This is a genomic window from Candidatus Pantoea multigeneris (genome assembly GCF_011752615.1).
Lineage (GTDB): Bacteria > Pseudomonadota > Gammaproteobacteria > Enterobacterales > Enterobacteriaceae > Pantoea > Pantoea multigeneris.
The window spans coordinates 1-111600 of the sequence record NZ_VWXF01000011.1 but is presented as its reverse complement, the minus strand read 5'-3'; the positions used below and the strand labels follow the sequence as shown (position 1 = coordinate 111600).

General features: G+C 50.7%; 118 protein-coding genes and 9 pseudogenes. 49 read left to right on the top strand and 78 right to left on the bottom strand.

The genetic code is table 11. From position 1 onward, the window contains the following. The first annotated feature begins 875 nt into the window (after positions 1 to 875). The 5 genes from casA to cas5e are packed head-to-tail and all read left to right on the top strand — an operon-like array spanning position 876 to position 5427. Entirely contained in the window at positions 876 to 2399 is a 1524-nt protein-coding gene (casA, locus tag F3J40_RS20835; RefSeq protein ID WP_167017741.1) for a type I-E CRISPR-associated protein Cse1/CasA, read from the top strand. Between the two features lie 11 nt (positions 2400 to 2410). Beyond that, the gene (gene casB / locus F3J40_RS20830) at positions 2411 to 2977 is read left to right on the top strand and encodes a type I-E CRISPR-associated protein Cse2/CasB (RefSeq protein WP_167017739.1); all 567 of its coding nucleotides are present in this window, start codon (positions 2411 to 2413) and stop codon (positions 2975 to 2977) included. After that, on the top strand, positions 2970 to 3617 hold the full coding sequence (gene cas6e, locus F3J40_RS20825) for a type I-E CRISPR-associated protein Cas6/Cse3/CasE (protein WP_167017737.1): 648 nt from the start codon (positions 2970 to 2972) through the stop codon (positions 3615 to 3617). Before casB ends, cas6e begins: the two co-directional genes overlap by 8 nt. Before the next feature lie 30 nt (positions 3618 to 3647). Continuing rightward, the gene (gene cas7e, locus F3J40_RS20820; RefSeq protein WP_167017735.1) at positions 3648 to 4706 is read left to right on the top strand and encodes a type I-E CRISPR-associated protein Cas7/Cse4/CasC; all 1059 of its coding nucleotides are present in this window, start codon (positions 3648 to 3650) and stop codon (positions 4704 to 4706) included. Continuing rightward, positions 4693 to 5427: a type I-E CRISPR-associated protein Cas5/CasD gene (gene cas5e, locus F3J40_RS20815; RefSeq protein ID WP_167017734.1), complete on the top strand. Its 735-nt coding sequence runs from the start codon at positions 4693 to 4695 to the stop codon at positions 5425 to 5427. The genes cas7e and cas5e overlap by 14 nt, the downstream gene beginning before the upstream one ends. Positions 5428 to 6378: 951 nt before the next feature. On the opposite strand, the gene F3J40_RS20810 is transcribed toward cas5e, so the two are convergent. The 4 genes and pseudogenes from F3J40_RS20810 to F3J40_RS20795 form a co-directional block, all read right to left on the bottom strand. Continuing rightward, entirely contained in the window at positions 6379 to 6654 is a 276-nt protein-coding gene (locus F3J40_RS20810) for a hypothetical protein (protein ID WP_017345820.1), read from the bottom strand. A gap of 97 nt (positions 6655 to 6751) precedes the next feature. Beyond that, a pseudogene (locus F3J40_RS20805) lies at positions 6752 to 6989 on the bottom strand (IS1 family transposase); the annotation flags it as partial. Continuing rightward, entirely contained in the window at positions 6958 to 7200 is a 243-nt protein-coding gene (locus F3J40_RS24980; RefSeq protein ID WP_369410962.1) for a recombinase family protein, read from the bottom strand. The gene F3J40_RS24980 and the pseudogene F3J40_RS20805, both read right to left, overlap by 32 nt. Positions 7201 to 7544: 344 nt before the next feature. Beyond that, positions 7545 to 8294, bottom strand: coding sequence for an SDR family NAD(P)-dependent oxidoreductase (locus F3J40_RS20795; RefSeq protein WP_167017732.1), 750 nt, complete (start codon positions 8292 to 8294; stop codon positions 7545 to 7547). Positions 8295 to 8462: 168 nt separating this feature from the next. On the opposite strand from F3J40_RS20795, the gene F3J40_RS20790 reads away from it, so the two are divergent. Next, positions 8463 to 9044 carry a TetR/AcrR family transcriptional regulator gene (locus F3J40_RS20790; RefSeq protein WP_167017730.1) on the top strand — a complete coding sequence of 194 codons (582 nt, stop codon included), beginning with the start codon at positions 8463 to 8465 and terminating at the stop codon, positions 9042 to 9044. A gap of 212 nt (positions 9045 to 9256) precedes the next feature. Then, positions 9257 to 9775, top strand: a pseudogene (locus F3J40_RS20785) (integrase core domain-containing protein); the annotation flags it as partial. Positions 9776 to 10739: 964 nt separating this feature from the next. Here F3J40_RS20785 and F3J40_RS20775 read toward each other — a convergent pair. Together F3J40_RS20775 and F3J40_RS20770 are read right to left on the bottom strand one after the other, a co-directional pair. After that, positions 10740 to 11024: a hypothetical protein gene (locus tag F3J40_RS20775; RefSeq protein WP_167017726.1), complete on the bottom strand. Its 285-nt coding sequence runs from the start codon at positions 11022 to 11024 to the stop codon at positions 10740 to 10742. 752 nt (positions 11025 to 11776) lie between these two features. After that, positions 11777 to 12088 carry a hypothetical protein gene (locus F3J40_RS20770; RefSeq protein ID WP_167017724.1) on the bottom strand — a complete coding sequence of 104 codons (312 nt, stop codon included), beginning with the start codon at positions 12086 to 12088 and terminating at the stop codon, positions 11777 to 11779. A gap of 382 nt (positions 12089 to 12470) precedes the next feature. Here F3J40_RS20770 and F3J40_RS20765 point away from each other — a divergent pair, with 382 nt between their 5' ends. The 6 genes from F3J40_RS20765 (at position 12471) to F3J40_RS20740 (ending at position 17578) form a co-directional block, all read left to right on the top strand. Next, entirely contained in the window at positions 12471 to 13514 is a 1044-nt protein-coding gene (locus tag F3J40_RS20765) for a tyrosine-type recombinase/integrase (RefSeq protein WP_167017722.1), read from the top strand. A gap of 1941 nt (positions 13515 to 15455) precedes the next feature. Further along, the gene (gene lysM / locus F3J40_RS20760) at positions 15456 to 15914 is read left to right on the top strand and encodes a peptidoglycan-binding protein LysM (protein ID WP_167017824.1); all 459 of its coding nucleotides are present in this window, start codon (positions 15456 to 15458) and stop codon (positions 15912 to 15914) included. Between the two features lie 42 nt (positions 15915 to 15956). Beyond that, positions 15957 to 16352: a YidB family protein gene (locus tag F3J40_RS20755; protein WP_167017720.1), complete on the top strand. Its 396-nt coding sequence runs from the start codon at positions 15957 to 15959 to the stop codon at positions 16350 to 16352. A 352-nt stretch (positions 16353 to 16704) separates the two neighbouring features. After that, entirely contained in the window at positions 16705 to 16938 is a 234-nt protein-coding gene (locus F3J40_RS20750) for a YgdI/YgdR family lipoprotein (protein ID WP_167017719.1), read from the top strand. Positions 16939 to 16951: 13 nt separating this feature from the next. Next, positions 16952 to 17179, top strand: coding sequence for a YgdI/YgdR family lipoprotein (locus F3J40_RS20745; RefSeq protein ID WP_017345738.1), 228 nt, complete (start codon positions 16952 to 16954; stop codon positions 17177 to 17179). Between the two features lie 138 nt (positions 17180 to 17317). Continuing rightward, positions 17318 to 17578, top strand: coding sequence for a hypothetical protein (locus F3J40_RS20740; RefSeq protein ID WP_167017717.1), 261 nt, complete (start codon positions 17318 to 17320; stop codon positions 17576 to 17578). A gap of 69 nt (positions 17579 to 17647) precedes the next feature. On the opposite strand, the pseudogene F3J40_RS24975 reads toward F3J40_RS20740, so the two are convergent. The 3 genes and pseudogenes from F3J40_RS24975 to F3J40_RS20730 all read right to left on the bottom strand — a co-directional run. Next, a pseudogene (locus tag F3J40_RS24975) lies at positions 17648 to 17932 on the bottom strand (ISNCY family transposase); the annotation flags it as partial. Positions 17933 to 18293: 361 nt separating this feature from the next. Beyond that, positions 18294 to 18497 carry a hypothetical protein gene (locus F3J40_RS20735; RefSeq protein ID WP_167017715.1) on the bottom strand — a complete coding sequence of 68 codons (204 nt, stop codon included), beginning with the start codon at positions 18495 to 18497 and terminating at the stop codon, positions 18294 to 18296. 1840 nt (positions 18498 to 20337) lie between these two features. Continuing rightward, positions 20338 to 20577 carry a biofilm development regulator YmgB/AriR family protein gene (locus F3J40_RS20730; RefSeq protein WP_167017713.1) on the bottom strand — a complete coding sequence of 80 codons (240 nt, stop codon included), beginning with the start codon at positions 20575 to 20577 and terminating at the stop codon, positions 20338 to 20340. Positions 20578 to 21051: 474 nt separating this feature from the next. Here F3J40_RS20730 and F3J40_RS20725 point away from each other — a divergent pair, with 474 nt between their 5' ends. The 4 genes from F3J40_RS20725 (at position 21052) to F3J40_RS20710 (ending at position 22809) form a co-directional block, all read left to right on the top strand. Next, on the top strand, positions 21052 to 21234 hold the full coding sequence (locus tag F3J40_RS20725) for a con-10 family general stress protein (RefSeq protein ID WP_167017711.1): 183 nt from the start codon (positions 21052 to 21054) through the stop codon (positions 21232 to 21234). 572 nt (positions 21235 to 21806) lie between these two features. Continuing rightward, on the top strand, positions 21807 to 22049 hold the full coding sequence (gene ycgZ, locus F3J40_RS20720) for a regulatory protein YcgZ (protein WP_167017709.1): 243 nt from the start codon (positions 21807 to 21809) through the stop codon (positions 22047 to 22049). An 89-nt stretch (positions 22050 to 22138) separates the two neighbouring features. Beyond that, entirely contained in the window at positions 22139 to 22342 is a 204-nt protein-coding gene (locus F3J40_RS20715) for a hypothetical protein (RefSeq protein ID WP_167017708.1), read from the top strand. A gap of 200 nt (positions 22343 to 22542) precedes the next feature. Further along, complete coding sequence (locus F3J40_RS20710) at positions 22543 to 22809, top strand: biofilm development regulator YmgB/AriR family protein (RefSeq protein WP_167017706.1); 267 nt, start codon at positions 22543 to 22545, stop codon at positions 22807 to 22809. 226 nt (positions 22810 to 23035) lie between these two features. Here the strand turns inward: F3J40_RS20710 and F3J40_RS20705 are convergent, their stop codons facing one another. The 3 genes from F3J40_RS20705 to F3J40_RS20695 form a co-directional block, all read right to left on the bottom strand. Continuing rightward, positions 23036 to 23233, bottom strand: a complete 198-nt coding sequence (locus F3J40_RS20705) for a hypothetical protein (protein ID WP_167017704.1) — start codon at positions 23231 to 23233, stop codon at positions 23036 to 23038. 74 nt (positions 23234 to 23307) lie between these two features. Beyond that, positions 23308 to 23568 carry a hypothetical protein gene (locus F3J40_RS20700; protein WP_017345751.1) on the bottom strand — a complete coding sequence of 87 codons (261 nt, stop codon included), beginning with the start codon at positions 23566 to 23568 and terminating at the stop codon, positions 23308 to 23310. Positions 23569 to 23889: 321 nt separating this feature from the next. Next, positions 23890 to 25050, bottom strand: coding sequence for a diguanylate phosphodiesterase (locus F3J40_RS20695; RefSeq protein ID WP_167017822.1), 1161 nt, complete (start codon positions 25048 to 25050; stop codon positions 23890 to 23892). Positions 25051 to 25323: 273 nt separating this feature from the next. Between F3J40_RS20695 and F3J40_RS20690 the strand changes: the two genes are divergently transcribed. Continuing rightward, positions 25324 to 25584, top strand: a complete 261-nt coding sequence (locus F3J40_RS20690; protein ID WP_167017702.1) for a hypothetical protein — start codon at positions 25324 to 25326, stop codon at positions 25582 to 25584. Between the two features lie 842 nt (positions 25585 to 26426). Here F3J40_RS20690 and F3J40_RS20685 read toward each other — a convergent pair. From F3J40_RS20685 to F3J40_RS24970, 6 genes and pseudogenes are all read right to left on the bottom strand, one after another. After that, complete coding sequence (locus F3J40_RS20685; RefSeq protein ID WP_017345754.1) at positions 26427 to 26636, bottom strand: CsbD family protein; 210 nt, start codon at positions 26634 to 26636, stop codon at positions 26427 to 26429. 281 nt (positions 26637 to 26917) lie between these two features. Next, positions 26918 to 28012: an SMP-30/gluconolactonase/LRE family protein gene (locus F3J40_RS20680; protein ID WP_167017700.1), complete on the bottom strand. Its 1095-nt coding sequence runs from the start codon at positions 28010 to 28012 to the stop codon at positions 26918 to 26920. A 23-nt stretch (positions 28013 to 28035) separates the two neighbouring features. Continuing rightward, positions 28036 to 28557 carry a VOC family protein gene (locus tag F3J40_RS20675; protein ID WP_167017698.1) on the bottom strand — a complete coding sequence of 174 codons (522 nt, stop codon included), beginning with the start codon at positions 28555 to 28557 and terminating at the stop codon, positions 28036 to 28038. Between the two features lie 90 nt (positions 28558 to 28647). Further along, positions 28648 to 30462, bottom strand: coding sequence for a glycoside hydrolase family 15 protein (locus tag F3J40_RS20670; protein WP_167017696.1), 1815 nt, complete (start codon positions 30460 to 30462; stop codon positions 28648 to 28650). Between the two features lie 70 nt (positions 30463 to 30532). Beyond that, positions 30533 to 31426, bottom strand: a complete 894-nt coding sequence (locus tag F3J40_RS20665) for an SDR family oxidoreductase (protein WP_017345759.1) — start codon at positions 31424 to 31426, stop codon at positions 30533 to 30535. A 232-nt stretch (positions 31427 to 31658) separates the two neighbouring features. Then, positions 31659 to 31994, bottom strand: a pseudogene (locus tag F3J40_RS24970) (transposase domain-containing protein); the annotation flags it as partial. A gap of 137 nt (positions 31995 to 32131) precedes the next feature. Here F3J40_RS24970 and F3J40_RS20650 point away from each other — a divergent pair. After that, positions 32132 to 32476 (top strand): FxLYD domain-containing protein, encoded by a 345-nt coding sequence (locus tag F3J40_RS20650; protein WP_167017558.1) that lies wholly within the window; start codon positions 32132 to 32134, stop codon positions 32474 to 32476. 146 nt (positions 32477 to 32622) lie between these two features. Here the strand turns inward: F3J40_RS20650 and F3J40_RS20645 are convergent. Further along, positions 32623 to 33062: pseudogene (locus F3J40_RS20645) on the bottom strand (transposase family protein); the annotation flags it as partial. Between the two features lie 166 nt (positions 33063 to 33228). Then, positions 33229 to 33778: pseudogene (locus F3J40_RS25245) on the bottom strand (ISNCY family transposase); the annotation flags it as partial. Positions 33779 to 33990: 212 nt separating this feature from the next. Between F3J40_RS25245 and F3J40_RS24965 the strand changes: the two are divergent. After that, positions 33991 to 34236: pseudogene (locus F3J40_RS24965) on the top strand (hypothetical protein); the annotation flags it as partial. Here the strand turns inward: F3J40_RS24965 and F3J40_RS20635 are convergent. Further along, positions 34226 to 34465: a biofilm development regulator YmgB/AriR family protein gene (locus F3J40_RS20635; protein WP_017345762.1), complete on the bottom strand. Its 240-nt coding sequence runs from the start codon at positions 34463 to 34465 to the stop codon at positions 34226 to 34228. The pseudogene F3J40_RS24965 and the gene F3J40_RS20635 overlap by 11 nt on opposite strands. Positions 34466 to 34691: 226 nt before the next feature. On the opposite strand from F3J40_RS20635, the gene F3J40_RS20630 reads away from it, so the two are divergent. From F3J40_RS20630 to F3J40_RS20610, 6 genes are all read left to right on the top strand, one after another. Next, a complete protein-coding gene (locus F3J40_RS20630) occupies positions 34692 to 35111 on the top strand; it encodes a hypothetical protein (RefSeq protein WP_167017692.1) in 420 nt (139 codons plus the stop codon). 411 nt (positions 35112 to 35522) lie between these two features. Next, a complete protein-coding gene (locus tag F3J40_RS25080) occupies positions 35523 to 35651 on the top strand; it encodes a con-10 family general stress protein (RefSeq protein ID WP_255464887.1) in 129 nt (42 codons plus the stop codon). A gap of 526 nt (positions 35652 to 36177) precedes the next feature. Further along, the gene (locus F3J40_RS20625; protein ID WP_017345765.1) at positions 36178 to 36432 is read left to right on the top strand and encodes a hypothetical protein; all 255 of its coding nucleotides are present in this window, start codon (positions 36178 to 36180) and stop codon (positions 36430 to 36432) included. A 280-nt stretch (positions 36433 to 36712) separates the two neighbouring features. Continuing rightward, positions 36713 to 36955 carry a regulatory protein YcgZ gene (gene ycgZ / locus F3J40_RS20620; protein WP_167017690.1) on the top strand — a complete coding sequence of 81 codons (243 nt, stop codon included), beginning with the start codon at positions 36713 to 36715 and terminating at the stop codon, positions 36953 to 36955. A 67-nt stretch (positions 36956 to 37022) separates the two neighbouring features. Continuing rightward, positions 37023 to 37331 carry a hypothetical protein gene (locus tag F3J40_RS20615; protein WP_240155558.1) on the top strand — a complete coding sequence of 103 codons (309 nt, stop codon included), beginning with the start codon at positions 37023 to 37025 and terminating at the stop codon, positions 37329 to 37331. A 134-nt stretch (positions 37332 to 37465) separates the two neighbouring features. Next, positions 37466 to 37729: a biofilm/acid-resistance regulator YmgB/AriR gene (locus tag F3J40_RS20610; RefSeq protein ID WP_026042380.1), complete on the top strand. Its 264-nt coding sequence runs from the start codon at positions 37466 to 37468 to the stop codon at positions 37727 to 37729. Positions 37730 to 38213: 484 nt separating this feature from the next. On the opposite strand, the gene F3J40_RS20600 is transcribed toward F3J40_RS20610, so the two are convergent. Together F3J40_RS20600 and F3J40_RS20595 are read right to left on the bottom strand one after the other, a co-directional pair. Continuing rightward, entirely contained in the window at positions 38214 to 38465 is a 252-nt protein-coding gene (locus F3J40_RS20600; protein WP_017345770.1) for a hypothetical protein, read from the bottom strand. A gap of 143 nt (positions 38466 to 38608) precedes the next feature. Next, on the bottom strand, positions 38609 to 38914 hold the full coding sequence (locus F3J40_RS20595; protein WP_205297469.1) for a hypothetical protein: 306 nt from the start codon (positions 38912 to 38914) through the stop codon (positions 38609 to 38611). A gap of 237 nt (positions 38915 to 39151) precedes the next feature. Between F3J40_RS20595 and F3J40_RS20590 the strand changes: the two genes are divergently transcribed. After that, complete coding sequence (locus tag F3J40_RS20590) at positions 39152 to 39340, top strand: hypothetical protein (RefSeq protein WP_017345772.1); 189 nt, start codon at positions 39152 to 39154, stop codon at positions 39338 to 39340. A gap of 87 nt (positions 39341 to 39427) precedes the next feature. Here F3J40_RS20590 and F3J40_RS20585 read toward each other — a convergent pair whose 3' ends face one another. After that, entirely contained in the window at positions 39428 to 40627 is a 1200-nt protein-coding gene (locus F3J40_RS20585) for a diguanylate phosphodiesterase (protein WP_167017688.1), read from the bottom strand. Positions 40628 to 40902: 275 nt separating this feature from the next. On the opposite strand from F3J40_RS20585, the gene F3J40_RS20580 reads away from it, so the two are divergent. Beyond that, on the top strand, positions 40903 to 41163 hold the full coding sequence (locus F3J40_RS20580; RefSeq protein ID WP_167017687.1) for a hypothetical protein: 261 nt from the start codon (positions 40903 to 40905) through the stop codon (positions 41161 to 41163). A 911-nt stretch (positions 41164 to 42074) separates the two neighbouring features. Next, positions 42075 to 42245, top strand: coding sequence for a hypothetical protein (locus F3J40_RS20575; RefSeq protein WP_167017685.1), 171 nt, complete (start codon positions 42075 to 42077; stop codon positions 42243 to 42245). Between the two features lie 36 nt (positions 42246 to 42281). On the opposite strand, the gene F3J40_RS20570 is transcribed toward F3J40_RS20575, so the two are convergent. Both F3J40_RS20570 and F3J40_RS20565 read right to left on the bottom strand, forming a co-directional pair. Further along, complete coding sequence (locus F3J40_RS20570) at positions 42282 to 42530, bottom strand: biofilm development regulator YmgB/AriR family protein (RefSeq protein ID WP_017345778.1); 249 nt, start codon at positions 42528 to 42530, stop codon at positions 42282 to 42284. A 231-nt stretch (positions 42531 to 42761) separates the two neighbouring features. Beyond that, a complete protein-coding gene (locus tag F3J40_RS20565) occupies positions 42762 to 43070 on the bottom strand; it encodes a hypothetical protein (protein ID WP_017345779.1) in 309 nt (102 codons plus the stop codon). A gap of 504 nt (positions 43071 to 43574) precedes the next feature. Here F3J40_RS20565 and F3J40_RS20560 point away from each other — a divergent pair. Both F3J40_RS20560 and F3J40_RS20555 read left to right on the top strand, forming a co-directional pair. Beyond that, positions 43575 to 44003 carry a hypothetical protein gene (locus tag F3J40_RS20560; RefSeq protein ID WP_167017683.1) on the top strand — a complete coding sequence of 143 codons (429 nt, stop codon included), beginning with the start codon at positions 43575 to 43577 and terminating at the stop codon, positions 44001 to 44003. Between the two features lie 388 nt (positions 44004 to 44391). After that, positions 44392 to 45432 (top strand): YrzE family protein, encoded by a 1041-nt coding sequence (locus F3J40_RS20555; RefSeq protein ID WP_167017681.1) that lies wholly within the window; start codon positions 44392 to 44394, stop codon positions 45430 to 45432. Positions 45433 to 45775: 343 nt separating this feature from the next. On the opposite strand, the pseudogene F3J40_RS20550 reads toward F3J40_RS20555, so the two are convergent. Continuing rightward, positions 45776 to 46113: pseudogene (locus F3J40_RS20550) on the bottom strand (IS66 family transposase); the annotation flags it as partial. Positions 46114 to 46461: 348 nt separating this feature from the next. Between F3J40_RS20550 and F3J40_RS20545 the strand changes: the two are divergent. The 4 genes from F3J40_RS20545 (at position 46462) to F3J40_RS20530 (ending at position 49159) form a co-directional block, all read left to right on the top strand. Next, positions 46462 to 46782, top strand: coding sequence for a hypothetical protein (locus tag F3J40_RS20545; RefSeq protein WP_167017556.1), 321 nt, complete (start codon positions 46462 to 46464; stop codon positions 46780 to 46782). A 242-nt stretch (positions 46783 to 47024) separates the two neighbouring features. Then, entirely contained in the window at positions 47025 to 47330 is a 306-nt protein-coding gene (locus F3J40_RS25120) for a hypothetical protein (RefSeq protein ID WP_167017679.1), read from the top strand. A gap of 48 nt (positions 47331 to 47378) precedes the next feature. Then, the gene (locus F3J40_RS20535; RefSeq protein WP_167017818.1) at positions 47379 to 47882 is read left to right on the top strand and encodes a GrpB family protein; all 504 of its coding nucleotides are present in this window, start codon (positions 47379 to 47381) and stop codon (positions 47880 to 47882) included. An 842-nt stretch (positions 47883 to 48724) separates the two neighbouring features. Further along, positions 48725 to 49159 carry a hypothetical protein gene (locus F3J40_RS20530; RefSeq protein WP_167017677.1) on the top strand — a complete coding sequence of 145 codons (435 nt, stop codon included), beginning with the start codon at positions 48725 to 48727 and terminating at the stop codon, positions 49157 to 49159. An 834-nt stretch (positions 49160 to 49993) separates the two neighbouring features. Here F3J40_RS20530 and F3J40_RS20525 read toward each other — a convergent pair. The 3 genes and pseudogenes from F3J40_RS20525 to F3J40_RS20515 all read right to left on the bottom strand — a co-directional run. After that, positions 49994 to 50684: pseudogene (locus tag F3J40_RS20525) on the bottom strand (transposase family protein); the annotation flags it as partial. A 123-nt stretch (positions 50685 to 50807) separates the two neighbouring features. Beyond that, on the bottom strand, positions 50808 to 51068 hold the full coding sequence (locus F3J40_RS20520) for a hypothetical protein (RefSeq protein ID WP_167017675.1): 261 nt from the start codon (positions 51066 to 51068) through the stop codon (positions 50808 to 50810). A gap of 56 nt (positions 51069 to 51124) precedes the next feature. Beyond that, positions 51125 to 51475, bottom strand: a complete 351-nt coding sequence (locus F3J40_RS20515) for a hypothetical protein (RefSeq protein ID WP_167017673.1) — start codon at positions 51473 to 51475, stop codon at positions 51125 to 51127. A 511-nt stretch (positions 51476 to 51986) separates the two neighbouring features. Between F3J40_RS20515 and F3J40_RS20510 the strand changes: the two genes are divergently transcribed. Both F3J40_RS20510 and F3J40_RS20505 read left to right on the top strand, forming a co-directional pair. Beyond that, on the top strand, positions 51987 to 54194 hold the full coding sequence (locus F3J40_RS20510; RefSeq protein WP_167017671.1) for an AAA family ATPase: 2208 nt from the start codon (positions 51987 to 51989) through the stop codon (positions 54192 to 54194). A gap of 786 nt (positions 54195 to 54980) precedes the next feature. Continuing rightward, entirely contained in the window at positions 54981 to 55325 is a 345-nt protein-coding gene (locus F3J40_RS20505) for an FxLYD domain-containing protein (protein WP_017345760.1), read from the top strand. 45 nt (positions 55326 to 55370) lie between these two features. On the opposite strand, the gene F3J40_RS20500 is transcribed toward F3J40_RS20505, so the two are convergent. After that, positions 55371 to 56318: a hypothetical protein gene (locus F3J40_RS20500; RefSeq protein ID WP_167017669.1), complete on the bottom strand. Its 948-nt coding sequence runs from the start codon at positions 56316 to 56318 to the stop codon at positions 55371 to 55373. Between the two features lie 99 nt (positions 56319 to 56417). Here F3J40_RS20500 and F3J40_RS20495 point away from each other — a divergent pair, with 99 nt between their 5' ends. Continuing rightward, on the top strand, positions 56418 to 56831 hold the full coding sequence (locus tag F3J40_RS20495) for a hypothetical protein (RefSeq protein WP_167017667.1): 414 nt from the start codon (positions 56418 to 56420) through the stop codon (positions 56829 to 56831). Positions 56832 to 57039: 208 nt separating this feature from the next. Here F3J40_RS20495 and F3J40_RS25405 read toward each other — a convergent pair whose 3' ends face one another. From F3J40_RS25405 to F3J40_RS20475, 5 genes are all read right to left on the bottom strand, one after another. Then, entirely contained in the window at positions 57040 to 57201 is a 162-nt protein-coding gene (locus F3J40_RS25405; RefSeq protein WP_505543775.1) for a hypothetical protein, read from the bottom strand. Positions 57202 to 57742: 541 nt separating this feature from the next. Next, complete coding sequence (repA, locus tag F3J40_RS20490; RefSeq protein WP_167017665.1) at positions 57743 to 58663, bottom strand: plasmid replication initiator RepA; 921 nt, start codon at positions 58661 to 58663, stop codon at positions 57743 to 57745. A gap of 288 nt (positions 58664 to 58951) precedes the next feature. Beyond that, the gene (locus F3J40_RS20485) at positions 58952 to 59209 is read right to left on the bottom strand and encodes a RepB family protein (RefSeq protein WP_167017663.1); all 258 of its coding nucleotides are present in this window, start codon (positions 59207 to 59209) and stop codon (positions 58952 to 58954) included. Positions 59210 to 59475: 266 nt separating this feature from the next. Beyond that, positions 59476 to 59673 carry a phospholipase D-like domain-containing protein gene (locus F3J40_RS25240; protein WP_369410961.1) on the bottom strand — a complete coding sequence of 66 codons (198 nt, stop codon included), beginning with the start codon at positions 59671 to 59673 and terminating at the stop codon, positions 59476 to 59478. A gap of 634 nt (positions 59674 to 60307) precedes the next feature. Beyond that, positions 60308 to 60760: an Lrp/AsnC family transcriptional regulator gene (locus tag F3J40_RS20475; RefSeq protein ID WP_167017659.1), complete on the bottom strand. Its 453-nt coding sequence runs from the start codon at positions 60758 to 60760 to the stop codon at positions 60308 to 60310. 181 nt (positions 60761 to 60941) lie between these two features. Here F3J40_RS20475 and F3J40_RS20470 point away from each other — a divergent pair, with 181 nt between their 5' ends. Beyond that, complete coding sequence (locus tag F3J40_RS20470) at positions 60942 to 61553, top strand: LysE family translocator (protein ID WP_167017657.1); 612 nt, start codon at positions 60942 to 60944, stop codon at positions 61551 to 61553. A 191-nt stretch (positions 61554 to 61744) separates the two neighbouring features. After that, positions 61745 to 62545, top strand: a complete 801-nt coding sequence (panB, locus tag F3J40_RS20465; RefSeq protein ID WP_167017655.1) for a 3-methyl-2-oxobutanoate hydroxymethyltransferase — start codon at positions 61745 to 61747, stop codon at positions 62543 to 62545. A 229-nt stretch (positions 62546 to 62774) separates the two neighbouring features. Here the strand turns inward: panB and F3J40_RS20460 are convergent, their stop codons facing one another. The 3 genes from F3J40_RS20460 to F3J40_RS20450 all read right to left on the bottom strand — a co-directional run bounded on the left by F3J40_RS20460 (position 62775) and on the right by F3J40_RS20450 (position 64161). Beyond that, complete coding sequence (locus F3J40_RS20460; protein WP_167017653.1) at positions 62775 to 63038, bottom strand: hypothetical protein; 264 nt, start codon at positions 63036 to 63038, stop codon at positions 62775 to 62777. A 616-nt stretch (positions 63039 to 63654) separates the two neighbouring features. After that, positions 63655 to 63867: a hypothetical protein gene (locus F3J40_RS20455; RefSeq protein ID WP_167017651.1), complete on the bottom strand. Its 213-nt coding sequence runs from the start codon at positions 63865 to 63867 to the stop codon at positions 63655 to 63657. Between the two features lie 108 nt (positions 63868 to 63975). Further along, positions 63976 to 64161 (bottom strand): con-10 family general stress protein, encoded by a 186-nt coding sequence (locus F3J40_RS20450; RefSeq protein ID WP_167017649.1) that lies wholly within the window; start codon positions 64159 to 64161, stop codon positions 63976 to 63978. A 690-nt stretch (positions 64162 to 64851) separates the two neighbouring features. Between F3J40_RS20450 and F3J40_RS20445 the strand changes: the two genes are divergently transcribed. After that, on the top strand, positions 64852 to 65019 hold the full coding sequence (locus F3J40_RS20445) for a con-10 family general stress protein (RefSeq protein WP_167017647.1): 168 nt from the start codon (positions 64852 to 64854) through the stop codon (positions 65017 to 65019). Between the two features lie 439 nt (positions 65020 to 65458). Here F3J40_RS20445 and F3J40_RS20440 read toward each other — a convergent pair whose 3' ends face one another. Then, positions 65459 to 67828 carry a phosphoketolase family protein gene (locus F3J40_RS20440; protein WP_167017645.1) on the bottom strand — a complete coding sequence of 790 codons (2370 nt, stop codon included), beginning with the start codon at positions 67826 to 67828 and terminating at the stop codon, positions 65459 to 65461. 387 nt (positions 67829 to 68215) lie between these two features. Here F3J40_RS20440 and katE point away from each other — a divergent pair, with 387 nt between their 5' ends. From katE to F3J40_RS20425, 3 genes are all read left to right on the top strand, one after another. Then, the gene (katE, locus tag F3J40_RS20435; protein ID WP_167017643.1) at positions 68216 to 70480 is read left to right on the top strand and encodes a catalase HPII; all 2265 of its coding nucleotides are present in this window, start codon (positions 68216 to 68218) and stop codon (positions 70478 to 70480) included. 462 nt (positions 70481 to 70942) lie between these two features. After that, positions 70943 to 71836, top strand: a complete 894-nt coding sequence (locus tag F3J40_RS20430; protein ID WP_167017641.1) for an SDR family oxidoreductase — start codon at positions 70943 to 70945, stop codon at positions 71834 to 71836. Positions 71837 to 72268: 432 nt separating this feature from the next. Then, complete coding sequence (locus F3J40_RS20425) at positions 72269 to 72469, top strand: hypothetical protein (protein ID WP_167017639.1); 201 nt, start codon at positions 72269 to 72271, stop codon at positions 72467 to 72469. Positions 72470 to 72477: 8 nt separating this feature from the next. On the opposite strand, the gene F3J40_RS20420 is transcribed toward F3J40_RS20425, so the two are convergent. The 4 genes from F3J40_RS20420 to F3J40_RS20405 all read right to left on the bottom strand — a co-directional run bounded on the left by F3J40_RS20420 (position 72478) and on the right by F3J40_RS20405 (position 74180). Continuing rightward, positions 72478 to 72741, bottom strand: a complete 264-nt coding sequence (locus F3J40_RS20420) for a biofilm development regulator YmgB/AriR family protein (protein ID WP_167017637.1) — start codon at positions 72739 to 72741, stop codon at positions 72478 to 72480. Positions 72742 to 72800: 59 nt separating this feature from the next. Then, positions 72801 to 73097, bottom strand: a complete 297-nt coding sequence (locus F3J40_RS20415; RefSeq protein ID WP_167017635.1) for a hypothetical protein — start codon at positions 73095 to 73097, stop codon at positions 72801 to 72803. Between the two features lie 148 nt (positions 73098 to 73245). Continuing rightward, positions 73246 to 73491: a regulatory protein YcgZ gene (gene ycgZ, locus F3J40_RS20410; protein ID WP_167017633.1), complete on the bottom strand. Its 246-nt coding sequence runs from the start codon at positions 73489 to 73491 to the stop codon at positions 73246 to 73248. Between the two features lie 161 nt (positions 73492 to 73652). Continuing rightward, positions 73653 to 74180 carry a type 1 glutamine amidotransferase domain-containing protein gene (locus tag F3J40_RS20405; RefSeq protein ID WP_167017631.1) on the bottom strand — a complete coding sequence of 176 codons (528 nt, stop codon included), beginning with the start codon at positions 74178 to 74180 and terminating at the stop codon, positions 73653 to 73655. A 465-nt stretch (positions 74181 to 74645) separates the two neighbouring features. Here F3J40_RS20405 and F3J40_RS20400 point away from each other — a divergent pair, with 465 nt between their 5' ends. After that, positions 74646 to 75038 (top strand): YgiW/YdeI family stress tolerance OB fold protein, encoded by a 393-nt coding sequence (locus F3J40_RS20400; RefSeq protein WP_167017630.1) that lies wholly within the window; start codon positions 74646 to 74648, stop codon positions 75036 to 75038. A gap of 206 nt (positions 75039 to 75244) precedes the next feature. On the opposite strand, the gene F3J40_RS20395 is transcribed toward F3J40_RS20400, so the two are convergent. After that, positions 75245 to 75433: a hypothetical protein gene (locus F3J40_RS20395; protein WP_167017628.1), complete on the bottom strand. Its 189-nt coding sequence runs from the start codon at positions 75431 to 75433 to the stop codon at positions 75245 to 75247. A 399-nt stretch (positions 75434 to 75832) separates the two neighbouring features. Between F3J40_RS20395 and F3J40_RS20390 the strand changes: the two genes are divergently transcribed. Both F3J40_RS20390 and chaB read left to right on the top strand, forming a co-directional pair. Beyond that, positions 75833 to 76102: a hypothetical protein gene (locus tag F3J40_RS20390; RefSeq protein WP_167017626.1), complete on the top strand. Its 270-nt coding sequence runs from the start codon at positions 75833 to 75835 to the stop codon at positions 76100 to 76102. Positions 76103 to 76312: 210 nt separating this feature from the next. Beyond that, positions 76313 to 76546 (top strand): putative cation transport regulator ChaB, encoded by a 234-nt coding sequence (gene chaB / locus F3J40_RS20385; RefSeq protein ID WP_167017624.1) that lies wholly within the window; start codon positions 76313 to 76315, stop codon positions 76544 to 76546. A gap of 245 nt (positions 76547 to 76791) precedes the next feature. On the opposite strand, the gene F3J40_RS20380 is transcribed toward chaB, so the two are convergent. The 28 genes from F3J40_RS20380 to F3J40_RS20245 all read right to left on the bottom strand — a co-directional run bounded on the left by F3J40_RS20380 (position 76792) and on the right by F3J40_RS20245 (position 105680). Beyond that, positions 76792 to 77301 (bottom strand): hypothetical protein, encoded by a 510-nt coding sequence (locus F3J40_RS20380; protein ID WP_167017623.1) that lies wholly within the window; start codon positions 77299 to 77301, stop codon positions 76792 to 76794. A gap of 4 nt (positions 77302 to 77305) precedes the next feature. Further along, the gene (locus tag F3J40_RS20375; RefSeq protein ID WP_167017621.1) at positions 77306 to 79642 is read right to left on the bottom strand and encodes an AAA family ATPase; all 2337 of its coding nucleotides are present in this window, start codon (positions 79640 to 79642) and stop codon (positions 77306 to 77308) included. Between the two features lie 114 nt (positions 79643 to 79756). Further along, on the bottom strand, positions 79757 to 83065 hold the full coding sequence (gene mobF / locus F3J40_RS20370) for a MobF family relaxase (protein ID WP_167017619.1): 3309 nt from the start codon (positions 83063 to 83065) through the stop codon (positions 79757 to 79759). 8 nt (positions 83066 to 83073) lie between these two features. Next, positions 83074 to 85221, bottom strand: a complete 2148-nt coding sequence (traD, locus tag F3J40_RS20365; protein WP_167017617.1) for a type IV conjugative transfer system coupling protein TraD — start codon at positions 85219 to 85221, stop codon at positions 83074 to 83076. Beyond that, a complete protein-coding gene (locus tag F3J40_RS20360) occupies positions 85211 to 85708 on the bottom strand; it encodes a hypothetical protein (RefSeq protein WP_167017615.1) in 498 nt (165 codons plus the stop codon). The genes traD and F3J40_RS20360 overlap by 11 nt, the downstream gene beginning before the upstream one ends. A 106-nt stretch (positions 85709 to 85814) precedes the next feature. Then, entirely contained in the window at positions 85815 to 86714 is a 900-nt protein-coding gene (locus F3J40_RS20355; protein ID WP_167017613.1) for a DUF6012 family protein, read from the bottom strand. Between the two features lie 67 nt (positions 86715 to 86781). After that, the gene (locus F3J40_RS20350; protein WP_167017611.1) at positions 86782 to 87312 is read right to left on the bottom strand and encodes a hypothetical protein; all 531 of its coding nucleotides are present in this window, start codon (positions 87310 to 87312) and stop codon (positions 86782 to 86784) included. Between the two features lie 17 nt (positions 87313 to 87329). Continuing rightward, the gene (traG, locus tag F3J40_RS20345) at positions 87330 to 90179 is read right to left on the bottom strand and encodes a conjugal transfer mating-pair stabilization protein TraG (protein WP_167017609.1); all 2850 of its coding nucleotides are present in this window, start codon (positions 90177 to 90179) and stop codon (positions 87330 to 87332) included. Next, positions 90179 to 91552 (bottom strand): conjugal transfer protein TraH, encoded by a 1374-nt coding sequence (locus tag F3J40_RS20340; RefSeq protein WP_167017607.1) that lies wholly within the window; start codon positions 91550 to 91552, stop codon positions 90179 to 90181. Before F3J40_RS20340 ends, traG begins: the two co-directional genes overlap by 1 nt. Further along, positions 91552 to 92127 (bottom strand): type-F conjugative transfer system pilin assembly thiol-disulfide isomerase TrbB, encoded by a 576-nt coding sequence (gene trbB / locus F3J40_RS20335; RefSeq protein WP_167017605.1) that lies wholly within the window; start codon positions 92125 to 92127, stop codon positions 91552 to 91554. The genes F3J40_RS20340 and trbB overlap by 1 nt, the downstream gene beginning before the upstream one ends. A 3-nt stretch (positions 92128 to 92130) precedes the next feature. Next, positions 92131 to 92898, bottom strand: a complete 768-nt coding sequence (traF, locus tag F3J40_RS20330) for a type-F conjugative transfer system pilin assembly protein TraF (RefSeq protein WP_369410959.1) — start codon at positions 92896 to 92898, stop codon at positions 92131 to 92133. 2 nt (positions 92899 to 92900) lie between these two features. Beyond that, positions 92901 to 94751, bottom strand: a complete 1851-nt coding sequence (traN, locus tag F3J40_RS20325) for a type-F conjugative transfer system mating-pair stabilization protein TraN (protein ID WP_167017603.1) — start codon at positions 94749 to 94751, stop codon at positions 92901 to 92903. Between the two features lie 51 nt (positions 94752 to 94802). Beyond that, positions 94803 to 95261, bottom strand: coding sequence for a type-F conjugative transfer system pilin assembly protein TrbC (trbC, locus tag F3J40_RS20320; protein ID WP_240155557.1), 459 nt, complete (start codon positions 95259 to 95261; stop codon positions 94803 to 94805). Then, the gene (traU, locus tag F3J40_RS20315) at positions 95231 to 96226 is read right to left on the bottom strand and encodes a conjugal transfer pilus assembly protein TraU (protein ID WP_167017601.1); all 996 of its coding nucleotides are present in this window, start codon (positions 96224 to 96226) and stop codon (positions 95231 to 95233) included. Before traU ends, trbC begins: the two co-directional genes overlap by 31 nt. A 1-nt stretch (position 96227) precedes the next feature. Continuing rightward, positions 96228 to 97019 carry a DsbA family protein gene (locus F3J40_RS20310; protein ID WP_167017599.1) on the bottom strand — a complete coding sequence of 264 codons (792 nt, stop codon included), beginning with the start codon at positions 97017 to 97019 and terminating at the stop codon, positions 96228 to 96230. Between the two features lie 13 nt (positions 97020 to 97032). Then, the gene (gene traW / locus F3J40_RS20305; protein ID WP_167017597.1) at positions 97033 to 97665 is read right to left on the bottom strand and encodes a type-F conjugative transfer system protein TraW; all 633 of its coding nucleotides are present in this window, start codon (positions 97663 to 97665) and stop codon (positions 97033 to 97035) included. A gap of 49 nt (positions 97666 to 97714) precedes the next feature. Next, positions 97715 to 98125, bottom strand: coding sequence for a hypothetical protein (locus F3J40_RS20300; protein ID WP_167017595.1), 411 nt, complete (start codon positions 98123 to 98125; stop codon positions 97715 to 97717). 25 nt (positions 98126 to 98150) lie between these two features. Further along, positions 98151 to 98336 (bottom strand): hypothetical protein, encoded by a 186-nt coding sequence (locus F3J40_RS20295; protein WP_167017593.1) that lies wholly within the window; start codon positions 98334 to 98336, stop codon positions 98151 to 98153. Positions 98337 to 98338: 2 nt separating this feature from the next. Continuing rightward, positions 98339 to 98695 (bottom strand): TrbI F-type domain-containing protein, encoded by a 357-nt coding sequence (locus F3J40_RS20290; protein ID WP_167017592.1) that lies wholly within the window; start codon positions 98693 to 98695, stop codon positions 98339 to 98341. Next, positions 98692 to 101298, bottom strand: a complete 2607-nt coding sequence (gene traC, locus F3J40_RS20285; RefSeq protein WP_167017590.1) for a type IV secretion system protein TraC — start codon at positions 101296 to 101298, stop codon at positions 98692 to 98694. Before traC ends, F3J40_RS20290 begins: the two co-directional genes overlap by 4 nt. Positions 101299 to 101305: 7 nt before the next feature. Further along, on the bottom strand, positions 101306 to 101863 hold the full coding sequence (traV, locus tag F3J40_RS20280) for a type IV conjugative transfer system lipoprotein TraV (protein ID WP_167017588.1): 558 nt from the start codon (positions 101861 to 101863) through the stop codon (positions 101306 to 101308). After that, entirely contained in the window at positions 101856 to 102020 is a 165-nt protein-coding gene (locus tag F3J40_RS20275) for a hypothetical protein (RefSeq protein ID WP_167017586.1), read from the bottom strand. The genes traV and F3J40_RS20275 overlap by 8 nt, the downstream gene beginning before the upstream one ends. Beyond that, a complete protein-coding gene (locus F3J40_RS20270; RefSeq protein ID WP_167017584.1) occupies positions 102013 to 102369 on the bottom strand; it encodes a hypothetical protein in 357 nt (118 codons plus the stop codon). The genes F3J40_RS20275 and F3J40_RS20270 overlap by 8 nt, the downstream gene beginning before the upstream one ends. Further along, positions 102369 to 103733, bottom strand: a complete 1365-nt coding sequence (locus tag F3J40_RS20265) for a TrbI/VirB10 family protein (protein WP_167017582.1) — start codon at positions 103731 to 103733, stop codon at positions 102369 to 102371. Before F3J40_RS20265 ends, F3J40_RS20270 begins: the two co-directional genes overlap by 1 nt. Next, positions 103720 to 104469, bottom strand: coding sequence for a TraK domain-containing protein (locus F3J40_RS20260; RefSeq protein WP_167017580.1), 750 nt, complete (start codon positions 104467 to 104469; stop codon positions 103720 to 103722). Before F3J40_RS20260 ends, F3J40_RS20265 begins: the two co-directional genes overlap by 14 nt. Continuing rightward, positions 104462 to 105034 carry a TraE/TraK family type IV conjugative transfer system protein gene (locus tag F3J40_RS20255; protein ID WP_167017578.1) on the bottom strand — a complete coding sequence of 191 codons (573 nt, stop codon included), beginning with the start codon at positions 105032 to 105034 and terminating at the stop codon, positions 104462 to 104464. The genes F3J40_RS20260 and F3J40_RS20255 overlap by 8 nt, the downstream gene beginning before the upstream one ends. Before the next feature lie 14 nt (positions 105035 to 105048). Further along, entirely contained in the window at positions 105049 to 105345 is a 297-nt protein-coding gene (gene traL, locus F3J40_RS20250) for a type IV conjugative transfer system protein TraL (RefSeq protein ID WP_167017576.1), read from the bottom strand. 8 nt (positions 105346 to 105353) lie between these two features. After that, positions 105354 to 105680, bottom strand: a complete 327-nt coding sequence (locus tag F3J40_RS20245; RefSeq protein ID WP_167017574.1) for a type IV conjugative transfer system pilin TraA — start codon at positions 105678 to 105680, stop codon at positions 105354 to 105356. Between the two features lie 286 nt (positions 105681 to 105966). On the opposite strand from F3J40_RS20245, the gene F3J40_RS20240 reads away from it, so the two are divergent. Further along, positions 105967 to 107496: a helix-turn-helix domain-containing protein gene (locus tag F3J40_RS20240; RefSeq protein ID WP_167017572.1), complete on the top strand. Its 1530-nt coding sequence runs from the start codon at positions 105967 to 105969 to the stop codon at positions 107494 to 107496. A 9-nt stretch (positions 107497 to 107505) separates the two neighbouring features. Here the strand turns inward: F3J40_RS20240 and F3J40_RS20235 are convergent, their stop codons facing one another. After that, a complete protein-coding gene (locus tag F3J40_RS20235; RefSeq protein ID WP_167017570.1) occupies positions 107506 to 107913 on the bottom strand; it encodes a relaxosome protein TraM in 408 nt (135 codons plus the stop codon). Positions 107914 to 108361: 448 nt separating this feature from the next. Here F3J40_RS20235 and F3J40_RS20230 point away from each other — a divergent pair, with 448 nt between their 5' ends. Next, positions 108362 to 108862: a lytic transglycosylase domain-containing protein gene (locus F3J40_RS20230; RefSeq protein WP_167017568.1), complete on the top strand. Its 501-nt coding sequence runs from the start codon at positions 108362 to 108364 to the stop codon at positions 108860 to 108862. A 1448-nt stretch (positions 108863 to 110310) separates the two neighbouring features. On the opposite strand, the gene F3J40_RS20225 is transcribed toward F3J40_RS20230, so the two are convergent. The 4 genes from F3J40_RS20225 to F3J40_RS20210 all read right to left on the bottom strand — a co-directional run bounded on the left by F3J40_RS20225 (position 110311) and on the right by F3J40_RS20210 (position 111527). Then, complete coding sequence (locus F3J40_RS20225) at positions 110311 to 110535, bottom strand: hypothetical protein (protein WP_167017566.1); 225 nt, start codon at positions 110533 to 110535, stop codon at positions 110311 to 110313. Between the two features lie 23 nt (positions 110536 to 110558). Then, positions 110559 to 110870: a DUF5983 family protein gene (locus tag F3J40_RS20220; RefSeq protein ID WP_167017564.1), complete on the bottom strand. Its 312-nt coding sequence runs from the start codon at positions 110868 to 110870 to the stop codon at positions 110559 to 110561. After that, positions 110867 to 111025, bottom strand: a complete 159-nt coding sequence (locus F3J40_RS20215) for a hypothetical protein (protein ID WP_167017562.1) — start codon at positions 111023 to 111025, stop codon at positions 110867 to 110869. The genes F3J40_RS20220 and F3J40_RS20215 overlap by 4 nt, the downstream gene beginning before the upstream one ends. A gap of 97 nt (positions 111026 to 111122) precedes the next feature. Beyond that, on the bottom strand, positions 111123 to 111527 hold the full coding sequence (locus F3J40_RS20210) for a hypothetical protein (RefSeq protein ID WP_167017560.1): 405 nt from the start codon (positions 111525 to 111527) through the stop codon (positions 111123 to 111125). Positions 111528 to 111600 lie beyond the last annotated feature (73 nt).

Here is a 111600-nt window from a genome sequence, read left to right as displayed (position 1 = left end):
ATCTCCCACCCGGCCCCCTCAGAGTGGCAGCAATGATGCAAGGGGGATGCCATACTATATAAAATACGACTGGCTAGGCAAGCTGGAGCAGGAACTCAGGGAATTCGAGAGAAAATGGCCTTTTTTACGTGATGCTCGCTGAATAACAAGGGTGAAAAAACCCGCCATCTTTCGTAGCGGGCTGAACGATTTCACGCGCTCATAATAGACAACAATGTGCCGGAACCCGAGAAGTTCAGCACACATCCAGTATGAGTGAAATACGCTGCTTGGCAAGAATAGAACTCACACCTTTGTGATAAAATCCCGGCTTCGCACATCCGGTGCGTAGGTTCAGCGAAGCACGTTCTGGTAGATATCCCTACTGTTACCGTTATGTGATCAACTACAAAAACCATCTGATATTGTTCCTTTCGTACATCGATTTTTAGTTCTAAATTCTGCACTGGTGGTTGTCAGGGACAATAGACCGTACAATAGCTTTTCATCCTGTAATCCGAAAGCAGTTAAGAGGTAAGCGGTGCAAAGCACTCAAGGAACTACTTTGCCTGATAGTTTTCATAACTGATTTGGAATCGTAGAACGCTATCTGAACTAAAGTCTCAAATCCTTTGAGGCCCGTGAATGCTTGTTTCACTCCCTACTCACTCCATTTTGCCATCCGTATCCACTTATAGGGGGGGAAACTGTCTGTCGCACTTAGCCAGTAACTGGTACGAATTATCAAATCTCTTCCTGATTATATGGATGAATATGAACTGCTGAAGAAGTTTCTTAATAAAATTTTTACGATAGTCATCTGGTAAGTTATAAATACGTTCATTAGTATCGGTAAGACCCAGACGTTACCAACGTTGCCCAATTAGGAACACGCTATGGAAAACCATTTTAACCTGATTGATTCCCCATGGATCCCTGTTTCGGAAGTTGGTCCGGTCAGTCTGAAAACGATTTTCAGTAATGCAGCATTACGCGCCCTAGGTGGAAGCCCTGTAGAGAAGATTGCGATAACCAAGCTACTTTTAGCTATTGCTCAGGCGGCCCATACTCCACAAGATGATGGCGAATGGGAAAAAATGGGCTGGCAGGGTATGGCCGAAAACTGTCTGGGCTACCTGAAAAAGTGGCATGACCGGTTTTATCTTTATGGCGATAAGCCGTTTTTACAGATGCCTGCTATTCGGACCGCTGAAAGAAAGTCTGTTTGGGCATTATCACCTGAGGTCAGTACCGGTAACACAACCGTATTAACTCAAACGCAGCAACAGCATAGCACTGATGATGCTGACAGGGCTCTGGCTATCATCGTTCAAATGGGCTTCGGCCTCAGCGGTAAGAAAACTGATAACTCAGTAGTATTAACACCAGGCTATCTGGGTAAGCAAAATGACAAGGGTAAGCCAGCTAGTGGAAAACATGGAGTTTCAGTAGGACATTTAGGACTATTGCATTCTTTCTGGCTGGGTAACAGTATTATTCATACGCTTTGGTTAAACTTATTTACTACTGAAGATATAGCTCAACTGGCAATGTACCCATCTCTGGGCGTTGCACCTTGGGAGAACATGCCAACAGGTGAAGACGATAAAATTGCCAGGGAGTTGAAAAAGTCACTGCTCGGACGACTAGTTCCAATGGGAAAATTTTGCCTTCTGGAAAATGACGCTATTCACTACACAGATGGTGTTATCCATGCTGGCTATCTTGAAGGAAAAGTGGACCCGACAGCATCGGTGGATTTTTCGCAGATAAAACCTAAAGCGTTATGGGCAAACCCTAATAAGACCCCATGGCGAGAATTACCGTCTTTGTTGCATTTTATAGGTAAAGATAAAAAAGGTGGAGTTGAGACGCAACAGCTTAAAATCACATTCGGACGTGTCTCCAGTAACGTTGAACATTTTTACTTGTGGTCAGGGGGATTACGTGTTAGCAGCAATGCTGGGGAACAATATGCCTCCGGTACTGATGACTATGTACAGTCTGAAATAAGGCTATCTTCACACCTTACTGGTAGTGAATTTATTAATCATCTTGAAGATGAAATGGAACAGCTAGAAAACGTTCAGAAGTTACTTTGGGGAGCCGTTGTTAAGTATTTCCGCCAGTTATCCGATATAGACAAATCTGGTATTGGAAACGTGCAGGTTTTTGTTTCCAGTCAGGCTGAAAAAACAACACGGTTATTTTGGCGACTTTGCGGACAGCACTCTCAGGTTCTAATTAGTACGTGTGCTTCGCATTCAACTGCAGGAAAAAAACGAATTCAGTTACGTAAAACGTTCGTATCCTACGCCCTTCAGGTATTCGATCAGATGTGCCCAAACGACAGTGCTCGACAGATGGATGCCTGGGCTTGTACGCGCCCAAGTTTTTCCGAATATCTATCAGCTGATTAAGGATAATCTATATGATTCAATTTCCTTCAAATATAGCTGTCTCAACTCCTGAAAAAATGTCCATGGCTGGAATGTTTGTCAGCTATGTGATGGAACGTATCCAGAAAGAAAATAGCTTTTCTGCACGCCTCAAACGTGCAGATAATCTCGCAACCGAATACCAAAGTTGGGAGCTATTAGCCAGTTTTTCTGTTGATCTGGAAAACGATTGTGAACGTATTCCTTATTGCACTGTCGGAGCTGCGCTGGCAAGAACGCAACCTAAGGAAAATGGGACGCTGCCCTTGGGCGCTGCTATTGCTGCCTGTTTCAGGGAGGGCTATCAGTCTGAACAGGCCAAAGTACGCCTGCGTAGCTTACTGGCCTGTACCAGTATAAAGGAATCTTGCCACATTCTGCGTCCGTTGCTAATGCTGATGGCAAGTAGGGGGGTAACACCTGATTTCGTTCAACTGCTGGAGCAATTGCTCGAGTTCTCAGGTGAGAGTCAGGTAAAGATCCGTGCGTGCTGGGCGAAGACATTTTATCGCCAGAGTATAGATGATAGTGATCGGATAACGGAGAAAGTGCATGACTGAACTTTTCGCCAGTGCTTTGCACCTCGATCGCACGGCCGTGAAAGCATTAAAAATGACGGATACATACTCATTGCATCGGGTAGTGTACAGTCTTTTTTCTGATGAACGTTCTGATACGGAAAAGAACAGCAATGTTCAGAGTGGGATTGTCTATGCTGACCAAGGAGGTGATTTTCAGCACCGCAAAGTACTGATTGTATCCAACCGTCCGCCGGCAACCAACATCGATGGCAAATATGGTATGGTGCTCATAAAACCCATTTCAGATACATTCCTGTCTCATACTCACTATTGCTTCAAAGTGCAGGTTAATCCGGTACGTAAGGATAAAAAAAGTGGTAAACGCATTGCCGTTAAGGGACGGGCTGCCATCGCAGACTGGTTTTTAAAACGAGCCACAGATAGCTGGGGATTTCAAGTAACTCCTCAAACGTTACAAATAGAGGCTATTGATGTTTTGCGCTTTGAGGGTAAATCCGGGCGTCTGGTAACCATAGGTAAAGCCCATGTTCAGGGACAGTTAACGGTTATTAACTCGCAGCAATTTCGGAACAGTTTTAAAAATGGTATTGGTAAAGGTAGGGCGTTTGGTTGTGGCTTACTACAAATTGTACCCATCATTGATAACCTGTTTACTTGATGCTTGCAACTTATCTTTAAGGACAAAGTTATGACCAGAAACTATAAAAACACAAGAATTGAATTTCATATTCTTCAGTCTTTCCCGGTGACCTGTCTTAACCGCGATGATGTCGGCGCGCCGAAATCAGCTATTATAGGGGGTGTGCCACGAGCCCGTGTGTCATCACAATGTTGGAAGCGACAGGTACGTCTTGCGATGCCGGGCTTTGGTATTCGCCTTGGGGTTCGTAGCAAAAAGACAGCAAGCATGATAGCTGATGAGTGTCTGGCACTGAATGCTAGTCAAGAGCAAGCTAATAGTTGTGGTGCAGTAATAGCAGCATTTCTTTCTGACGATACGTTACTGTTTCTTAGTGAGTCTGAAACAAAAGCATTCGCCGCGTACGCAAAAACTCACAATTTCGAAGCCTCTAAGCTGAATAGTAAAGAGCTGATAAAAGTGTCTAAAAAGGTCGTAAATAGAACACTTGATGCTCTTGATATAGCTCTGTTTGGGCGAATGGTAGCCAAAGCGTCTGATATGAATGTAGAGGCAGCTGCATCATTCGCACATGCAATTTCAACCCATAAAGCTGTAAACGAGGTAGAGTTTTTCACGGCGGTGGATGATCTTAAAACAGAAGAAGAAAGTGGTTCGGCGCATATGGGCAGTCTGGAATTCAACTCCGCTACATACTATCGTTACGTAAGTCTCGATCTGGGGCAACTGGAACAGACTTTGGGAGAAGATGCTGATATTAATTCGGCTGTCGAAGCTTTTGTAAAAGCGCTGTATGTAGCCGTACCTGATGCACGTCAAACAACGCAGTCGGGCGCATGTCCATGGGAATATGCCTACGTATTGCTGCGAAAAGGTCAACGTATGCAAGCTTCTTTTGAGCAACCAGTTAAAAGTAAGGGTGAAGGCTTCCTACATTCAAGTAAAATAATGCTTAAAACCTGGCTACATAATAAAGAAAAACTATCGGGATCGCTGTTTGGAAGGCTTGGGGGGTATGAATGGGGTGACGATCCTGAATATAGCATTGATCTACTAATTACCGATCTACAGTCTCACCTGCAAAAGGATAGCAATGAGCCCGTCTAAAAAATTTATTCTTCTTTGGCTCGAAGGAGCACTCCAATCTTGGGGGCACAACTCCAAATTTGGAGTGCGCGACACATTGAATTTCCCCACACGCTCTGGAATTCTGGGCTTATTGTGCTGCGCGCGCGGAGCAGGTGGTGCTGAAATTGAATGGCTGGCAGAAATGAATGATATGAGTCTGGAGATACGGGCTTATCTCAGGAGGAATAATAAAGGACAACCGTGTTTACCTAACCCCACTTTATGTGATCTTCAGATGGTCGGTAGTGGCTACGATGATACCGACCCGTGGCAATCTCTTCTAATACCTAAAACGTCTGGTGGTAAAAAGGCTGTCGGAGGTGGCACTAAAATGACTTATCGCTACTACTTACAGGATTCGGTATTCGCTGCGGTACTTGAGATCCCTGAATCGCAAGTGGATATACTATCAACTTCGTTACAAAACCCTGAATGGGATTTATATCTTGGTAGAAAATGTTGTGTGCCAACAGAATTTATTTACCAAGGCGTCTTTACTGATGCCAATGCAGCATGGAAAGAGGCCAATAATATAGCTGAGAGAAAAAAATTGACACTTGGCTATGCTGTAATTGAAGGTGAGGGTGAGGGTGAGGGTGAGGGTGAGGGTGAGCATTTCATCCTAAATGACGTTCCTGTACAGTTTGGCATAAAAAAGTGTTATCGTGACCGGCGTGTGACAATTCTGAATTTCGTATAATTTACGGGAAAAGGTCTAGCTCTTTTAAAATTTATTTGATTTTCCCCATTAATGTGGGGGTGTTTCTTTGTCGATGTCTTAGAAATTAATTAGACTTTGATCTTCCCCGTGCTTATGGGGGTGTTTCTTCAGTTTGCTGTAAAGGTAATGATCGACACTATCTTCCCCACCCTTTTGGGGGTGTTTCTATTGCAGCCAGACAGAAAAGTGAATTTTTCCTTTATTCCTCACCTACGTGGGGGTGTTTCTTGATGGTGTAAATCTCTCTGATAAAAAGTATGATTTCCCCTTTTTAATGGGGGGTGTTTCTGTCAATAAAGGCGTCTCTTTAGAGGGGTGTGATATTTTCCCCACGCTCGTGGGGTTGTTTCAATCACTGGAAGAAGAGAAAGGGGTTTTTTTCAAAATTTCCTCACCTACGTGGGGGTGTAAGCAGTATTTAAAATGATTTTAAAATCACAGCCCCGACTATAATAAAATAGATATAAAAGACTAGTATCCATTCAGACTTTTATGTCAATCAAAAATCAAATCAAGTTATGATTATTTCATTTCATTAAAAATTTAGATGGAAACTATGCCAGCAACCTCTCTTGGTAATCATTTAAGACCCCCTATACACTTAATTTAAAGGTAATGCATAATTTTTAAAAGGGTCACCATTAAAAAATGGCCGATAATTAACACTACAACTTAGGAAAGTTAACTGCGAACTCATGTGAAATCAATGTTTATTCATGATTCAAGATCATCCTGAAAATTAAACATGAAATATTTATTACCATCTTTGAATGTTAGGGTGGAAATCCTAAAAATCATGGTGTAAATATCTTTACATATAACGCATCTGGCATCATTAACTGTATTCAATCCAATTCATGATGTTTTGGAACTCCTTACAAGCAGCAAAATAAAAAGCTCACCAGCTATTAGGATCATCATTTACATTAATCACAACAACTGTATTTTTGGGGAAAAGTACAATGTATAAAAAACTTCTTTAAGTATTTCAATTTGTGGGCGATCCACATCATAGAAAACGAATTTTTCTGTTGGTGTAATGACATTTAAGCTATTGTAATCACAGTAAGCCTTATATTTTTCCCCTCCATCTATGCATCTGAAAAATAGCATAACACTACCGATTAAGTCGTGGCTGACCGAATCATTTTCAAGGATAGAAAAAGCCATGCTTTCTGCAAACTGTTCAGCTACCTTCCCTTTCATAACCCCGCCAGGAACATTAAAAACTAATAAATTCTATATTAATAGAATGATTTTTAAAAGGGTTTTTATAATCCCAAGGAATGATTCCAATTAATTGTTAGTGTTTTATGCTCAGATAATAGCCGATGACTTTGTCTTGCAGTCCCACTGATTTTGAGAAAGAGGATGATTTTCCTGCCCAACCTTGCTAGATGCTGGCTAAGATTCGGGTTATGCGGTTCACTGCGCTGCGTTTAACGTTTGCTGATAACGTGCAGCTTTTCCTTCAGGCGTGACTCATACAACAACATCTATAACACAACATTAAAGGTCGACAACAGGCTTAAAAGATGCTCCCCAGGTTACGTTCAAACACGGCAGTGAACCAAAAAGATGGAAAACGAGGCGTCCACCGCTGGAGGTGGTATCAATGCTTTCCTGCAGACTGCGCAGCCCAACGCGCAACCCATCCAGCCATTCAACCATCTGCAGCAGATTTTTCAGTGAGCGTCCCAGGCGATCCCGTCTCCAGATAACAACGGCATCCCCGGGGTGGAGTGAGGTTATCAGGTTCGCCAGCCCTTCGCGTTCCGCCTGCGCACTACTGACCTTGTCTTCAAAAATACGTTCACACCACTTCTAGTGTCAGGGGATCACGTTGCAGGTCGAGATGCTGATCGTCAGTGGAAACCCGTGCTTACCCAATGAGCATGATATGTCTTCCAGTAAGTCACCCGATTTGGGTATAGATGGAAAATGATAAGTGGAATGAGAAAATGCAATCCTGCTCTGCGGGTTGCAGGCCGATCGGTGACATCACGGTTAAGGCTCCATAAGACGACCGTTTTTATGGAGCCTCTGTGAAATGATTCGAGATAAGGCTTATCAACGAAGCCTGTGAAAGAGGAAAACTAAACCTGGGCCCATCCCCCATCAACGCACAGTTCTGAGCCAGTCACATATGAGGAATCATCTGAAGCCAGGAAAAGAGCTGCCCTGGCAATTTCATCCGCGGTACCACTGCGATGCATAGGGATCAAGGTATGTAAATGGGCATTTGACTGCTTAATCATTTCTTCGCTCATACCAACTTTCCTGGCCTGATCTGTATCAATAAGACCCGGAGAGATCGCATTAACCCGAATGCCTGCATCAGACAATTCAGCCGCCAGCGATCTGGCTAATGAGCGGATCGCTGCTTTGGTTGCAGAATAAACACTGACATGCGGCCGACCTTGTCGATCCAGCGTCGACGTCGTCAGAATGACAGAGCTTCCACTGGCCATAAGCGGGGTAATTTTTTGTACTGTAAAAAAGGTGCCTTTAAAATTCGTGTTAACCGTAAAATCAAAGTCTTCTTCTGTTACTTGTGCGAACAATCCTGGTCTGCCACCGCCTGCATTTGCAAACAAAATATCAACATGGCCATATCGGGTATTCACATAGGTACAGAGCTGCTCTATATCCGTCATAACAGAAATATCGCTGCGTACTGCGTCAATCTTACCGCCACAGTGCTGACCTGCCGAATCCAGTCTGGCCTGATCCCGACCTGTAATCACCACGGTTGCCCCTTCCTGACTAAACAGTTGAGCGGCCGCGAGTCCGATCCCGTCACTGCCGCCAGTGATTACTGCAACTTTGCCGTCCAGCTTACCCATATGTACCTCCTGAAATTCATATTCCTCTTCAGCTCATGATGGGGATTGAGCGAAAAGCGTTGAAGAATTATTATATGAATCATTCTTCATGTTTTGGATTCGCTTATGACCAGGGGGGCATCCCAACAGCTCAACCGCCGCAGAATGCCGCGTCAGGAACGATCCATCGTGACGGTGGACGCAATATTTGAGGCAGCCATTCAGGTTTTGTTAACTGAGGGGCCAATACGGCTTAACACAACACGTGTCGCTGAGCGAGCAGGGGTTTCAGTTGGCACGTTGTATCAATATTTCCCGAACAAACAGTCCTTGCTGCTTGCTCTGCTGGAAAGGCATCTGACTTCCCTTACAGACATCGTCGAAAAGGCCTGCCTCGAAAATTTGAATACTGAGTCAGCTAAAATAGCGTCTGTCGTCGTCAGGGCCTACCTTGAAGCCATCATGTCGAATGCAGAGGTTTCTCCCGCTCTTTATTACATTGCTGTGGAACTGGATGCCGGCAGGTTGCTTGATGAAGCGGTACAAAAAACTGTTCACGCCATTGAGGGACTACTGACATCGGCCTGTGATGGTTATTTCGAAGAATGCCATATCATTGCACAAACTATAGCAGCAGTCCTTTTTGGCACAGTACCGGCATTCTGTATGCGGGTTATACCGTCCAGTGCCGGAGCGGAAGCAGAAAAACAACTGACACTGATGTTACGCGCTTACCTTGCTGCGCAGCGGCATGGTAATTCCGGAGAATAACGCTGTCTCTGGCGTCATAAATAATCAGGCTGTTAATCTGGTGTTTTCATTTTCAGCTAATGTGGGTCGGTGGAAATGGAAAGCAGATCGGTGCGGATAATTTCAGGTTCATTTGCAGGCATTGTGGGTTGAGAGCCGCGCTGGTTGCCGCTGATGTGGGCTGAGAATGAGGTGTAAATGCAGGTTCGACCATTTATAAATGCAGGCCGCTACAGGTATACCGCATTTATCATCTCGACGGCCTGAGTGTAAAACGCAGGCAACGCCGCAAGGGGCTAACAACTGAGCGGTTTCCACTTCTTCCCCTGGATGCGGCAGAGCAGAGATGGTCGATGATTTTTGTCATGGATGCACTTGCCAGCAGCCGCAGGATTAAGTGCCTGACCTGTCTGGATGATTTAACGAAGGAGTGTATGGTGATCATTACGGTATTCGGGATTACAGGCGCTCAGGTGACACGCATTATGGACAGAATCGCGCTGTTTCGGGGCCCCCTGTAATGATAAGAACTGTTTTAAGCCCGGAATTCACTTGCCACGCGTTCAATCAATGGATCTTCGAACATGGTTTTGAGTTGCGCTTAATCCAGCAGGGCAAGCCAAACCAGAATGGATTTATTGAGCGTTTCAATGGGCACTATCGTGATGAATGCCTGAATGAGCATTGGTTAATGCGATATTCTACATACCCGGGAAATCATTAATGACTGGCAGCAGTATTATAACGAGTGTTGACCACACTCATAGCTGAATTACCTGACACTAGCTGAATATTAAGTGGGCTGGTGATACGGAAAACATGAATAAAAATCACGTGACATTACTAACCTAAGAATGTATCTAATACTCGGGGCAGGCCAAGAAACCGAATTAGTGTAAAAATAGCTCTGAATTAGGAATTCAAAACAATAAACAAATGAAAAAGCAAGCATTGTCTTAACCTTATTGGTTTTTTATTGATATTTATTTTTTTATAACTTAAATTAAAAGCATAAAAAATGGGATTTTTATGATACTTTGAGACAGAAGAGTAATGCCCTTTGAGTTGTGATTTAATTATAGGTAGGAATTATAATGCTAAATGTAAAAACAGACACTAAGATAACGATTGAATATTTACTAAAGTCAAGAAAGGAATTTTTAACTACGCTTGGGAATGGAACAATACCACTTACTACAGAGTGTGAGAAATGGGTTTGCTCCGAAGCATCCAGGCATGGAATGTATATTAATCATATTGAATCTGGGGGTTTGGTAAATTACAAATACACGCCTTATTGTTATTTAATTTGGAGCTCAAAAGATATCATTAATAATGACGCTAAATTACACCACAACAACAGCTATGCCACTTGCATTATATGCTCCCATGAAGAAATGGGATGTAAATTATTTAAGATTAAACTAAATAAATACATTGAAGTATAATTCAAAATTATCTTTGATAAAAATGGAAATAAATTTAGAAAGTTTTAATCATATCACATCTCTTTTTTTGTATTTCAATAGATTTCCTGATTGATGTCCTTGCATTGCGAAGGCATGCTGCTACAGCTCCGCGATTGTCTGTGATATGACTCCTGAAAAACACTTGAAACTCTATATTGTAGTATTTCTGGCACAGAGAGTGCAAGATAAACCCTTGGGAATAAAGTCCTGACTGTACTATTTTAGTATATTTCAAATAAAACCCATCTTATGCATTTTTCATATCTCTTATTCTACACTCTGTCTTATCTTGACGCATCATTTTTTCACTTTTAAATCTATGTAGAATCTCTTCCTTTAGCATGGCTTCCCGTGCTTCATCGCGCATTTCTTTACGCGCGTTCCACAGGCACTTTGCCAACGTACGCCTGTCATCGAGATAATGGCTGCGAATAACTCGCTTAAAAATATCGCTACCTGAACTCATTACAAGTAAATGAGTCAAAAAACCATTCATCACAGGACTGGTATGAGCATTTTTTCTGTATTTCATAATCTATCTCCCAAAATAAAGAAAGTAGTCTCATTTAAAAAAATTATATTAAATTCATGGCGTTTTCGCATTGTGTTTTTTTAATCGAAATCACTATTTACCTAAATTCTCTTTGAGAAAATAAACTTATATTTTTCGTGCGCACAGTCTAATTAATCATAAAATCCTCAATCACGGGTTTTAGCGACCCTATTGAGTTGAAGTGCTGTAGGTATAAGTAAAGTAAGAAAACATAACATTATAATATAAATTACACTCTCGCTTGGGAGTTTGAAAATATTTACAAGTACGGCACTAATCAAAAATGAAATAACCATAACACTTGCAATGACGAGCATTGAGTTTAGTCGAAAAAAACGGCTCATGATCTTCATATGATTACTCCTAATCATCTCTGTTAATTTCTTACTGAATTTAAATTCATCCCTCGTTAATATTTAGATTATAATTCATAAAATAGCAACAAAAAAGTAGAAGTGAAAATATAGCTTTCTTCATCCCGAATAGAAAATATAATTTTACTCAATAAATTCAAGGGCTTGTGAAGCTGATTTTGTCTGGGTAACTGAATATATTCAGATTATTCTTAAAATGTAGGGACATACACATTGCGATAAAAAAAACAACCATTCCGTGTATTGCATTTAAGAATCCCGAGATGTCAATTGGATTTCTTACTATATATTTAAATTGACTTAAGGTATTCTTTGATTTAACACCGAATGAAGCCCATTAATAAAAATGAGCATAGTTTATTTTACAATCCTCCCTAAAAAGATTGGTATACTTCTCTTTGATGTGTTTAGTCTGCGCTTACATACAGTGATGGCATAACGTAACACTGAGTGCCACTCGGGGGTTGCTGTTTTGGCAAGGTAATTATTCAGCGCTGGTATTAATTCAGCCCACAAATATATGTGTTCACTTTTCCTATGTTTCTGTTTCATTTCTTTAAAAACGACATCAACTTCTTTCTTGATTTCAACAATACCTGTCCCTTGCTGATGTTTAGCAGCAAGGCGTCGTATCTTAAGTACGTAGAATTCTATATTTATAACTTGCATTATGAAAGCCCCCTCACTTGCATCAAAAATTACTAATTAAAAAATTTTATTTAAAATAGTTAGGATATAAGTGTTTTTCTACGCTTTTAGTCAGCTTGTTGCAAGTTTTTTTAAAAAAGATAAAAATTTGAATTTCAACTGAGGATGGTTTAGCTGTATTGACTAACGATTCTTGCCTGCGGTTGGTTCTAACTTAACTTCATATAATAGGATTTATATGAAGATAGGATCCGTTTGAGGATCCGGGTATGATAGGGATCAACCGGTTCCGCCCCCGGAAATGAGCAAAATACAGGCAGCGCTACGTGAAATCTGACAAAGAAGCAGGGTATGACATCAGCAGATTTTGCGTAGCGTACAAACTCCCAGGTGAGGTTGCAAAATGACCAAATCGAACACTGTTTCACCCTCTTCCAGTTTGGCGGTGGTCCCGGACGAGGATCTGGCGGCCCGGCTGCGGGAGTTTGTGCAGGACAGGGAAGCGTTCTCTGACAACACCTGGCGGCAGTTGCTCAGCGTGATGCGCATCTGTGGTGCCTGGGCACAGAAAAACGGACGCAGCTTTCTCCCGATGTCCTCGTCCTGCCTGCGTGACTATCTGTTATATCTGCAGTCAACCGGCCGGGCCTCCTCAACCATATCAACCCACGCGGCGCTGATCTCGATGCTACACCGTAACGCCGATCTTAATCCCCCGAACAGCTCGCCGCTGGTCTTCCGGGCGGTTAAACGTATCAACCGTACTGCCGTGGTTCAGGGAGAGCGTGCCGGCCAAGCTATCCCGTTCCGGATCCGAGACCTGATGAAGCTCGATGCAGTCTGGGCGGAGTCAGTCTATCTGCGCGAGCTAAGGGATTTGGCCTTTTTGCATGTGGCCTATGCAACTCTGCTCCGCATCAGTGAACTTGGCCGGCTGCGCGTCAGGGACGTCACCCGCGTCGCCGACGGACGGATCATCCTGGACATTGCATGGACCAAAACCTTAGTGCAGACAGGGGGGCTGATTAAGGCGTTGGGCGATCTTTCCACGACGCGCCTTACGCAGTGGCTGATGGCTTCAGGTCTGGCCTCAGAGCCTGATGCGTTTATATTTTCCTCTGTGCATCGTACGAATAAGGCCAGGGTGAATACGGAAAATCCGCTCACCACGCGTGCAATAGAGGATATTTTCAAACGGGCGTGGCAGGAAGCTGGGCCTGATGGGGAAATCGCCGGCAATAAGAACCGTTACCGGGGCTGGACCGGTCACAGTACACGGGTAGGTGCTGCTGTGGATATGGCTGCGAAAAACTACAGCACAGCGCAGATCATGCAGGAAGGAACGTGGAAAAAACCGGAAACGGTAATGCGCTATATACGGCACGTTGAGGCACATTCTGGTGCTATGGTGGATCTAATGACTACCTATAATATACTGAGTGATTAAGAGGTATGATGAAATTACCTGTAAGTAACTCTGTAAAACAGGCCATTCACTTTGAAAGATGTTCCACATAGTGACTATGTACCTTGAGGAGATAACCATGCGTAAACCGCCTCACCGAATACCAAATTATTACCGTGCTCAAGGCCGTTGTAGCTGGATGTATATTTGAAGAGCTTCTCTCGGAGCAGGAATATCCGGATCTTCGTACTACAACTGAACAGCGTAACTTCCTAAAAAAAATACGTCGAAAAATTACCGATTTATGGATCAATCCTGATATATTAAAAGTACGTGGTATTAAAGCCGGGATACTTATAATACCTCCAAGTTTCTTGTGCCATGTATAACAGATTGCATCGGCAATACATGCTTGTGGCAAAGTTCCCGGGAGCCCCTCTGACTTAGGACTAGCGGAGAATACTGGCGATTTTTTTAACAGTAATCGATTCTTCATGGTATGTTCTCAGGTAACTTGATGAAGATATTACTCACATATCGGTCTAAAGTTAACTGGGAGGGAATCAGAATGTTAAGTTTAAAATAATTTTCTTATGGATGAGTGATTTTCTTTGATGATTTAAAAAAAAGCCGTCCATATGGGCGGCAAGGGTGTTTAAACATACAACTACCAACTCATAATCATTATAGCTATGATTTTTATACTGTAGAGGCAGTTTTGCAAGGTGGTTAATTGAAATTTTGTTGTGATTTTTTTGTAAGCCTGAACTTATCTTTCCCGAAGATTAGCTAAAATTTTGAGTTAGTAAAGTTACTTGTTTATACTTATCAAAAGCTTAGAACCATTCCTAAAGATATTTTCGGCGTGATTAACCATGACCCAGAATATTATACAAACTTAAGCAGGATCAATCGCATAAATTCCGGTTTATTATTCTGTAAACCTGCATTTTCTTACAAATACATAGCCATTGTCTGTTTTCAGTAGTTGTGATAACTGACGTCTCAACGCGATGCTGTCCAGCATTTCAGCCACTTCTGTTGTGCACTGATTTTGACTACTCAGATCCCCGGACACCTACGCGTCTAGAGCTCGATTACCGTCAGCAGGCGGAGCCCGTGACCGTAAATCAACGTAGCGGAGAAAAAATCGATACCTCCTATGTGATTGGAACACAGCCACAGCGGCTGTAGCTGACGTTTTGGCGCAGATTTATTGTGGCAAGAGCGTTTAAGCCGGAGCGATAACCCCTCTCGCGGTAAAACCGGTGAATGAGCTTGTGATTATCGCGCCAGTCTTCCCGTTTCAGCATGACCTGGAATAATGGATGCGGGTTTCAGTCATCTCCCTGATGCGCAGTCACAGCCAGTTGTCGTTTGCCGCAGTGGAGCGGTGCCATAACGAACCGCGGCTGATCTGCGGCGCAAAGCACATCTGTCTTTCGCTGAAACTGTTGCGTGCCTGTAAGACCCTGGCCCACTATCGCAGGTGTACCAGCGTCACCTCTTTTTGCCAGCACGTGCTACGGCATGCTCTTGTTGAGGCTTAGATCGATAATCTGTTTCTTCATGCGAAGGTCTTCCTCCTCGAGTTACCGAATATGTTTGGTTCTGACGGTAAAATCCTGCCGCGCTTTTGCGCCAGGTGTAGAAAATGGCGCTGGAGCTACCGGGCCTGTTTCAAACCTTCTGGCACGGGTGTACGCAATCTAGCCTGCTTCAGGGCAAAGCCAAATGACTCTTGGGTGAATCGAGACTTTTTGACAGGCATAACTTACGCTCAGGAAGTCAATTTTATACCGGGGTTATTAACCGAGCTTTTTATCTAATCCTTGGAGTAGGTAAGGGGTATTTCACTACGGGCTGAGTCAAGCAGTAAAAAAAAACGATAAATCAATGTATTAAATTTCCTACTTTCCTAAATATTATATTGAACTATGCTTGATGAAGCAGGTCGTGTTTTTAATTAAAGAGGAATATTGCATGGGGCTTTTAGATTTCGTTAAACAGGCTGGTGAGAAGGTATGGGATGCTGTTTCGGGTCATGATGATAGTGATAAATCAGGAAAGCTTAAAGAGCATATCAGAAGCCTAGGACTTCCGGGGGCAGAGTCAGTCGAGGCGAGTGTCGCAGATGACGGAACCGTGACACTGAAAGGCAATGTATCCTCACAGGAAGTTAAAGAAAAAATACTGGTAGCAGCAGGTAATGTGGAGGGCGTCAGCAAAGTAGACGACCAGTTAAAAGTTTCTGCTGAAGAAAGCAAACACGAGAGTACTTACTATACCGTTAAGTCTGGTGATACTCTTAGCGCTATATCACATGCGGTTTATGGGACAGGGAACAAGTATCAGTCAATTTTTGATGCAAACAAGCCTATGCTGAAAAGCCCTGATAAAATCTACCCTGGCCAAGTTTTGATTATACCGAAAAGTGATTAGTTCTTGATATTACTTCGAAAATGATACGAAGGAAAACGAAAAATGGGACTTTTGAATACTGTAACAAACACCCTTGCAGGGCAAGGGGCTAGCTCCTCACCCTACCAAGTTATTTTCACATGGATAGAGGAGCAAGGTGGATGCGGGGCAATTCTTGAAAAATTTAAAGCTGAGGGATTGGAAAATCTCATTCAGTCGTGGTTAACATCAGGGGATAATCTACCTATATCTCCTGAGCGAATAACAGCTATTTTAGGCTCTCCTGCAGTTCAGAATCTGGCAGTGAAACTCGGCGTTGATTCAGAAAAAGCGTCAACTATCCTGGCAGAATACCTTCCTAAAATCATCGATACCCTCTCACCTAATGGGCATATTTCTGAGCGTAATGACCTCGTTTCGTCAGGTGTGAAATTGCTTGAAGGTAAGTTTTTCAGTTAGTATTAAAGGCCGGTTTTCTCGGCCTTTAATAAAATAAGTCGACATTAATGGCTGCTCTTACCATAAGTGTTTGGCCGGTTTGCGTTGATTTCTAACCTGCGATATAAGAAGTATATTTATGATGACCGATCTTATTGCCTTAAGGTTGTATCTGATCCTCTGGCCGGACAAAATCAAGATAAAGATGGACGGTAAGTATGCAAAGACAGCTACTTTTCCCGTTGCAAAGCTATCCCATTCTTCAGATAAAGGCCCGTTATGCTTTTTTTATGCTTCTTTACGATGCAAGATAAAAAACAACATCTATCCTTAGTATGTTAGATACAGATATCCCCAATATGAGGCATTTGCGATGTATAAAAAAAGCGTGACTTTTCTCTTTATAGCTTCAACTTTGGCCTTCTCACTAACCGCCTGCTCCTCAAATCAGGCAATTAAAACTAGCGACGGGCGCACTATTGTTACAAATGGCAAGCCTCAGATAGACAGTGACACTGGGCTGGTTTCTTATAAAGATGCTCAGACAGGCCGAACCGAACAGATAAATCGCAATAAAATTACCAACATGAGTGAGCTAGATAACTGATAAGGAGCGTGTTATGAAGAAACTAATTTTTCCTGTAATGGGGGCGATCATTGCACTTTCATTACTTACTGGGTGCACACGGACAAGCTATGCTATTCATACAGTTGACGGTCGAACCATTGTGAGCGATGGTAAACCCAAAGAGTCGGATGCTGGTTTACTTGGGTATGTTGATGCTAATGGTGTAAAACAGCAGATTAACAAACAGGATGTCAAAGAAGTCTCTGAGATACCGCATTAATGCATAACCGCCTCCGGGCGGTTTTTTTACATCGCTATTTAATTCAGGTGTGCATATTAATCATCAAGGATATCCTTGAGATGGTAGCCCATTAAAGCTATATTAATATACAATAACATAATCCTTCAGGAAGAAACTATGCCGGTGTTTTGTTTTTTCAAAAAAGGCAATCATATTAGTGCGCTCGATGTAAATGACTTAGACGGTTCTGTTTTCCTGAAGGAATGGGGGTATAAAAAGCAACCTGAAGAGGTGAATGCTCTTAATGCTCATTCCGCGAAAGCACTGTTTAATCAAATTCGTAATGAAGAAAAATCGACTCACCACGCACTCTCTTTCAGAGATTTTTTGGCGCTGATACTAAGCCTGATTGCAATATCAAACTGGTTATTTCTTTAGGGGCTCTAAATTTTTCTAGGATGATCCTCTATGATACGTAACTATCATTTTAATGAACTGGTGTAGAGAGATACTTGTAATGTTGAGTCCGTTCATTGCGCGTCTGGACTGTGTCAGTCCCTTTACGCCGTCCGCGTTTTTGTTTTCAATACGGAAGATGCTGGCTTTGTCGCTGTAAAACGTCAGCGGCTTGACGTGCTGCTCTAGATAGCCGCGTATGGCTTCAAAATAGGTTAATGCAGAATCTGATTTTACAAAATGAAGTACCATCAGGCGGCTGGTCGCATCATCGACGTAAACCAGAGACGTGCAGGCCGGGCTGCGTTCTGCATACCATCTGCGGTCAGAGCCGTCTGAGTTCGCCGGTGCGACGACAGTGTGGTTACTAGCTCTTCGTTGCTAGAAGTCTGCGGGGGATGCGTGTGATCCGGATTTTACTTTTACCCAAATCCAACTCTTTACAAATAAATGACCTGCTCTTCGTAAAAGTTTGTAGGGCTTTTACGCGCATGAGTAGTAATGCCACACGCACGCTGGATTATCACTTCCCTGAGGGATTTTTTTCAGAAAAAAATGAGGAGGACGCCGGTTATAACTTTATGGCTGGAGGATCGTGCCGGATAGGGGTGATGCACGTATCCGAACCGACCGGCAACAGCGCAGCGGGCTCACCGATAGTGATGAGGTAATCACAGGCCCGGGGCCCGACCGTCGCTCAGAAAGGGGTGGAAGGATCGAACAACAGCATCAGGGCTTCCTGCAGGATCCGCCGCTGCTGCGCCTCCTCAGCGCAGAATGCCAGTTTCACCGACAGCAGCAGCCTTAACTCAGCGGCTGAGGCTTCCCCCCTTGTTTTAAGGAGTTCTTGAGTTGCGGCGCCAATAGCCTCCTCTGCACTGGCGTACGCGACAGACAGCATTACAGGGCCGTCGCTCCAGGCCGGAGTGAGTGTCACTTTACGGGCTGGTTTGCGGCTCGCCTTTCGATTTATGTGTACGGGCATAAAACCCCAGTTGAACAGGAAGGCACGCTTTCCGTCCGGAAAAAGCGGCGCTCAGATTAAAGTAAGTAAGACAAACGCAGTAAGGATATCGCTGCAGGATATCGAACATTCGGGTGACTTAACGCGTGGCATCCAGCCTGAAAGTAAGATGAAAGCTGCTTATTCAGCTCAACGAAGGTCAGATTCTCCCGCCTTTAACTGGGGAGGGAAGTGGTAAGGTTATTTTTCAAACAACTTCATCCTAACACTTTTCGGTCTGCAAGCCCATGTTTATCGCATTTATCTGCGGCTTCTCTGTGGTGAACCACAATCACCCGGCAATAAAGATGTCTATAGTGGCTTTTGCTTTTAACAGACACCAAAAGTATGACTTAACAAAAGATGAAGATGCTCTCCACAGCAGTTAACTGAGGTTTTACGTGTACAGGTAGTAGTGACATACCATGTAAAATTATCACTTAATGGTGAAATTTGTTGCTGAAAACAGTGAGGAGGACGCCGGATATAACTTTATGGCAGGGGAATGTGCCGTACAGACGTAATGCACGTATCAGGCCTGCAACAACGCACCGGGCAAAACGGAAGTGATGACGTAATCACCAGTCCCGGGGCCTGGCGTCGCTAAGGCAGGGTCGGAAGTATCAGCCCAGCATCAGGGTCTCCTGCAGGAGCTGCCTCTGCTGTGCTTCCTCTGCGCAGAATGCCAGTTTCACCGCCAGCAGCAGCCTCAGCTCAGAGGTTAAGGTTTCCCTTCTTTTTCAGAAGTTGCTGTGATCCGGCACCGATGACCTCCTTTGCACTGGCGTACGTGACGGGTAGCATCACAGGGCCATCGTGCCCGGGTTAGTGCATGTCGCTTTACGGGAGGATTGCAGCCCGCCTTTCGATTTCTGTGTTTGGGCATACCCCTATACTGTATGAAAAGGCGTATTATTAAATCTGAGACGGCGAAGCCAGGAGACAAATGAGTAAGACTTATGCTTTGAAAAGATTCTGCAGGATGACGCTCTTTTAGAAAACCTGGCCGGGCCCGAATACACCGGAATTGTAACGACAGATGAGCGTTTTTGGTCGTAGCAGGCGCATGCATCATCCCTGCAACTGGATAGCTGGTGCGGTACGATCACCCAAGCAGGATGATCTGTTCCTTTGCCGCTGTCTGGTCATTGCTGAAAAATGAAGCCTGTTTCGCCTTAAACTGGCTAACGATATTATCTGGTTACTGAAAGAAGGGTGGTTAATGGGAGTCGGGGTAGATTTATCCGACAAGTTTGAATATCTCTGATGTTCCAGAGATGGTTATCTTCTGGCGCAAAATATCTGTTCAGGCTCTAGCGCATCCTCCATGCAATTAAGCGGACCGAAATTTCACACGGCGTGCTCGGCGAAACATAACGTTAGGGGTGCCATGTCTCTGCTATCGACTCATTTTTTTAGCCGTTCTCGCGCAGGCGGCCCTTGAAGGGCATAACGCCCTGACAGCAACGTACGTGAAACCCTTTTTATCAACCTAGATGAAGTCCTGCTCATCACGGAGTTGATTAATAGTACGATAGCCGGCCCCTTCCTTGGAGCGAATCTGCCATTCCCCAAATGGCTGCTACGTACTTCGCGAAGCGCCTGAAATACAGTATGTCTTTGTCGATGAGCATCAGGCTTACTTCCACATTTAATCCATGTGCTATGCACTGCGCGTGGTGGCACGCAGCCTCAAACGTTGCTGAGCGATTCATCCTGACGGTGACCTGCTCCAGACTCAGCGATTAAACAGCATCCGGAGTAGCGCCGTCAGGTGTTCCGCCTCGGCCTCATCGACGTTTCCGTCAAGCCTTGCTATCAGCTTCAGGCACAATGAGGTTCGCGTCATCCGCCTCTCCTGACGCAGGATCTCAACGGTGATACGGCCCAGTAGCTCAATCTGACAGGGGTGTATTACCTGGCTGAAATAGCCGGTCAGCCTGGCGTCTTTTCCCGGCGGTAGTCCGTTCTGTCGCATGCAATACCCGTGAGTAATGAATAAGGTCGGGCGCAAAATAACCGATGCAGGGGCATGTGTACAGCAGTAATCCAGAGGTGCCCTACCTTTTTAACTGTTGAAACAGTTAGTCCCGACGTTTCAGCAATATAAATTAGCGAGCGAGGCTCTGTGAACAGCAAAATAGCGGCGGGCGTCAGCATGACTTTACGCCATCGACACTCAGGTAAAAGTTCCAGCAATCATCAACTTTGCCGAAACCTACGTCGCCGAACGCTGCGCAGAACAGCTATTCACCGGATTGATGTTACGCGTCTTGCAGCTCAAAATGCCTGACACACTGTCAGGAAACCATTAAAGATTCAACAGCCCTGCCACACGTGTCCGTCGTCGTAATACCGGAAAAAAAGGGCTCCGAAGGAGGCTAGTCTTGTGCAGACATGCCATATTACAACTTTCCACTACACATAATATCTTTTATCTGAGGAAAACATCATGACAACAGCAAAACGCGGTGGAGCAGGAAACTTTGCGGTTGACCCGGCACGCGCTTCTGAAGCAGGCAGCAAAGGTGGTGCCGTCAGCGGCGGAAACTTCAAAAATTGTCCAGAGCGTGCGCGCGAGGCTGGCCGTAAAGGTGGGCATATCAGCCGTCGGGGCCCAAAACCTGAGGTTTAATTAAGTCCCATATAAGCAAGACGCGGTTTATCGTATTTCAGGTGCTTAGGATAATGCGCTAAAGGTATTTGTACAGCCCCTGTTTTCAGTCGGTCAAGCGGCGGCACTGAAATACCAAAGCTGATGAAGTGCAGAGCATGCCTGATGATTATTGGCAGAACTGCGGTAAAAATGCGGATATTTACGTTTACTCGCTTATCTACGAGCTGGCTGACGCTTGGGAAATCCTGCGAGTTGCGTTCAGATAAGAGGGACCAGTTGAAATGGGCCACCGGAGAGGGTCTAGCTCAACGCTCAAATATTTTTCCCGTCCGGTTCAGAAATCGGAACGACTTTTTCCAGCGCCCAGACACATACGCTGAACATAATATTTTTGAGTATTATACAAACCTTTCATTGTACAGCTTATGATTTGTATCAATCCCAATCTAACTCATTGTTTAGTAAGGGTTAGCATTTTTTGCACAAAAAGAAAAGTTATACAGAAAAACAATGTCTGTACAAGTTTGATTTGATTGTATAACTTTACGTCATACAGGCCCGACTAGATTATACCCATTAAGAGGTTAACTATGCGTCAGAGCAATATGAAATACCCGGACTCAGCCAGCGAAATTGCGCACTATTTCAGTAAGATGTCTGCGCCGAACCAGCAGGAAATTCTGGGGCAGATTGTCATTGAAATCCTGCGCGCTGGCAAAACCCTCAACCGCAAGGCCATATGTAGCAAGCTGCTGCACCGCCTTGAAGTGGCATCCAGTCTCGAAGAAGAGCATCACTATCATACACTTATCGGCATGCTGTTTGAGCGTTGAATTAACGTTGCGCGCAGCGTGTCCTCATAACCATCTGGGGAGGCCCTGCCATCTTGCGCAGAGGGCTTGAACTAGGAAATGTGGGAAAGATGAATACAGATTTAACACGCCTCGTTGACGTTATAATGGGTGAAGCAGTGGTTGCACTGCTACGAAGTGAAGACCATATTAGTGTAGACACTCTGGCTATGCGGCTTCGTGCCATGAGCGAGGGCGAGAAGAACCCGGAAAAGCGTAATGCCATCGCCTTGGCGCTGTGCGAGGTACAGAGAGAATTTTTACCGCTGCGCTAGAGCCGCGACACAATCGTACTGGCTTTTGATGTCCTGGCCAGCACGGGCAGTGACAGTAACAAATATTCAGAAATACTGATCTCTGTGCAGAGCAGAGAGTGGCAGGACGCCCGCAGGACGCGGCTACCCGAGGTAGGCCGTTTTTTTATTTCAGGTATCAGCCTGACCACTTTTGCCCGTGGGGCCTAAAGGATTACACAATGCAGCTCAAAGAACAGAACATCACCAACGAAGCAGACATCATTCAGCACTTCCGCAGCTTCGGCGACGCTCTGGCCGCCGAAGCTGCCGTGCTGGACGCCGTCATTCGCGACATCGTTATCCACGGTAAAAATGTGACCACTAAAGAGATTATTCTTTATCTTATCGCCGAGCTCGAAAGCACTTCAGATGTGGTCGAGCTTGACGTGCTTCGCAGCACACTCGAAATTGTGGTTGGCAAAACGCCGGACGATGTAGGCTTCTGAGGCCATTTTTGCTGCTACTGCGTAGCGTGAGTGACGTCGGCCAGCGCAGCCGGGGAATCAAATCCCCCCTGCGAAGCCCACACGGAGCAGCTGACGGCGATGGCGAGGGTTACAGCAATCCAGATTTTCACAGTTATCTCCCGGTTTGAGTTATGTCACACTTTTAGTGTTGCACTCTTTCATTATTGCGCGAGAGGTATAAGTCAGAACGGGAGAAATCTGAAGATCAGTGCATCTGCTGAGCCAGCAGCCTGATAGCGCTTTCGCAGCTTTCACGCATTTTCGCTGTGCCATCCGTTTTGCCCATGCTGTAAAGGGCGCTGATAATTTCGTGAAGAGTAAGGTGCTGATCCGGCTTAAGAAGGCGCGCCACGACCGTTCCGATAACGGCGTAGATATCTTCGGCGGTGATGTCATCATTCATATGACCCCCATCCGCAAGGTGTGTAAATGTACAGTATAACATGAAAGCGCCATGGCAGAAACTGTCGGTTGACTTCAGTGAAGCTTATGCGCTGACCGATCTTCAACTCTTGGCAATCCAGTCCTTTCACTGGCGCGCGTGTGCATTTCCCGCCGGACCTCTTCGATAGCCCGCAGTCCCGCGCGAACCCGATTTTCATCCGTTTCATTTTCAATGGCCAACCGAAGGCGCTCCGTCAGCACCGCCCATCCGATGGCAACGCCCTCATCCAGCAGTGCCGTGACGGCCTCGCCAATCATAATGTCGGCCATTTTTTCTTCAAAGTCATTTTTCATGGGGGTATCCGGAAGCAGGTTTCGGGCGCAAAGCTTATCACAGCGCTGCTGGCCCGAAAATAAACTAGAGCAATCGTACAGAAAACTTCTTCGATTCACCTTCAATACGCGTCACAGGCGCCCTGTCCGGGAGAGGTGTTCTGTCCTGGATGCACCTCATAACAGCACCGCATTTCCCTCACTTGGTTTGAAAAGGCCAAACGAGGCATAACCCTGAGCCAGAAGATGCTGGAGAGCCGGCAGCGCTTGTGGCCGCACAGTACCCGCCCCAGGGGGCCGCATCCTGTTAATCATACGGAGCCCTGATTCTGTTCCAACGGCTTATATGGCCTCGCGGGTCTCCGGCCAGGCGACAGACGCTCCCGATGCGGTGAACAGCGCACCCTGGAAATCAGTAACCCCGGCTGCTTCCAGCCACATCCATTCCTCTGGCTGCTCTATATCCGCCGCAATAACGTTTATCTCAAGCGCCGAACAGCAGCGCAGCACGGCGTGTACCACCGCCTGACGGGGGCCGCTTCTTTGAATATTGCGAACGATCCCGGCGCCGATGCGTACGCGGTCCGGCTGAACGTGGGCCAGCAGCGACAGCCCGGCTGAGCCGTCACCAAAGTTATCAATGGACAGGCTGATACCGGCCAGCTTAAGCCTACGCACCGCCTGAGAAAACGCCTCCAGCTGAGATATGACTTCCGTCTCGCTGACGCCCAGTATGATCTGCTGCGGAACCAGCTCGGCACTTTCAATAGCGTTGACGATCCGATCTACGGCGTCCGGCAACACGACCAGTGTCATAGGCAGAATGCTGACGTACAGCATGATATCGTCCGGGCACGATCTGCCTGCCTTGTTCAGCACAGCGGTGACTGTCGCAAGATTATGTTTGTAGACCGCTTCGCCATAGAGCCCCTCCGGCGCTTCCTCGGGCAGGGCTTCAAGGGCCGTGACCTCACGGGCGAGGGGGTCGACCACCGGGCGGAAGGTGACGCCCGTTGCCGGAGCCGGTGACGTGTTGTCGTCCGGCACAAAGTTCCAGTAATCGGTGGGCAAGACCTCAAAGTAGTTTTCTTTCTCACGTGCTTCCACGAAGGTTCGCAGGAACTGCAGGCCTCGGTCGTCGTAGGTCAGGCGATATTTAGACGTGCCCCTGTTAAGTACAGCCTGAAGTACGCTGACGCTGTCATGGTGCCTCAGATCGAACAGCTCCATGCCGTGGTTGCCAAAGCGGCGCGACGGTGAGTAGTCGCGCATAAGTTCAACCACGTTGTGGTGACGCCGGTCGGCACAGATGCGAGCGTATATGTCCAGCACGCCCTCCTCCGGACCCTCCAGGAGCTGAAAGAAGTGCGTACCGTTAAAAAGCAGGATGCCAGTGACTTGATGCCGGGCGTTCAGCAGGCTGGCCTTCTCTACCATGCCTGGAATGATGCTGACGGGTACCTCATCGTCGAGGTGACTTCGGTAAATTATTGTTGTAAGCATTTCAGGTTCCGTATTGCCGTAGATTGTCACGGACATCTTAGCAGCTACCTTCGTTTCCTCAAACCGGACCGGTAAGGGCATGGCGAGATGAGGAATTAATATCAAGGAATGCCTGCAACGATAATTTTTAACGCATGAAGAACCCTTTAATCATAGTTGTTGAAATAAATAATCAATAATTAATATTTTTCAGAGCATTCTCCGGTCAATTTGGGGAGCTGCATCTAGAATTTACTAGGAGGCTGTCATCAACGTAAAACGGAGGTAGTAAATTTGTCTATTCATAACGACGGGAAAGGGCACGTCATTATTGGCGAGGCGGCACTAAGCCTGGCGCTGAGCGAAAAGGAAATAAGTGTGCGATCGCTTATTTCCGAGCTAAAACACATGGCGGAGGCTGGCGGCAACGATAACCGACTCACTGAAATATCCGAAGCCAGAGACTGGCTGAAGAGCTTCCACGAGCCGGAGCAAGCCGTCCGGCATGTGCCGTACCTGCAGACTCTTGCTGGCCTGAACGACGAGAAGAACTGACACCAAAGGATATAGTCCGGCTCTGGCCGGGACACGACGATGACCCCAGCAGTCGCGCACAGGCGCGTACCGGCCGGGGAACCTGTCAGGGACGACATCTCCGATAGTACTGTGCTAAACCGACACAAGATTAATTACCATAACTACCAGTCCCTGCATGCGCTGTCTTATTCGGCTGGAAAGAGTCTACGAAATTCGTCACATCTGTCGGTAATCGCCTCGGGGCTGGTCAGTCGTGTCGGTGAGTTACTGTCGTGGTGCGTCAACCTGCCGCGGGATAATCTCCGGGTCATCGTGTCAATACGGTTCTCGCTGCAAATTTATCCTGTAAATGCGGGAGCGGAATAAAAGAGTTTTTAAAGGCAGATTATAAAACCGGCAGATTGAGAGGTGGGTATAAAATCAAGTTCCCAGAAGATTGGGTTAGACAAGGTATAAGCTATAGATTAGTTCAGAAAAAAGTCATTAACTTATATCTAAAGAGGCTTCGCGCTGGGCGATTTTCAAAACCCATCTTTGAAGTTAACGCCTTTAATTTAAGGTAGATTTTCGGCACTAGAGCAGATCTAAAGACACCATCGGCGTTGGACTTTGACAATTAAACTGCAATAACTCTTTTGAGTCTGCTCTCTCAGGGGATCTGCCTACGGAATATGAATATTGCAGTGCTCTTCAGTTACCTTGTATAGCCGAATGTAGAATACTAGTACTGTCGTAGAAACCCGAACGATAGTATGGAAAGGTTGCAGGCAGGTTGATCAGTATCTACCCCATGTAACATGTCCTCATGTCGTCAAATGAAAAAACCGGCACGGAGCCGGTTTGAGTAAAGGCCTTAATGGCTACCACTTATAGTGGTTGGAGTCTTCCCAGTCCTTTAACTCTTTTTCAGCCTGCTCTTTACCATAACCGTAACGTTCCTGGATACGGCCTACCAACTGGTCACGCTTGCCTTCGGCCACGTCCATGTCGTCGTCGGTGAGTTTGCCCCACTGTTCTTTCACTTTGCCTTTAAATTGCTTCCAGTTACCGCTTATGCGATCTTCATTCATGCCAGTCTCCTTCGTTAATTCACGGGCTGCCGTCAGGCAATCCCTCTGCAGAGTTTCATGCTAATCAGTATGGTCCATTCATGGCAATTTTCCTGTCGTGCATCACATTCTCGGAGTTTTCCTGAGGTGAAGTCATCCTGCCTGGATAAAGTCTGGTATCCTGGGACTACCTCTAATGTCTGTTTATCAGGTGCGACTTCCGTTCTATGCCTGCAATTCCTCCTGTCCTGCCCTAAGGCTTCGTCATGCAACGTATCGAATTGATTCACATAATCGTTTTCTTAAGTGCTAAAGGGAAAACGGTAAACTGACCAAGGTCCATGGGTTGCATCTTTACCCTTGTTGTTATCTGCCAGATACTCAATCTGAGGCGCGGGCACATAGATCCAGCCGTCTGAGATGACGAGAGCGTCGGGCGTTATGAGCTTTTCATTCTGAATTAGCCTCTTTAGCGTACCGTCAGGCAGGAGTTTATCGACGGAGCGGTTTTCCACGTTCGAAAGATAAATATTCCCTGCCGCATCGATGGCGGAGCCACCTATAGATGGGATATCCGCAACTTTCTCAATTTGTCCCACCAGTGTTTTATCACTTAACCGCTGATCTTTTAATGAAGCCGTAGGGATACGGTAAAGCGGGCCGGTCGGGGGCGCATAGTAAAGCCATCGTCCGTCAGGGCTGACCTCGATAACGTCACTGTGCACGGCAGGGCGCTTTCCGCGGCTATCTTCAAGAATTCGGCCCTGGTAGCCTTTCTGAACGAGCCCCTCAGGTTTACGCAGCAATGCATTTCCGGAGAGCCTCCTTATCGTTTTGCCCGTCTCAAGGTCGTGAATGATGAAGCCGCCAAGCCCTGAATCCGTCACATACACTGAGTTACCCTGTATGCGCAGGTCGTTAGGCGCTCCACCAGGCGGTAAAGCTTTTTCATCAAATCGGATAACTGAAGCCGCTTCGCCTGTTGCGATGTTGAATGCAACGAGTTTTGCTGCTCCCTTTGAAGGTTGCTCTCCCTGAGTGGCCCCCTGATCAACCGCCCACAGCAGGCCGTCACCGAAGTGATGGCAGGCATTAACGTTGACAAGGCTGTTGAGACCTTCATCACCCGACGTCCATTCATTCCAGTGATTACCCGGGAAGGGGGCCAGGCCAGATTCGGTCACGCGCGCAAGCGCCGGCGACTTCTCATGCCCTTTAAAGCGGGGGAAGTTGAGGAACATGGTGCCGCTGGCTGAGACAGCAATGCCGTTGGCAAGCCAGGGTGAAGTGGCAGCAACCTGAAGTTGCAGATTTACCATCGACTCTGCCGCAGTGAAGGCTGCCCGCGACAGGCACAATGTTGCGAGTCCGCCCGCAATAAATTCACGTCTTTGCATCGTCTGGCCTCCGGTTGAAAGATTCAGGCTTCCGGTATCCAGCGCTGCTGAGTGGCTTCTGCGTCGTAGCGAATGCCTGAAGGCAGTGTGATGAGCTCAATGAGGACGCCAAAAGGGGTCATGCCGAACCACGTCTGATTGCCCGCCCCATCCTCCTGAGCAAAGCAGTCGGAAGGGCCTTCAAGCATTTCAGCGCCATGCTCCCGCATTCTTTCCGCTGCCTGGTGAATGTTATCCACATACAGTGAGAAGTGGTTAATTCCCGGCATGCCCGGATGAGAGGAGTGATCTTTCGCGGCAGGCTGTGTCTGAAATAACTCAACATTGCACCCATTCCTCAGCCGCAGCATGGACAGGCCGATTAACCTGAGTTCTGCAGGGAAGCCATTGAGAGGAGCCATTTTCTTGCCCGGAATAAACTTTTCAGCGTCAGTGGGCGGAACGATACGGTAGAGCACAGATGCATCCAGTGCGCCGATGAAGAAATGTTCTGCCTGCTTTAAATCAGAAACGGTAATGCCAATATGTTCAATTCCGCGGATCATCGGTGATATCCTTTTTAAAGTGATGCAGGAGGGCCAGCCGGGTTGTATCTGTAAAGCTGGCACCCTGCCTTCAGATAAAACGTTTGAGGTTTAAGCGTGATCGGTCAGCGCCTGCGCCGCACAGATGAGAGCCAGGTGGCTCAACCCCTGTGGCATGTTGCCGCGCCACTCGCCGCTGCGGACATCAAACATTTCATTGAAGGTTTCGACGTTACCGCGCTGGCAGAGCTTATCCAGAATCTCTTCCATTGCCTCTTCGGCTACCCGGGTGTCACCCATGGCCGCCAGCGCCTCGACCAGCCAGAAAGAGCAGGCAATAAACGTGCTTTCTTCCTGCTCAACGCCGCTGTAACGGTATAGCATCGCGCTGCCGTGGCCTAAATCCTGCCGGATGGCACGATAAGTGGCACGCATGCGTTCCGGGTTAACCGTGTTGCCATAGTGGTGTACCAGCGCCAGAGCGGCATCGAGCTTACCGTCTGCGTGGGGATAGAAGAGGTATGCCTGCTTTTCCTCCGACCAGCAGTGCTGTTCAATCCATTCACTAATGCGCTCCCGCTCCCGCTCCCAGCGCTGAATCCAGGTGGGTTCAATATGTTTTGCTTTTGCCAGTGAAACCGCGCTGTCAAGCGCCAGCCAGCAGGCCATTTTGGAGTGGGTATAATGCTGTTCGTCTGGCAACTCCCAGATCCCGCTATCTTTCTGACGCCACTGATCGGCACAGTAGTTCGCCAGCTGTCCCAGCATGCGCGAAGTTTCAAGATCCAGAATGTGGCCGGCGCGGATGAAGAGTTCTGCCGTGGCCAGCATGTCTCCATACATGCTCAGCTGAACCTGGTCGCGTGCGTTGTTACCGACACGAACAGGAAGAGAGTTCTGATAACCGCGTAAGGGGAGGTAACTCTCTGCAGGAACCACACCGCCTTCAAGCGTGTAACAGGCGCGCAGCCGGGTGCCGTGGCGTATGATGGTTTTCGATAACCAGGAAAAAGCAGCTTTGCAGTCTTCCAGCGCGCCCAGGAAAACGAACGACTTGATAATCAGGCAGGCGTCGCGTACCCATGCATAGCGATAGTCATAATTCTTCTCCCCCCCAATGCCCTCAGGCAGTGAGGTGGTCGCCGCAGCGGCCAGGGCACCGGTTGGCGAATACCAGAGGAATTTGAGAGACAGCGCCGAGCGTCTCACGTTATCTGCATAGCGGCCTGCATAGCTCAGGCTGTGCGTCCAGTCGCGCCACGCCGTATGGCTGGTTTCAATACGGGCATCAATGGCTTTCAAATCAGGCACAGCCAGCGGCTCGCGCTCCGTCACCAGCAGGGCGACCAGAGAGTGGCTTTCAGGTCGGGTGCGAAGCGTTGCGCGTATTCTCCCATCGCCGCGCTCAGTGATTAGCCAGTCTTCAGTCGTGCGCAGCATCGCCAACAGATCGGCAAGATGATAAACGTCTCCTTGTTCTGTGTCGTCCCGCCACGGTGAGCGTGTTTCGGCTGCGGTGCCGAAGCGTAACGTTAGGCACAGCTCAACTTCGCCTTTAACCCCTTCAATACGTCTTGCTAGTTCGCTCCAGGGAAGACGACCGGCCAGCGTGCTGTTGATGGACTCTGTGATGAGTACACTGCCAGCCGACGTGATAAACCGAGTTTCAAGTATATTGCTGTGAGGGCGGTAAGCCCGTTCTGTACGGTACTCATCTAAAGGTTCTATCTGGAAAAAGCCGCCAATTTCCGGATCCAACATGCGGTCAAATAATGGCGGTGAATCAAGGTTTGGTGCACACCACCAGTCTATGGCCCCATCAGGGGCAATAAGTGCCACAGACCGACCCTCACCAATGGCCGCATAGTCCCCAAGACGGGCAAATCCATCCTCGCGCATCGGCGATTGTAGTATCTGATTAATCATTGCTCTTCCCTGCATGCTGAGACGACAACGTGGCCGCTTTCGGCCACGTTCTTCAAAATCCTGCTGACACTCAGACCGTGCCGGTGCCGCCATCGGAGCACCAAACTTGTCCGGAGGCGAAGCTGTTGGTGGTTTCAGCGAAGGTGACATAGAGAGGCGCAATTTCTGCCGGCTGGCCAGGACGCCCCAGCGGTGCGGTGGCACCAAACTGCTCAACTTTTTCCTGTGGCTGGCCACCGCAGATCTGCAGAGGCGTCCAGTAAGGTCCGGGTGCGACAGCGTTAACGCGGATTTGCTGTTCGCCCAACTGCTTCGCGAGGGCTTTTGTGAAAGCGGCTATCGAAGCTTTTGTCTGAGCGTAGTCCAGTAGAATGGCGCTCGGTTCGTAGGCCTGTACTGAGGTGGTATTGATGATGGATGAACCGGCAGGCATGTATTCCAGCGCCGCTTTGGTTATCCAGAACATCGCATAAACGTTTGTCTTAAATGTAGCGTCAAAATCTTCCGTAGATAGCGTACGAATCGATTCGTTAAACTGCTGGCGCCCGGCATTATTAACCAGAATATCCAGACCATTTAATTGAGTGGCAGCTTCATTGACCAGTTGCTGACAAAATTCTTCCGAACGAATATCGCCGGGAATGGCAACGGCTTTTCGGCCTTCCGCTTCGATTAATTTAACAACTTCAGCGGCATCCTGCTCTTCATCTGGCAAATAATTAATAGCAACATCGGCGCCTTCTCGGGCATACGCGATAGCAACGGCACGTCCAATTCCAGAGTCTCCGCCAGTGATCAGTGCTTTACGTCCGGTTAGACGTCCTGTACCCCGATAGCTCGTTTCACCATGGTCGGGGCACGGCTCCATTTTGCTCGCCAGACCCGGGAAAGGCTGATGCTGTTTTTTAAACGGCGGCTTTGGATATTCCTGCGTGATGAGATTCTTATTGGTAAATGAGTTCATCTGTATCTCCTTTTGGGTAAGTAATATAAGCCTGGCAAAAATGTGAGGTTTGTCACGCTGACAGACATTAAAATAATTTTTTTAATAAAAGCAGCGTAATTCTGTTGAATTATTAAGCAGCTTTAAAAAAGTAAACTGAGTGAATTAAACACCAGAGGAAAGTTGAGAAGATTCTTAATTATGGCGGCTGTAAATGTGCAGCTTGAACCGGATTGACAAAATGACCCGGAGATTATTCCTCAGGCAGGGTGACATGCCACGGCAGTAACTCACAGATGCAGTTGTCCCGCCGCTTGGCGATCATCGATAGTACGTGACTAAGATAGCATTCAGGAACGATGCCATTCAGACGGCAGCTGACGATAAGTCCGTACAGTTGCGTGCCACGCTATCCATCGTGTTCGTAGCCGAAGAACCGATGATTTTTTCTCTCAAGATTTACCGTGCGCAGCAAGTTTACAGCCTGAATGTTGTCGGCCTCTGCCCAGCCGTCGCCAGCGTAGTTCTTCAGTGCTTCCCACGCATTCAGCATATATGCGAACGCTTTCACCAGCTCCGAGTGTCGTGACGGCTTTCCCGCAGCCAACCTGCATGCGTCTGGATCGCAATACGCATCAGTCAAAGCTGACTGTTGATAAGTTCTTGTCATGACTTAACCGCTCACCTATTCTCGTTTCTTCTTTGGAAAGCGAAAAAGGAAAACTCATGAAAAAGACGATCATTGCTGCAGCGGCTTGTCTATCGCTCTTATCCGGCGTGGCCATCGCGGCCCCGGGTGACAATCTTGCCAGCGTAGCGGATGCGCACTTTTCAAAAGGCAGTAACGGCATTACCTACGTTGACGGGATTGTAACAAATACCACGGACCACACCCTGACCATGCAGAGCGTCAAAATCAACCTGCTCAAGGACGGCATTGTTGTGGGTGATACCCTTGGGCTGGGACAGAACATAGAGGCAGGTCAGCGGTGGAAGCTCCATGCGCCGGTAAATGCCAGTGAAACTCCTGACAGCTTCAAAGTGACGGAAGTGCTGCAGCTGCCTCACTGACAGTGATTAGCTGGCCTGCCAGATTCGGTAGGCCAGTAGCCTAGCTATGAAGTTATTCTGGCGTTTTGTTTTTTTTCTCAGATATATAGCTTGTTTCAGGAACGTCATTTCTCACTGGAGCCAAATCGACAATTACGCTATCTCTAGATGAGTTCCGCAACGCAGGCGCGACGACAGCGTGGCTGCTGGATCTTCGGAGCACGTAGTCTGCGGGGATCCAGAGGCCGGAAAGTATCATCAGCTTATGCACCTTATCTTTAGATAACACCACGCCGTGGAGTTAGGCCAGCTTCTCACATGCCCGCGTCGGACCTAAGCCAGTATAACGTTCGCGGATGATCTGGATAGCATGTTCAGCGAGAGCCTCAGGCAGCTGGTAGTTGCTGGGCTTGCCGCGCCGCCAGTCAGCCATACCGAGCGGACAATCAGTACGGTAGCGCTGGATTAGGCGGCGGCACTATCTGTCAGAAATACCGAGACACTCCGCAGCAAGATTGGTTGTCAGCCGCCGGTCGACAACGTTCTGGGTTATTTTAAGCCGGTTAACTTCATTCACCTTGAAAAATTCCGCATCAGAAGCCGCCATCTCAGGGGCCTCAGCAGGTTGCACGAAGCGGGCAGGTAAGGTAAGAAAGGTCAGGTTAGCTTTACCTTTATAAAACATGTCTATCCTGATTTTAAATGTCATTCTGATTTCCCATTTTTGAATGTCACTTTCGGCTGTTTTTTAATAAAAGAAAAGGGCAGTGCGCTCATTTTTTTAGACTAGATTTGAAGAGTGGTGGTTCAGCCACAACGGGATTTATCGCCCTGAGTTGCTCCTGAATCTGCGCCCGTCTCCCGGGCATGTGTGTGCTGCGTTCACGTTTGCCGGCCACGTCCAGCTCATCCGGTTTCTCCTGCGCCAGTTTCAGTACCGCGCCCAGTCTTTTATTATCAATAATGCGCCCTTGCTGATAAACTCCAGATTATGGAACATCTGGTACTCTAGGTCTTTGATGCCTGCAGTGACGGAAGACGAGCGTGCCGTCCGGGTAGTCAAATGCGAGAATTTTCTCTACGGCAATGTGCGAGTTTTCCTCCGTGTGTTCAACCAAGTATAAAATTTTATCGTACTGAAAAGTCACTGATTTTGAGAACGTGTGCTGTGTCTGCCAGGCGACGATATCGTCCAACTCTTGGCCGCTCACCAAAACGATGCGGCGCAGGTTTTTCGGGTAATTTAGCCGGTCGGGCAAAGCGCTGGTTAAAGTCCTGGATGAATGTTTCCAGCCAGGCGTTAGCTGAATGAATACCGGTGAGCTACATATACTTAGCTCGGGATAAAAACACATACTGGTAGCGCCTCTGAGCAAATCCTATTGCAACCATGACTAATTGGTTAGACGTGCGGTTTTGTGGATTTTTCTGGCAGTACTGGATTTAATTCTTATGATAATCAATATCATGCGTAATTTCGCGCAAGTGGATAGTATGTAGATCTGAAGCAGAAACCACGGAACTGAACACGGTAACTGCTGAGCGAGTTCAGCCTCACGACGGCCTACCGGGCGCTGGGATGCATTGATCCGTAGGAAACGTCGGACGCGTATTTCATTATTTCCAACGACCGCGACGAGGTCCGGTTTATCGATAACCGCCACCTGCAGACCGTGTGTGTACGCCGGGACAGCACGGCATTCCGGTTGCCGCTCTCTTCCCTCGACGAACGTTTCGTGACCTGTGAACTCCCGATGTTACCCCTCAGGCTCAGCGATTAAATAGCATTCTGAGTAGAAACTTTAGGTGTTCCCTTTCGGCCTCATCGTCGCTACCGTCGAGGTGCCCTATTAGTTTCAGGCACAAGGCGGTGCGTGTCAGCCGCCGCTCCTTACGCAGGATTTCAACGGTGATGCGGCCCAGCAGCTCAATCTGGCAGGGGTGGGTGACCTGGCTGAAGTAGCCGGTCAGCCCAGCGTCTTTTTCCAAGGGTAGTCCGTTCTGTTGCATGAAGTCTCTGTGTATGATTAATGACGTCGGGCGCAAAATAACCGATGCACAGGCGCGTGTACAGTAGTAATCCTGCGGTGCTCTACCTTTAAAAAGCACCACCCGTTATTGCAGACAATTCAGCGGCATAAATTAACGCTCCGGTTATCAGGGAGGTTTAGTGAACAGAAACATAACGGCGGACGACAGCATGCCAATTACCCTGCCCGACACCAGCTTCTGCTAGGTGCTCAATCCGGAAGATAACAACCGAACCGATCCCCGCGCGTTTCTTGACCGCGACGTGGAGCCGTTTACGTTGCCCGGGTTTGTGACCCCTTTCGGCTACGTCCTCTGGCAGAACAGCGCGGAGCGCCAGTTCAGGCTGGTCACGCAGGAGCCTGAGCCGGAGACTGTTTATGCGGTGCAGCAGGAGGAAACCGAAGACTTCATCTCACCGGAGCGCGCCTCCATACAGGTTATGGTAAGGCGTACCCGCCAGCCTCAGCATGAAGGGGCGGCGCACGGCTTGGCGCGGCGTTTTTTCTGCCATTTTCTGCACCGCTGGTCGATCATCATTACCGACAGCGCGCAGACTAACGCCGCAAAGGTGATGTGGGAGGGGATGGTGGCCTGGGCGCCGCGCGATCCGGTGCACTACGTGTAGGTGTGGGACGGTAAAGGGGAATCGGGCTGACTGCATCCCGTACGCAGCTGGCTGGCGTTCTGCGGCCACTGGGTCGTCTTCTGTTGGGGCACCGAGCCTGAGAGCCATCTGCGTAGACGGGTTGTCATCAGCACGCACCCTCTGAACGCCGCGCAGAACTGATGCAGCTGAGGAACGGCACGGCCGCAGAACAGTTCTCCACCGGAGGGTTATCACGCGCCGTTCCGCGCACTAATCCTGGCGCATCCCAATGAAATGGCAAGCCGCAAGTGCTGTCAGGCCCGCGTTAAAGGTTCAGCCGTCCTTTGTCATACCCTTGAAAAAAGTGTCCTGAAGGCAGGCAGCCCAGTGCAGACGTGCCACACTATAATAGTCTGATAAACTGGACAACTTTTATCTGAGGAAGACATTATGACAACTGCAAGACGCGGTGCAGCCGGAAATTTCGCGGCCGACACGGCACGCGCCTCTGAAGCGGGCAGCAAAAGCGGTGCCGCCAGTCGCGGCAACTTTAAAAACTGTCCCGACCGCGCACGCTAAGCCGGCCCTAAAGGCGGACTTATCAGCCGCCGGGCTCCCAAAACTGAAATTTGATTAGGCTCAATGGACGCACGCCGGGGGTAATATTTCTTCACGACGCGCTCAATTAGGAGATCTGTACTTCCTAATTATCTCTGATGTTAATGGACGATAACTACCAGGACTTTATCCCTTGGTTTTTTATACGCAGCTTATATTAACGGTCAGTACCCTGCAGTCTTATCATCCATATTTCAGGTCATGTTAAATCCTCTTCTAAGATTAAATCCCGAAACGCAGACATGCCCAGACTGTACCTCAGGATGAAAACGATTTCAGACCACTCATAAGGTTTATTCAGTGTTTTTCGATAATTACTTCTGATAATCTGTCAGGCATCTGGATTCAAGTTGTTTTTTATCGCTGTGCGGCTGTGCGAAATTCTGACTGACGGGATAATGCGCGGAAAGTATTTATACGGAACCGGTTTCCAGTCCGTTAAGCGGCTACACTGAAATACCTTAATAAGGCGGAGGGAGAACAGAGCGTGCCTGATAATGACCATGACCAGCACCATCTTATTATTGGCGAAGCTGCGGTTCATCTGGCGGTCAATAATACGGATATTACCGTTGATTCTCTAATCCGTGAGCTGGCGAATATGGCCGCCAGCGAGAAAAATCCTGCGCGCTGCGTGCAGATAAGAGGGGCTAAACGCTGGCTCCGCGGGTTTAAGTCATTACCGGGCAACCGGGATGAGCTGAGATGGGTCACAGTATCGGGGCGCGGCTCAACGCACTGAGGGGTTTTTGCCCGTCCGGCTTATACACCGGACAGGGTTCTTTCCTGAGACCCGGAAACGTACGTTCACCACAACATTCTTCATCTTATACAAAAATTTCATCACTTCACTCACCATTCGAATACTAATACTCACCTAAGTTACTGTTTACTAATGCCTAGCACTTTTTGCAAAAAAAGATAAGCTGTACAACAACACAATTACTGTACAAGTTTGATTTAGTTGTATAACTTTACGGTCAGACCGAGCCGACTACATTTTAGCTATTAAGAGGTTCACCATGCGTCAGAACGTTACGAAATATCCGGATTCTGCCAGCGACATTGCGAACTACTTCAGCAAGGCATCGGCGCCGACTCAGCAGGAAACGCTGGGGCAGATTGTCGTAGAGATCCTGCGCGCAGGCAAGATCCTTAACCGTAAGGCCATCTGTACCAGACTGCTGCGCCGCCTCGAAGTGGCAGCGAATCAGGAAGAAGAGCTTCACTACCAGACGCTAATCGGCATGCTGTTTGAACGCTGAATAACCCCGGCGTGAAGAGGCGGGGCCAGCAGCATGCATTCAGGACCGCCCGGAATGGCGGTCCTGAATGTTGGCCGGAAGGCACGAACCGGAAGATGCGGGTATGAATAATGCAGACTTCACTCGCCTGGCCGATGTTGTGCTGGGCGAGGCGGTGGTCGCGCTGCTGAGCAGCGATGACCATGTCAGCGCAGACGGCGTGGCACGGCAGCTTCGCGCTATGAACAGCGACGAGACGAACCCGGAAATACGTGCAGCTATTGCCCTGGCGCTGGGCGAGGTGCAGAGCGAGTTTTTCCAGTCCCGTGAGAGCCGCGACGCAGACGTGCTGGTATTCGGTGCGCTGACAGGCCCGAATGGCGGTAATAATAAGTAAACTGAAGAACTAATCTCCGACCAGTGCGGAGAGTGGCAGGACGCCCGCAGGACGCGGCTACCGGATGGTGGCCGTTTTTTATTTCAGGCAGTGAGCCTGGCCACTTTTGCCCGCAGGACCTGACGGATTACATCATGCTAAACAAACAGCCGACCACGACAGAAGCCGACATCATTCAGCACTTCCGCAGCGGCGGCGACGCGCTGGCCGACGAAACCGCCGTGCTGGACGCTGTTATCCGCGACATCGTTATTCACGGTAAAAAGGTAACCAGCAAAGCGATCATTCTTCATCTGATCGCCCAACTGGAGAGCACCACAGACGTGGTTAAACTGGACGTGCTTCGCAGCGCGCTGGAAATCGTGGTGGGCAAAACACCGGACGACGAAGGCTTCTAATATTAATTCTGCTGCGCAGATGCCAGCGCAGCCGGGTAGTCAAATCCCCCTTTTGAAGCCATGCGGAGTAGCTCAGGGGGGCGGCAAGGGTTAAGGCAATCCAGACTTTCACAGGCATCTCCTGGTTTGAATGATGCCACTCCCACCAGTGTGGCACGACAATGTTGTTGCGCGAGGGGTGTACGTCAAAACGGTAGGAATCTGAAGGTCAGTGCATCTGCTGAGCAAGCATCCTGACGGCGCGTTCGCAGCTTTCGCGCATCCCGGCTGCGTCGGCCGTTTCGCCCATGCTGTGCAGGGCGTTGGTGATTACGTGAAGGGTCAAGTACTGGTCCGGCTTAAGAAGGCGCGCCACGACCGTTCCGATAACGGCCTAGATATCTTCGGCGGGGGTGTCATCAATCATATGACCTCCGTCCGCAAGGTGGATAAGTATACAGTATAAAAGAAAGACGTCGTGGCGGATACCGCGCCGCCCCGGCCGTCAGTGGAGCTTCTGCTCTGTCAGGCTGGCCACGCCGGTCTTTTCACTGCCGCGGATCTGCATTTCCCGCCGGACCTCTTCGATAGCGCGCAGCCCGGCGCGAATCCGATCTTCATCCGTTTCATTTTCAATGGCCGACTGCAGGCGATCCGTGAGGGCCGCCCAGCTGATGGCCACGTCCTCATCCAGCAGCGCGGTGACGGCCTCGCCAATCATGATGTCGGCCATATTTTCTTCAAAGTCATTTTTCATGGGGGTTTTCCGGCAGCAGGTTTCGGGCTCAGAGCTTACCACAGTGCAGTTAGCCAGAACATTCACAGGGACAATAACCTGTGAAAACTTTTGCGCTGCTGCGTCAGCGCTGTCCGGCAGAGATATGCTGTCCTGAAAATACCTTACTTCAGCGCTGGTAATTTCTTTCTGCGTACGCGCGGCTTTGCTGCGGGCGTTGCGGCATCCGCCCCCGGTGAGGGCTTCTCCAGGCGGTACAGGAAGACATCGCCGCGCTCCGCCTGGCTCGCTGGCCAGATCATCGCCGCATTCCCATCCTCCACGTAAAGCTCGCCCAGCGGCTGTACAACGGCCCAAGGCACGCCCAGCGTGCGGCGCAGTTGCAGGAGCTCCTGGGCCATCGCCACGACCTCCGCCTCATGGCTGTCCGGATTCTCCATGATCTGGCTGAGTCGGTCTTCGCTAATCATCGCTGTTTCCCCCTGTCCGTTATTTCCTGTTGCACTGATAGTCGCCGGCGTATTGCCGGACACGCCCTGCTGACGCATGCTGCAGGAAGCTGCAGCGCTGAAAGGGGCTTAGATATTGTCTTTAAGAAATTTTTACGCCTGATACCGTGCTGATGGCTTGCAGAGTGCGCAACCAGTTTTACGCTGGGCATACCGGTGAAAAGAGTACCGATTTTAAAACAATAAAAGGCGAAAAAAATGATTTTAAGTGAGTTTATGCTGAAGGTGAGCCGCTGGCCTGACATGCATTTCACAGCAATTGAAAGCGAGCAGCGCGAGGCCGGCATCGAGATTTATGCCCTCGACGAAAAGCCGGCTGCTGATTTACCGCACGCAGGATGCGCAGCATGCGTCGGCCATGATGACGCATTTCCGCTCCTGACTTAAAAAGGCCAACCGCGGCAGGAAAAGGCTGATGTGCCCGCGGCCGTTATGACCACGCAGCTTCCGCCTCACCGAGCCGCGTCCTGTTAATCACAGTGGGCCCGCGGGTCCTTTTTCTGATCCGGCACGACAGACAGCCTCGCGGGTCTCCGGCCAGGCAACGGCCGCGCCCTCTGCGGTGAACAGCGCGCCCTGGAAATCAGTGACCCCGGCCGCCTCCAGCCACATCCACTCTTCCGGCTGCTCGATACCCGCCGCGATTACGTTAATCTCCAGCGCTGAGCAGCAGCGCAGCACCGCGTGTACCACCGCCTGACGTGGGCCGCTGCGGTGAATATTACGCACGATCGAGGCCCCGATGCGTACGCGGTCCGGCTGGACGTGCGCCAGCAGAGACAGCCCGGCGGAGCCGTCACCGAAGTTATCGATAGAGAGGCTGATGCCGGCCTGCTTCAACTGCCGCACCGCTGCGGAAAATGCTTTCAGCTGAGAAATCACCTCCGTCTCGCTGACACCCAGTATGATTTGCTGCGGTACCAGTTTAGCGCTGTCGATGGCGCTGACAATCCGACCAACGGCATCAGGAACGGATACCAGCGTCCCGGGCAGAATACTGAGGTAGAGCATAGTGTCGTCGGGACACGATCTGCCGACTCTTTGCAACGCCTCGGTGACCGCAGCGAGATTATGTACGTACATCTCATCGCCTGAGAGCCCTTCCTGCGCATCATCGGGTATGACCTCAAGGGCCGTGATCTTACGGCCGAGCGGATCGACCACCGGGAGGAAGGTCACGCCCGCCGCGGGCGCTGGTGACCCGTTCTCATCCGGCACAAAGTCCCAGTAGTCAGCGGGCAGAACCTCAAAGTAGTTTTCTTTCTCCCGGGCCTCCACGAAGGTTCGCAGAAACTGCAGGCCACGATCATCATACGTCAGGCGGTACTTAGAGGTGCCGCGGTCAAGCACCGCCTGCAGCACGCTGCCTCGGGGGTGATGGCGCAGATCGAACAGCTCCATGCCGTGGTTGCCGAAGCGCCTCGACGGCGAGTAATCGCGCATCAGCTCAACCACGTTGTGGTGACGCTGGTCGGCGCAGATGCGGCCGTAGGTGTCCAGCACGTCCTGTTCCGGGCCTTCCAGGATCTGGAAGAAGTGCGTGCCGTTAAACAGCAGGATGCCCGTCACCTGGTGGCGGGCGTTGAGCAGCCTTGCCTTTTCCGCCATGCCCGGCAGGATGCTGACGGGCACGTCATCGGCGAGGTGGCTCCGGTAAATTATGGTTGTAAGCATTTCAGGCTCCGAATTGCCGCAGATTGTCACGGGCACGATAGCAGCCGGCCGCGCTTTTTCAAACTGGACCAGTAACGGGCGTGGTGAAATGCAACTTGAATATCGAGGAATGCGTTAAACGGTAATCTGTAACGCGCGCAGGGCCTTTTACTCATAATTATTGAAATAAATTATTACGCATTAAGGTTTTTTCAGAATATCCTCCGGGCACTTTCTTCAATTGTGTTTACAGTGTGACGTGAGGCTGTCATCAACGTGAAACGGAGGTAGTAAATTTGTCTATTCAACACGACGGGAAAGGGCACGTCATTATTGGCGAGGCGGCACTGAGCCTGGCGCTTGGCGTAAAGGAAATAAGCGTGCATTCGCTTATTTCCGAGCTAGGACACATGGCGGAGGCCGACGGCAGCGATAATCGTCTCACTGAAATAGCCGCAGCCAGAATCTGGCTGAAGAGCTTTCACGAGCCGGAGCAGGCCGTCCGGCTCGTGCCGTACCTGCAGACTCTTGTGGGCCTAAGCGACGAGAAGAACTGACGCCAAAGGACGTAGTCCGGCTCTGGCCGGAAGACAACGATGAAGATGACCTCAGCGGTCGCGCTCAGGCGTCTACCGGACGGATAACCTGTCAGGGACGACAACCTCCGCTTATCCCGCGCTTAAATCGCATTAGAAATTAATTCCTCCGTTATATTCAGGCATAAATTGCTCCTTTTATCATGGAAGGATGCCGCCTATGTGGCAGTTTTACTATCTGCTCAGAAAAGATCAGCAGGACCAGCTGCTCATGAAGGGCTGCGTGAGACTTGAGGACAACTCTGAGCGTCATTTTTTGGGCTCGGCCGTGAGCTACCGGCACGCATATCAGATTGCGTCACAGCAGCTGTAGAAAAGGGCCAGCATCTGCCGCCTGTGCGTGGACGAAAACATGACTGAAGCGCGGTACGCCTCGCTTTTGCCGCCCGCGTAGTGAGCGGTTTTTACGCTTAAGTCACAGACCGGATATTTGTTCACCTTCAGGTACCGTTACGCGGCTAAACTTAACGTTACCCGATACCGGGTGAGGGAGGTAACCATTGCTGACAGTAACGAAAAAAATGTGAAGGATGGCAAAGACGCCGACCACAGCAAGCTGCCCGCTGGCAACAAAAAAGACACCAGGGACAGCGATAAGATGAAACAGAAGGGCGTCAAATAGCATGTCTGACCAGCCGATGCCTGACGATGCGACGCCGCTGCCGGACCACGAGCCGGCGCCCAGTCATGAAGACGAGTTGCCGTGCGGCGAAAGAGATACTCCGCCCGATCGGGGCGCCACCCTGCTTATTTAACCGCCTCCGGGCGGTTTTTTTGATGCTTATATCTGCGCGCCGCTTATCGCGATACACTGACTATATCCCCCAATAAGCGGAGCGCCTCTGAAAACCGAAAATGAAATAGAGGAACTGATGCATGAAATCATCGGGCTGGCCATTAGGCAGGTACTGCACAGGGTCGGGGCAGTCAGCCCGCAAGAACTTATCGGCACGCTGTGGCGCCTGAAGGAGTCCGGTACCGATATGGCCATGCGCGAGGCCTGCAGCTTGGCCATCCGGATTTTTGCCGCCAAACTTAACTGAAATAGCCCCGTCACGCAGGTGTTATGAGGCCTGCCCTCAGGCATCGTCCGGCGTGTGACTGACAATAAGCTCCAGCACGCTGCGCAGCACCACCTGTCTCTGCGCGTCACGCTCGTGCTCAAGGTCGCGAATGATGTGGATGATGAGCGTTTTATTGGTCAGCTTTCCGCCTGAGGCCAGAATCGCCTGTATAGCCTCTTCAAGCTCCTGACTTTCAGCCGCCAGCGCGTTGCCGCCGTTCTGCAGGCGGCTGCGGATTGTGATCACTGAGTCGGTATTTTTCATGCTGTGAAGGTCCCTGCCGGAACATCCTGAGCGGATGAAGGCGATAATAGTGTTGACGCGGATTGTTATTATGTGTCCAGCAGCGCTACATCTGCGAAACGTACCCGATGACAGAGAAATTATAGGTTAAAAGGAGCTGTGGTGCGCTTCGTTAATAATGGCGCGCGTATGCAGTCATCTTGCGAAGTCAGGTAAAGTCGGGCGCTCAGCGCCCGCTGACGGAAGCTGTGGTTATCTCATTTTATCTTCATCATCAAACTGCAGGCGAATGATGGCCTCGCCGCCGGCATTGTGAATGTCTGCATCAGACAGCATCCATTTCGCATTTGCACCCCGGCGCACACCAATAGTACGGAAGTCGCGCAGCCAGCTGATGGCATCGCTGATGCGCCGGCTGCGGCTGCTGATTTTCTCTGCTTTAAACATAATGTTCAGCTCTGTCAGGAGAGCGTCAACGGATATTTCCTCTTCACGCACGGCAAGATTGACTGCTGCTTCACCAATAACTGCGTGACCGGTCATGTCTTCGCTGTACAACACGTTTACACCTCGCTTAAAAAAACAATGGAAATAATCTTAACCATATCCCTATTATAGCAAGTTGCGGAGAATAATTTAAACTATTAGCATGTTTGTCGGGTATGGGTTAATAATAAATAGATTGAAACTTTTTGTTTTATTATAAGTTTATGATATTATTCTGATATATCGATATCGTGTGTTTTATCCTGAGGAAATATTTCTCACCGTGACCTGCATCCAGGTCAAAGAGAGTGGAACCTCCAAGCGGAAACACCGTGCATGCTGCGTGTATCAGATTGCGCTAGGGCTTGCCCCTTAGGGTTTCTGCGTTATCATGCTCTGGTGTAGAGAAGCCAAGGATGTCCGGAACGGTTTTACTCCACAACGAGTTTTCTGCAAATAATATCATCATGCACTCCACACCCTCGTTTATTTTCTGCAGAGGATGGATAATGTCCGAAGCGTAAAATTCAACCACTTCCACACTGGCGCTATGCTTAAATATAAATCTGTCTGTTCGCAGTGGTACTTGCAGTAAATCCTGAAAAAACCGAAGAATACAGACGTCACTTTAAGCCGAATATCTTCATTCAAGAGATTTCAAAATGTGGCAGATATGCCATTGTGCAAACCTGTAATGCTCCTAGTGAAGATGGGAATATCCTGTCGGTGATGGATTTGCAGACCAAAACAATTCTGTTTTCTGTTACTCCATCAACAGGCTGGGCCTCTCGCTATAAATTCAAAGTAGAAGACGATGGACGATTACTATCGCTCAGGTGTGAACATCGAGGTACTGGCTGGTTCAGCTACTCGCACTATGGAACATTCAATGATGAATTTGCTTACCTAAAGGCTCGGCTTGAGAAAGGGGATTACAGCCTGAAAATTCTGGCTGCGAGAGAGTGGTTATACTCAAGTGTTGACAAAAAAATGCTCGGATCGTGTTAGGTGTACTAGAGTCGGCAATATCCGAAGGGGCTGATGTGCGGCCTTACTGGGGCTCTATTGCACATCGAATTCGTGGAGAAGCCTTTGAAATTTTAAGTGATCCGGCTAATGCACTATGCGCGTATGAAACAGCCATCAGCCTCAATCCAAAATTGGTGTAATAAAGCAGACTTTCAGCACTTAAGAAGCAATTATCACATAATTAATGTAAGCGTCTCACCTGCACTGTCTTGCGCTTTGTACTATCCGTCGTACCCAGCCGCTAAACTCTGACAGTGAAGGTGATACCTGTTTCTGCTAATCGAATTCAGTGCTCGATATTTTTACTAATATCAATCTAGGCGTGGACTAATCCCGCCTTCTCATTAGCTTTTGAATGGAGATTACAATGGAACTTGTAAAAGAAGCGGAACTGAACAGGCGCGTCTCATGGGGAAGTATCATTGCTGGCGTGGTAACTGTAATTGCAGTATCCCTACTATTGGCTACTCTTGGGTCCAGCCTGGGTTTTTCAATGCTTTCACCTCAGTCTGACGATGTAATCAACGGTGCTGACAAGGCTGTTCTCATATGGTCAGTTATCTCGATAGTACTGAGCCTGGCCTGCGGCGGTTTCGTGGCTGGCAGGCTGGCGGGGGCGGATGGAACCATCCATGGATTTCTATCATGGGCGACATCTCTGCTCGTGGCCTCAGTGTTGGGCTTCGCCGCCGCTGGCGGCATTTTGCACATGGCCGGAAGCGCAATTGGTGCGGCAGCATCTGCCACAGGTACTGCCGTGAGTGGATTGGGCAATGCTGCTGGAAAAGCGTCTGGCACAACAGCAGATATAGCCCAGAACATTGCTGACAGGCTCGGACTGAACACTCAGCTCACGGCCCCACTTGCGAACGGACAGGTACTAGATGCGCTGCGCAAGAGTAATATAAGAGAACTTCAGCCGGAGTTTCTGCAGTCCCAGCTTCAGGCAGCCGGAAGTGATATCGCGAGCTCTGTCAAAGATTTGGCCATTAACCCGGGCAACAGTGACGCCATTATTAACACGTTAAGCGATAAACTGAAGTCACGGGCGGAAGCTGTCAGCAAAGGTGTCGACAGGAATGAGGTAAAAAAAGCGCTGACAGACAATACCAGCCTGTCATCTGAAGAAGCAGACAAGGCCGTTGATAACTTCATTCAGGCCCGTGACAAAACCGTTCAGGAGGTAAGCGAGCGTATGGCTCAGCTCCAGAGTAATCTGAACGATGCGAAAGCGCAGTACGCTGAATTTAAAAAACAGGCAAAAGAGAAAGCTGATGAAGCCGCCAGCGCGGCTGCAAAAATTGCATTATGGTCGTTTTTTGCTCTTCTGTTAGGCGCTGTTGTCAGTTCGCTGGCCGGTTTATGGGGAGTCAATACTCACCCTTCATACCGAAAAATCAGAGCCTGAAAAGAACCGGAAGACATGATCATCACACTGGCATTCCGTTACCTTTTCTGATGTGTGGTTCATCTGCGAATTCACCATAAATAAAAAGGCCTGCGATTAAAGCCGCAGGCCTTTTGTCTGCTGAAAAGTGCAACTGTCCCGGACGTGTCGGGTGCCTCCCGATAGGTCAGAAAAGCCAGAGCCTGACCCGCTTATTGGCTTAGGCTTACGCCCGTTTGTGGCTTAGCCCCACCGCTGAGGGGGGATTCACCGCATAAGAAAAAATAGCACATACTACACGACAGCCTGGCGAATTTTTATTTATAACTGATACTGATGTGTCGTGTTCAGGGAGGCACTTTCATCAATCATTCGCATTTTCTGCCGTAAATCTCCACGGCAGCAGCTCACGTATACGCATTACCGGCCAGTACTGGATATGGGTAAGCACGTAACGCAGCCACGCCTCCGGCTTCACCCCGTTAAGCCGGCATGAGCCGATTAGCGAGAACAGCACCGCTCCCCGCCGGCGTCTGAACCGGCGAACAGCCAGTTTTTCCGGCCCAGGGCAACGCCCCGCAGTGCGTTCTCCGCGATGTTGTTATCTATCTCCACCCAGCCGTTGCTGCATTGGAGGTTTAACGCATCCAACTGCTTCAGCAGGTAGCCGAACGCCTTCGCCGTATCCGAGTGATGCAACAACACCTTCAACTGCCTCTGTACCCAGTCGATCAGCTACTGCATCAGCGGGACGGTCTGCGCTTTCAGGTAGCTATGTCCCCTTCTGGCACTAGGTGGACATTGCTGCGTTCAATATCTGTGCCGATGAACAATGTCTTTTGTATATGCCGTTTTTACGGCATGAAGGTGCCAGATGACGGTACCTACAGCTGTAATGCTGGACGGCACCGGTAGCTGCTAACGCCTCACGAACCCGGATTGAAATCCGCCTTTGTTCACCGTTTCTGATTCACGGGTACGCTTACCAGCGCTTCATCGCTTCCGCGGCGTCTGGCAGACTGTAAAAAGTTATTCTGACCAGAAATCATCATGACACGACTGTCCAACCTGACGCCCGTTGAGAAGAAATTTCTTGACGATGCTGTTGCCGCTGCTGAGAGAGTGTCAGGCAAAGCTGAATCAGCCGAACCGGCAAATTGTCCTGAACAGGGAGCGGGCGCAGATCGAATCGTAGCATCATGCAAACCGTCAGCGGACGCTGCGTCGGTGAGCGCCAAGGCAGAGCTTTTTGTCCAGCACGGCTCTGAACGGAGGGAAAAAAAAGGAGCCCAGTGGCTCCTAAACGTTCTGCTTAATTGTCTTCGTCGTTTTCACCAAGGTGACAGTGATTTTGGCGGGATCACCTTATGAATATGGCATAATCCCGGACTCCGTGCTGAAAAAACTCCGTGATCTGCGGCACAAATTCCGTAGAAAACAGGGTAAAACGCCCGCACGCGCTGAGGGAGTACGACCCGGTGCGATGATTAGTCTTATGTTAAATTTTGACGCTTAAGAACCGTTCATCCGGCCGATATAAATCTTTTGCTAGTGTATCTTTCGGGGTCGAACTAAAAGGTACAAAGATCGAATTTTCGAATGGGGAGATACATATGAGTAAATATTTTCTGGCCTTTTTTTTCGCTCTGTGCACTTTTTCTGTGAGTGCCGGGTATGGAGGGGCTGGCGGTAAAGGTGGAGCCGCTGGTGGTATGGGTAGGCAAGGTAAAGACGGTGCTGACGGCGGAAATGGTTCGGATGGCGGCAGCGCGAGCAACACCTCAGGCAGACCTGGTTGTCCGGGCGGAACAGACCCTGATTCTACTGGTAAATTTTATCTTCCGGGAACGAAACAGGAATGTAATCCGGGCATGCAGGACTCAATGAAAAAACATCAGCCTGTGGTTGTCGGCTTCTGATTCGCAAGAGATGTTATGGTAAATAATCAGGGCAGAGAGGGCGTGTTTATGCGGGAAATTATTGTTGTGCCATACGATGATAAATGGCCTGAGATGTTTGAGGCTGAGAGTTTACTGATAAGGACATTGCTCGGCGGAGTGGTTAAAAGGGTTCATCATATTGGCAGTACGTCAGTGCCAGGTCTCTCAGCAAAGCCTGTAATCGACATACTGCTGGAAGTCTCCGATGTCAATGAACTGGATACATACAACTCAGCAATGGTTCGCGGCGGGTATGTTGCTTGCGGTGAGAACGGTATTACGGGGCGTAGATACTTCACTAAGGGTGGTGATCAGCGTAGTCATCACGTGCACGCGTTTGCAGTCGGAGATATGCAGGTATCAAGATATCTTGCATTCCGTGACTATCTCAAAAAAAACATAGACATTGCAGGTCAGTATGCTGAGGTAAAACACTTGGCAGCATTTCTCAGCAAGAACAATGCTCATCACTATAGCGAGCTCAAAGTGGGTTTTATAGAGCATCATCTACGGCGGGTGCTGGATGTCTGAGAGCTATAAAAAATTTAGTTCGTTGCCGCGATGTTATGGTAAATACCAAATAATTGGGTTATGAGCAGGTCACAATGAAATTTCTCAAGGAAATAACTCTTCACTTTCTTTGGTTTCAGCGACAGGGTGTTTTAATTATGTGAATAAACAACCTCAACCAGAGGGCCAATTAGTATTAGCCCAAAGGCATGATGATGTTTGAGGTTGGCTGCTCACAGTTAGGTATGAAAATGCATTACTCTTTGATAAAATAATGGATGTTGCCGAGAATTACCGTAATAGCTACATATCTTAGGTTGTAGCTAAACACAATGGCTCGACAAAGTCTGACCAAGTATTAAGTGGTTTAAGAAAAACTGCCAATAGCAGCCTAATGCCCCCGCGGTTGGTATATAAAAAATCACGGGGAGCGTGGCGACCATCGTCTATCTCTCTGCGAGACGGGGTTGAGCCTAACTCTTTCGCGGTTAAGTTACGTTTCCACCGATTGCCTGTTTATCCTGCAGGAGTCAGGGGCATAGACCTGAGCGTCTAAGGTGCAGATATGATTTTAATGTAGCCGAATGGGATTAAGCTGGTAGTGACATGGCTAGCCAGGACTGCTAGGGTTTAGATTCTTACGTCTGATCCTAGCAGATATCTGCAAGAATTAGAGTTCTCAAGCGCTGTGACTATGTCACGAGGCTTTTGTTCATTTAGCGCCCGAGAATCAAAAATATCCCTTCAGGTCCCTATACTGCTCGCCGCAGACTCATGACCGAACGGAGTGAACAAATGAGCGAGGAAGCGGAAGATCGCAGATACTAAGATCACTGTTACACACCCGCCTTGAGGATTTCGTCTTGTCTAAACTCTATCGCGTTGCCCTGCCCGGCGATTATGTTTATAACCCCGAAACCTGCCTTTGGGAGCTGTCATTTGATAAACGGCCTGTTGCCGGTGCTCAAGCTGCGTCTCCCGAAGAGGGCGCGACTAAGTACAATGCCGAACGTCAGAAGTTTATGGCCGCCGTTTCGGCTAGCCGTCTGCCTGGTGAGCCTGTTTTCTCGTTCACTGAAATGACTGAATGGGTGGTGGAATATGGCACGGCTGATCAGTGCCAAGCGGTGCTACTCATGTTTGATGCAAAGGACAAAGCTGAATTTGATTTTGCTGTGCGTGAAGGCCTGCGGGTGCTGCCACCTTACCTAGATTTTGTGTACTTTTTTGGTCAGTATACGGATCGTATGTGTGTTCTGGTTTCGCTGCGCGAACGCCTCCGGCTCCGCCTCTCCTGAAGTTTACGCGCCGTAAACTTTGCGATCGCCGGTACAGACTCCGCCTGACACCCATAATTCCCAATGCTTGTTCCCGCGTAACCCTTTGGGTGTATTCCTGTCGCGCCTTCCGGCCTGGCCAACGCCTCACAACCGAACAAAAAATTTGCCCGCCCGTTCACCGTTTGTATTTACGGAGTTTCGCGGTTTTCTGCCGGTTCTCAAGGAGGTGGATATGCAGCTATGTGCTAACATATGCGATTTCGCGAGGTCTGGGCAGTTTTTGCATAAAATCGCATACAGTCGCGTCCGACCGGATGGCAAGATGTGTAATGTACCGGTACAAGCAGAGGCCTCTCCCGGTGCATAACCGTACTTATTCCCTTGGGCTCGACGTGTCTTGTTCTGCGAAGCCGGCGACTGCTGCCGCAGCTCTCTGAGTTCCGGACAAAAAAAGGAGCCAAGAGGCTCCGAAGCGTTTAGCTAAGTTGTCTTCGTTATTTTCACTTCAGCAGAATGGCGGAACATCTGAGGTCTGACCAGGAGAGTATGTCACAATCTGCGGCCGCTTGGGAAAAAAACTTCGATAACTGTGACGCATATTCCGTAGAAGACCGGGAAAAATACCCGTTTGAGCGCCTGTTAGCGATCAACCCATGCCAGCGAATTCCGCTGCTTAACCACACCCCCCCCTTAAAACGTCTCAGCGCGATTCTGCGGGGTTTTACGGGGCGAAGCGAGACCTCTAGCTGCTCAGGGCGCAAAAGCGCGCTGAGGGACGACTGTTGAACCTAAGCAGAGATGTCCGGGTTCAGGCTAAGCTGAGTTGCCCGTTGATTAGGTTAAACGCAGGGTTTAACCGCCAAAAATCTCTTTATTTTGCATGTGTAAATCAGCCAAGGCTTCCAGCAAGTCGTCTTCGTTTATTGCCCGCTGCCGCTTTTTTTACCGGGTCTTTCGTTTTTACTCTTCGGGCCGGTCCTTTCCCCGCAGGTAGGGACTGCGACCGCGTGTTATCTCGCTTGTCCTGCACCAGTTTAGCTACCGCCAACGCATGGCTAAGCCGCTTGTTGTCAACGATCGCACCCTGGTCAACTTCAGACAGCCGGTCATAGGCAGAGTAGGGAAGAACCGAACCGTGGCTTCGCAGTTCAACGCGCCCGTCCGGGTACTGCCAGGCATCCACGTATCTCCCCATCGCGCGGCGGCTGTCATCGTTATCTTCCAGTAACAACAGCATTTTATCGTAGCGGACCGTCAGCGTTTTGGAGATCTTACGCGGTTCGCGCCAGGTAAATATCTGGTTCAGGTTGTCATCAGCATCGAGTGGCCGGTGAACGTCAAAATCATGCCTCGGTGCCTTCGCGAAACGCCGGTTGTAATCGGCCATAAACTCAGCGGCAAAGGCGTTCGCCGCGTCGGGCGTACTGATATCATGCAGCCTGAGCTCCTTGACCAGCCGGTCCTGCAACGTGAGATGCGCACGCTCCACGCGGCCTTTAGCTGAACTGGTGTTGGCGCAGATGCCGGTGATGTTCAGCTCGTTCCTCAGCTTTGCTTCTATAAAGTAAGTGCGGCAAATGCATATTATGTTAAATAATGCCTTTGCTGAGGCATTCACAGTCTTTTTCTGCAAAGGCCTGAGCACCTCTATTGGCAGATTTTTCATTCAGCATGCAAACAAACTCAGTGGCAAAAAATACCGCTCTCTTGCCTGCTTTTCTTCTGACGCCCGCGTTTCATTACGCAGGCGTTCCGCAGCAGCCTCTTCTACAAGTTCACGCGCGTAGTGGTGATTAAGGCGACTCACCAGAAGTGCGCCACCACCAGTCAGTGCGCCGCCTGCCAGGGCAGATATCACCGGCAGCCATATCAGTATTCTGCCAAGTGCATCGTTTGCACCTTTAGCTGCAGCAATAACATCCGACAATTTTTTGCTCCTCTGAGTCATCACGATCCGCCGGCAGAACATTCCAGCGGATGGGCTTAAGGAATGATCAACGCAAGGTTAAAAGCATCGTCTTTGTCTTCGCCTTCTTTCAGTATGAGTGTCTCTCCGGTTTCATATCCGGAGACAACCATGTCCTCAACATCGTCGTTGCCAGTCCGCTTACGCCAGACGTTCTGAGGGGAACGCCAGATCGCGATAACTTCTCCGTTCATGGAAATCAGCTCACGATGGTGGGGGGAATGTTCCTTTAACCACATTTTCTTATACGAACCGGGTACGCGGGTAAGGTATGCATAGATACAGAGAAGACTGCTGAAGCTGTTGGTTGCTGCTCCACATCCGGTTTTACAGGCACTGCATTTCCATGAGTTATTATTTGCACTCATATAATCTCCTTATTGAATTTAACATCCGTGTTTAATGCCAGGGTTACAGTAACTCCTGTAATGCTCACCGTCACACCATGTGACACAGTGAGACTATATCTCTACTAACGATACCGCGTGCAATTACCAGAAACCCGCCCGTGCGGCTTCCGGATTATTCCACATATGGATATTTACGGAAATCTTGCGGGAGGTTTTTGACGGGTTGGGTGATAAAACAGAGGCGGTTTCTGACGTAGGCGTTCACAGTAACCTGCTGTAATTATAGTACATCCTGATTTTCTGTTTCACTAATTTGCTAAAAAATCATTATTGAAAACAAAGCAAAAAATAATTTTATTATTGCCGATTAAGCAATTTTACTTCAAATAAATCACGAAGGTCATCACTTCCTGTCAGGTCTGATTGATAATGCAAGAAAGGATCAAATAAATCTTATCGGGATGGCACAACCAGAATGAAAAGTGAGCTAGGATGGAAAGGCTCAAAAATTCAAGGATAAGGAGAAAAAATGGCTCAACTCATGATCCGGGGCGTAAGAAGCTACGCACCTGACCGGGATATCTGCTTTGATCTAAGCAGTAAGGTGACACTCATCTATGGCCAGAACGGCTCGGGGAAATCCACTGTGTCAGGCTATTTTTATGACCGGCAGGCGGATAAATACCGGCACTGTGCCTTTGAGAGCCCGCACATCAGCCATTTTCAGGTCTTTAATCAGGAATATATTGATAGTAAATTCGCCCGCGCGGACTATCAGCCCGGAATCTTCACTCTCAGTGAAGCCAATCAGGAAAGCCAGGATAAAATAAATAGTAATAATAAAGAAAGAACGAAACTGAGTGCCCGACTGGAGAAACTTAACGAGGAGATTGCACAAAAAGAAGGAATGAAAGCAACGATCGTCGACCACTGTGCCAGGGATATTTTCAACCGGACTGTCAATGACAGAAAAACCCTCAGCGATTTCCTTGATGGCGCTAAAATTAAAAGATCGTTTTACGAACGCATGGTTGCAACACCACTTTCAGAGGTGCGTACCACAGCTGAGGAGCTGACTGATAAATGGCGGATGTTAAGTCAAAGCGAAGGAACGCTTGTCGGAGAAATTAATATTCCACGAACAACTGTCTTAACGAACGAAATAATAAAACTGATGCAAGAACCTGTTATGGCTGCAAGCAGCACGCAATTCTCTGCACTTATTCAGAAAATTGGTAATGCAGACTGGGTGCGCCAGGGGCAGCATTATATACACAACGATGTTTGCCCGTTCTGCCAGCAGTCCTTTGATGTCATGGCCTTTTCGCGCGAACTCACTCAAATGTTCGATGAGTCTTATCAGACATCTCTTAGGGCGCTGAGCCGGACAGCTGAAGGACTGGCTCAGGACTGTGATGTCATGGCCGAATTTGAACACCGCGTTGCAACCCATTCTTTCGTTGATGAGGGAAGTCAGATTTTATCTCTGGTGAAAGCGGTAAATAAAGGCTTTCAGATATTGTTACAGCAACTCTTTAATAAAATTAAAGAACCTTCTCTGAAGGTACAACCTGAGAACCTTCAGGAACCACTGTTCCTACTACAGAATGAAGTGGACGCGTTCAATGCCCGGGTACGGGAAAATAACCGACTGGCTGAAAACTTCACCCAAGAAAAACAGTCCCTGTACGCCGATATCATGGCGCATCTCAGAGGGATCTGCGAAGAGTTCTTTACCGAACGTGACAGGCAGCTTGGCGAGCTACAGAAGGAAATTAACAGTAGATTGCACGATCGCAGGAACCTCGAATCGAGCAAGAAGCAGTTGGATGACGAGACGAATGCGCTGACCGGACAACTATCCGATATACAACCCACCATTGACAGTATCAACGTGAATCTCAGGCTACTGGGGATCACCGGCTTTGAAATCATCTGCCATGATGCTGAGATGAAACTATACCGTCTGCGCCGGGGAAGCGAACCTGAAAAGGCGGAAGTATTCAAATCCCTCAGTGAGGGTGAGAAAACAATGGTTTCTTTCCTTTATTTCATAGAATCATGCTCCGGCAGTCTCACCCCTGAATCCATTCATCCGGAGAATAAACTTATTGTTATTGACGATCCAATTTCCAGTCTGTCACATAACTATATCTATGAAGTCGCAGCACTCATTAAACGGAAAATAATCAAGCCCGGCGCAGCGAGACATGTAGTGATACTGACTCATAATATGTTTTTCTTCCAGGAAATGCTGTTAAACAGCGGTCGCCTGCAGGATAACAGGGAGGCACCGGTGAACTGGTCTCTTCTTCGAATTATTAAGTCTGACTACAGTTCCTGCGAGAAGCTCTCCATGCACGAGATGCTCAATGAATATCAGGCGTTATGGCAGACGCTGAAAGACGTCAGGGATGGAAAAACCCAGCCTATTATGCTTTTTAATACGATGAGGAATATTCTTGAGTACTATTTCAGTTTTGCCTGCAAAACTGAAAAACTTAAAGAAGCTCTGGAGTCGCTGGCTAGCGAACACAGCGATGCCGGAGAATATGATTCATTTTACCGTGCTATCAACCGGCACTCTCATTCGGATGGCCGAAATCTCTTTTCTACAGGGGTCATCGATAAGGAACGTTATCTGAGTATGTTCAGAAAAGTATTCACTCAGACACAAGACGATGATCACTATCTTGCCATGATGGGGGAATCGACAGGCCTGCCGGAAACAGTGTAGTAAACAAGCAGTATCGTCACCTGCGGGTACCGTTCACTTAACGCGTCGGGAGCGAGCGCATGTGCTTACGCACATGCTCAACGCGCCCGAAACGAAAACGTGTATACCGTATAACGGGTACAATTTTCGGTTTCATGGCGGGTTTCCTTTTACAGTCCGGCTACTGCCGGAAGTCCCTGTAACCATTTACAGGCGGTAAAAAGCGCAGAGGGGAACACCCGAGGTGACGACAGCTTATTATAAACACCGTTTCGGTTTGAGGTAAATCATTTCCACATTTGTAAGAGGTAAAAGTAGAACTCCCGTTCCCGGAACTAACAGCAATGCGTATCAAGCCTTTTATAACCAAATCTAAGGAAAGCCTGAGTTCATGCTTTCAACGGTCGTCTGTACTCCAGTTACCTTGATAGCAACCGAGCATGAGATTTCCGGCTTTTAACAAACGGTAAACTGCTCTCCATAGCAGTAGCTGAGACATTTTCGCATGCATCCGCCGAAAGGCCCGTATGAAAAAGAACAGCTGACAGGGTTAAATCCTGATAACAGATCGGGGCCGGGGGAAACGTTATGCTGGATGTAGCTATACCGGCTTGAAGGTCCCATGGGCTTCTTTGGTAGGAGAGAATACTTTACTTACAGCGCTCTGTATGAATCAGCGAGACGCAGGATAATGCTATTTTTTTTTATAAAATTGTTCGCTCAAAGCAGCCCATCGTTAAGTTCTTGTCATGCTTTTACCGCTCACCTATTCTCAACTCTTCTTTGAAAAGCGAAAAAGGAAAATCCATGAAAAAGACGATCATTGCTGCAGCGGCTTGTCTGTCGCTCTTATCCGGCGTGGCCATCGCGGCCCCGGGTGATAATCTTGCCAGCGTAGCGGATGCGCACTTTTCAAAAGGCAGCAACGGCATTACCTACGTTGACGGGATTGTCACAAATACCACGGACCACACCCTCAGCATGCAGAGCGTCAAGATCAACCTGCTCAAAGACGGCATTGTTGTGGGTGATACCATTGGGCTGGGTCAGAACATCGAGGCTGGTCAGAGGTGGAAGCTCCATGCGCCGGTAAATGCCAGTGAGACTCCGGACAGCTTCAAAGTAACGGAGGTGCTGCAGCTGCCTCACTAACAGTAAACATCTGGCCTACCCGGTGAGGACTGGCCAGCGACTCAATTATAACGTTTTTACTTGCGGCTTGTTTGTTCTATCAGAGACACAGCCTGTATCAGGAATGCCAGGGTTCAAAGGAGCCGGATCGACTATCACGCTGTCACCAGGTATTTTCAGAGAGGTAGCCTTTTTCTGGCCCTGAATTTCAACGGATACCGAATTCCCCAGGTTTGAGAATGACAGGGTGACGTGTTCAAACAGAGCGTATCCCTGGGGTACTTTGCATCCAGATGACACGGGTAAATGGCGCTGCAGTACGTCAGACCAAGGCGATTTGACGTAAAGAGAGACGTTTTCCTGCCTTACAGACAGAATCTTCATTGTTGTATCTGCTACAGGGCTGATAAAACCTAGCAGAAACGAATACAGAACTACAGAAAAGGAGAAATACAGTAAAATGCTCCTTAGGTCTTGGGCGTTCTTTGCGAAACGTTCGGTTTTTGCAGGTGTAAAACCGAAGGGGATCGAGTTCCTATATAATTTTACCATCATAAGTACAAGCATGATAATGACCGGCCATAATAATAAAGAGCCTGATATGATGAAAATCCATTCACGTTTTCCTCTAATGAAAAGCATGATGCAAATAAACACCCAGAGTACGGGAGTTAAATAAATTACAGTATCGAAAACGGGTATATACTCTTTGAAAATAATTCTAAGATTCTTCATGCCTTGGGGCTCATTTTCAGAAGGCACTGATCTGATAACTACTCTCCTTATTAAATCCAGAATGCAACATGCCATTGCAGCATAAAAAATTACTCCCATCAATATAATCCCGCCAGATATGGCAGATATGAAAATCAACCATATTCCATCGCCAAGAGAGAGGTTGTCCGGCATAGCACTATGAACGACGCTGTAATAGAGAAGTATGAAGCCACCCAGTATAAGTGCAATTTTAGCTGGGCTTGGTGTGTGCTTTTCTAAGTAGGATATAATGCTCATGTATTCATCCGTGTTTACTGTTTTTAAAATTAACCATGCTATAATTTATTCTGCAAGAAGCAAGTTTCTTCAGAATATAAACTATGAGCCAGGTTTAAAATGTCAAAATTAAAGAAGCCGCGCAAGAAAAAAACGCCACAAAAAAAGTCAAAGTTGATCGGAGATGGCTCACGGGCATTTACTATTCCATCTGAATGGTCCTTACTCTGTGAGTCGCTCCTGGAAGATGCAACAGAGGAAATTGAGTCTGTATATTCTTTTACGCAGCTTACCCAGGATCCACATATCCTTTTAGACAATGCCGCTGACAGACTTCTCAAACATATTAGGTTGACCGACGCCTTTCCCGGATTTGATCTGGATGCTGCCCGCACGATGATATGTGGACACATGATGCAAAGGTTAGGTCAACATGCCACTGAAGAACTCGTTAATGCTGTGATTTTTGACATGGACCCAGAGGTTCCCCACAAGCCTGAACCCTGGCCCTCTGAAGGCCTGGTGTCAGAGTGATATTACAGAACTGAGACATTTCGTTCCCTGAAGTCTGAAATCAACACACAGATTGTTTCTGTATGCCGCTTTAGCGGCATGAAGGTGCCAGATGACGCTGCATATGGTTCAGCTGCTGAACGGCACCGGTAGCCCGGCGCAGCCGGTTCCTGACGTATATATCCTGCCACCCCCACCCATTCCTGCAAAGCCATACGGACTTTCAGCCTCACAGAACGGTCTGTGCGCCGTCGGAGTGGTCCCGGCAAGGCAAAGCCGCAGCCGGGGCGTATCTCCGCGTTAGCGGGCCATTGGGGCCGCTTACGGGCGTGTTGCACAATCTCCCAGCAAAACGGCATAAGGCACAGACCAGAGTAGTTACACCATTCATAAATACTTTCACAAACCCCCCGCTTCGCGGGCAGGGCGGGCCGCCTTTCAGGGTGGACGTTGTCTCGATCGGTCATGATTCAGCGCGGGTCTCGGTTGAGAGGGGCTTTGTGGGGGCTGGAACGGGCTGGGGTTACGGGGATTGTTTCTGTGTGTTGTAACTACATTGAAGCACCCTGCCCGCCGCTTGCCGGCGGGTGCTATCTCAGATTCTGAGCGGCGCGGACGTTTACGGCCGCTGCGAGCGAAGGCCTTAACTTATCCACAGTTTTTCGTGGATGAATAACTTCTATTATTTATTGAATATTTCTTACTGACCGAAGGTCAGGAATATTTTGCAGATAACTGCGAGGATGTGTGCAGATAAGACGGGGTCTGGTTTGCAGATAAGTCTGAATAAAAATCCCAGCCGCACGAAAATCCCTGGCGTAGTCCGGTGGATTACGTTGTCTCTGTTCTTTTTTTGTACGGAATTGCAGCGGATTTTTCAGACGCACAAACGCCGCTACCGCCAGTCAAGGCGGTAAAATACAAGCGCAGGCTCAGTGTCTGGTTGGCGGATCGTTCCCGAGGCCGAGCTTCATCTGGTTCAGGAACTGCCAGCATTTACGATTAAACGCGTCGATGTCCATGCGCTCCAGTTCGAGCGCAGGCGTATTGCGCTGGACATACTTTCCAGCCTCCATCAGGCGTTCGCCCACCGGCTTGCCGGCGAGACGCTCCCGACACTTGGCCATCGCCAGGCGGGTCCTTCGTTTTTTATTGGTTCTAATGCGCCCTTGCTCAATGTGACGCTCTCTGGCGGCGCGCATATAGGCCTGTGTGCCCGGCTCAAAGTAACCGTCGGACTCTTCCAGCTGGCGGGCCAGGCGCTCGCTGAGAAACTTGTCCATCTTTGCGCCGGCAACCTGCCAGAAGGTGTCGGTCAGGATAATGACGCGGGTATAAAAGAGTTTGCTTTCGTGGTCCCACTTCGTCGGCACATCTTCAATCAGCCCGAATACTTTCAGCAGGTCGAGTACCCGGGAAACGCGAGACGCCGTCACTTCCGTTTCCGGAATGACCTTACCGGCGTAATCTTTCGGGCTGAGCGCTTCGGCAATCTTTGTTACGTTGCTGCTGACGATGGAGTGGCTCAAACTGGCGCGCGTAAACAGGAATACGATGAGGACATCCATCAAGTCCCGCGTCCCTTTTCGTAACCCGCGTTTACGTCCGCCCATTTTATGAAAATGTACAAAGAAAGGATGACTGGTAAAGCTGCGGCGTATCGTTATTTTGCCGGTTTTCTTATCGATATAAGTGTAGACCCTGAACAAATGGCCCAGTTCACCCGGCATTTTTTCATAAGCCATGTCCGGCACCCAGGGAGAGTGCGGGCATTTGCAGACGGTCGAATGCTCGCCGCGCCCGCGCCGGTCAACCTGGGCGCTGGGTGGAGAAGTGAGTTGGAAATCAGTCATATCTGCCCACCGGGTTCACCGGCAGACAGGCATAATTCAGCGGGGATTGAGTTTCCGCAGTCATGGACCTATACTCCCCCTGTGCCTTCACTGTTTGTGAAAGCGCAGGTTGTGGGGCCCTGGTAATCTTCGCGTCGCCAAACATGAGAGATTGCCGGGGCTTTGTTTTATCTGAATTCCGGCATTTACCGTCCTTCAGCTCCCTGCCACCTTCTGGTGTGGCCCACCTGACATATAATTTTCGCTAACTTATCACCAATTTTACAGTTGCACAACGCACGCGCCCACTCACTCAATTGACCCTGCAGTGTCTTCAGCGATAATTCGCTCTAAGACTTCCGTCAGAAAATCAGACTGAGTGATCCCCCTGCGCTCGCAAATGTCATCCATATAAGCTTTCTGCGCATGAGGAATGTAGGTTTTAATCTCACTGTGGGTCAGCTTTTTCCTGGCAGCAGAAGAGCGTTTCCGCTCTGCGTTTGTCAGAGGTGGCAGCCCCTGCTGACGCCGTGTTCGCGGCTTTTTCGGCTTGTCTTCTGATGACATATGCTCTTCCCGGAAATAGAATTTCCCGCAGAATAACACAGTGTTAAGTGAAACTTCGTCTGTAAAAACTGTTTCACATTACGCCGCTGGCCATTAGCGTAAAACGTAAAGATTTGTCAGCATGTAAAGTTATGAAATCAGCCAGACGGGCTGGAGTTCCGGCCACTTTCCCAGAGGATTTCCCAGTGCGTCAGATATCGATCGGCCAGCGCCGGCATGACCTAGATCACTAGCACGTTTTCAGTATTCCTGACCTCTGCCGACTGCTAGTAGTTAAAACTTCCGGTCTCAACCGCCTGCCGATCTGTAATGATAAATTTGTCGTGCATCGCCGACCAGGTGTTGCTGATCCTCACATAAATCTTATGAATCGAAACTAAATCGAGTGCCTTATGGTTGCGTGCATCTGCGTTTGCATGCGCATCAAGCACCATCCTGACATCCAGACTTCGTACCTGAGCGATTTTTGGGGAGTTAAAACTTTATCCGGCAATGCGGATATGATACTGAGCGGTGTTGATGACACCGCTCACCAGCATTTCTACCATACCTTCCGGCACCAGATCCTGAACCCCAGCAGAAAAGGCTCAGGCAAAGCCACGCCGCTGTAGACCAGCGATATTTAGAATTTAAACATAGGGTTTCTTTTGGCGGTCAGTTTGGATATCTATCAAATGTCTGCTATGTGAAATAAGGGCTGACTGAACCATCGCCAGCGGCTAAACAGGAAACAAAACGGTCTCATACCGTTGGATAATCCCGAGGGCAGGAGACCGTTCAGAAACGTATTGAAAAGTCTTGTACTACTAAGTATCTGGAAAACGGCGATGGTACGAATTACAGGACTTACAGATCGTTCGGATATCTAATGAGACTGCTTCATAATCTATAATCAAGGTGTTACATGCAGTCATGAAGAAATAGTTAGTGCCCTGCAACAATTTTGTGACTAGCAGCCTGACATATAATCTATGTAAGTAAAGCCAGCTGTGTGGCAGAAGAGGAAGTTCGATTTTTGTACGGATCCTTAGAGCGTCATTTTCTCCTTCCAAAAAAATTTTTTGAATAAAGTTGATAAACTGATTCCCTACCCAAGCATCAGAAAGGCAGAGCACGATGTTTCACGACCGTTTTCATTACCAGCGTTGAGGTAAGCCGCTGCACGCCTGACAAACCGGAGAGTTTTTCATCATATAGCGCCTGAAAAGCCTGTAGATCCCGGGTGATAACGTTGAGCAGATAATCCGGATCGCCAAACAGTCGCTGCGCCTGGATAATTTGCGGAATCTCTTTTACTGCCGCCTCAAAGGCGCTGACGGCCTGACGGTCTCCCTCGCGCAGGGTGACGAAGACTATGGCTGAAAAGTTAAGCCCTAATTTGGCCGGTTCCAGATGCGCCCGGTAGCCGCTAATCACCCCATCCTCTTCAAGCGATCTGACCCGACGCTGGCAGGATGACAGGCTTATCCCCACCCGCTCCGCCAGGTCAGTCAGTGAAACTCGCCCATCCTGCTGAAGCTCTGCAAGAATATTGCAGTCAGTTCTGTCCATTCCTGAAAACCTCCCAAATTATCTCTATTTCAATGCGGCAAATGAAAGCACATTCCACATCCAAAGAGATATTCTTTCTTCAACTATTTAACGTATTCATCAGGTAAAGGTTTCCCTATATGCAGGCTTCAGACAATGATAAACGTCCAGTCAGGGACAGGGCCAACGAGGATAACAACACATGTCACTGAGTATGTTCGCCGCGTTCTGGGCTGTTTCCGTGCTTTTCGTCATTACGCCTGGGGCCGACTGGGCTTACGCCATTTCAGCCGGTATCCGGGGACGCCGGGTTGTGCCAGCGGTCGCCGGTATGCTGAGCGGCCATCTTGTTGCAACGCTCATAGTGGCAGCGGGGGTCGGTTCAGTCATTAAAGGCGTGCCGGGTGTAATGACATTCCTGACCGTAGCCGGGGCTGGCTATCTGTTCTGGCTCGGCCTTGGCGTGCTGCGGCACCCTTCATCCACAGCGCTGCAAAATGAAGATGCCGGTTCCAGAATGAAGTGGGCGCTCAAGGGCTTTTGTATCAGCGGGCTGAATCCGAAGGTCTTTCTGCTGTTTCTGGCGCTGTCGCCCCAGTTCACTGACGCTCATGCTGCCTGGCCGCTGCCGCTGCAGATGATCGCGTTGGGTCTGGTGCATGTGATCAGCTGCGGCGTGGTCTACCTGCTTGTGGGGTATGGCTCCGGCACTGCGCTTCGGACGCGACCGCGCGCAGCGCAGAATGTCAGCCGTATTTCGGGCAGCTTGATGATCATTATTGCGACCCTGCTACTGGCAGAGCAGTTTCTCTGACGCATGGCCATACGGACTTACAACGACTCATCATACAGCAGGGACTCTATGAATAGATTCAACATCAGGGAAACGTCAGCTTTGGGTTTTATGGTTTCCTACGGACCGAACAATACAATTAGCGTTGCGAAAGCCGGTATTATTTCGCCCGCAACATCCTTCATGAACGTAACGAATTAGCAGAGAACTCTATGTCATCAGTCACACTGACACATCTGAAAAACCTCAAGCAGCGCGGCGAGAAAATCACCATGCTCACCTGCTACGATGCCACGTTTGCACACGAGCTGAGCACGGCAGGCGTTGAGATGCTTCTTATTGGCGATACGCTAGGAATGATCCTGCAGGGCCATGACAGCACCCTCCCGGTCAGGTTGGAAGATATGGTTTATCACACGGCCTGCGTAAAACGCGGAAACAGTGGCGGTTTCATTATCGCCGACCTTTCATTCATGACCTGTTACTCGCCTGAGCAGGCACTGCACAGCTCCGCGCAGTTAATGCAGGCTGGTGCGCAGATGGTCAAGATCGAAGGTGGAGAATGGCTGTGCGACACAGTGCGTCAGTTAACGCGCAACGGTATACCGGTTTGTGCCCATATTGGACTCACCCCTCAGTCGGTTAATGTCTTTGGCGGTTTCAAAGTACAGGGGCGTGACAGCCATCAGGCAGCCGCTCTAATCGACACCGCGAAAAAGCTTCAAGACGCCGGTGCGGCAATGGTGCTGGTTGAAGCCGTCCCTGCCTCACTGGGCAGAGCCCTGAGCGAAGTTGTATCCGTACCAGTAATCGGCATCGGTGCTGGCCCGGATACAGATGGCCAGGTTTTGGTGCTGCACGATATGCTTGGCCTGAGCATCACAGGACGGGCTCCGAAATTCGTCAAAAATTTTATGAAAGGGCAGGATGACATCCAGGGCGCATTAAAAAGCTACATTGCCGCAGTCAAAGACGGCAGCTTTCCGGCTGCGGAGCACTGCTACTCAGAATAAGTTACAGAGGCAGCCGCTAATGTTAGCGGCTGCCTCTGTAATCTGATTAAAGCAACAAATCACCGAGAGCCAATGCTCGCTCTTGCAGGCCCCATAGCCCTCCTGGCGGGTTGCTTAGTGCTACCTCAACATTGCTGTACATCAATCAAAGGGGAGTAAGTCAAGAGATACCTCTCTAAAGAGCACTCTTATGTGATCTCCCAGAAAACCCCTGTAATCGTTACAATCTCTAATCTTCTTTTTGTGATAACAGAGCTAAAACGCTTCGTTTGAGTTTTTCCGCATCGCCTTCCTGTTCTGGATGATTAAATTTAACAAGTGGAGCTGAACTCTTCTCTTCTTCATATGAATTTATAAGCAAATCAGGCTCACCACCGATCTTGATTATCACTGAAGATAGTACAGAGATGGCAACCTTTGATGCATAAAGATCGAAGCGTAACTCACCTATAGTCTTTTCAAGGTTATCAATACGTTCTTTTACATCAGCCATATGTTCTCCTGATTGTTTGGATAAGTCGGCATTCAAATTTAACCAACATCTTTTTAATTCTAGTCCATATAAATAAAACCACCTCAAAGGCCGACGTTTTTGCGTCTTAGCAGCAACAACGTCAGATGTAACAGATGATGACTTGATCACTCCATCTCAGCCAGAAAGATTACACTTCTCAATTTAGGATATACACGTCGATAATACTTTGCGGCGCAAATCAGTACAGCAATACTCTCAAAGAACATAACTTAACCACTTAAATTATTTACGGAAAAAGGTAAAGCTGTAAGTTATTTCCTATATACCAGTTTCGTTATCACTGAAGACACTGGTGATGATCTTGAAGAAAAATAGACTCTTGATGGTATAGTTATATTTCATTTTAAAGCATGACTAAAATCGCGGTCTGTTAACACGAGGAATTTAATTTAACTGCGTAGTGGCTTAACAAGTTTAAGTAAAATTTTTTTAAAATAAGATACTATTATCCTTTTTTAAAAAATAACTCACGGATGAAGCTGAGCATTATTTTCCTGAAAACGTCATGAGTTCCCTCCATACCTTCACTCATTCTACGTGGTTCTGATTTCGAAATGTAATTAAAGCCAGGGGATTAATGTTTTTCACTATAAAGCATGCACATTGCTTCCCGACATTTGTTACGTTTAAAGATATCGTCTGCGATCACGCTTTTACTGTATAGCGCAAGCAAAATATCATTAGTCTGTAAGGAGTCCATGCTGAGTAAAAGTTCAGCAACGACCTCTCTTATTAACAACCATGTTCCCTCCTGAGCAATCCCTTTAGATAGATTGATAGTAACCATTATTTATCCTGTCTTGATAATCAGCGAAGTATCAAAATGAAAATTTGATCACCCTTCCCCGGAATTATCCGGGGAGTTAGATGGCACAGATTTACTAAAAGAAGGAAACTACTGCTCAATAGTAGTTTCCTTCCCTCTTCTACTAATTCTCCCGCCTTTCCTGCCGGCTTCTGCTGCCCGCTCGGGATTATTTTTGAAGTTCCCGCCACTTAATGCCCCACCCTTTTTACCCGCAACGCGAGCACGCTCAGTATCTTCCGCAAAATTACCCGATCCACCTCGTCGATGTGTCATGGTTTACCTCTTCCATTTAATGGTACATTTTATAAAATTTTCACATTCATACAGAATGGATTAAATTCAGCGTAAAGCAATATTTGAAATGCATGTTTAATGGGCGTGAATTGAGAAAAAACAGCATTCACACGTGGCAGATACTTATAACTCTATGCTTTTATGGTATAAAAAATAAAATGCTGTACAAAATCAAAGGCACTGTATAAGTTTAAACCAATTCACTGATTTGTGACTCACTTCACATTTACACGCAGAAGATAATTTACTTAATATTGAAATGTAAATATTACATAATTATTTCTCTACCAACGACATGTAAAAAAAGAAACCACGTGTGATAGGGGATCTAAGGTCAAATTTATCTAAATCCCCATGACATCACCTATCCCGTTCGAGACAAACCTATCCTTATGAAATATGATATTACATCAAGAACCTATATGTAAAAAAACAACCCTCTAATAAATCGCCGCCACCATAAATTTACACAATATAATTTACATAATTAAATCAATGAGTTAATAACAATTCTAACTATCCTCCACCCTGTAACTAGCTGATTTTTAATATCATCATATATAACGGCATCGCTTGCATAGTTTACAACATCGATTAATCTTAATCATTCAATACGCACATGACGTCAGAACCCTATCATGTAATTTCATAACATGAAGAGGAAAAATTATGGCTGAGCATAGAGGCGGTTCAGGAAATTTCTCAGAAGACAAGAAAAAAGCATCTGATGCAGGTAAAAAAGGCGGGCAGCACAGCGGCGGTAATTTCAAAAACGACCGAGAAAAAGCATCCGAAGCAGGAAAAAAAGGCGGGCACAATAGCCATAAAAATTCCTGATCTGCATATATTAAGGGACTCTACTTAGTCGCAGAGCACGGATGCTCACGAGCTTCCATTCCACTTATTTCATTGAAGGTCTATTTTAAATATTATCTATACCAAAGGAAGGATTACCTCTCAGGTAATTAATGAGTAAGCCTTAGTCACACTGTATTATTACACTCTCATGTCACGACAGGTCTATGTAATATGCGTAAGCATGGGTCTGATTTTATTATAATTACCGATATAGATTGTCATATCGATATCTTTTCATTTGGACATTTCAAACCCACAATCCACTATGCACCCAGTTAAGAAAAGGCCAGCATTTTAACTGTCCCAACAGCTTTCCGCTAAGACGGGGTGCTATATATCCATCACTTAATAATATTTTCCGGGTTCATACCCACGACTTCTCACTGTTAAGCAGATTATTTACGCAATTAAAAAATCGTTAACGTTTATTGTTGCCCTCAAGGGGCCAATGCCAGTCTTTGACTTCGGGCATATCTTCGCCGTACTCGCGCACGTAACGGTGATGTTCATCTAGCCGTTCCTGCAACTCATCAAGCAACTCAGCGTGCTGTTCTGCCAGACCGGGGACCCGAAGAATAGCTGCCTGGGCCAGATGATAGCGATCAAGTTCGTTCAGTACCGTCATATCAAAAGGCGTGGTGGTGGTGCCTTCTTCATTAAAGCCATGCACATGAATGTTGTCATGATTGTTACGCTGATAAGTCAAACGGTGAATGAGACTCGGGTATCCGTGAAAAGCGAAAATAACCGGTTTATTTTGCGTAAAGAGCGCGTCAAACTCAGCTTCAGATTTACCGTGCGGATGCTGCTCTTTGGTCTGAAGGGCCAGTAAATCGACGACATTCACCACACGAATTCGCAACTCAGGCAGATAACCACGCAGCAGATCGACGGCAGCCAGCGTTTCCAGAGTAGGCACATCTCCTGCACAGGCCATCACCACGTCCGGTTCACCCGAATGACTGGCCCATCGCCACTCCCCCATACCCGATTCACAATGGGCAATAGCATCGGACAATGAAAGCCACTGCGGTGCGGGTTGCTTACCGGCGACAATAACATTAATGCGATCCCAGGTGCGAAGGCAGTGATCGCCTACCCAGAGCAGCGTATTTGCATCTGGCGGCAGGTAGATACGCACGATGTCAGCCTTTTTATTGGCAACATGGTCGAGAAACCCTGGGTCCTGATGGCTGTAACCATTATGATCCTGACGCCATACATGGGAAGAGAGAAGATAATTCAGCGATGAGACAGGCTTACGCCAACTGAGTTGTCGGCTCACCTTCAGCCATTTAGCATACTGATTGAACATCGAATCGACAATATGGATAAAGGCTTCATAACAGTTAAACAGACCATGTCGTCCTGTGAGCAGATAGCCTTCAAGCCAACCCTGGCACTGATGTTCACTGAGAATTTCCATCACTCTTCCATCACGCGCGAGTTGTTCATCATAGTCTTTCAAGGGAGCCATCCAGGTGCGACTGGTAACGTCAAACACGGGTGATAGCCGGTTTGATGCCGTTTCGTCAGGACCAAACAGGCGAAAATTATGCGGATTGAGCAGGAAAACCTTACTCAGGTAGCGGCCAAACTCCTCCGTTGCTTGTCCGGTTAAACTACCCGGTTCCCCGGTTTCAAGCGCAAATTTCTCTATGTCTGGCGTAACGAGCTCCTGTCTCAATCGCCCACCGTTGGCAAAAGGCGTTGCACTCATCCGTTTGTCACCTGCAGGAGCCAATGCCTTTAACTCGGGCATCAACTCACCGCGTTTATCAAAGAGATTCTCGGGTTGATAACTACGCATCCAGTTCTCAAGGATGGCGCGATGATCGTCATTATCGCGACAGGCGGAGACTGGCACCTGGTGAGCACGCCAGAAATCTGCGACTTTTTGACCATCCACCATGTCGGGGCCGGTCCAGCCTTTGGGGCTACGCAGCACAATCATCGGCCATTTCGGTATCAGATCCGGTGCAGTACCGCTGCGAACTTGCTGCTGGAAATCCGCAATTCTGTTAAAAGCATAATCCAGGGTGTCAGCCATTTTTTTATGCATCTCAGCAGGCTCACTGCCACAGACGAACAGTGGTTCATAACCATAGCCGCTGAATAACTTACGCAAGTCCTCGTCACTGCTACGTGCCAGTATGGTAGGGCTGGCAATTTTATAGCCGTTTAGGTGCAAAACAGGCAACACGGCTCCATCACGCCGGGCATTGAGGAATTTTATACCCTGCCAGCTTGCTGCAAGTGGGCCGGTTTCCGATTCCCCATCCCCTATTACGCAGGGCACGATCAATTCAGGGTTATCAAAGGCGGCACCGAAAGCATGAGAAAGTGAATAGCCGAGCTCCCCGCCTTCATTAATCGATCCTGGCGTTTCAGGAGCTGCATGGCTAGGGATCCCCCCCGGGAAAGAGAACTGCTTGAACAAACGCTGCATACCCGTTTCGTCAGAACTGACGTGGGGATAAATTTCGCTATAGCTGCCTTCCAGCCAACTGTTTGCCACCATACCGGGTCCGCCGTGGCCAGGTCCGCAAACATACAGCAGATTGAGATCCCGCTGACGAATGATGCGATTGAGGTGTGCGTAGATAAAGTTCAGGCCGGGCGTTGTTCCCCAATGCCCTAATAAACGCGGTTTGATATGGTGAGGTTCAAGAGGCTGATGTAGTAGAGGATTGTCCATCAGATAAATCTGGCCTACGGAAAGATAATTGGCTGCACGCCAGTATCTGTCCAGTAATGTTAATTCAACGGACAACGTCGCATTACTCATAGTCCTTCCTCAGCAAACTGCAGATAATTAACCCTAATAGAGAATGGGCAAAGTTGCTAGCTGTGAGGACATTCTACATCATTAGCTACTTACTCCTTTAGGAAGACACGAGAAATCACCAAGCCTTTGAAAGGATTGATTTATATAAAATGCCTCTGCAACCTTATATCGTTACCGGTTGACAGGAATTTTTTTGTTTTTAAGTTTCTCATTTTTATCGTCCGGCTTATTTTCATGACAAGCGACCATACGCTTCGGTTCATTACTGAAAGTAAAAATACCTATTTTAGCAGGCCCGCCAACTTCACATTCGCTATATATGACACATCTCATTTTTCACCCTACACTCAGGAGTGTTTTTTTCATATCAGAGAGAGGAAGATAGCAATGTCGAATCAATCAGATAAAAAAGTATTAAGCCAACGCGCCCCGGTAGCGGGCCCTGAATCTGTCAAGCCGGGACTGGGTTCACTGGCCCCGGAAGACGGCTCACATCAGCCGCCGGCTCAACCCACACCACCCGGAAAAAACCCTACCGCACCCGGCAGCCTCAAAGCCCTGAACACGCAAAATACCAAACTCCAGCAGCTCGACGCAGCACGTAAGCAGGGCTTGGACCAGCCGCTGACAACCAATCAAGGCACACGCATAGCCAACGATCAGAACTCGCTTCGGGCAGGGACTCGCGGCCCAACGTTGCTTGAAGACTTCATTATGCGAGAGAAAATCACGCATTTTGATCACGAACGCATTCCTGAACGCATTGTGCATGCGCGTGGTTCCGCCGCACACGGCTTCTTTCAACCCTATCGGTCGCTAAGCGACCTCACTAAGGCACATTTTCTTTCCAACCCGGAACAGGTGACTCCGGTCTTTGTCCGGTTCTCAACGGTTCAGGGTGGTGCGGGTTCTGCGGACACCGTGCGCGACATTCGAGGATTTGCCACTAAGTTTTATACTGAGGAAGGCGTGTTTGACCTCGTCGGCAATAACACACCGGTATTTTTCATTCAGGACGCCCATAAATTTCCGGATTTTGTCCATGCCGTAAAACCCGAACCACACAATGAAATCCCCCAGGGCCAAAGCGCACATGACACCTTCTGGGATTATGTCTCCCTCCAGCCTGAAACGCTGCATAACGTTATCTGGGCGATGTCCGATCGTGGTATTCCCCGCAGCTACCGGACGATGGAAGGATTCGGCATACACACATTTCGGCTAATCAATGCGGAGGGTAAATCCACCTTTGTTCGCTTTCACTGGAAGCCCGTGGCCGGGAAAGCATCACTGCTGTGGGATGAGTCTCAGAAGCTAACCGGCCGCGACCCCGATTTTCATCGACGCGACTTGTGGGAAGCCATCGAGGCTGGTGACTATCCGGAATATGAGCTAGGCCTTCAGCTGATCCCGGAAGAAGATGAATGTAAATTCGACTTTGATATTCTCGATGCCACTAAATTAATCCCGGAAGAACTGGTACCGGTTGAACGTGTAGGCAAAATGGTGCTGAATCGCAATCCTGATAACTTCTTTGCCGAAACCGAACAGGTCGCATTTCATCCCGGACATATCGTACCGGGCCTCGACTTCACCAACGATCCTCTGCTACAAGGCCGGCTTTTCTCCTACACCGATACGCAAATCAGCCGCCTCGGTGGGCCAAACTTCCATGAGATCCCGATTAACCGCCCTGTCTGCCCCTACCATAACTTTCAACGCCAGGGTATGCACCGGCAGGACATCGACACTAATCCAGCAAATTACGAACCTAACTCTATCAATGACAACTGGCCAAGAGAGACGCCACCCGGCCCGCAGGGGGGCGGCTTTGAGAGCTATCAGGAGCGCATTGAAGGTAGCAAGATACGCGAACGCAGCCCCTCCTTCGGTGAATACTATTCACAACCTCGCCTCTTCTGGCTGAGCCAGACTACCGTGGAACAAGATCACATCATTGCCGCTTACTCGTTTGAGTTAAGTAAAGTTTCCCGACCTTACATCCGCGAGCGAGTTGTTGATCACCTTGTGCACATTGACGTCACTCTGGGGCAGCGCGTGGCAGACAATCTGGGCATCAGGTTGACAAACGATCAGCTTAATACACCACCTGCTGCTGACGTAAATGGCCTGAAAAAAGATGACAGTCTGAGTCTTTATGCAAAGCAGGATCGTACAGTTAAAGGTCGTCAGGTCGCTTTATTGCTGAGTGATGGCGTAAGATCTGCCGATGTGCTGGCTGTAATGAAGGCGTTGAAAGCAGAAGGTATCCATACAAAGCTACTGGCTGCACATATGGGTCAGGTCCAGGCTGATGATGGCTCAGCCCTGCCCGTCGATGCCACCTTTGCTGGCTTACCTTCACTGACCTTTGATGCGGTCTTTGTGCCTGACGGAAATATTGATGCCCTGCTGCTCAGTGGCGACAGTCGATACTTCCTGCTGGAGGCATACAAACATCTTAAGGTGATCGGATTAAGCGGTGATGCCCGCCGTTTCAAGACGCAGTTTGCGCTCAGGTCTGATGAACAAGAAGCGGGAATTGCCGATGGAGACAAAGCAGACACCCCACTTCTGACGGAATTTATTGAGGGGATTAAATCCCATCGCATCTGGTCACGTAGCCATAAAGCACTTTCTATACCGGCCTGATGGTCAATCAGCCAACGTGTCCTGCATGAAAGTCAGGACCGTTGGCCACTCAGGCAGTCTTGTTGAGTGACGACCGCAGCACTTTCCCCCGATAATTTGTGCCTTCTGCAGTGACCTCATGTTGCGCCCGCTTATTGTAAGCAAGTTCCATTTCCAGTCTGCCGCTTAAATGATGAAAGATGAGTATAATTTGTCCCTTACTTTATCTATCGAGGTGTTTTCAGATAATTCTCACTGACTTTCACAATCTCATAGAAGTAATTCGCAACAAACATTTGCTGGGATTTTTAAAGGCATATAAATATCATTGTGGCATGTATAATTCGATCACATTACGTCAGGGATTTGATAATAATATTTATAGCCGCACATTGAAAACCAGCCACTCACTTTCAGAACCGATCGTGACAAATTTAAATTCTTCTGCCAGGATTAAATTAATCTACCTTACAGGAGATCAAGATGACTTCATCAACCAACAAGCCAATTTCCGCTAACCAATATCCTACCCCACCCTTTAAGCGTCAGCATCAGGCATTTCCGGGACTGGCATCCGAGATGAATCCAAAACCCGATCATGGTGAAGAAAGCTACCAAGGTAATGGCCGACTGGACGGTCGTAAGGCGCTAATTACCGGTGGGGATTCAGGGATTGGCCGAGCCGTAGCGATAGCCTATGCTCGTGAAGGTGCAGATGTCGCTATCAACTATTTGCCCGATGAAGAACAGGATGCTGCAGAGGTTGTGCGATTAATTGAAGCCGAAGGCCGCAAAGCCGTGGCGATTCCGGGTGATATTCGTTCTGAGGAATTTTGTCAGCAGTTGGTTAATCAGGCTAACGAGAAACTAGGCGGGCTGGATATTCTGGTGAATAATGCAGGCCGACAGCAATATAATAAATCCATTCGGACGCTCTCCACTGAAGATTTTGATGCAACGTTTAAGACGAATGTTTATGCGATGTTCTGGATAACAAAGGCGGCACTCGAATACTTACCCAGCGGCTCATCTATTATTAACACTTCGTCTGTTCAGGCCTATGAACCAAGTGCAATTTTACTCGACTATGCGCAGACAAAAGCGGCAATAGCGGCCTTTACTAAATCTCTCGCCAAACAACTGGGAGAACAGCAAATTCGTGTGAACGCTGTCGCACCTGGCCCCTACTGGACGGCGTTACAGGTATGTGGGGGGCAACCACCAGAGAAAATTGAGCAGTTCGGTGCCACCGCCCCGCTTTCTCGTCCTGGGCAACCCGCAGAAATTGCGCCGTTATACGTCACACTCGCGGAAACGGCCAACAGCTATACTTCCGGCCAGGTGTGGTGTTCCGATGGTGGAACCGGCACCCTCTAGCATACGAACCGGGTGCAAGGGTTTACCGTTTGGCCCTTTTGAAAGCTGAGGGTTGCAGAGCCTGGCAATAAATATTTATGCAGCGGAGGATACTCAGATGGTTAGAGTATCCTTCGCCGTTGAGAGCAAGAAGCATTAAGAAAAATCATTAGCAGAGGCCGCAAAGGTGACCTGGCATTCTGTGCTTTATATGACAGTTGCCTGTCCTGTTGCTCACCTGCCTCCTTTACATGCCTGTAAGCCTTCATAATTCTCACTCTTTATTCGATTCAGATAGCAGAGACAGTTTAAATCAATCCAGTTCCAGGAAGAGCCCCCTTACCGCTTTCTTTCTGAGGTAACAATTTCTGACCCAACATGGATATACATCAGACATATCAACTGAAGAAGAGATGTGACACACTGTAAAAACATACAGGAATCGGAGGTGCAGTGGTCCATGATGAGCGAATAACCCAGGAATTGTTTGCCCTCTTAGGCGTAACGGTTATGGAGTATATAAGGGAAGGTGAGCCATTTGAAATCCACGAACTCGCACAGGCGTTACAGAAAAGGAAGGATGAAGCACCTTGTGAAGCAATGAAAGAGCAGTGCGAACGTCTTATCCGCCTGCTCTCAGAGCTGATGCATTAACAATTCAGTTAGTCGTCAGGTGTGTAGCCAACCACTATCTCAAGCGTTTTACGCAGTACCTCTGCCTGAGCCTCATCACGGGTAGACTCAAGTGCCTTCACAAGGCTAATGATGATCGACTTATTACTTACACGACCTTCAGCTGCCAAAACATTCCGAATAATGATATCCAGTACTGCAGCTTCTTCATCGAGTGCAACATTTGCGTTACGAAAATGTTGGGCCAGCTCAAGGTCGGGTAATGCTGAGAACAGTTCTTCTGAAGTCGGCATATCTGAATCCCGTTTTATGATACAGTTTTTGATTATAATTCAGGCTGTGTATTTTGCGTTCAATGTTTGCGGCTATTAGTACTGGATAGCGCCTTCAAAAAGGTGTGATGTTCTTTATCCTCTTGTTCCCTGCTTTCGTGAGGTAACCCAACATTTGCGGATTTAGCGCTCATTCTGACCTCGTTAATAGCAAGAACAATATCCTTCCGTCTGTCAGAAGTATTAGCCAGTTTTTCCATGTTCTGTAACTGTGCTACAAGTGCACGTAGGGTTACCGGCCCAGCTTGCTGAAGCAATGCCAATGCGGCTTCCCCGATTATTTCATCAATTCTCTGCTGTTCGTAACGTCTGTTCATACCTGTCTCTGATTGCTACATTCCTGACAACACGGATAAGTCAGTATTTCATCGCGATTGATCACTGCTTTTTATCATCCACGAGTCATACATATTGATGCAGGTTCAGAAAACGTGATGCCGTACAACAGTGGAGTCAGACCTGAGCTCAGCCTTGCCGGTCAAACAAAAGCCCAATTAACTGATGATAATGATGTTCTTCCTCAACGCTGCCCGCCAGTTCCAGACGGCGAAGAAGTTTAGTACAGAGAGATTTACGGTTCAGACTGCGTCCCTCTCGTAGGATCTCGACAACAATCTGCCCCAGGGTTTCCTGCTGTGAAGGTAAAGAGGCCTGACTAAAATACTGCTGAATAGCTTCCGAAGGGTTCTGAGTGTATTCATTCTGATGCATACGTTTGCCCCAAATGATTGGCCAGCATATGACCGAGTAAGTTGTACAGAATATTTAATCCTGTACAACTATAATCAAACGTCAAAGGCATTTTTTTAGCAAAAAGTGCGGATATTTAGTATTTAAAACCGTGAAATGTTATACAGGCCATCACTCATCAGCTAGAAGGAAGTAGCATTAAGGATACGCAACGTTTCACGATTAAATGCAGGTAAATCATCAGGTGTGCGGCTGGTGACCAGCTTGTCATCATCAACCACAACCTCTTCATCATAAAAGTCTGCGCCCGCATTACGCAGGTCAATCGCAATAGCTTTTACACACGTCATCTTACGCCCACGCACGCCATTTGCGCTGATCAACAACTGTGGTCCATGGCAAATGGCAAAAACAGGTTTGCCACTGGCAACAAACTCTTTTGTGAAACGGACGAAACGGTCATCACCACGTAATGTATCAGGTGAATGGCCCCCGGGTAACAGGAGCGCATCAAATTCGGCCGTATTGACGTCATCGATATCTCTGTCGATTTCAACTTCCGCCAAACCTTGCTTACCTTTGACCTTTTTACCTGCCTGCATCTCAATGGTCACCACCTCATGGCCTGCTTTGGCATAGGCTTCAGCGGGTGAGGTAAATTCTGAGTCTTCAAAATCATCGGTAATCAAAACCGCTATTTTCTTACTCATTTCTTTCTCCTTACTGGGAACGAATACGTGGCGTTCCTGGAGTGGATGAACATTAAAGTCTGGTCAGTTTAGCTTAAAACGCAAGCCAGACGGCAGGAACTACCATCATCTGGACCACAGATAAATTAATATAAATTGCCTAAAACAAGGTTTAGTGAAGCGTGCCAGCTGTGAATATACTTGACTACTCATAAATCCTTTCAATTGCTCAAAGCCAATAAAATGGTATGTTATTCAGAATGTTGACCTGATTATGTCAGCCAGACATAGTAAGCCGAAAATGACAAGATAGATCCCATATTTGTTCCTGTTTACTATTCTCAATGTATTTGCATGCATAAATCGAATGCAATCCTAAAGAGGGGGTAAATCATCTGATTTTCAACAATTTCACCTCAACGCTTCCACCATAATCCATTTAGTGTGCCAGGATTAAGATTATCCTCAACCTTTATGGAGAACGACATGAATAAAGTAGCCTGGATTGCAATGATACTCCCTCTTAGCTTTGGGGCTTATGCCGAAACCGGTGGATTTGAAGCGGGCAAAAACCCACCAAGCCAACATAAAGGAGATGCTGGTTATAAAGGGACAGAAGATACGGCTGAAACCCCCGTGAGCCTCATTAAAGATTTTCGTCAAGGCGGATATGTCACTCTTGAAGGTTATATTGTCAAAAGAGTTAAAGGAGACACCTATCAATTTCGTGACAGCACCGGCACGGTGAATATTGATGCTCCAGAGATGGCCTTCAAAGGTAAAACTTTTAGTGCTGAAGATAAAGTCCGAGTTAGCGGAAAAGTTTTGGGTAAAGGTGAGCACACTTATCTTAAGGTTTCACGGATTGATGAGCCCTGATGTACACGAAAACTGCCTCTGCAGCTTCGGACGGCAGAGGCAGTCCTGCAAGTGCTATCATATCTGACCCAGGCGTATTAACAAGAAGAGTCCATTTCACGGAACCTCTCTGATGACCCCATCCTATTTACTCACATGACTGAAAAATCTGCATTCCTGTTTTCAAATAGCATTCAAGACATTATTTTCAAAGTAATTTTTACACATTATTGATCTTTGTACGGATCCTGCTTGTGGTCTTTGCTGTCATCACGTGTACGTGGGATCTCGCCATGCTCATTCGGATTATCCCTGGCAGGGTGATCATCCTCTTCATAAGCATTATCAGCATTCGGTAGGCCTTTACGTGCGTCACCTTCTTTCTTACGTTGTTCATTCGCATTGTGATTTTTCATAACAAACCTCGTAGCGTTACAAAGTAATTTAATCTTAATCCACTACCAAGCTTACTTTTTCAAAGTTTGGTAAATATCACACCATAACACGAAGGATACGTTATGAAAAAAGCTTATGTCAAACCTATGATTAATATAAACCGGGCATTATGAATGACATTCATCATCATGATTTTTTATTATTTCCAGCAAAATGGTGATGTAAGACATTGTTAAATAATGAGACATTCAAAAAAGGAAACGTCAAAAGAAAACTCCATCCGCCAGCATATATTACGACTCAACTCAAAGAGTCAATACACGCTGAGGGTTGATTTATAATAATTTCAATGAGATATTCCAAGCATCAACATTCAAGTTGACCATCATAAAGTAATTTATTGATTTTAAGGAGTGACCATGTTGGCTGAAGAACGTATTAAAGAACTGGAAGCAACGGTACAACGTCTAAAAATCGAAACAGAAGTGCTTCGGGAGCTGATGATCAAGCAGATTGCCCTGAACAACATCTCATTTAAAGGAAAATACGACGAAGTTGTCATTCAGATGGCTAAAGAATATGAAGAGCGGGGGTTAGACGCAGGCCAAAATCAGGCCCTGCATGACACTATTCGTCAGTATATCCGCTTTGATCCATACTCTGTCGAAGAAGATAATGCAGCGTCCTGACTTCCAGGTTCGAAGGTGTTTGACCTGATATGATTGCTCAAAACATATCGACACAATGAAGTTTTACGACTTTCATCTGGTCTAAACCAGCCTTCCTTCTTACCTGAGCCCCTGCCCTGAATGCCAGTTCGATACAGATAGTAGGGGCCATCCACTTGAAAAACACGCTACTAATACTAGGCTGGTATTACATACCAAAGGAGATTTTCTATGCCTTATGATTCAAGAAGCTCATTACCAGACAGCGTTAAACATGCTCTGCCCCCACATGGGCAGGACATATACGTTGCGGCATTTAACAGTGCGTGGGATGAGTATAAAGATAAAAAAGACAGGCGCGATGACAATTCACGCGAAGAAGTATCTCATAAGGTTGCCTGGGCTGCCGTAAAGCATCAATATGAAAAAGGTGATGACGGTAAATGGCATAAAAAGTCGTCTTAAGTAATCAACAGTTCTGATCCAGCAAATATCTAATCACCGTTGTTAACGGTAACCACCTTCCATTCTTCGTTCACAGCAGTTCTGGGGTAATCACCCACCTGAAAATTTTGTGCACAACAAGTAGTCCAGAGACATGACTGGCTTCAGCATGAAACCTTCAGGGAGGTCGCGATGCCGTCAGGATTTCTAATCCTGGCTGCGAGGGACCGGCCAACCGCAGGGCGGCAGGCCGTTTGTATGCATGCTTATTTAGCTTTTCCGGTCAGCAGTAGATTGAGCAGGCTCATATCCGGCAGCACGTTTTTAACCAGCTGCATGCAGGCCAGGAACGCGCCGACGTTGAGCAGCGGCAAAAACCACAGCCAGATGTGATTCATCGCGAGGCCCACCGAAGGAGGGAAAATTATTGTGATGGCCAGAATCAGCCCGAACATTACATTCAGCCGTGCGCCCCGTTCAAATTTTCCCTGCTTACGTGTGACCAGGTCAGGCTGAAGCAGCAGGGTGACCGGCACCATGCCGGGGCGTGACCGCACCTCCTGCAGGCGGGCCGTTTCCTGCTCACTGAGGCGGTGGCGGCTAGAAAATGCCTCGACCGCATGCTGGATCAAAAACTCCATATCCGGGTCGCTGCGTCCGCCGTGATGCTGTCGCCAGCGTCGCAGTGCGGCCCCGCTGCCGCCCAGATCCTTCAGGCACAGGCTGACGGACATGCCTGCGACAGCAATCGTTGCCATAAATAACAGTTCAGTCATCGTCTCACTCCAGAGTTTTTTGTGGTTGTCGTACAAAATCATGGTCCGGCTGCGTGGTCGGGCTGCGGACCTGATTCACGTTTTCATCCAGCGGTCGTTGTGCCGGTTCTGCCTGCCTGCCGTGATCCATATCGTAGGCGGCAAAGTAGTCAGCGGTCTGCTGCAGCGCATCCTCGTCGTCCAGCCCATAGCCCTCCCATTCGGCCTCTTCCCCGTCTGCCTGCGGATCTGCTTTCTCATCGGCGGCTTCAGGCTGATCCGGTTCTTTTTCCCGTGACGCTTCCAGCGCCTTATCCAGGGCCTCATCTTCATTCCGTGTCAGTTCTTCACCCGACGCGGTTTCTGCCCTTTCAGACGCTGCTGCTGCACCGGCCTCACCCCGTTCACTGTGGTCAGTAACCACCACCACCGGACTCCCCGGGTTCTCAGCAATCAGTTGCAGAGCTGTATCAACATCTGCGGCCTCAAGCACCTTCCCGTGCCGCTCACCGCGCTGCATAACAACCCGGTTTCCGTCATTTGCCCCTTCATAGTGGGCAGAAGAAAAATCAAGATGACCGGTGGCAGGCGTTACCGGAACGTGTAAGTTGCCCCGGTGCCGGCCGTGGCTGTTTACCACCGGCCACAGCAGCTCAGGTGATTTACCCGACACAAAACGGGCATCGGCAATGACATGCTGATCCATACGCTCTGCAATGCGCGTTTCGGACACCGGCTGGCTTTTGTCCCACAGCCCCGCTTCCCGGCCCGCCCGGATATCCTCGGCGTGCATGACCATGTCATGCACCGTCTGACGCCGGCCGCTCCTGTTTTCAACCGCTTTTATCCATTTTTCGACATTGTCTCCGTAAAGCTGCACGTGCTCTTTGGCCCTGGAGATCTGCACATACGTGCTGTCCTGAGCGGCCATGTTTTTCCTGCCACTTTCAACCCCGACCAGACCTATCATGTAGCGTACAGAAGCCCCCTGCGCGCTGTATGTCGTGACGGCGTACCCGTAATCAATATGCCTGTCGGCCATTGCCGCGTTCGGGTCGAGCGTGATGGATTTGCCTTCTGCATCGAGCTCAAGCTGTCCCTGCGCGGTAATGCCGGTCACGACCGCACTGTCGTTCGCACTGATGTTACGCTCACGATCTGTAGCCGTCAGACGCACTTTTTCGCCGATACCCATTTCCCGTTCCTTCGGTACAAAGACGGCGGCTGACTCCTTGCGCAACTCTGCAGGGCTTATCCACCGGTCGCTTGCGCCATCCAGTCCGGTGAGGTTAACCACCCCGCTTTCCGCATCGGTGTCACCAATCGTGAAGTAGCGTTCACCTAACTGCGCCGTGTTCCCTTTCTGTGCAACCCAGAAACGCTCTCGTCCGAGATCTGCATTACTGTTATTGACCCTGACCAGAACGGGAACCGTGACGCTGTCACTCACTACGCCCTGTCCACTCAGCTGGTTATGCACGGCTTCATTGACCAGCTCCCTGTCTTTGTTCAGTTCGGTCAGGATCATCGTGCCATCCCGCGCCTCGGCCGTCCTGTTCGCATAGTCCTGCGCAATCATCCCGTGAATATCGCCCCCTTCGCCGCCTAAATTCACCACGCTTTTTTCCGGTCGCCATGCGCCTTCGGCTCTCGGCACAATCTCCGGTGACAGGCTGTTGGCGATTTCCAGTGAACCCCGCACGTCCCCGGCAATAATGGCTTCTATTGCCGGTTTGAGTGCCGGTGTCTGACGAACAATTTCCGTCATCGCCGCCACTTCGGCCGCGCTCCGGTCCAGGACAAGCCCGAACGGCATGCCTGATTCCAGCGACTTGAGCTGGTCGCGGTCACCGCTAGGCACGACGCGCCCACCCCCTTCAGTAATGATCGTCAGCAGCTGCGCCTTCTGCGCATTCCCTGACATCGAGGACTCATCGATGACGAATACCTTCTTGCTGAAGTCCCGCGCCTCGCCCGCTTGCTGGTAGGTGCTTTGCTCGTTGAGAAAGCTGGCGATGGTCTGTGACGGGATACCGGCATGCTGCAGCTCGCTCACCGCCCGGTGCGTCGGGGCAAGCCCCACTATCTCCATTTCTCCGTTCAGGGCCGCAATGGCGGTCGCGACGGTACGGTACTGGGTGGTTTTACCTACGCCTGCGTGACCACTGATGGCAATGACCTGATCCCGCGACGTCAGGATGAGGTTTGCGGCCTGTCTTTGCCCGTTAGTCAGCGGGGCGCAGTCCGCTGCGCTCAGCCCCTCACTGATAAGGGGTTCAACGCGGTTCTTACCGGCGGCTATCACCCGCAGGATGGTTTTTTCATTCTCGAGATTTTCGCGACTGATGTAATGCCCGGCCATCTGCTGGCCTTTTCCCAGGAGAATAATCTCGCCTTTCTCTTCCAGCCTTTGCAGCTCGGTGCTGACACGATCAGGACTCAGGCGGGGGGCCGCGCTAATGGCCGCGCCGATAACCTACAGCCGGTCAAAGGTCACTTTTGTGCCTGTGGCTTTCTCGACGGCAATGCGGGTCACGCGCTCCGGGTAATTCATTTTTCGGGTACCCAGCTCGCGCAGCGCCTCAGCCAGGTCTTCCTTACCCGCCTGGCTTTTAACCCCCTGTGTGACGGTAATGCTCGGCCGGTTGGCTTCCAGCCGCTTGTTGATTGTTGCCTCGTCAAGCGGCGTAAAGGCCACCACGTTGCCCCCGCTGCGCCGCAGAAGGTTGAGGGTCGTATCGTCCACCTCCTTACCCGCGAGCACCGCAATCACGCTGCCGCTACCGCGCCGACTGGCCCCAAACGACTCGGTGTAACCGTAGTCGGCATACACCGGGGCGTTTTTATCGACTTTGAACGCGACGCCATCACTGTTTTTCATCACCAGCCGATCCTTAAAGAGCCAGCTTCCTTCTTTAACGCCGGTGACGGTCACGGTATCGCCACGCTTTGCGGCAGGACCGGCATCCGCCGTCATGCGAAGCTGCTCGCCTTCCCGTACCTCAATTTTCTTTTCCCGGAACAGCCGCCAGTGGCTGTCGATATCGCTGATTTTCATCCCCGTCAGCTGGCCTTTTTCATCGGTCAGCGTCAGGGTGTTATAGCGGGTATTAATCCCGGCAATACTGAACGTAGTGGCCTTGCCCTGTGCGGGATGATGTTCAAGGATCTGCCCTTCACGATACCGGCTCCGGTCATTGCGGTTACTGGCATCCAGCCAGACGGGGAGCCGGACATTGATCTCACCAAGAACCTGGCCAAGTCCCCCCTCCTCCTGCAATGCCTCACGCGTGCGGCTGGTAAGCTTGTCGCGGGTACGTTCGTTGCCTGCCTGTAACCTGACCTCATTGCCGTGAGATTTTTCCTGCGCGTAATAGCGCGCCGCAACCGTCAGCCGGTCTTCAACGGTTTCTTTCTGAACCATCGTGACCCTGACGTTTTCTGTCGCTGGCGAGGCGGTAAAGTCTTTAACGCCGGCAGTACGCAGCACCTCCGCGCCAAACCCCGTCGCTCTGCGGGCGCGGGTATCAGTCACAATCGTTGTGGCACCCTGAAGGGAGGCTTCTTTCAGCACATCATGCAGCGCGGTAGTGTTCAGTCGCTCTGATTCGCTGATGTAGACCAGCGCTCCGGCGGGGATCCCCTGCTCCCTGAGACCTTCCGGCGTCGACGTCTGTACACCCGCCGGATTGCCAAGCACCTGGCTCTGACGTTTCAGCGAAGCCGTGTCCGCCGCGACGACGACCAGTGGACGGTTGTTATGTTCTGCCAGCGCGTGAACGTTACGACTGAACTCCGCTGCAAATGCGGTCCCGCCGCGCAAATCCACCAGGCTTATCGCGGTATCGGCGAGCGCTACCTGAGCGAGTGCGCCTGTAGAGGTATCAGGGGCACTCAGCCCTCCCGGACGCGCAGCAAGGCTCTCAGCAACCTGCGACAGACGGGCTTCATCCCGGATGTGGGCTGACGACGTAAACAACGTCTGGTTTTTATCTACGGCGATAAGCAGCCCCCGCTCAACTGCCTGCTCTATCCCCGCTCTGATATTGCTGTAAATCCCGGGTTCCACGCGTGAATGATTGATAACACTCGTCATCACGTCATCCCAGGTGAAGCGGACCCCTTTGTCAGAAAGACGGTCAATTGCCTGCGTGACCGCCGACTGTATGGCAGGGGCGACAACCGTCCGGGCTTTTTCCGGTGCATGGTTTCCCGCCTCCTGAGCGGCCGGAACGGCCTGTTCCAGGTGGGGAGACGTATTTTCCTCTCCCGGCAGGGCCGGGTTTTCAGGTTCTGGCGTAACAGGCTTGCCCTCCTGAAGAGATGCCTCGTGCTGCTTTGATTCAGGAGGCGTGATTGCCGGACCGGGTTGCACAGATTCAGCCACTGCCGGTGACTGCCCGTGGGCCTCTGTGCCCGGCATGGCCGGGCTTTCAGGTTCTGGCGTAACGGGTTTTCCCTCCTGAAGAGGTGCCTTATGCTGCTTTGCTTCAGGAGGCGTGCTTGCCGGATCGGATTGCACCGGCTCCGCCACTGCCGGCGACTGCCCCTTAGCCTCTGCGCCCGGCAGTGCCGGGCTTTCAGGTGATGACGTGACGGACTTACCGGTATCAGTCGCGTGTGGCGGTACCGCTTTTTCAGGAGCATGAGCTGGCTTTTGGGGGGCGTGCTCGCGCCTCTCCTGCACAACGTCTGCAGGTTCATTTTCGCGGGGCTTAATCGTTTCCCCGGCATTATCCCGTTGCTCAGTCGCCTCTTTCTCTCTGACCTTATCGCTGTCAGGCAGCATCGTGTTGGCAGGCGATTTAGACAGGTCCCCCCCATCCCGCTGAACCGGGCTGGATGGGCTTCTTTCAGGCTGATCCCGCTGATTGTCAGCCTTCTGTTCTCCTCTGCTTTTAACTTCAGCCCGGAAGGCATCCGCATCGAACCCGGTTTCTGCGAGCGTTTCTTTCCAGTGCTCCCTGACCGACTCCATCTCAGTAAACTGCTTCGCCTGACGCGTATCGAGTGCAGCCACGCTTTTTTGCTTTGCCGTCGCCTCACCGCCCACGGCATCGAGGATCTGCTCACGGCGTGAGGAGAAGGGTTTCACCGGCACGCCCGTGATGTCCCACTCCCCACGGGAACCGGTATCCGTTGTGGGATAGCCATGTTCTTCCACGTCCTGCCGCAGAAACCCCCGGTATATCGCGCCGATGCTGACCTGCTGGTTCCAGACAATGTCGGTAAAGCTGTTCTGCCCTTTAATATCCGTAGAGAGGGTCTTCCAGCCACCCTGTGAGAGGGTGGTGTTGGCCACAACTGCATGAGAGTGCAGGTTGGGATCAAGATTCCGGCTGGTATCGTGCATAAATACGGCGGCCAGCAGATTTCCCGTCATTTCAATTTCGCTTATCCCGTCGGTCATAGTCCGGGTAGACGCAATCTTTTCGACTTCATCCAGCGTGCGCCGAACCGCGCGCTGGTGTGCCTCAATCAGAAATTTGTCCCCGGTCACCAGGGCCAGGACTGAGACGCTTTTAGGTGCTGAAAATGTCAGATCGTACCCGGGCCGGTGTTTATTGACCTCGCCCTCCATACGGCGCATATCGGTGCCGTCAGGCAGCAGCCCTTCAAGCACATTTGTGAATGCGTTCTTACCGACTGCCCCCTCCAGCCCCAGGGATTCGGCCCCGGTGCCGTACCACTCTGTCGACTGCTCGCCCAGGAAGTAATAGTTGTCTTCGGCGGTGTAATACCCTGCCGCGCCGCCTGCGCTTTTAACGGTTGAAACTGAAAGCATGGATCACCTCACCAGCGGTCGCTAAAGTCCGGTTCTGCGTTGTGTGGCCGCACGTCCATCACCTGCAGCCGGGACGGTTCTGTCACAGCGGCAGGCGGCGTCACCGTTTCCGGTACCGCAGGGGCTTCCCCCCCGCTTCCGTTAAGGTCAGGCGGTGACAGCGACTCCTGGCGTCCTTCAGGTGCGTCCTGCGCACTGGCTGTTGTGGTTGTGGCTGAAGGCGGTGAGCCTGCCGGTGGCATCGCGTCACCCGACGCGCCTGCCTGGTCAGTTGACCCCGGTTTTGCGGCTTCCGGCTTGGGTGGGTTAAACACTTTTTCTATCAGGCTGCTGAGTTCGTCGCTGGTGTGGTCGTTCTCCAGCGCCGCCTCCAGCTCGGGATCGAAGATTTTTTTAAGGTCCCGTGAAATGTGACCGGTGGCGATTTCACGAAACTCTTCACGCTTAAGCTTCATCTTCACCACTGGCCATTCGCCCGGCAGGGTGACGTAGCACTCCAGGTCATTGAGGCTCTGCACGTCTGAATAGCTCAGCAGGAACTCGTTAACCTCGTCCTTGGAGAACTGCACGCCGTCACGGACGGTGTCCATACCGTAGCTGTACTGGTCTTTGAATTTTTTAAAGCGCTGCTCACCAACTTCTTTCTGCACCCATCCGGCCACTTCACCGCTGGGGGCACGGTAGAACATGCGGGTGTTGAGCAGGTCCCAGATAGAACGCGCAGAGTACTGACCGTAAATTTCCTCCAGCTGCGGAAAGTTCTGGATAGCCACCAGCGTGCAGCCGCCAAACTTACGCGCTTCGGCACAGAACTCCGGCAGTATCGGCATCTTATGCAGCGAGGGAAGCTCGTCCAGAATAAACCAGATACGCCGTGACCGGCTCGGCTGCAGGCCAAGTACACCGGTCATCGTGATGTAGAGCCAGGCACTCAGCAGCGGCTTGATTGCCGCATGGGTCGGTCCGTCACTGGAGAGAAAAATCCAGGGATTGTCACCGGCGGCATCTTCTGTTGCCAGCCAGTCACGGATGTTAAAGGACGACATGCCACGCTCGCTCAGTCCCTGCAGATAGCGTAGTGACCGCACGTAGGTGCTCAGGATGATGCGAATGGTCATTGCCGTTTTTTCGACGCTTTGATCAACCAGGTTGGCTGCGTCCGTCCCCTTCAGGAACTCACGTAAGTCGTCCATGCTGATAGACATCAGTTTTTTTAGCAGTCCCGCGATGGTGCGATCGGGATCTTTCGCCATGCGCATGGCTGCAACGACAAACATCGAGCGGGCAGACAGCACCCAGAACGGGTCACTGCTTCCGCCGCTGTCCGGCAGCAGCGTGGTGGCAAAGTTCTCAAAATCGGTGATGGTGCGACATTCCGACCACAGGTCCCAGTTAGCACAGCGCACATCCAGCGCATTAAGCAGCTTGTCCTTATCCTGCCGGTAGAACAGCGGTATGAAGTTATTACCTTTGTCATAGATGATGACCCGGTCGCCACGCTCGCGCAGCTGCTTAAGCAGGTTATTGAGCGCCGTACTCTTACCGGACCCCACGGTGCCGTGCAGCCCGAAGTTCTGCATTTCAGAGTCTTTAACGAGATGGAGTCCGCAGATGTTCAGCGGCGATAGCAGGCCGGCTTTCTTCAGCAGACTGTTAATGACCCTGGGTCCGGTCGCCAGAATGCGACCGCCGGTGGTTTCGCTCTGACGCTGCTTGCGCCCTTTGCTGCCGAGATACCAGGTAATGACCATGATCGCCCCGACGAAGGCAGCACAACCGATCCCCCACCCGTAAAAGGCGGTGTTCTTCACCAGTTGCCCCATATTGATGAAGTACGGGTCTGTCATTACCTGTGCAGCGGTATGCCTGAACGTCACCACATCGCCGTTGGCACGCGTAAAGTGAAAGGTCCATTCGTTAGCCGGTGTCTTACCCGACAGGGATTTCAAGGGCATGACACCGTACTTAATCAGCCAGTAGGCGCAGCCGTGGCAGAACTCCTGCAAGGTGAGTTTAATCAGCATCCATGCCAGGAAAATCAGCACGGAAAACATCAGCACCCAGTAGGTCGCAATGTTCATGATCTGTATGAACATCTGGATCATGTACTTCATGACCTGACCGCCCTGCGTAAAATCGCGGGAGTTAAAGCTCATTCCCTGCCTCCTTTTTAATACATTGTCTCGTCTGTCTGACGTGTGTTACCCACCGGTTAAAGTCGGGGCTGATATCTGCAGCCACCCGGTCAATTGCGCTCAGCATGGACCGGACAGCGACGTTAAAGCGTTCGGGCTGCTGGTAGCCAAAAAATACAAACCGTGTTGCTACCCTGAAAATCGCGTCTGCCTCATCCGGGCCTACTTCGCATGCCAGTCGCGTACGTGCCCGGATGACCATCAGATCGCCTTCCATGTTCGCCAGCCGGTAGAGGTGGCCCGAATCCTGTAAAAGCGACAGGCCTTCCGGCCATGCATCACTGGTTTCAGGTCCGGTGCTGGGCTGTCTCGCTGCGTAAGAACAACGGCTGTCAGCGTGTTGTGGGGGTTGAGTGAATGATGACGCGTCCTGCGCACCGCACAGGACAGGCGCGTCCGGGTCACCGCTCATCACCTCAGTGATGCGGGAAGTCTCGGGATTAATCATGTTTTCTCTCGGGGTCAGGCATGGGCGCGAACGTGCCCGGATTGGCCTGCAGTGATGTTTCGCCTCCTCGCCCTGAGACAAGCGTCAGGGACTGCGGCGGGCAGTATCAGTGTGTCGTGATGTGGAACAGGGGCTGAGTAAACTGGTTCTCTACAAGGCGCTTCTGATCCTCAGAGAGCACCGTGAACGTCCGGGAGAATCGCTTAATGGTGGTCATCAGCTGATTGGTGTTTGTGAAGAACAGCGGACAGAGGGGTTTAATCTCGTCTATCAGTGGCCGGAAGACGTCCGAATACATGTCCGGCACCCCGATGGCCGTTAAGTCTTCTGCAATCAGACTGGCCTGCTCATCCAGGTTACATGCCTCAATCAGCCCGTTCTCAAAGGTTACCTGAAGCGTTTGCGGGTATTCCCGGACCTTACAGGGGAAAGCGTCTTCGCGGCGTGGCATACGGTAGCCAGAGAAAATGCGCTCGCCCTCTACGGTTGCGGCAGGAAAATATTCGTTTTGTTCCCGGATAATGCCGCTGCCGTCAACTTTTCGCCAGATCGCGGTTTCACGTTGCGAATTCACATCGCTGGCCGTTGCACTGAGCATCGGCTGGCAGGCTGACGGCACCCAGCTGCGCGTTCCTGCAGGGGAACGGTCGGTGAAAGCTGTTTTGTAGATGCCACGCCAGAGAGAAATGCAATCCGTCGCCGCCTCTTCCTGCCCGGTGAAACACATGTGAACCCGGTGCATGGAGACTTCTCCGTTCACCAGCCAGCGCGTGAGTACGGTGATTGCGGACACCGGTTTATCCGTTTCCAGTAAGATCCCATAAACAGCACGGGTGCCTTTTTTTCGGCAAACAACATTCAGCCTTCGGTTACGGGACGGGAAACGTACTGTTATATCCGTGTGCGCCTGAAGTTCAATCCCTAATTCAGGAATAGTGACATCAATTAATTCCACAGAGACGTTACTGTATTTAAGGAAAAAGGTAGGGGTAATATGAATTAACATAGAAACCTCAGGGTACAATTAAATGGTTTTTATATGCGGGAACTCAAGGGCTTACACCCTTGAGTTATTAATTACTTAGCTTTTCTTTAACTGCAGATATCGCACCTAACAATCCTGATATCTGATATCTTGAAATGTCGATATTGAATATAAAAAAGCAAAAAATACTAAACACGAAATTTCCAATAACTATTGCGGCGACATTTAATTCAGTAAATACACCAACAGCGCCCATGAGAATCAAGAATGCGAACCAAGACACCCCATAAGTCTTGATTTTCCTTGCAAGAATCTTACATAGCTTAAAATCCTTCAATTTTTCGGACTCAAGCATCGAAAACATATTACTATATGAGCTAACAAACGCACTTATAAAAAACCAATTCAACAGTCCGAAAGAGAACACCAACAACCAAGACCACCCGTACTTAGCAACATCCAACTCAAACAAGCAAATCACTGCGAGAATAACATAGATAAAAAAGTGATATTTTATCCATTTAAAAAATGAGAAGAATCTTGGCACAGTCTGTTCTGATGAAGCCATTAAGGCTACAATCTCTTTAGATTCATCTTCAATTTCTCTATATGTAACCATTACACCACCCTTAGCAATCACTTATCTTTATCAGGAAGGAAATCTTTATAAGTTTTACCAGGCCAAACCTGCAAACTCGTTTCATCCTGATGTCTAACTGCTGCGCCCATATTTCCAGTAAAGTCTTTATTGCTTTGTTCGTACTGCACTTTCCTCTCTAGCTGAGACGTATCATTCTTGTCTCTGCTTTCATTTAACGACCTCTGAGTTTCATTATATTTATCTTTAACTAATAAACCTTGGTCTTCAACATCTTTCTTAACTCCAGTGTTGATATTTTTACTCTCCACCCCTTTATCAATCTGGCTATTCGCCGAATCATATGCTCCGCCATATTGGGCCGCTGCACTGTTACCTGGAGACCCTATCCCCTGACCTGTTTTACCGGCATTCGCGGCATAATCACTATCAATACGTCCCTGCAGCTTTTCACCCACGAACTGGTCAACCAGCGCTTCACGCTGCTTCGCGATCCCTTCATCTGCTGTATTAGTCAACACAGCCTCGGCATTCTGCGGTGAGTTCTTCTCAACCCAGCCCACAAACTGCTGATTGAGGTTTTCACGCGCGCCGGCGCTGAGGGTCTGTGTTTCCGATGCCATCGCCTGCAGTTCGTGCGTATGAGCCTCACTGCTGGTGAATTGCGTATATTTACTGTCAGAGGTGGTAATACCCGATGAGACCTGTGTCAGCAAGCCGGACGCGTTATTATCGGTATGCTGACCAGAGTTTGTTGTGCTGTAGTTACGCAGCACATCCATACCCTGACTGAAGTCCTGTGATTCGCGTGCGGACAGGGTCTGAGAACTGTCTTTACCACTTTGCCCACCTTCGCTCGTTTGAGACGTAGAACCATTACGCCCCGTGTACTCTAGCCCAGCGTGCATATCTGCTTTACCTGACACTCCAGTCATCCAGGCACCAGCCTTCCCGAGCAGGGATTTATTTGAATCGATACCGATTTGCCCTCTAACACCTGCATTCGCAGATTCACTTCGAGACTTATCTTCAAGCTCGGAGTAGGCCTGATTCAGGCTGATATGGTTACGTTCCGCGTAGTCCTGAGCAACGTGCTGCATTTTGTTGACGCGCTCTGCATCGGTAATGCTCATGCCCGTTGAGGAAGACAGCGTTGTCGAGTCGCTGTTGCCGTACTGCTCGTGGAACTGCCGCAGCTGTGACCCGCTTTCCTGCACCGAGTGGTTATAGCCCTGCATCAGGCTGTCGGTCTGGGCCATGCTGTCACGCGTCATTTTCTGCGCCGCGCTGGCAAGGTGCTTATCAAACTGCAGATCGACACCCAGCTTACTGCTGCCTGCCAGGGCGTCGTAAATGTTCGTGCCGTCCTGCGCAACAGACTTCATTGCCCCGTTCGGCAACTGTACGGTAGACATCCCTTCCCGCCGTGAGTAGTTCAAATCGGTCTTGTGCCCGTTAATGTTATCCAGCTGCACGTTGCCGACACCGATGTTTCCTGACGCTACAGAGGCGGAATCGCCGCTCGCCGCTCCGGCCAGAGCGCTGCCGAAGCTTGAGCTGAGACTCGCGAAGTTCTGGCCCAGCTGCGTGAACAGCTTAAACGCCAGGAACGGTATCGAGAGCATCAGCCAGCCGGCGATGCCCGCCGTGGTCGAACTGGTTTCCATCATGCGGTTCATATTGGAGAGCGTCGGGCCTGTTGAGTGGTAACTCCCCTGGGTGCTGAAGTTCACCGCGAAGTTGAAGATGGAGAACATCACCGGCCACAGCATCAGGCTGCCCATAAAGTTGAGGTAGTTCTTGATAACCCCCCAGGCCACTTCCCGCACGTAGAGTGCCAGGACCATCACCGGGAAGATGCAGATACAGAACAGCATCAGCACCGTGTGCAGCTGCGGCAGTACCTCGGTGGCAATCTGGTAGCTTACCGCGTGCGACAGGCGCAGCTTCGAGAGCGACATCTCAGAGGCGATATCCACCATCGAGGCGGTGTCGTTCATGCCCTTCACGTAGCTGTTAAAACCGCGACGCAGGCCGTCCACCGCGATGTTCTGCATCAGGATCTGCTGCGCCGACTTGCTGCTGTCAAAGAAGTAGTTGTACGACCCGGCCAGCTGAGAGGCATACACTGCCTGCGGCGAGGTGTTGCCGGGGATCATCCGGGCTACATGGCTCAGGAACGTGGTCCCCGTATTGCTGCTCTCATTCTGCAGCAGCGTCTTCAGTTTGGGGGCCGCGTCTTTACAGAACATAAAGGTGCTGCCGGAGCCGTCCCGCCAGTAAATCCCGCGCAGCGGGCTGGGGTTACTGAAAATCACTGATTGCACGTCTTCTGAGGACATCACGTCCTGGAACGAGTATTTCTGGTTGAGCATCACGTCCGGCACCACGCAGTTGCGGGTGTAGTCCAGCATGTTGGCCGTCAGCGACGGGTCTTCACTCTGCACCGTGAAGCTGTCCTGCATCAGCTTGGAGGCAAACAACATTCCGGTTTTAGTGTAGGCCCGCTCGTCCGGGAAGTGGAAAAAATCCTCGTAGGTTGAGGCCAGCGTGTAGCCTGCACCGGTGATCAACCAGAGCGGGACGGCAAGCCCCAGCGGTACGTTATCCACCCGGTTCACCGAGGTCTGATCGGTGAGGTCGTTAACCACCACCGTGGTCTTCGGCGTGAGCAGTAACGCTGTCACCAGCGTGAAGGTCAACCCCCAGGCAAACATCACCTTCAGGTCGTGCGTGCGGAAATAGGTGATGGCACACATCAGGATCCCCAGAAACTCGGCTATCCAGACAATGGTCCTCCAGCCTGAATTTTCCATCAGGCTCGCGACTGCGTTCAGGCCCATGGTTATCATGCCACCCTGACTGACTACCCAGACGTCCAGTGCCATCAGTTATTTCCCCCGAAGTCATAGTTAGACAGTACGCTATCTGAGACCGAGCTGGACAGCTGCTGACGCGTCTGTGACAGGCTGCGCTCGTATTCCGCCAGGCCGTTCTGCTGAACGTTAATGCGTGCCACCCGCTGGCTCAGTTCGCTGCGCACCGTACGCAGGTTGTCCTGGAAGTGCTTGTTCTCTTCTTCTGTGTCCAGCGTGCCAGCCGCCCCCGTTGCCGCCACGTCTATCAGGCCATTCACGTAGGAGAGCACCATGTCGGAGGCGATATACTCCGCCAGGCTGCTGACCACAGAGCTGTCGAGGCCGACCGAGGCGGAGTCGATGGTGTAGCGCAGAATGCGCACGCGCGTGCTGTTGATCAGCGCCTTTTCATCGTCCGTCAGCGGCGTGTCAGAGCGGCTTTTGGCAAAGATGTCGTCGAGCATGTCACGCACACGCGCGGTCATCGCCTCATCGTCTGCAAGAGTGAAGTCGACGATGGTAGGCGACAGGCAGGTAGTGTCATTGTCGCAGCGGTAGATTTTCTCGGTGCCCCCGTTGAGCAGGGTGTTAAACATCGACTCACTGCCGCCGCGCGGCTGCAGGAAGGTCGGATTGCCGTTAGCGTCATAAATCACCGTGCCGACCATCGACATCAAAAATTCCTTCAGCGATCGGTCACTGCTGAAGAACTGGTTGAGTTTGGAGAACGTTTCCCAGGTAAGGTTACGGTTACGCGGGATGCGTTTCTTCTCATCGTCTGAGGCTTTGTTAAACACGGAGTTGGTCTCACCGCCCACGCCGCAGCCCTGACGGGATGCTGCCCAGTCAGAGAAAACGTCGTGTTGCGTGCCGATGTCCTGGCAAATCTGCGCGCTGGCCGCCTGGGTTTTTGGCCACAACCCGCCCACAATCGACTGCGCCGCCTGGCAGGTCGAGATGTTCATGTTGTTTACATCAGAAGACAGTTTCTGCAGGTAGTCTTTAACCGCCTTACACTGCGGACAGATAGTTTCAAGCCCGAGGTCAAAGGCGTAGCCCGCCGCGTTACTCAGGATCTGTTTTCCCAGCACCTTAATTGCATCACCGTTGATAAAGCTGAACGAGCCGAGGTAGGCATCAATACCGCCGCACCCTGACTTGATGTCCGGCAGCGTCACCGAAATCAGCTGAATGTTGCGCACCGGCATGCGAACAAACAGGTTGCCACCGGTCAGGTAGCCTGCAGACTGCCCCTGCCAGGCCGCACCCGATGTGTAGTTCCCACCGCCGCCCCCCATGTTGTCGAAGAACTTGTTGATGTCTGACTGTACGTTGGCGTGTGCACCGCTGCAGAGCAACAGGAGGCCGGTCGCGGCCGCAATTCGGAAGCGTGATAGAGGCATTACAGAACTCCCAGTCGGACGGCAAGGGCAAAGGATTCATCCAGGCGCTGCTTCAGCGCCTCTTCGGTCATCTCTCCCTGTGAAAGCGGAATGGTCACCAGCGTCTGCGTGTTGATCAGAAAATCGGTCGGGGTGGCCTGCGGCAGCTCGGCAAAAAAGTCTTTGAGGATGCTTTCATTCACCGGCACCACGTTGGGAAACACCGGGTCGCCCACGCCGTCAAAGCTGTAGACAAACACGTTAATGCCGTACTGACCGGCGACGGATTTCAGCGTTGGGTTAAAGCGGTGGCAGTAAGGGCAGTCAGAGCGCAGGAAGTGAACGATTTGCCAGTGGCTGATGTCTACGCTGCGGCCGTCCGTCAGGTGGAACCACACCGGTTTCACCGGCGTCTGCGCTCCGCGACTCTGCTCCAGAGGCGTCTGTGCTGCCGGTGCCGCCGGCGCTGCCTGTTGTGTGACCGGCGTGCTGTCACCGCCCTTGGCTTCTTCCATGCGGGCGATGTCATCAATGGTGCTGGCACTGGCCAGTAGCGGCGTAAGCATCAGGAGCACGGCAATAAGTTTTCTGAACATGAATCAGTCCTCGGGTTTAAAATTGGTCACGATGTTGAGCATGCGGCGGGCCAGGTCGTCCTGCGTGATGAACCCGTAAGCCAGCGGCTGGTATTTTTTGTTGCGCGGATCGACCAGGAAAATGGCCGGGAAGTGCTGAATGTGCATTTTCTCCGCCTGCCCCGCGTCGTGGCGGCTGTCCGGCAGATCAGGGCTGATGCGTCCGTCGACGGAGACCGCAACCACCGGCAGGCCGTACTGCTCGCTGAACTCCTTCACCACGCCACCCAGGCGGTTATCCAGCGGCTCGTTGCCGCGATAGAAGAAGAACACGCCATAGCGCTGGTTGACGTAGTCGATAGCCTCTTTCTGCTTTTTCCGCTGCTGGGTGTACTGAATGTTGGCGGTGCCGTTGTAGTAGGGATGCTGCAGGCTGTAGTCCAGCTCCGGGTAGTTAAGCAGCACCTGCTCCCACTTTGAGGCGAACTGGCTGGCCTGATTCACCATCCAGTCCTGCACGATTTTATAGCGCCGGATGTTTTGGACCGTGGGGTGCAGCATCGCTTCATTCATGACGTTGTCGCGAAACGCCTGCAGCCGCTTCATCTGATCTGTGGGCGACCCGGCAGGCGGAGGTGTTGCTGAGTCGGGAGGTGCATCCGCCGGGGGCTGCGGCTGGTTGTACCAGAACCAGCCCACCGCCGGGTCGTAGTTATAGCCGTCAGGCTGTTGCTCTTCGGCATGGAGCGGCAGCGCGGCGATGAGCAGGCTCAGACAAAGTGCCTTTTTCACAGTTATCCTCCGGTCGTGTTCAGGCTGTTTTTGATATCCGACTGGATGCGTTCTGTGAGCGCACTCTGGTCAGGCAGGGAAACGTTGCTGTTGAGGTCGTCGTAGAAGTCGGAGAAATCCAGCTGGTCAAACTTGACGTCCTGCAGCTCGGTGACTTTCAGGCCGCGACAGTCCGGTGAACTTGCTGAGCCGAAGCTGATGCCCAGCTGACCGCGACGTCCCTGGTCCTGCACGATGCGGGCAAGCTTGCTGTCGAACACGCAGTAGCTTTCCTTTTTCTCCAGGCACACGCCCAGGACTTTCTTCGCGCAGTAGGAGCCGACGTCGACCACCAGCTTTTTCTCTTTGGCGGTACCGATTTCTTTCTCCTCGGTGTTGCAGTGCGCAAGCCCGACATCCTGACCCCAGCCGCTGCTCTTGCAGCAGTTGCTGAACCCCGCTGCGCTTTTGCGACACGCCATGGCCTTGCCGGTGAACGCGCTGACCGTGTCAGGGTCCATACCCGCAAAGTCTTTCCCGGCAGCGGCAAGGGCAGCAAGCTGTGACACGGCCTCGCTGAAGTTGCCGTTCGTCCCGGCCTCCATTGAGGCGCAGCTGCCGTCCGAGCAGTAGAACTGGGTGCCGCACAGGTAGCCGGTGCTGGTCACGGTAGAGGCACACTGGTAGGTCATGTTCTGCATCACGCAGTAGTCGCCGATTTTCTGCGTGCAGGTGCGGGTGCCTTCGCTGCAGTTAGGGTCATCGATATAGGTCTGGCAGGTGTTGGTGTCATCCTCATTGACCTGCCAGAGCGTGGTGTACTGCCAGCAGTCGCTGTACACACTGTACGTTTGCCCGCCCACCACCACCGACCGGGTGCCGCCGGGGTCCGTGCAGGTTTCACTCATCTTTACCGCATCCCCCATGCCGTCCGGGCAGCTGTCCGTCCACTGCAGGCCTGCCTGGACGGTGTCGCGGACGGCCTCCAGTGGCAGGGTAGCCACCGCCGTAAATGAACCCGTTTTGAAGTTGTTCAACAGCGTATTGGCCGCCGCATCTTCACGCGTGCCGTTGGTGTGCCGGATAAGTACCGGGATCACCTGCCCTTTTGTCACCTGCTGAGCCGGGATATTTATCGTCGTGCTGGAGTTGAAGGTGGTTGTGAAGGTCTGGCCCAGCACCTTCACCGTATACTGAAAATCCGAACCCGACTCGTGGTCGTTGGGCGAGGAGGGCATGGTGAAGACCCAGCTTCCTCCGCTTATTGTCCCGTCATCCGGGACGGTAAAGTCATACTCGATCCAGTAATCGGCCACGCGGGTGCCGGTCATACCGGTAAGGCTGAACGTCAGCTGCGTGTCATAGGTTTCGCGCGCGCCGGTCGTACCGATAGTGGCGTCACGCGTGCAGGTCTGCGTCAGGTTGTTTGCCATCTGGCAACTGTGCGTGGTGTAGGTGGTTTTGTTCAGCTGCTGCTCTGTGCACTGGCCGCTTGTCAGGCCCGTCAGGCTTTCCGCGTTGCTGCGCACGCTGTCGCTGTACTTGATCATGTCCGAGTCGGCGCTGATGCTGTCCGCAGGGTTATTCACGTAGGCCTGCTGCGCGGTCTGTCCGAGGTCGGACGTGGTCAGTTCACTTTGCCCCTTTGCCGCCAGGTCCGTGCTGGTCTGGGTGCCGCCCTGGTAGTAAGAGGACTGCGGCGGGTTTGCGCTGTAATTGTCAAAATAGGCGTTCGGATCGGCGGTGCTGGTGATGGTGCCGGCTTTACCGGCAGCCACGCCTTCCTGATTGGCATCGTCCATGCTGGAGGCGACGGCACCTGCCGACAGCAGGGCAAGCAGCCCCGCCGTCAGAGAGCGGTATGCAGTTTTCATCGGGAATTCCGGTCTGGGGAGAAACACTGCCCGCGAACACGGGCAGTCTGGCTACGGGGTGGAGTTACCTGCTTTCCGGCATTCGCCACGCTGGTTGATCATGTCCAGCGCCTGGCCCAGTGCGACGTTGCCGTATACGATGTCAAAGTGCTCGCCGCACTTCTTCACCAGAGCCGGCACCTGCCTCACGCCGTAACGCTCAAAGCGGACCGGGTCAATCTGAATGCCCTGAAGGTGATACGTTGTGACCATATGCATCATGAACTTTGCGGTCACCTCCATGTTGTCGTTCACCAGTCCCCGGAAGTAGACCGGAATTTGCCGGTCCTGCGCGGCCTTCATCAGGATGGCCAGCTCTTTCTCAGGCACTGACGACGACAGAAAGTAGGCCGTTTCATTCTCCGTCTGTCCAACCTGCGAGGCCGCAGGCGGGTCTCCGGCCTGCGCCCCCAGGGGCGCGGCTATCAGCATCAGCCCTGTCAGAGCACGACGCAGTTGCGTTTTTTCCATATCAGGTATCCGTAGTTTTTTCGGGTGGTCGGCATTTCGTGCCCGGTCTGCCACAGCATCACGCTGCGGCCAAACGGGTGACAGGTCGCCACGTCGGGGATAGTGTTCACCATCTGATAGCGGTAGCGGCTTTTCGGCATGATGACGGTCGGGTATTCGTTACACACCGCCGTGTTCACCCCGACCGAGTCGAGTATCAGCCCCTCCCTGTGCAGCTTGAACGCCATGCGCTCGGTGAGCAGAGTTGAACTGTTAAGGCCGCTGGATTCATTCACCAGGTTGCCGGTGAACGGGTACATCGACCCCTGCGAGCCGGCGCACCAGAACAGCGCATCGAGTGGCTTACCCGCTGTCGCGGCAATCGCATCTGCCGCGCAGGCCATCTGCGCAACCGGGTTAGCGAACAGCATCGCCTCCGGGTTAATGAACAGCGACAGGTTGTCGTTGTGCCACATCGGATCCAGCTCCGTGAGGTAGCCGATATCGTATTCCCCGCCCTGCATGCAGGCCGCTGAGGACAGAATATTCAGCCAGGAGATAAGCGGGTACTTGTACCAGTGGACGTGATAGAAGGTGCCGGTCGCATCCCCTGAGGCCTTTGTACCCACGCCCGTGCCCGAGCCGGGGATCGGAATGGTAAAGCCCCCCATGTTGACCATGCAGCCCGGCGCCCGCGTCACATCGGTCATGGCAAAAGGCTCCCAGAAGCCAATTGCTATCCCCGGACGGACCAGCAGCGGCGGCGGGGCCGGGCAGAGCTGAATGGGCGAGCTGGGGTTAAGCGTGTCCGGCGGCCCCCCTGCCGATACCTGAACATTACCGATACTCATCGGGAACAGGCACTGCCAGCAAACGTCCGTGATTGGATTGACCCAGCGGCCTCCGCAGGTGGGATCGGCCTGCGCCGGACTTAACGCACTCATCAGCCACAGGGTGCAGGCCGCCGCTAACGCACGCCATGCCATATCAGCCCCCTTTCGCTTCGCCAGCCCGCGCTTTGTCCACCGCCGCCTGCAGCGCCGACAGGCTGGTTGCGCCCGGAATGACGGTTACGTTGTCTGCGGTCGCGCCTTTCACCGGCATAATGATAAAGGCCGGGGTGCCGTTGATACCAATACGCTGGGCGAGTTGGTTGTTGGCCTCAAGGATGGCCGCCAGGCCCTGAAGATCTTCCTGCGGTGCACTGGTAATGCCCGCCTCCAGCTCAGCCTGACGAATGTCGTCACCGGTCAGCTTGCCCTCGTTGTGGCCGGTCGCATAAATCGCATTGTGATAGCGGTAGTACGCCTCCGCGCCGCCCGATTTGAACACCGACAGCCCGGTTTGCGCCGCACGCGTGGACGCCGACCAGCGGCTGCCGAAGATAGGCCACTCTTTGTAGACGTAGCGGACCTTTGGGTTGCCGTTGATAAACTGCTCAACCACCGGGGCCATCTTCGCGCAGTAAATGCACTGGTAATCGAAGAACTGCACCACCGCCACGTCGCCGCCGGGGTGATACACCGGCGTGCCCGGGGCATTCAGCAGCGCCGCCTGGTTACTCAGTACGGCAGTGGTGGCCTGCTTCATCTGGTCGGCCTGCGCCTGGTCCTGCAGGCGCTGACTGACATCGACCAGCACCTGCGGATGCTCACGCAGGTAATTCGCGGCGATTTCGCCAATGGCCTGCGTCTGGGCCGGGGTGAAATCGTCGTTCGCAGCCACAGCCACGCCAGTAAGCGCCGCTGACATCAGCACCGCAGAGATAAGCTTTTTCATGTAATGCTCCGGATTAGCGGTCGGGAAGACCGAATTCAGTGATGGTGAACAGTTTTTTGCCGGGTGCCTGCTGCACCCTGGCGGGGATTTGGGTAATGCCAAACTTGCGGATAAGCGAGCCGTCCTGATCGAACCAGATACGGGTGCCGAGCGCCGCCGCGCTGTCTTTGATGTTGCCGTTCACGAGAATGACGTGAACCTGAGTGGTGGACGGCGTCTGCTGCTTCATCCAGTCCACCTGACGCGGGTCGTCGGCGTCGATAAAGTAGAGTGTGTCGTCAAACACCGGGATGATGTCGAAGGGGTTCACCTTCTGCCCCCGGTGCGCGAACACCCGGCCGTTCTGGTCTGCCATGTCGCGCGTGACGGTAAAGGACGGGTCGAACAGCCGCGTATGGGTATCGCGCCCGGTCACCAGCCCCTCGACCGGGGCGGGTCGCATCGCTTCGTCTTCGGCCTTCTGCCGCAGGGACTGCTCAATCTCTGCCTGAGACTGACCGGCAAAGTGTTCCTGCAGGTTGCGCTTGAGCACCGTAATCAGGTTCTGCTCCCGGATGTTCCAGGTATCGCCGTAGGTGCCGAGTTCCGACGCCGATGCCTGCAGGCTGAGGGCGGCCAGCAGCGCACCGCTGATGATGTGTTTCATCGGGTGTCTCTTGTTGGAAAAGGATTAAAGGGGTAACGCGCTTACCGGGTTACCAGCCTTGCGGGTGCGCAGGCCAGGAAAGCCAGACTTCGGCCACCGAAGTTTCATTCAGAGCCATCAGATAAACGCCCATGGCCGGGAAAAAGTAGACCGGGGTGCTATCTACCTGACCTATCACTTCGCAGGCGTCCTCGCCGAAATCAGAGAAATACACATCCGGCGGAATGCCATTGATGGTCGCTGCCACTTCGACCAGCTCGTCGACGCCGGCGTGCAGCGAATAGGTCTGCCAGCTGGTCGACGGGGCATACACCGATTCACCGGTCTGCGCCCACTCGACGTAGCGCCGGTACTGCTCAGGGGGCAGCTGCGCGGCATGTATCTTCACCACTGAGGTAAACGGCGACAGCGCCGTTGTACCGTCAGCGTCATCGTTACTCTCTGACTCAACATCATTCATCGTTATCTCCGGCAAAAATGAGTGCCTAATAGCCGAGCCACCTCAGCACATCCTGCGCGCGGTAAAATTCGCGCTCGCCCAGATCGGCATAAAACGCCGCTATGTCCTCTTCGCTGACAAAATGGTGAGCTTTAAGCTCCTGCAGCGCGCGATCGCGCGTGATATCGGTATCTTCTGCAGACTCGTAGTAGTCACGGCAGGTGCCCTCCATGTTCACCCTCCGCCTGCGTTGCCTTTCATGGCATCAGCCAGGCGCGCCTGAATCTCCGGCGTGGCGTCCGGCAGGCCGCTGACCGCCGCTGCGCTCACCAGCACCCCGGCGTTGTGCGCCTCGGCGTACTGCGCGGTCACGGTGGTCAGGCTCTTATCGAACCGGCTCAGCAGCTGATGACGCTGGTCATCGTCCAGCGACATTTTCGCGCTCTGGCGGATAAAGGCGTTCATGGTGCCTTTCAGGTCAAACGTCACAAGCGCAGGCGGCTTCAGCCAGAAGGTCCACGCTGCTGCGCAGAGGCCGAGGCTCAGGGCAACGGACGCCGCGCCGGTGATAACAAGGTGTCGGGTACTCACAAGGCCATACCTCTCAGGTCAGTGATAATGCTTCGTTTGTGCGGGTCGTTCTCAGTCATCTCAAACAGGATGTCCTTAATGTCCGCCCCTTCCTTCAGACGCTTTTCGCGGAAGGTGAAGTCTTCCCCCTTCGAGGAAAACAGCCCGTCGCTCAGCGGATCCAGCAGCAGTCGGTGGAAGCTGGAGTACTCCCCCACGCTCAGCAGAAACGAGCTGTAGCGCGCCTTTTTCGCCGGCGGGAACTTGCGGATCATCATCCATTCCAGCTCGTTAAACGCGTGTGGCTCCTCTTTTTCAAAGGTGCTGAACGACTTTGCATCCTGCATACAGGTGAACTTAAACGAGCTGTTGTCGTAGGCCGCAAGTGCCGCCGTCGACAGGTTTTTATCGCGGATAGCCTGAGTGACCGTGCCGTAAGAACCGTTGTGACGGCGGGCGGTGCGGTAGCCTTCCTCAATGAAGTTTTTGATTTTCGTACTCGACCCGCCGAGAAGCTTCCACCCCTCATCGATGATGTTCATCTTCCGCATGCTGCGGGGCGTGGTGTACATCATGTTCTCGTTCCAGATCATGATGGTGAACAGGACTGCCGAGAGCAGGTCCGACTGTTTGCGCAGGTCGCCCAGCTCGGTGACCACAAATTGCAGGTCATTTTTCAGCGTCGGCTCAGAGGAGTTAAAGAACTGACCATAGATCCCGTTGATACAGTACTTATTGAGTAGCGTGGTGATTTCATCAATGCGACCAGCAATCTGCGGGGAAAACTCTTTACCGATATCGGCCTGCCGCTTTTTCAGATACGCCACCACGTGGTCGATGCGCATGTCCTGTTGATGCGTCGGCCAGGACTCGGTGATGGCCTCCAGAATCAGCGATTCATGCACCTCGTCCAGCAGGCCGTTGGGGCTGGCCAGGATGCATAGCTGGTCGCGGATGCGCTCGGCCGAGAGTGTGATGTTGGTGACGTTAGCAAACGGGTTAAAGCGCAGGGACTCACCGTTGATGTAGGTGCCGCCCAGGCTGCTGCACGCTGCCTTGTACGAGTCCCCGATATCCTGAACCGCCACCGTGCCACCGGTCTCCAGCACCGAACGGGCGATGGAGTTGGACAGCACCGACTTCCCGGCCCCGGAGGTGCCGGACATAAAGAAGTTAAAGTTGGTGTTGGGCAGGCTCTCGTCAAACACGTCGATAAAGGCCACCTGGTTGCGGTAGCTCGGAATAAGAATGCCGGACCGGCACAGCTTGTTGTCCCCGATAACCGGCGCGAGGTTGACCGCGTGGAACGTTTCGGCCCGCTGTATTGCCCCGGTTTTCTTACAGTCGGCGAACAGCTTTTTCTCCATCATGCGAAACGGAATGGTCGCCATCACGTTGCGCAGCTGCATAAAGTCGGCGCGGATAAACTGCATCCCCTGAGCGGCAAACGCGTTGCGCGTTTTTTCGGTGATGCGGGACGTCTCGTCATCATCGTCCGGGCAAAACAGCGTAACGCCGAGGAAGTAGCTGGTCAGCGAGGTGCGGTTGGCAAGCAGTTCTTCACGTGCCTCTTTCCACTCTGCGTGCTGTCGCTTGGTTGAGGGAATGTACTTGGCATAGCTGGTGTTAACACGTGAATCCAGAGCGAGAAATCGGGTGTTAGCCTCGCCCTGACTTTTCACCTGCTCCTCGGTGACCAGCACCATGGTGAAGATAAACGGGCACGGAATGCCGTTGGTCGGCGAAGTCAGGTCCTGAATGATGTTGCCGTTCTGCCAGAGGTAGTGCTCCTGCGGGTTACGGTCGAGGTTCAGGTTCACCATCCGGGTGGAAAACGGGCGCTCATGCCGGTCAGTGCCCTCAATGCGGATGTGTGAGGGTTTCACCAGCCAGGAGGTTGTCCGGTCCACAAACTGCGTCCGCAGGTCGGCTGACGGATCGTAGGGAGTATGATAATCGTCAAGCCGTCCCGCATCGTGGTTAAAGAACTCGCGCAGTACCCCGTTAAAGTTCTCGATACCCACCACGGCGGACCAGATATCTGCTGCATTCAGGGCGTTGAGCAGGTTACGCCTGACGTCGCGCACGCGGATAAACTCGGTCTCCGTCGGGTTTTTTACCGGCAGGCTCCAGATAAAAAACAGCCGGTAGTCGCGCAGCGTGAGCGGGTGGTCAAGCCCGTTATTAAAGGTGGTTCGCGTGCCGTTCAGGTAGAAGCGCTCGGTGATGTCGTTGCACTCATCGGCCCGGTGCCCCTTCCAGGCGAAGTTTTTCAACCCATCAGTCACCTGATGTTTAATGGCCCGGGAGGAAACCAGCATGACCTGCAGCGGCAGTTCGCGCGGTACGGAGTCACGTACGACGCTCTCCAGGCTTTCAGCCAGTTTTTCGTTGGCCCCGATGAGCGGCTGTGACTCAATTACAAATCCCAGCGAGTTGCTGTTCACCCAGAGCTGATTATCGCTGTCGTAGTCCTGAAACGGCATCAGGTCACGGATATTGGGATAGTCCATCTGCTGAAGCATTTCTCGGGTCTTCGCGGTGGTGTCACGCTCGCCGAGGATACCCGCCATGGTCTCAACCACGTTCAGCGGGTCCCACTTAAAACCTTTGGGAAATTTCATCACTACCTCACATCAGAATGCCGTTCCAGCGGGTCGGGCTGGCAACGCTGTAAATCACCTCTCCCATATGCACGTTGTCATCCGGGGACACGTAAGGGGCTATCCAGATGCGCGCAACGCCGTCGGGACGGCGAAAGGCGGCGGTGGGTTCAGGAAAACAGTGGGCCGCATTGCAGTACGCGGCGTTATTTCCCGCCGGGTAAAGCCGGTCATTTTCCCGCGTAAAGGGCCGGACGCTGCCGCCCTGAGCCACCCGCAGCGGCACACCGCCTGCGTCAATTTCGCCTTGCCCTGTACTGCCCCGGACGTCCCCCTGAGGGGCCAGCGCGATGTTGCCGGTATCGATAAGGCGATAGTCGCTGAGGTTGATACTGCCCGTCACACCGGGCGCACCCGCGCCTGACGGGGCGTTCGTGCTGTTCCCCGCAGACATGTCGTCGGCCTGGGACATCCAGACCCCGGAGTCTCTCGCGGGTTTATCAAACTGGAAATCACTGTTCATGCCCGCGCAGCCGCTGAGCAAAGCCGCTAACGCAACAGCAATAAAAGCCTGGGGTTTATGCATGTTTCTCTCCGTCTGCAGGTGGTGTCAGTAACTGGCTGAGAAAATTCATCATCAGCGTGGATTTTCCGCTGCGCGTTTGCCCAAATCCCAGCCTGGTTTCAGGCGATTTACCGTTCCCGGGCACGTCAGCTTTGTAGTAAGGAGTTTGTTTATTCATGTTTTATCTCTGAGGAGTGACTTACCGGCTGCGCGGCAATTTCTTTCATGTCGATATAGAGGTCTTCCGCACCTGGCGTACCGATCTTTGACAGGATGTCCATCGCCACCGGATCGGCGGGGCTGACCTCCAGCAGGCGGCGCAGGGTTGCACCGAGCAGGGCGACGTAGCCGTCGTCAGGGATCATGCCGGGCTTGCAGTACACCTTTTTGATGCGATAGCCCAGCGCCTGCAGCCCGGCCATACGCTCATCCGACTCCCGCCCGGCAAACGTCTGCCGGCGGTCGCTGGAAATCAGCCAGCCGCAGTGTTCGGCGTGGCGAAAGCGGATAACGTTTCCCTGACTCATCAGTTCTCCCTTTGTGGCGTGACTCCCTGCGACGTGGCTCCGGGCCTGCCGCCTGAGGGCGTAATGAAGTCGTTCATGTTAAGGCTGGTGGCATCACCGAGCTTACCGACCAGGTCCGGCGGCAGGCCGCTGTTACCGACCGCACGCGTAGCAGTGTCAGAAACGTTCTGTACGTTCTGTTTAGCCGCCTTTGCCAGGTCTTCGTCCTCAATAAACTTCGCCCGGAAGCCTTCGATAAACACCACCTCCACCCGGTTGGCGGCACCGATAGGGATAATCGGGTGATACTGCTCTGCACGCTCGATGTAGTAGTCGGCAAGCTTGTCCGCCGCCTTGCTGACGCCGCCGCCAATGGCCCCGCGTGCTACCTCTCCGCCGCTGATGCTCGAGGTGGCTCCCACGCCGGTGACGGTCTGCCCCACCTGTGAGACGCTGCTGCCCAGTCCCCCCAGCGCCCCTGCCGTAAAGGCCAGTCCGAGGATTTTGCCGTTACGCATGACCGGTACACCCTTGATGCCGTTCTTACCGTAGAAGGAGACGTGCCCTTTTACCGCCTGGTCGATATGTTTGCCGTTGATCACACAGGAGAGACGCTGCAGCTGCACCAGAGCGCGCTCGCTGGAGATATCGCCATAGGCCGCTGCGGTGACAAAGCAGTTGTCCAGGTTCGCCAGCCGGGTGTTGCCCGGCAGGTGTGCGACGCCTTTCAGCTTGAACTGCATCGGAACCAGGTTGTTCTCACCGCGCACCGAGGCGTTGGCATCAGCCCCCTCCAGCACAATCGCATCGGAGAACGTGCCGGTCGGCACCCAGAACGAGGTATCTTTCTGCTTCGCGTCAAACGATGAGTAGTCCAGCTGCGTATTGTCGATTTGTCCGGTCTGCACCGCCGGGGCGCTCAGGGTGTAGGAGGTTTGCGGAGGAACGTAGCCCTGCTGAACGGTCGTGCCACCCTGCATCGCACCCTGCGGCTTTGCCTGGTTCTGCTGGTCCTTCAACATCTGGGTCAGTGTGGAAACCTGCTCCTTTAGCCCTGCATTGTTGGCATCCGAGTCGCTGACCTGCTTTTTCAGCGCGTCAAACTGCGCCTGCATCGTCTTGAGGTTATCTTTGGCATCCTGCTCGCGGCGCTGCGCATCCACCAGCACAGAGTTCTGCCCTTTACCGTCAAAGCTGTTGGTCACCGCCCCACCTGTCAGGTCCGGCTCTGCCGCCGTAGTGACGCTCTCGTCTTTCTTCGTTGCTTTACTGGCGGACATATGTCGGTTGATAAGAAACAACAGCACGACCAAAATCGCCACCCCCCCCAGGATCATCGCCATCAGCTTTCGCTGCCGGGACTGGGTAATTTTATTGAGGTTCATCGCCCCCTCCTTTCGTGCGGAACACGGTGATGACTGACACCCGGCTTCCCGGCTCCAGGACATCAAGCGGCGGGTAGTAGGCCACGGCCATCACGCCCGGACTCCAGAAATAGCGCTCAGTCAGGCGGATGCGTTGTGATGATCGGCTGGTGATATCCGTGCGCACGATGCGGATGCGGTCACCCTGCCAGGCAGTGACCGGACGCAGTAAAAAGGTGGACTCCACGGCGGCACTGACCGGCACGCGCATGTTTTTAGTGAACACGTAGCCGTCAGGCTTACGGTTGGTCTGAAAACGGCTCACCAGGTCGCTGATAAGCGCGCTGTAGGTGTTCTGCTTCTGTTCAAAATCACGCGCCGCCTCGGTACCCCTCACCTCCATGTTGTTGATGGTCAGGAACAGCCCAGCACGTTTCGCCGGCGCGGCCTGTACCGAGAACCCAAACCCTGAGGCGGTCTGCACAAACAGCGTAAACGGCTTGTCAGCGAGCGTGGAGAACACCACCCCGCCGTCAGGCGTGGGTGATTTTGACGTCAGCACCCCCTGGGTGGCCTGAATGCTGACGATGCGGTCATCGTTAACGGTTATCAGGTTAGGGTCGCTGTTGCTCACGCCCGCGCTGATGCGCGCGCCGGTGTTCAGGGTCAGCGTCTCCGCCGCTGCACTGCCCGTCATCGCACCCGCGATAAGCAAGCCCAGCAGCGGCAGCGCCTTCAGGCGTTTTAAATTAGTCACGGGGAACCTCCAGGAATGCATTCCAGCAGAGCCGGTTGTTACGGGTGTCGGTGCGGATGCGGTAGTGTTTCTCTACCGCAGCACCGCTGTGCATGCCGTAGCTCAGGACGAGCTTGCCGGTCAGATCAACGATGCCTTTGTCAGGCCAGACTTTGGTGTCGCTCAGATAGAAGACCGATTCACCGTCATTTCCCTTCACCCTGTCGGCTTCTTCAGCCAGAACGGGTTTCATCGCCGTCGCCGCACCGTCGCAGGCACCGGCCAGGAGCATTTCGTGACTGGCCGCGACGTTGTCGTTGTTGATGTTGAGGCGTAAGTTAAGCCAGGCCATCGCCATCAGCCGCAGGTAACGCGCGTCACCCCGTTCACCGGTAAAGCTGAACGGGGTGTCTGCACCGTAAGGGATAATGATGGTCTGCCGGTTGTTGACCAGCTGCGCCATCAGCGCCCGGTTGTCGCTGTATACCCGCCAGGCCAGACCGAGCGACATGATGGTAATGACGAGCAACACCAGGATGGCCACGGCCATATTGCGGTTGCCCGCTGATCGCAGCTTATATTCCATGTTTTCTCCGTGGGTCAGGCGACCCAGTGTCGTTTGTAGCTTTCAGGAAGGATGCTGATAAAGAAGCGCATCACGGAGGTAGGAAGGCACCAGTAAGCGAGATTGAGAATGTACTGAGAACCCCGGCCATTTTTAAGCCTACGAATCCCGATGAAGGTCGCTAAAAGCGTGGGGCCGAAAATCCACATGTTGACAAAGATAGCCAGCAGTCCGAGCGGAACAAGCAGGCAAAATTCATCAGGGGGCAGCCCCACAAAGCGTTTCTGCTCGGAAAACGTCCCCGCAAATCGGTAACGGTTACGTTGTTCCATAAGCGATATTAAGTCAGGAGCCCAAATGCCACATTGGCGAATACCAGCAACGCCGCAATACCGCCAAACAACGCTAAGTTCTTGGTTTTAATATAAGTAAAGATGGCGAACAGCACCTCCAGCACGTACAGGATCCATACCGTAGTTGAGTTTGTACCGAACGTATCTCGGATCGTCTCTTTCCCCGAACTGAATAAGTCCTGGGCGTGAGCCTGCATGACCGGTGAAGCCATGAGCATCACAGCAGGCACAAAGGCGAGTTTCTTGCGGTGCATCCACGCTACCGCCCCTGCCTTGCGACAGTCTTTTAAGAGCGAGTGAAGTTGACCCTTCATATCTGTTTTCCTCGATAGGGGTTATAATGAAATGTTGTTTGTTCGCTGTTGAGTCAGCACTAAGCCAAATCCGGCCACATCCTGTGTTACATCCTCCTTACGCTTTCCAGTTAAAACTTAAAGATTCCTGTTGATTCTGACGGAACCTTAACGTGCTGACCGTTTTTTACACTTCGGGATCGCATACTTCAACGCAAGATATTGATCGTATTGATCTATTTTTTTTATTTTATTGGCCGCTTATTTTGCACCGCATTTGTAACCCCTTGACTGGAATAGATTAAAAATGGAAAAAGCTGGCGACATCCTGATCCACATGGCAAGACCGGCGGGCGTCACATCGCATTTTTTCTCGTCGACTGATAAAGAATATTTATATTCCATCGCCCTTTATGCCCTGCGATATCACCACCGTGACCCTGGCTGGTTTGAGGTAAAACTCGACGGGGAGCGCTACTTTGCATGCTCAACGGTGACCATTCCGCTCTATGTGATCATGAAGCGCCGGTGGATTTCTGGGCAGAACGCGCAGTTTGTCGCCGCTGCGGCCCCCTATATTTATTCAGAAGGGTCTGAAAAAGAGCCGCCGATCTGGATAGCGATAAGGGCCGATGTACTCACCCCGCTGCCCCGCCCTTGCGTCAATTTGTGGCACGCCCGCAAGCTGTCTGACAGCTACAAATGCTCACGCCATTTCTACCCGGGAATGGCCACGCCTGAGCTGCACGACACTCTTTCGTTACCTGACAACGCACCGGGTGAAAAAGAAACCCCGGCCCCAACGGTAATACCGTCATCCCCTGATAAGACCCTGCAAACCGAAACAATACCCACGCCTGAAACAGCGCCTCCGTCAGTAATACCGGAGGTGGCATTCGTTCCTGAAAACAAGATGTCGCACGCTGATCCTGAAATAGCCGGAATAACATCACCCGGTGAAAAAGAGGAAACGCCACGGGAAAGGATAAAAAAAGAGAAGGAACAGAAAGAGGCAGAAGTCATGGAGTATCTGCATCAGGGGTGGGCTGTTCCCGATATTGCCAGCGCGATATCACGCTCGACGGCATTTGTGTATAAGGTCCTGCAAAGTAAAGGCCTCTCCGCGATGGACCTGCGCTGGATGCGCTGGCAGCACATCGCTGACATGTATAAATCAGAACCTCCCGTTCCCGTGCAGGAAATAGAGAAGATTTGTAACGTCACGCGACAGGGAATTTATCATGCCGTCAAAAAAATCGCCGAAAGGGACAACGTCCCGCTACCGAAACAACGGTCTAATAAAAAACTGACGACGGAAGATGAGAGGATCATTCGCGAGAAGCTTGAAAGTGGCGTCATGCGAAAGGACATCTGCAAAGAATACAATATCTCGCATGATACGCTGACGAAATATTTTGGCCATGAGGTGAGAGAGAATGCCCTGACGGACAGACAGCGTGAACATATTGTCAGGCTGACCATGCAGGGAAAAACCCGCGAACAGGTAGCAAGAATGCTGAATGTTACCGTAAGCCAGGTAAAAAGAACCTGGAATAAGCACTGGCAGGATCCGTGGGTTAAATTCAAACGCATTAAGGATGACAACCGTAATGCCCTTACCCGACGGGACAAACAGCAGGCAGTAAACGCCGTTCTGCTTTACGGTCATACCCGGACGCAGATGTACAAACAGTACGGCATTAATGCGCTGACGCTGCGCCGGTATATTCGCGCAGAGCGGATCCCGGACGACACTGCCGGGACTGACGCCACAGAAATTAAAAGAGACAACAACAAACTTACCAGTCCGGAGAAAAAGAAATCCGGCAAGTCCTGATCTGCTTTTTTAGCGCTTAGGGAAGTAGTCATTCAACTTACCGGCGATACGGGCATTAACGTCAGAAGGCCACTCAGGTTCCAGCAAAGAGGCATTTTTGATAACTTTTGACGTGTCGACCGTCTCCTTCTGTATCCCGAAAATCGCATCAAGAATATAGCCGTTCATAAGCGCATTTTTAGCGATAAGCTCCAGCTTTTCGTCCAGCGTTTTTGCATTATCATCTTTGCTTATTTTGTTTTCATGTACGCGCAAGCCAAGCTTGAACATTTCCATTACGAACGCCGCCCGGTTGGCGGTCTCTCTCGATTCCCCGTCATCCAGACGCGCCTGTACATGAATGTCTACTTTATCCAGAAGAGAGTACGGCACCGTCAGCGCAACACGGTTTCTTTTCGATGAAGTTTCGTCTGACATATTTAAAATCTCCAACTTAGCGTTATTCCAGATTTTGATTGCAAAGTGAAACAGTAACTTACCGCCACAATCAGACCGTTTTTTGACCGGTTTATGGTTGCCACGTGGTCACCCTGTGGCAACCATGGAGTAACCATGGCTAAAAATCAAGCTGATTTGTGGTTGCCACGTGGCAACCACATGATACCCACGTGGTGTTTAGAGGGGCTATCTTATTGATTAAAATGAAAAGCACCACGGGCGCACTATACAATACCCACGCGGTTGCCACAAGGTTGCCACGTGGCAACCCTTACAAGGTGAAATTTTCAACAACTTTTCAGCAAGAGCATGATATTAAAGACAAAATATCAAAAAATCTTTTTTGCGAGTGATGTGTAAAAACCCGGATTTGATGATATTATTGAGGTGAACCAATCACTCTGAACCCTTATTTCCCGGAGCCGCTATGCGCATATTATTGCTTGCCGCTGCCCTGCTGGCATCAGGCACGATTCAGGCGAACACTGACACAGACTGCTTTATTAAAGCCGGACACTGGTATCAAATAGATCCCGATTACATCCGGGCGATCGCCTGGCAGGAATCACGCTATAACCCGGCGGCGAAAAACTATAACCGGGACAGCAAAGGTCAGGTCACCAGTACCGACTACGGGCTGATGCAGATCAATAACCGTACTCTGGCGGGATTCCGTAAGGAATACCCTCAACTCTCCACGGATAAACTCCTCGCTCAACCGTGCCTGAATATATTCGTCGGTGCGATGGTGCTTCGCAGAAATTTCAATCAGTACGGCACAGGATGGCTGGCAGTTGGAATGTATAACGCAGGCGTAAAAAACCGGCAGGAGACGATAGCTAACCGCTATGCCTACGCGATGAAAATCGATGCCATTTATAAAAAAATACGCAAAGGTGAAATCCCCCGACTCGCCTTCACAGACTGATACTGAATCAATCCGGGTATGAAGCATGAATGAGATCATAACAGGATCACGGCGTGTTTTTTTACTGATACAGACATCAACGGGCAACACCCATCGCTTTATCATGACAGCACACAGAGTGCGTGCATCCAGAACCCGGGGCAATTGTTTAGTCATTGCGAACAGAGACAGTAAAACTCTCTGGCACCCTACCCCGCTGTGACACTGATTTGAAATGTGAAGAAAGAATGCGAGGCATTAGCTTTTTCACCAGACACCATAAACTTCCAGCAACAGGACCGGTCGCGTGAAAATAACAGTACGGGTAACGTTGTAAGATAACGAAAGTCCCCGCACTCCCGGTAAATAGCGGCCAAAATCGGGCGTTATCAGGATTAACATGACACACCTTTTCCGGATGATCTCCCGCTAACAGTAACGGTTGCCTGACTATATATCTCCACGCATCCATATCACTCACAAAATTCCAATGAGTACCACGTGGATTTATGTAACACATCTCACAGTAAGGTATCTCTCTCACCCGTATGCACTAAACCCCGGATAAGAAACTGAGTCATAAAAGATATTCTGATATATGAAAGAGGATCACTGACAGGGTGGAAAGATCTAACGAACTCTCTGGAAATAAACCTCCTCGTCCGGCTCTGATAAAATGATGAAAAGTGGGAATGGTGTTAACTGTCACACATTTATTCCAGGCAATCAGAGCGCAATTTATCCCGACGCTTTCTCCCGTGCCATCACCCTCTGTCAGGATGACACGACCGTTATCCCTCTTAACCAAAAGTTAACGCTGTATTTTATTGGCTGCTGATAACGTAATCTGATTCTGTACATCCAGCCTGCTCCATCTAAATGCGTTTGCTGCACAACTGAAACGGAATGGTGATATTTAATCCGGACGTTTTTCGCACCTTGCTAATAGCGAATCCGGTACGCCAATAATACACTCGCAGAAACACACCCCACGGCTTTAGCCGCATCCTCAGAGGTCGCCCCGCGACCGGTGAATGCGTCAGCCTTCAGGCTGGCTGCTGCCTTTGACCTCAGACATCAGGCCCTAGCCGCCAGGCCCGAAACCCGCTTGCGGGGTTCGGCGGAGCTTACCGGTTTACCGGTTAGCGGAGTTGGGCTGACGACCCGGCTTTGCCGGGGAGCCGAAGGTGGCCCCAGTCCGTGACCTGGCCTTTGATGGTTATCCCTGGCACGAACAGCAGGACCCACCACATCAGCATAAAGAACAGCAGGATCTACAGTGAGATTAAGCGTGGAAATATAAGTGGGAGTAAGAAAAGCCCCGGAGAGCAGCAGAGAGAGAGAAAGCGCAGGCGAAGGGGTGAAAGCGGTGCGTCAGCACCGCCTTACCCCGGCCCTTCAGGGCCGCCAGGCCGTTCAGCGCGCGAACAGGCGCACGCCAAAGCCCACGCCTGACAGGATTCATCACACTACGCTTCTGTTGAGCCAATCCACTGGTGGTCCAGATAGGCCTCTGCTCCCCACCTCTGACCCTCTGGCTGCACCTGCACGACCAGCTCATGCGTCCAGCCACCTGGTGGAGCGTCCTGAGAGAAAATGACCTCCCCGTCGAACGTTGTGATTGTCAGCTTACCGTTTTTCACGGCTGTCAGGATGTCACTCTCACCTGGCCGCTGATCGGTAAAGTAATACATACCACCTCCTTTCTGTCATCACACTACCAGTCAAATACTGGCCAATTCTCCAGGGGATCGGCATCCTGATCAAATATCACCATCTGTACTCCCATCCGGGCAATGCCCGCCGTCAGCAGAGACACTGTATTTTCACTCAGACCTGCTTCCCGCAGGGTGAGTGCCGGGTTTTCAAGGATTTCAGGACGGACAAGCCAGCCGTAGCCCACACAGGTGACCCACCGGCTACTCTCTCTGAATGCCTGTTGACGAGCAAGCACTTCCAACAGCTCACCGTCTTCCCTGGACAGGCACGCCGTCGAGCATACCAGCAACGTATACGTTTCATGCTTCACTGGCCGTATCTCCTGAAACCACGCATAAATCCACGGATCTGACTGCGCAATGCAGCTACTCTGCTCAAAGCCCGACCGGCATATTCACGGGCGTCCGCATCATAACGTTGCTCCAGCACCGCCTCATCTACCGCTTCTGCGCATCTCAGATGCATATCCCGGATCACGCAGAACAGCCTCGCGGAGAACGTGCTTTCAGCCTGTCGGGATCCCGATAGATCCCCTCCCTCTACCGGATCCGTGATGTGATACTCACGCATACATGTCCCCTTCCGCATCGGCAATCGCCACCGCAGATAACAGCTCCAGTTTCAGTTCTTTCACTTCGTGGTCAAAGAACGCCTCCCATTCACTCCCGAACGACGACAGAACCATCTCACGGCTCATCAGCCAGGCAGACACCACCGCCGCCGGGATTTTTGGTTTAGGTGTATGCCAGTCAGTTACCGAGTGGCAAACCTTCTCCCTGATATTTATGAACGTGCCCGCTACCAGCTCTTCGCGCTCGGCTTGCAGCATTCTTTTTTCCCGGTCGCACAGGGACGCCAGAAACAGCATATCTTCGGCAAGAAACGCCGACAGGCCTGTTGTGTTTATCTTTGCAACCCATGTTTTGGTAGATTCAGAAGCGGCGGTGTTGACGTTATGTGTGTTCATGCTGGTACTCCTCTCAGGTGGTTATCCATGTTTCGGTGAGTTCGTCGCGGCGAAGGGCAAAAGGAGAACGGCC

Excerpts from the sequence above, each read along its gene's own strand:
- F3J40_RS20695 (WP_167017822.1), bottom strand. The coding sequence starts at position 25,050 with ATGCTTACAACAATAATTTACCGAAGTCACCTCGACGATGAGGTACCC.
- F3J40_RS20275 (WP_167017586.1), bottom strand. The coding sequence starts at position 102,020 with ATGAATAAACAAACTCCTTACTACAAAGCTGACGTGCCCGGGAACGGT.
- traC (WP_167017590.1), bottom strand. The coding sequence starts at position 101,298 with ATGAAATTTCCCAAAGGTTTTAAGTGGGACCCGCTGAACGTGGTTGAG.
- F3J40_RS20420 (WP_167017637.1), bottom strand. The coding sequence starts at position 72,741 with ATGCCGACTTCAGAAGAACTGTTCTCAGCATTACCCGACCTTGAGCTG.
- F3J40_RS20405 (WP_167017631.1), bottom strand. The coding sequence starts at position 74,180 with ATGAGTAAGAAAATAGCGGTTTTGATTACCGATGATTTTGAAGACTCA.
- F3J40_RS20795 (WP_167017732.1), bottom strand. The coding sequence starts at position 8,294 with ATGGGTAAGCTGGACGGCAAAGTTGCAGTAATCACTGGCGGCAGTGAC.
- F3J40_RS20380 (WP_167017623.1), bottom strand. The coding sequence starts at position 77,301 with ATGACTGAACTGTTATTTATGGCAACGATTGCTGTCGCAGGCATGTCC.
- F3J40_RS20570 (WP_017345778.1), bottom strand. The coding sequence starts at position 42,530 with ATGAAAAATACCGACTCAGTGATCACAATCCGCAGCCGCCTGCAGAAC.
- F3J40_RS20575 (WP_167017685.1), top strand. The coding sequence starts at position 42,075 with ATGCATGAAATCATCGGGCTGGCCATTAGGCAGGTACTGCACAGGGTC.
- F3J40_RS20495 (WP_167017667.1), top strand. The coding sequence starts at position 56,418 with ATGTCAAAATTAAAGAAGCCGCGCAAGAAAAAAACGCCACAAAAAAAG.
- F3J40_RS20295 (WP_167017593.1), bottom strand. The coding sequence starts at position 98,336 with ATGGAGGGCACCTGCCGTGACTACTACGAGTCTGCAGAAGATACCGAT.
- F3J40_RS20270 (WP_167017584.1), bottom strand. The coding sequence starts at position 102,369 with ATGAGTCAGGGAAACGTTATCCGCTTTCGCCACGCCGAACACTGCGGC.
- F3J40_RS20615 (WP_240155558.1), top strand. The coding sequence starts at position 37,023 with ATGTTGGCCGGAAGGCACGAACCGGAAGATGCGGGTATGAATAATGCA.
- cas6e (WP_167017737.1), top strand. The coding sequence starts at position 2,970 with ATGACTGAACTTTTCGCCAGTGCTTTGCACCTCGATCGCACGGCCGTG.
- ycgZ (WP_167017633.1), bottom strand. The coding sequence starts at position 73,491 with ATGCATCAGAATGAATACACTCAGAACCCTTCGGAAGCTATTCAGCAG.
- F3J40_RS20470 (WP_167017657.1), top strand. The coding sequence starts at position 60,942 with ATGTCACTGAGTATGTTCGCCGCGTTCTGGGCTGTTTCCGTGCTTTTC.
- F3J40_RS20675 (WP_167017698.1), bottom strand. The coding sequence starts at position 28,557 with ATGATCCGCGGAATTGAACATATTGGCATTACCGTTTCTGATTTAAAG.
- traW (WP_167017597.1), bottom strand. The coding sequence starts at position 97,665 with ATGAAACACATCATCAGCGGTGCGCTGCTGGCCGCCCTCAGCCTGCAG.
- F3J40_RS20555 (WP_167017681.1), top strand. The coding sequence starts at position 44,392 with ATGGAACTTGTAAAAGAAGCGGAACTGAACAGGCGCGTCTCATGGGGA.
- trbC (WP_240155557.1), bottom strand. The coding sequence starts at position 95,261 with ATGGAAAAAACGCAACTGCGTCGTGCTCTGACAGGGCTGATGCTGATA.
- F3J40_RS20300 (WP_167017595.1), bottom strand. The coding sequence starts at position 98,125 with ATGAATGATGTTGAGTCAGAGAGTAACGATGACGCTGACGGTACAACG.
- F3J40_RS20355 (WP_167017613.1), bottom strand. The coding sequence starts at position 86,714 with ATGTTAATTCATATTACCCCTACCTTTTTCCTTAAATACAGTAACGTC.
- F3J40_RS20415 (WP_167017635.1), bottom strand. The coding sequence starts at position 73,097 with ATGAACAGACGTTACGAACAGCAGAGAATTGATGAAATAATCGGGGAA.
- F3J40_RS20680 (WP_167017700.1), bottom strand. The coding sequence starts at position 28,012 with ATGCAAAGACGTGAATTTATTGCGGGCGGACTCGCAACATTGTGCCTG.
- F3J40_RS20245 (WP_167017574.1), bottom strand. The coding sequence starts at position 105,680 with ATGAAGGGTCAACTTCACTCGCTCTTAAAAGACTGTCGCAAGGCAGGG.
- F3J40_RS20585 (WP_167017688.1), bottom strand. The coding sequence starts at position 40,627 with ATGCTTACAACCATAATTTACCGGAGCCACCTCGCCGATGACGTGCCC.
- katE (WP_167017643.1), top strand. The coding sequence starts at position 68,216 with ATGTCGAATCAATCAGATAAAAAAGTATTAAGCCAACGCGCCCCGGTA.
- repA (WP_167017665.1), bottom strand. The coding sequence starts at position 58,663 with ATGACTGATTTCCAACTCACTTCTCCACCCAGCGCCCAGGTTGACCGG.
- F3J40_RS20210 (WP_167017560.1), bottom strand. The coding sequence starts at position 111,527 with ATGAACACACATAACGTCAACACCGCCGCTTCTGAATCTACCAAAACA.
- F3J40_RS20430 (WP_167017641.1), top strand. The coding sequence starts at position 70,943 with ATGACTTCATCAACCAACAAGCCAATTTCCGCTAACCAATATCCTACC.
- F3J40_RS20755 (WP_167017720.1), top strand. The coding sequence starts at position 15,957 with ATGGGACTTTTGAATACTGTAACAAACACCCTTGCAGGGCAAGGGGCT.
- F3J40_RS20445 (WP_167017647.1), top strand. The coding sequence starts at position 64,852 with ATGGCTGAGCATAGAGGCGGTTCAGGAAATTTCTCAGAAGACAAGAAA.
- F3J40_RS20810 (WP_017345820.1), bottom strand. The coding sequence starts at position 6,654 with ATGAAAGGGAAGGTAGCTGAACAGTTTGCAGAAAGCATGGCTTTTTCT.
- F3J40_RS20775 (WP_167017726.1), bottom strand. The coding sequence starts at position 11,024 with ATGAAATACAGAAAAAATGCTCATACCAGTCCTGTGATGAATGGTTTT.
- F3J40_RS20710 (WP_167017706.1), top strand. The coding sequence starts at position 22,543 with ATGCAGCTCAAAGAACAGAACATCACCAACGAAGCAGACATCATTCAG.
- cas7e (WP_167017735.1), top strand. The coding sequence starts at position 3,648 with ATGACCAGAAACTATAAAAACACAAGAATTGAATTTCATATTCTTCAG.
- F3J40_RS20455 (WP_167017651.1), bottom strand. The coding sequence starts at position 63,867 with ATGGTTACTATCAATCTATCTAAAGGGATTGCTCAGGAGGGAACATGG.
- F3J40_RS20715 (WP_167017708.1), top strand. The coding sequence starts at position 22,139 with ATGAATACAGATTTAACACGCCTCGTTGACGTTATAATGGGTGAAGCA.
- traL (WP_167017576.1), bottom strand. The coding sequence starts at position 105,345 with ATGGAACAACGTAACCGTTACCGATTTGCGGGGACGTTTTCCGAGCAG.
- F3J40_RS20360 (WP_167017615.1), bottom strand. The coding sequence starts at position 85,708 with ATGATTAATCCCGAGACTTCCCGCATCACTGAGGTGATGAGCGGTGAC.
- trbB (WP_167017605.1), bottom strand. The coding sequence starts at position 92,127 with ATGTTCAGAAAACTTATTGCCGTGCTCCTGATGCTTACGCCGCTACTG.
- F3J40_RS25120 (WP_167017679.1), top strand. The coding sequence starts at position 47,025 with ATGAGTAAATATTTTCTGGCCTTTTTTTTCGCTCTGTGCACTTTTTCT.
- F3J40_RS20650 (WP_167017558.1), top strand. The coding sequence starts at position 32,132 with ATGAAAAAGACGATCATTGCTGCAGCGGCTTGTCTATCGCTCTTATCC.
- F3J40_RS20670 (WP_167017696.1), bottom strand. The coding sequence starts at position 30,462 with ATGATTAATCAGATACTACAATCGCCGATGCGCGAGGATGGATTTGCC.
- F3J40_RS20740 (WP_167017717.1), top strand. The coding sequence starts at position 17,318 with ATGCCGGTGTTTTGTTTTTTCAAAAAAGGCAATCATATTAGTGCGCTC.
- F3J40_RS20770 (WP_167017724.1), bottom strand. The coding sequence starts at position 12,088 with ATGCAAGTTATAAATATAGAATTCTACGTACTTAAGATACGACGCCTT.
- F3J40_RS20750 (WP_167017719.1), top strand. The coding sequence starts at position 16,705 with ATGTATAAAAAAAGCGTGACTTTTCTCTTTATAGCTTCAACTTTGGCC.
- F3J40_RS20595 (WP_205297469.1), bottom strand. The coding sequence starts at position 38,914 with ATGATTAGCGAAGACCGACTCAGCCAGATCATGGAGAATCCGGACAGC.
- F3J40_RS20395 (WP_167017628.1), bottom strand. The coding sequence starts at position 75,433 with ATGAAAAATCACAATGCGAATGAACAACGTAAGAAAGAAGGTGACGCA.
- F3J40_RS20235 (WP_167017570.1), bottom strand. The coding sequence starts at position 107,913 with ATGTCAGACGAAACTTCATCGAAAAGAAACCGTGTTGCGCTGACGGTG.
- F3J40_RS20390 (WP_167017626.1), top strand. The coding sequence starts at position 75,833 with ATGTTGGCTGAAGAACGTATTAAAGAACTGGAAGCAACGGTACAACGT.
- F3J40_RS20450 (WP_167017649.1), bottom strand. The coding sequence starts at position 64,161 with ATGACACATCGACGAGGTGGATCGGGTAATTTTGCGGAAGATACTGAG.
- traV (WP_167017588.1), bottom strand. The coding sequence starts at position 101,863 with ATGCATAAACCCCAGGCTTTTATTGCTGTTGCGTTAGCGGCTTTGCTC.
- F3J40_RS20730 (WP_167017713.1), bottom strand. The coding sequence starts at position 20,577 with ATGCGACAGAACGGACTACCGCCGGGAAAAGACGCCAGGCTGACCGGC.
- lysM (WP_167017824.1), top strand. The coding sequence starts at position 15,456 with ATGGGGCTTTTAGATTTCGTTAAACAGGCTGGTGAGAAGGTATGGGAT.
- F3J40_RS20375 (WP_167017621.1), bottom strand. The coding sequence starts at position 79,642 with ATGGCCGGGCATTACATCAGTCGCGAAAATCTCGAGAATGAAAAAACC.
- casA (WP_167017741.1), top strand. The coding sequence starts at position 876 with ATGGAAAACCATTTTAACCTGATTGATTCCCCATGGATCCCTGTTTCG.
- F3J40_RS25405 (WP_505543775.1), bottom strand. The coding sequence starts at position 57,201 with ATGAATGGTGTAACTACTCTGGTCTGTGCCTTATGCCGTTTTGCTGGG.
- F3J40_RS20230 (WP_167017568.1), top strand. The coding sequence starts at position 108,362 with ATGCGCATATTATTGCTTGCCGCTGCCCTGCTGGCATCAGGCACGATT.
- F3J40_RS20700 (WP_017345751.1), bottom strand. The coding sequence starts at position 23,568 with ATGAAAAATGACTTTGAAGAAAAAATGGCCGACATTATGATTGGCGAG.
- cas5e (WP_167017734.1), top strand. The coding sequence starts at position 4,693 with ATGAGCCCGTCTAAAAAATTTATTCTTCTTTGGCTCGAAGGAGCACTC.
- F3J40_RS20745 (WP_017345738.1), top strand. The coding sequence starts at position 16,952 with ATGAAGAAACTAATTTTTCCTGTAATGGGGGCGATCATTGCACTTTCA.
- F3J40_RS20600 (WP_017345770.1), bottom strand. The coding sequence starts at position 38,465 with ATGAAAAATGACTTTGAAGAAAATATGGCCGACATCATGATTGGCGAG.
- F3J40_RS20705 (WP_167017704.1), bottom strand. The coding sequence starts at position 23,233 with ATGAATGATGACATCACCGCCGAAGATATCTACGCCGTTATCGGAACG.
- panB (WP_167017655.1), top strand. The coding sequence starts at position 61,745 with ATGTCATCAGTCACACTGACACATCTGAAAAACCTCAAGCAGCGCGGC.
- F3J40_RS20440 (WP_167017645.1), bottom strand. The coding sequence starts at position 67,828 with ATGAGTAATGCGACGTTGTCCGTTGAATTAACATTACTGGACAGATAC.
- F3J40_RS20340 (WP_167017607.1), bottom strand. The coding sequence starts at position 91,552 with ATGCCTCTATCACGCTTCCGAATTGCGGCCGCGACCGGCCTCCTGTTG.
- F3J40_RS20485 (WP_167017663.1), bottom strand. The coding sequence starts at position 59,209 with ATGTCATCAGAAGACAAGCCGAAAAAGCCGCGAACACGGCGTCAGCAG.
- F3J40_RS20460 (WP_167017653.1), bottom strand. The coding sequence starts at position 63,038 with ATGGCTGATGTAAAAGAACGTATTGATAACCTTGAAAAGACTATAGGT.
- F3J40_RS25080 (WP_255464887.1), top strand. The coding sequence starts at position 35,523 with ATGACAACTGCAAGACGCGGTGCAGCCGGAAATTTCGCGGCCGACACG.
- traU (WP_167017601.1), bottom strand. The coding sequence starts at position 96,226 with ATGGCATGGCGTGCGTTAGCGGCGGCCTGCACCCTGTGGCTGATGAGT.
- F3J40_RS20765 (WP_167017722.1), top strand. The coding sequence starts at position 12,471 with ATGACCAAATCGAACACTGTTTCACCCTCTTCCAGTTTGGCGGTGGTC.
- F3J40_RS20310 (WP_167017599.1), bottom strand. The coding sequence starts at position 97,019 with ATGAAAAAGCTTATCTCTGCGGTGCTGATGTCAGCGGCGCTTACTGGC.
- F3J40_RS20400 (WP_167017630.1), top strand. The coding sequence starts at position 74,646 with ATGAATAAAGTAGCCTGGATTGCAATGATACTCCCTCTTAGCTTTGGG.
- F3J40_RS20665 (WP_017345759.1), bottom strand. The coding sequence starts at position 31,426 with ATGAACTCATTTACCAATAAGAATCTCATCACGCAGGAATATCCAAAG.
- F3J40_RS20610 (WP_026042380.1), top strand. The coding sequence starts at position 37,466 with ATGCTAAACAAACAGCCGACCACGACAGAAGCCGACATCATTCAGCAC.
- F3J40_RS20725 (WP_167017711.1), top strand. The coding sequence starts at position 21,052 with ATGACAACAGCAAAACGCGGTGGAGCAGGAAACTTTGCGGTTGACCCG.
- ycgZ (WP_167017690.1), top strand. The coding sequence starts at position 36,713 with ATGCGTCAGAACGTTACGAAATATCCGGATTCTGCCAGCGACATTGCG.
- mobF (WP_167017619.1), bottom strand. The coding sequence starts at position 83,065 with ATGCTTTCAGTTTCAACCGTTAAAAGCGCAGGCGGCGCGGCAGGGTAT.
- F3J40_RS20735 (WP_167017715.1), bottom strand. The coding sequence starts at position 18,497 with ATGCTGTCTGTCGCGTACGCCAGTGCAGAGGAGGCTATTGGCGCCGCA.
- F3J40_RS20350 (WP_167017611.1), bottom strand. The coding sequence starts at position 87,312 with ATGGTTACATATAGAGAAATTGAAGATGAATCTAAAGAGATTGTAGCC.
- ycgZ (WP_167017709.1), top strand. The coding sequence starts at position 21,807 with ATGCGTCAGAGCAATATGAAATACCCGGACTCAGCCAGCGAAATTGCG.
- traG (WP_167017609.1), bottom strand. The coding sequence starts at position 90,179 with ATGGCACTGGACGTCTGGGTAGTCAGTCAGGGTGGCATGATAACCATG.
- F3J40_RS20255 (WP_167017578.1), bottom strand. The coding sequence starts at position 105,034 with ATGGAATATAAGCTGCGATCAGCGGGCAACCGCAATATGGCCGTGGCC.
- F3J40_RS20265 (WP_167017582.1), bottom strand. The coding sequence starts at position 103,733 with ATGAACCTCAATAAAATTACCCAGTCCCGGCAGCGAAAGCTGATGGCG.
- traN (WP_167017603.1), bottom strand. The coding sequence starts at position 94,751 with ATGAAAACTGCATACCGCTCTCTGACGGCGGGGCTGCTTGCCCTGCTG.
- traD (WP_167017617.1), bottom strand. The coding sequence starts at position 85,221 with ATGAGCTTTAACTCCCGCGATTTTACGCAGGGCGGTCAGGTCATGAAG.
- F3J40_RS20475 (WP_167017659.1), bottom strand. The coding sequence starts at position 60,760 with ATGGACAGAACTGACTGCAATATTCTTGCAGAGCTTCAGCAGGATGGG.
- F3J40_RS20685 (WP_017345754.1), bottom strand. The coding sequence starts at position 26,636 with ATGAATGAAGATCGCATAAGCGGTAACTGGAAGCAATTTAAAGGCAAA.
- F3J40_RS20225 (WP_167017566.1), bottom strand. The coding sequence starts at position 110,535 with ATGTATTACTTTACCGATCAGCGGCCAGGTGAGAGTGACATCCTGACA.
- F3J40_RS20510 (WP_167017671.1), top strand. The coding sequence starts at position 51,987 with ATGGCTCAACTCATGATCCGGGGCGTAAGAAGCTACGCACCTGACCGG.
- F3J40_RS20215 (WP_167017562.1), bottom strand. The coding sequence starts at position 111,025 with ATGCATCTGAGATGCGCAGAAGCGGTAGATGAGGCGGTGCTGGAGCAA.
- F3J40_RS20505 (WP_017345760.1), top strand. The coding sequence starts at position 54,981 with ATGAAAAAGACGATCATTGCTGCAGCGGCTTGTCTGTCGCTCTTATCC.
- F3J40_RS20500 (WP_167017669.1), bottom strand. The coding sequence starts at position 56,318 with ATGAGCATTATATCCTACTTAGAAAAGCACACACCAAGCCCAGCTAAA.
- F3J40_RS20535 (WP_167017818.1), top strand. The coding sequence starts at position 47,379 with ATGCGGGAAATTATTGTTGTGCCATACGATGATAAATGGCCTGAGATG.
- casB (WP_167017739.1), top strand. The coding sequence starts at position 2,411 with ATGATTCAATTTCCTTCAAATATAGCTGTCTCAACTCCTGAAAAAATG.
- F3J40_RS20545 (WP_167017556.1), top strand. The coding sequence starts at position 46,462 with ATGACACGACTGTCCAACCTGACGCCCGTTGAGAAGAAATTTCTTGAC.
- chaB (WP_167017624.1), top strand. The coding sequence starts at position 76,313 with ATGCCTTATGATTCAAGAAGCTCATTACCAGACAGCGTTAAACATGCT.
- F3J40_RS20635 (WP_017345762.1), bottom strand. The coding sequence starts at position 34,465 with ATGCAACAGAACGGACTACCCTTGGAAAAAGACGCTGGGCTGACCGGC.
- F3J40_RS20590 (WP_017345772.1), top strand. The coding sequence starts at position 39,152 with ATGATTTTAAGTGAGTTTATGCTGAAGGTGAGCCGCTGGCCTGACATG.
- F3J40_RS20240 (WP_167017572.1), top strand. The coding sequence starts at position 105,967 with ATGGAAAAAGCTGGCGACATCCTGATCCACATGGCAAGACCGGCGGGC.
- F3J40_RS20515 (WP_167017673.1), bottom strand. The coding sequence starts at position 51,475 with ATGAGTGCAAATAATAACTCATGGAAATGCAGTGCCTGTAAAACCGGA.